The organism is Kineosporia sp. NBRC 101731 (assembly GCF_030269305.1).
GTDB lineage: Bacteria > Actinomycetota > Actinomycetes > Actinomycetales > Kineosporiaceae > Kineosporia.
The window spans coordinates 286,369-367,900 of sequence record NZ_BSTC01000006.1 but is presented as its reverse complement, the minus strand read 5'-3'; the positions used below and the strand labels follow the sequence as shown (position 1 = coordinate 367,900).

Below are 81,532 nucleotides of genomic sequence, written 5' to 3'. Positions count from 1 at the left end.
CGTGGACCCGGGCGTGGACCCGGGCGTGGACCCGGGCGTGGACCCGGGCGTGGACCCGGGCGTGGACCCGGGCGTGGACCCGGGCGTGGACCCGGGCGTGGACCCGGGCGTGGACCCGGGCGTGGACCCGGGCGTGGACCTTGACCTGAGCCGACCCAAAATCGCTCTCAATCGGCCCGGAACCCATCGCAGTCTCCGAATCCCACCCTCACTGCGCCACGAATCGGTGCCAGAGACCGCGGGAGGCCTCCCGGGGCGCGGGCGGGCCCGCCTGCAGGGTAAAAGGTTACCGATGGGTCACAGCGGGGCCCAGCGGGCAGCACAGGCCTGCGACGGTCGAGGTCTGCTCCGATCCCGGCGCCGGTGGGCTGCGGGACATCCGCAGCTGGAGCCCTTCCCGACGCGTCCACCAGTCCCGAGCCGGTTGTCCCCGTCCACCCACATACGCCGTCGACCAGCGCCTGCCGGGCGTTCCGGAGGGCCGGGCGTTCCGCAGAGCCACGCCCTCCGCAGAGCCACGCCTTCCCGGAGCCCCTCCGCCCACGCCGCCGACCCAAGGCAGCCACCCGCCCACCACAGCCCCTCAGGCCGTCACCGCGCCTGGTCCTGACCTGGGCCCCGACATAGGTCCTGACATGGATCCGGGCACCCCCGGACGCCAGTGGCGCCGGAAGTGCCCGGTTCTCTTGCTGCGATGCGATGCTGACCGGTGCTGGACCCGGTGCCGCCGGTCGGGAATCCCCGGGTCAGGCCGGGGCCGCGGTGGCCATGCTGATGGCGTGCTCGGCCAGGGTGACCAGCAGCTCCTTGCACGAGGCCCGCTGACGCACGTCGGCCAGCACGACCGGCACACGGTCGTCGAGGTCGAGGGCGACGCGCACCTCGTCGGGGTTGTACTGCTCGTCCCCGTCGAAGCAGTTCACGCCGACGACGAACGGAATGCCCCGGCGCTCGAAGAAGTCGACGGCCGGGAAACAGCTCTCCAGCCGACGGGTGTCGGCCAGCACGACGGCGCCGATCGCGCCCTCGGCCAGCTCGTCCCACATGAACCAGAATCGGTCCTGGCCGGGCGTGCCGAAGAGGTACAGCACCAGTTCGGGGCTGATCGTGATGCGGCCGAAGTCGAGAGCCACCGTGGTGGTCTTCTTCTGCTCGACGCCGGAGAGGTCGTCGACACCGCGGCTGAGCTCGGTGATGAGCTCCTCGGTACGCAGCGGCGGGATCTCGCTGATCGTGCCGACCATGGTGGTCTTCCCGACCCCGAAGCCACCCGCGATCAGCAGCTTCACCGCTGTCGCGCGCACCCCGGGCCGCTGGTTCGGGTCAGAGTCGGCGTATGCCATTGATAACCGCCTGAAGGACGTTGATGTCGGGGGTGACGGCCGACCGGAACATCAGCAGCTGCCGGTCGATGAGGTCACCGATGAGGATTTTCACGACGCTGAGCGGCAGGCCCAGATCGGCGGAAACCTCTGCGATGGACTTGGGGTGCTGGCACATGGTGATGATCTGGAGCCCTTCGGGTTCCAGATCATCGGCCAGCTGGGGGGTCACCCGCTGCAGGGCCACCACCAGCGTGATCATCGCGAGATCGCGCTGCTTGCTGGTGGTGCGCCCACGGGTCAGCGCGTACGGCCGGACCAGCGGCCCGGCCTCCTCGTCGAACCAGTGCTGATCCGACGGGGTCACGGCCTCGGTCCCGCCCCGGGCGACGCATCCTCCCGAGGCTGCGAGCTGAGGTAGGTACCGACCTGTTTGACCAGCAGGTTCATCTCGTAGGCGACCATGCCCATGTCGGCGTTGACGTCGGCCAGGAGCGCAAGACACGCGCCCTGACCGGCCGCCGTGACGACCAGGAAATAGTTGTCCATCTCGACGACCGTCTGCCGCACCCCGCCGCCGCCGAAGTGGCGACCGGTACCGCGGGCCAGGCTCTGGAAGCCGGAGGCGACCGCGGCCAGGTGCTCGCCGTCATCACGGTTGAGGTTGCTGGACCGGCCGATGAGCAGGCCGTCGGACGAGAGAACGATCGCCCGGTCCGCGCCCGGGAGCCGGCGGAGCAGATCCTCCACCAGCCAGTCCAGGCCACCCATCGCGCTGTTCTGCGTCATCTCGCCTTCCAGTCAGTGGTTCGCGGGAACAGTGTTCTCGCCTGCCTTCTCCTTGGTGATGCTGGTGTTCGGCCGTGGCGGTCAGGCGCCATCGGGCCGTTCCGTGCGGCCGCGCTGGGTACCGCGCTGGAACGCGGCCATCCGGTTGCGGGCCGCTTCCGGGTCCAACGGGCCCGTGGTCTCGGAGTCCTGGGGCATCGCCCCGGTGCTGGGCACAGGGGAACTCTTCAGCCGGTCGGACAGGTTTGCCTGCCGGACGCGGCGTGGCAGTTCAGGACGACCGGTCCGGGTCGCGCCCCGGGTCACCGAGGTTCCCGGGGAGCTGCCCCGTACTCCCGCGGGTGGGGTGGGGGCACCCTTGGCCAGGCCGGCCGGGCTCGACATCGGCGCGGGCATCTGGCTCTGCGACATCCCGCTGCTGCGCACCGGAAGACTGCCGGTCGCCGGGCCGGCGGAGCGTGAGGCCAGGTAGTCGGCGCGGGCCTGCGGGTTCACCATCGGCTCGCTCCCCCCACCGGACTGATCGATGCGCGAGGACGGCGGGTAGCCCGGCGACGAGGAACGCATCGGCTCCGGTGAACGGGAGGCCGAGGGCATCGGGCGGATCTGACCGCCCGGAGCGCCCAGACCGTTCTGGCCCCTCAGACCGTTCTGGCCGTCCTGGCTGTTCTGGCCGCCCTGCTCCGGCCCCCGGCCGATGCGCTGCAGCGGGCCGGTGGGGTTGCGCGGCCCGTCCGGGGCCACGGACAGCGCCGGCGCGGAGGAGCGGAAGGGCCGCTCCGGGGTGCCGTCGCCCGGGACGACCGTGATCTCGCCGGTCATCTCGCCGGTGATGGCCATCCGCTCGTGCAGGGACCGCGCACCGGGTGCCACCGCACTGTCGTCGGCACCGTCCAGGGCCAGCGTGCCGGTGCTACCGGTGACACCGCCGCCGGAGGCGTCGAACAGGTCGGACGGGATCAGGACGACGGCCTTGGTTCCGCCGTAGGCCGGCGACGGGGTCAGCGTGACCCGGATGTTCTGGCCGGCGGCCAGCTGGGCCACCACGAACATGCCCAGGCGAGGTTCCTCGCGCAGGGTCAGCGCGTGGAAGTCCGGTGCCGTGGTGAGCATCTCGTTGAGCTCGGTGAGTTTGTCGGCCGGGATCCCGAGGCCCTGGTCCTCGATCTCGAGCACCAGGCCCTTACCGACCAAGTTGCCCCGTACCTCGACCTTGGACATCGGCGGCGAGAAGGAGGTGGCGTTGTCGACGAGCTCGGCGAGCAGGTGGATGACGTCGGCGACCGCGCCACCGTTGATGGACAGGCGGGGCAGACGACCGACCGACACCCGGGCGTAGTCCTGGGCCTCGGAGATCGACGACCGCACGACCTGCAGCAGCTCGACCGAGTTTCGCCAGCGGCGACCGGGCTGGCCGCCACCGAGGATGACCAGGTTCTCGGCGTTCCGGCGGGCGCGGGTGGCCAGGTGGTCGAGCTCGAACAGCAGCTCGATCTGCTCCGGGTCCTCCTCGAACCGCTCGGCCTTCTCCAGCACGCCCAGCTGCCGGTGCACGATGACCTGGCTGCGGTAGGCGATGTTGAGGAACACCTCGCGCAGGCCGTTCCGGGTCTCGGCCTCCTGCACGGCCGCGTTGACGGCGACCTCCTGCGCGTGGTTGAACGCACTGGCGACCTCACCGATCTCGTCCCGGCCGTAGTGCAGTTTCGGCATCTGCCGGGTCTCGTCGTCGACCTCACCGGTCCGCAGACCCTCGACCAGGGCGGGCAACCGGTTGTCGGCCAGGTCCAGCGTCTGGTCGCGCAGACCACGCAGACGGCGGGTCAGGCGGTTGGACTCGCGGGCGGTCAGCGACAGCACGATCGCGGCGAAGATGACCAGGCCGATACCACCGGCGATGGACTGTGTGTAGCGCGTCTCGGCCAGGTCGACCGCCATGCCGGAGGAGTAGGCGAGCTGGCTGATCGCGATGTCGACGAGCTGGTCGGTGACGTCGTTGTGGGCGGTCTCCCAGGCCGACGACGGGATCGGCAGATCGGCCTTGACGTTGCCGTTCCTGATCTGGGCCGGCGTCGGCTCACTGCTCAGCAGGGTGTTGGTGGCCCCGGTGACCTCGGCGACGGGTGTACCAGCCAGCAATTTCTGGCGTTCCCGTACGGTCAGCGCGTCGGCACTGAGCACGGCCTGCTCGATCCGGGCCTGCTGACGCCAGCTGTCGCTCTCGGTCAGCGCGGTGATCTTGGCCAGGACCCCGGGATCCGTGATCATCTGGGAGAGGAACTCCAGACGGTCGCGGTAGACCCCACCGGTCTTGACGAAGGTCTGGTACTCCTCGGGGGTCAGGCCCTCGTTCGACAGGGCCAGGTAGGCCAGCGCGTTGCCCTGAGACATCTGGTTGACCAGGTGGATCAGCTCGGACGCCTCCCGCTCCTGCTGGCCGGACTCACCGTTGGGCGTGGTCCGGGCCATCAGCGAGATGGAGCGGTACGTCAGGTCGACGAAGTTGCTCCAGTACTGCTGGGCGTCGGCCGCCGGAAGGGTGCGGTCGTCCACGCTCTTGCGCATCTGCGCCATGCCGCCGCCGAGTGCACCCAGGTCGGCGAAGACCGGGGCGAGGTAGTCGGGCGAGTTCTCCTGCAGCAGGACCGCGTCCTCGTTCAGCGTGGCGAGCACCTGATCGGTCCGTGCGCGCTGGGCGTCGAGCTCGGTCCTGCTCGCCTTCGGGTCGGCCAGATAGACGACGCTCAGCCGGCCCTCCCGCTCGGCCTCGGGGATGAAGGCACGGGACGAACCCAGCTGCGTCTCCATGACGCTGTTGCCGTCGCGGATGTCGCGGGCCGACAGGGCCAGGTAGCCGGCGAGGATCACGCCGACGACGAGGAGGGAGAGGCTGGGCACCCAGCCGAGCAGCAGGATGCGGGTCCGGATCGACCGGCCACCCATTCGCGTTCGAGGACCGCGGGCCTTCGGAGCCATCGAGACGGCATTCCTTCCCGAACCGCGGGACCGAGGGTATGGGCCACGACCTCCACCCTCGAGGAGCTAGGGGGTGGGACAGGCCACGAGCTACCGCAGGCTGGGAGCCATCACCCAGCGCGCAAGAAGAACGCTCGCATTCCGTCGGGCAGTGACGATCTCCTGAGTCCGGGTCCGTGTGAACGTTTCCGGCATGGTGAGCAAGTGCGGGGGGGATCTCGGGCGCCTTGGGCACACCCGTTGTGCCGCATCCGATTTGATACGGATGTGGCCCTGAGGGGTGCAACATTGTCACTGCTGAGTTATGGGCGTCAAGTGCGGTTTACGCAGAGTGTACGGATACCTACGAACTCGACAGGGTTCTCCCCGACAATTGTCGATTCCCACTCTATGTCACCAGAAGGGCACTCAGAGAAGTCTCATTCATGGACCTCCCACCACGAAACGGACAAACGAACGCCCGGTCACCGGAAAGGTCCGGCGACCGGGCGTTCGTATCGATCAACGCAGTGTCAGGTTCGATGTCAGGTTCGATGTCAGGTTCGACACGGCCGGGTCACGCCCGCAGGGCGTTCTCCACCGCCTCCACCGAGCGGGCCGCGGCCTCCCGCAGCCCCGCCACGGTCGGCCCCGCGCCCAGTACCTCGCGCGAGGAGTTGGGCAGCACCTGGTCCAGGGCCGGACCGAACACCGCGCGCAGATCTTCCGGAGTGGCCCCCTGCGCCCCGATACCGGGAGCCAGGATCGGGCCGTTGATCACCGAGAGATCGTGCTCGCGGCCCACTCCGGTCACCGTCGCACCGACCACGACACCGACCGAACCGGTCGGCGAGGCGCCCGCGTTCTCCGCGGCCACTGCGTCGATCATGGTCTGCGCCACGGTCTTCCCGTCCGGCCGGCGGGCGTGCTGCACCTGCCCGCCCTCCGGGTTGGAGGTCAGGGCCAGCACGAACACCCCTCTGCCGTTGGCCGCGGCCAGGTCGAGAAGCGGCCGCAGCGAGCCGAATCCGAGGAACGGCGACACCGTTACCGCGTCACCGGCCAGCGGCGAGCCCTCCCCCGCGAAGGCATCGGCGTAGGCCGCCATGGTCGAGCCGATGTCGCCGCGCTTGGCGTCGACGATGCTCAGGGCACCGCCGTCCCGGATACCGACCAGAGCCCTCTCCAGCACCGCCACCCCGGCCGAGCCGAACCGCTCGAAGAACGCGGCCTGCGGCTTGATCACCGCGACCCGGTCGGCCAGGGCCTCCACCACGGTCAGGGTGAATCGCTCGAGCCCGGCCACGTCGTCGGACAGACCCCACTGCGCCAGCAGCGCCGGGTGCGGGTCGATCCCGACACAGAGAGACCCCCGCGAGCTGACCGACGTCCTCAATCTCGATCCGAAGGACACCGCCGACACCGAGCTCACAGCTGCTGCTCCGCGCGCAACTCACCCAGACGCGCGGCGTGCTCCTGGAGCGACGCCACCCGGACCGGCTCGTTGCGGGCCGCCTCGATCGCCTGCACGGCGGCCGAGAACTGCTGGATGGTGGTGATGATCGGCTTGTCCACGGCCGTGGTGGTGGCCCGGATCTCGTAGCCGTCCATGCGCGCCGCCGGGCCGGACGGGGTGTTGACCACCATGTCCACCTCGCCCGCGGCGATCATGTCGACGATCGTCGTCTCCTCCGAGCCACCCCGGGCCGAGCCACCGAGCCCGAGCTTGCGCACCCGGGTCGAGGCGATGCCGTTGCGCCGCAGCACGTCCGCGGTGCCGTCGGTGGCCAGCACGGTGAAGCCGAGGTCGACCAGGCGCTTGACCGGGAAGATCATCGCCCGCTTGTCCACGTCGGCGACCGACACGAACACCGTGCCGGTGTCGGGCAGACCGCCGAACGCCGCCGACTGGGACTTGGCGAACGCGTGCGGGAAGTCGGTGTCGATGCCCATGACCTCACCGGTGGAACGCATCTCCGGCGAGAGCAGGGTGTCGACGATCTTGCCCTCGGCGGTGCGGAACCGCTTGAAGGGCAGCACGGCCTCCTTCACCGACACCGGCGACTCGGCCGGCATCGTGCCCCCGTCGCCCTGGGCCGGCAGCATGCCCTCGGCGCGCAGGTCGGCGATGGTCGCGCCGAGCATGATCCGCGCCGCGGCCTTGGCCAGCGGCACCGCGGTCGCCTTGGACACGAACGGCGCCGTGCGGCTGGCCCGCGGGTTGGCCTCGAGCACGTAGAGGACGCCGGCGGCCAGGGCGAACTGGACGTTCAGGAGCCCTCGGACCCCCACACCCTTGGCGATCGCCTCGGTACTCACGCGCACCCGATCGATGTCGCGCTGTCCCAGGGTCACCGGCGGCAGGACGCACGCCGAGTCACCGGAGTGGATGCCGGCCTCCTCGATGTGCTCCATCACGCCGCCCAGGTACATCTGCTCCCCGTCGTACAGGGCGTCGACGTCGATCTCGATGGCGTCGTCGAGGAATCGGTCGACCAGGACCGGGCGGCCCGGGCCGATCTCGGTGGCGCGCTCGAGGTAGTCGGCCAGTTGGGTCTCGTCGTAGACGATCTCCATGCCGCGCCCGCCGAGCACGTACGAGGGACGCACGAGCACCGGGTAGCCGATGCTGTCGGCGATCTGCTTGGCCCGGGGGAAGCTGATGGCGGTGCCGTGCTTCGGCGCGAGGAGACCGGCCTCGGCCAGCACCTCGCCGAACAGGCCCCGGTCCTCGGCCAGGTCGATGGCCTCCGGGCTGGTGCCGACGATCGGCACCCCGTTGGCCGCCAGCGCCGCCGCCAGGCCCAGTGGGGTCTGGCCGCCGAGCTGCACGATGACACCGACGAGCTCACCGGAACGGCGCTCCGCGTGGACGATCTCGAGGACGTCCTCGAGGGTCAGCGGCTCGAAGTAGAGCCGGTCGGAGGTGTCGTAGTCGGTGGAGACCGTCTCCGGGTTGCAGTTGACCATGATGGTCTCGTACCCGGCGTCGCGCAGCGCGAACGAGGCGTGCACGCAGGAGTAGTCGAACTCGACGCCCTGGCCGATCCGGTTCGGGCCGGATCCGAGGATGATCACCTTGCGCCGCCCGGACGCGGTGACCTCGTCCTCCTCGTCGTAACTGGAGTAGTAGTACGGCGTGCTGGCGGCGAACTCGGCCGCGCAGGTGTCGACGGTCTTGTAGACCGGCCGCACCCCCAGTGCGTGCCGCACACCACGCACGACGTCCTGCGCCATCCCGGTCAGCGCGGCCAGCTGGACGTCGGAGAAGCCGTGCCGCTTGGCCTCGCGCAGCAGGTCGGGCGTGAGCGCCTCGGCCTGCGACACCGACAGGGCGATCTCCTGGATCAGCATCAGCTGGTCGAGGAACCACGGGTCGATCTTCGTGGCCTCGAACAGCTGCTCGATGCTCGCACCGGCCCGGATCGCCTGCTGCACCTTCAGCAGCCGGTCTTCCGTGGGCACCTTCATCTGCTCGAGCAGCGGCTCCAGGGCCGGGACCGGTCCGTCCCAGTGGAACGCCGCGCCCTTCTTCTCCAGCGAGCGCAGCGCCTTCTGCAGGGCCTCGGTGAAGTTCCGGCCGATGGCCATGGCCTCGCCGACCGACTTCATCGTGGTGGTCAGCGTCGGGTCGGCCGCCGGGAACTTCTCGAAGGCGAACCGGGGCACCTTGACCACGACGTAGTCGAGGCTGGGCTCGAAGCTGGCCGGGGTCTTCTCGGTGATGTCGTTCGGGATCTCGTCGAGCGAGTACCCGACGGCCAGGCGGGCCGCGATCTTGGCGATCGGGAAGCCGGTGGCCTTGGACGCCAGGGCCGAGGAGCGCGAGACCCGCGGGTTCATCTCGATGACGACCACGCGGCCGTCTGCGGGGTTCACCGCGAACTGGATGTTGCAGCCGCCGGTGTCCACGCCGACCTCGCGGATGACCGCGATGCTGATGTCGCGCAGCTTCTGGTACTCGCGGTCGGTCAGGGTGAGGGCGGGTGCGACGGTGATCGAGTCACCGGTGTGGACGCCCATCGGGTCGAGGTTCTCGATCGAGCAGACGACCACCACGTTGTCGTTGTGATCGCGCATGAGTTCGAGCTCGTACTCCTTCCACCCGATGATCGACTCCTCGATCAGTACCTCGGTGGTCGGCGAGTAGTGCAGGCCGGCGCCGGCGATCCGGTCCAGGTCGGTGCGGTCGTAGGCGATGCCGGAGCCGAGGCCGCCCATGGTGAAGCTGGGACGCACCACGACCGGGTAGCCGAGCTCGCCGGTCGCGGCCACGCAGTCGTCCATCGTGTGGCAGACGAAGCTGCGCGACACCGTGGCGTCCAGGCCGTGGTTCTCGCGCACCCGGTCGACAACGCCCTTGAACAGCTGGCGGTCCTCACCGGCCTCGATCGCCGCGACGTTGGCGCCGATCAGCTCGACGTTGTACTTCTCGAGGACGCCGGCGGCGTGCAGGGCCATCGCGGCGTTCAGCGCGGTCTGGCCGCCCAGGGTGGCGAGCAGGGCGTCGGGACGTTCCTTGGCGATGATCGCCTCGATCACCTCGGGGGTGATCGGCTCCACGTAGGTGGCGTCGGCGAACTCCGGGTCGGTCATGATCGTGGCCGGGTTGGAGTTCACCAGGACGACCCGCAGGCCCTCCTCGCGCAGCACCCGGCAGGCCTGGGTGCCGGAGTAGTCGAACTCGCAGGCCTGGCCGATCACGATCGGGCCGGAGCCGATGACGAGGACGCTGGAGAGATCAGTTCTTCTGGGCATCGGCGCTGTGCTCCCCCATCAGATCGGCGAAGCGGTCGAACAGGTAGCCCGCATCGTGCGGGCCGGCTGCCGCCTCGGGGTGGTACTGCACCGAGAATGCAGGCCCGTCAACAAGATTGAGACCTTCGACGACATCGTCGTTGAGGCAGACATGGCTCACCTGCGCCTGCCCGAACGGGGTGGCGAAAGTGCCGTCCCGGGGCGCGTCGACGGCGAAACCGTGGTTGTGCGCGGTGACCTCGACCCGGCCGGTGGTGCGGTCCATCACCGGCTGGTTGATGCCGCGGTGGCCGTAGCCCAGCTTGTAGGTGCCCAGGTCGAGGGCGTGGCCCAGGATCTGGTTGCCGAAGCAGATGCCGAAGAACGGGATCCGCCGGTCAAGAACCTCTTTCAGCAGGCCGATCTGCTCCTGCATGGTCGAGGGGTCGCCCGGGCCGTTGGAGAAGAACACCCCGTCGGGGTTCGCGGCGAGCACGTCGTCCAGGGTGGCGGTCGAGGGCAGCACGTGAGTCTCGATGCCGCGCTGCGACATCCGGTGCGGGGTCATCGCCTTGATGCCGAGGTCGATCGCGGCCACGGTGAAGCGCTTCTCGCCGGCGGCCGGGACCACGTAGCGCTCGGCGGTGCTGACCTGGTCGGCCAGCGAGGCGCCGCTCATCTCCGGGGCCTGGCGGACCTGCTGCAGCAGGTTCTCTTCCGAGGGCAGCGAGCCGCCGGAGAAGATGCCCACCCGCATGGCGCCCCGCTCGCGCAGGTGACGCGTGATGGCGCGGGTGTCGACGTGGGAGATGCCCACGACGCCCTGCGCGGAGAGTTCGTCGGGCAGCTCGCGCTTCGCCCGCCAGTTCGAGGAACGACGTGCGGGGTCACGCACGACGTATCCGGCCACCCAGATCTTCGAGGACTCGTTGTCCTCGTCGTTCACACCGGTGTTGCCGATGTGCGGGGCGGTCATGACGACCACCTGGCGGTGGTAGGACGGGTCGGTCAGCGTCTCCTGGTAACCGGTCATCCCGGTGGAGAACACCGCCTCGCCGACCGTGCTGCCGACGGCACCGTAGGCGCGTCCGCGCCAGCTGGTCCCGTCCTCGAGCACGAGGACTGCGGGGACGGATGTCACAGCGGCACCTCCGAAAGAGCCTCGTTGAGGACGCCGTCCAGAACGGTCGGGCGTCCCGCGTAGATGGTCGCCACGACACGACCGTGCATCGTCCGGCCCCGCACCGGAGAGTTACGGCCCATCGTGGCCTGGGTGGCAGGATCGCATTCCCACCGGGCCGAGGGGTCGACCAGGGTGAGGTGAGCGGGCTCGCCGGCCGCGATCGGGCGGCCCTGGCTCGCGACCCGCCCGATCCGGGCGGGCTGGACCGACATCCTCATCCCGACCTGTTCCCAGGTCAGCATTCCGGTGTCGACCATCGCCTCCTGCACGATCGACAGCGCGGTCTCCAGGCCGGTCATGCCCATGGAGGCGACACCCCACTCGCAGTCCTTGGCCTCGACCGGGTGCGGGGCGTGGTCGGTGGCGACGATGTCGATCGTGCCGTCGGCCAGGGCCTCGCGCACGGCCTGGACGTCGGCGGCGGTGCGCAGCGGCGGGTTGACCTTGAACACCGGGTCGTAGCTGCGCACCAGTTCGTCGGTCAGCAGCAGGTGGTGCGGGGTGACCTCGGCGGTGACCTTGATGCCGCGGGTCTTGGCCCAGCGCAGGATCTCCACCGAGCCGGCCGTGGAGACGTGGCACACGTGCAGGCGGGAGTCGACGTGCCCGGCCAGCAGCACGTCCCGGGCGATGATCGCCTCCTCGGCGACCGCCGGCCAGCCGGTCAGGCCGAGCTCGGCCGAGACCGATCCCTCGTGCATCTGCGCGCCCTCGGTCAGGCGCGGCTCCTGGGCGTGCTGGGCGACGACCCCGTCGAAGGCCTTCACGTACTCCAGGGCGCGGCGCATCAGCACCGGGTCCCAGACGCAGTGCCCGTCGTCGGAGAACACCCGCACGCCGGCCGCGGAGTCGGCCATCGCGCCGAGCTCGGCCAGACGCTCACCGCCCAGGCCGACGGTGACGGCACCGACCGGGCGCACGTCCACCCAGCCGTACTCGCGGCCCAGCCGCCAGACCTGCTCGACCACGCCGGCCGTGTCGGCCACCGGGTCGGTGTTGGCCATCGCGTGCACGGCCGTCCAGCCGCCCATCGCCGCGGCCCGGGTGCCGGTCTCGACCGTCTCGGCGTCTTCCCGGCCGGGCTCGCGCAGGTGGGTGTGCAGGTCGACCAGACCGGGCAGGGCGATCAGCCCGTCCGCGTCGATCACCTGGGCACCGCTCGCGGTGACCGGGCCGACCTGGGTGACCAGACCGTCCTCGATCAGGATGTCGGTCGCCGGACCGCCCAGCGGACGGGCGCCCTTGATCACGTAGGAGCCCATCAGGCGTCCTTTCCTTCGGCCTGCCCGGACAGGAGCAGGTAGAGAACGGCCATCCGCACGGCGACCCCGTTGGCCACCTGCTCGACGATGGTGGAGCGCGGCGAGTCCGCCGCCTCCGCAGTGATCTCCAGGCCGCGGTTCATCGGCCCGGGGTGCATGACCAGCGCGTGGTCCGGCAACCGGTTCATCCGGCGGGCGTCGAGCCCGTAGCGGCGGGAGTACTCGCGGGCGCTGGGGAAGAACGCGTCGTGCATCCGCTCCCGCTGCACCCGCAGCATCATCACCGCGTCCAGGTCGCCGTGACCGCCGTCGACCACGTCGTCCAGATCGTACGAGGTCGAGCACGGCCAGTGACCGATCCCCACCGGTAGCAAGGTCGGTGGCGTGACCAGCACCACCTCGGCGCCCAGGGTGTTCAGCAGCGTCACGTTCGAGCGGGCCACCCGGCTGTGCAGCACGTCGCCGACGATCGCGACCCGCTTGCCCTTGAGGTCGGCGCCGATGGCGTCGGGCACGAGCCGCTGGCGCAGCGTGTAGGCGTCCAGGAGCGCCTGGGTCGGGTGCTCGTGCGTGCCGTCGCCCGCGTTGACGATGGTGCCGTCGATCCAGCCCGCATGGGCCAGCCGGTGCGGTGCGCCCGAGACCGAATGGCGGACGACGACCGCGTCGGCCCCCATGGCCTTCAGGGTCAGGGCCGTGTCCTTGAGGCTTTCACCCTTGGAGACGCTCGAGCCCTTCGCCGAGAAATTGATCACATCGGCCGACAGGCGCTTGGCCGCGGCCTCGAACGAGATCCGGGTGCGCGTGGAGTCCTCGTAGAAGAGATTCACCACGGTGCGGCCGCGCAGGGTCGGCAGCTTCTTGATCTCGCGCTTCTGCGTGGCCGCCATCTGGTCGGCGACGTCGAGGATCTGGATGGCCTCGGCCGGCGACAGATCGGCGGTGGAGAGCAGGTGTCTCACTGGGCCGCACCTCGATCCGGGCTGGTGATGCTCACGACGTCTTCTCCCCCGTCGACCTCGGACAGCCGCACCCGCACCCGTTCCAGGGTCGAGGTGGGCAGGTTCTTGCCCACGTGGTCGGCACGGATCGGCAGCTCGCGGTGACCCCGGTCGACCAGCACGGCCAGACGCACGGCGCGCGGGCGGCCGAACTCGGACAGCGCGTCCAGGGCGGCGCGGATCGTGCGGCCGGAGTAGAGCACGTCGTCCACCAGGACCACGATCTTGTCGTCGATGCCGCCCTCGGGCAGGTCGGTGCGCGCGATCGTGCGGAAGGCCTGCCGGCGCAGGTCGTCGCGGTGCATCGTGACGTCGAGGGTGCCCACCGGGACCTCGGTGCCCTCGATCGAGGCCAGGCGCGCGGCGAGGCGCTGGGCGAGCGTGACACCACGGGTGGGGATACCCAGGAGGACGAGGTGCTCGGCGCCCTTGTTCCGCTCCAGCACCTCGTGGGCGATGCGGGACAGGGCGCGGCCGATCTCGGCGGGTTCCAGGACGGCCCGGACGACCTCCGCCCCGTCGTCCACGACGGGTTGATCTTCCGGTGCGCTGGGTGAGCTCTGGGCAGGGCGTGCGGGCGACATGTGTCGACCCCCTCCTTCTCCGCCTCACGGGACGGATCGTTAAAGGACTGGTCGCTGATGGCGTTTTGAAGCGCCTTTAGGCCCCCGGAGGCTACCAGCCGGTGACCGGCCGTGTAGCTGGGACCCTCTTCGCCTACGCCGAGTGGCGAATTCCTTCGAAAACTTTCCCAATGTGACTTGACGGAGTCAGTGACTCTCCGTGACTATCATCGGCATGGCATCTGATTACGCCAGGGCGCTCGGCGCCCGCCTGCGTGGGATCCGCACCCAGCAGGGGCTGTCCCTTCATGGGGTGGAAGAGAAGTCCGAAGGTCGCTGGAAGGCGGTCGTGGTCGGATCGTACGAGCGCGGCGACCGGGCGGTCACGGTTCAGCGACTCGCGGAGCTCGCTGATTTCTACGGCGTCCCGGTCCAGGCTCTGTTGCCTGACGCGGCTCCGACGGGGAGCAGCGAGCCCCCGCCGAAGCTCGTGCTCGACCTCGAGCGGCTGCAGTCCGTCCCGGCGGAGAAGGCGGGCCCCCTGGCCCGTTACGCGGCGACGATCCAGGGTCAGCGCGGCGACTACAACGGCAAGGTCCTCTCGATCCGGACCGATGACCTGCGCACGCTCGCGGTGATCTACGACGTTCCGCCGGCTGTTCTGGCCGAGCAGCTGATCACGTGGGGGGTCCTCAACGCGGACGCCCGCCGCGCGGTCGCCACGGAAGACTGATCCAGGAATTCCGGGAACGCTGCGTACGGCACCACCTCCGCCCCGAGTGAGGGAAGGGCGGAGTTCCACCGCAGAGGACGCCGGGGCGGCCGGCGTCCTCGACCCAACCCGTTCCACCTAGCGTTCCACCCGAACCACCAATGATGTGGCGGTGCGAGCAGCCCCTGGTCTGTGAGAGGACCTAGGAGCGGCTGGCACCGTCACATCACGCTTTCCGGGCCTCTTCCGGCCTCTTCCGGCCTCGTCCGGCCTCTTCCGCCCTCATCCGGCCTCTACGGCCCAGGAGACCGCGAAGGCGACGGGAGCCACCCACGACCACCACATCGTCCTCAAGCGGCCCCTGAGGGCGCTCCCAGGGCCTCCTAGGAGGCTTCCTTGCCCACGCGGCCGGGGTACGACTCGACGCGGTTGCGGCCGGCCCGCTTGGCCCGGTAGAGCCGCTCGTCGGCCCGGTCGATCAGGGCCCGCACGTCGTCACCGACCACCAGGTCGCACACACCGATGCTGATCGTGACGCGCAGTCCCGGCCGGACCACGGACCAGTCGTGATCCTGCACACTGCGTCGCACCCGCTGACACACGTCCACCGCCGCCTGCTCGGTGAGATCGGTCAGGGCGATCAGGAACTCCTCGCCGCCCAGACGCCCCACCAGGTCGCCGCCGCGGCTGGAGCGCTGCAGCAGAGACGCCAGGGCCACCAGCACCTCGTCACCCACGGAGTGACCCCAGGTGTCGTTGACGTGCTTGAAGTGGTCGATGTCGACGACCGCCAGGCTCAGCGGGCGGCCCTGCGCCACCGCCTCGTCGATCAGCCGGGGCAGTTCGTGCTCGATGTGGTGCCGGTTGGACAGCCCGGTCAGCGAGTCCGCGTTGGCCCGCCGGTCCAGATCGGCGGCGAGCTTCTCGAGCGCCTGGATCTCCACCTCGAGAGCCCGGCTGCGCTCGCGGTACAGCTGCGACTCGGTGCGGGCGTCCGCGGCGTCGAGGCGGGCGTGGTCCACCTCGACGAGCTGCTCCAGGCGCCGGGCCCGGGTGGCGGCGACGGCGGACGTCACCTGGCGCTCCAGCGCCGTGAACTCCTTGTAGTGGTGCAGAGCTCCCTCGAACTGCCCCGTCGCCTCCAGTGCGCGCGACAGCTCCTGGGCGATCTCCATCCGGGTGGACAACTCGCCCATCGCCGTGGCCCGGCCCAGCGCGACCCTGAGCTCGCCGACGGCCTGCTCGGCGTCGCCGCGCTCCAGCAGCACGAAGGCGCCGTGGTGCAGCGTAGCGACCTCCATGGCCTGGAATCCGTGCTCCACGGCGATCCGCCGGGCCTGCAGGATCGCGGCCAGACCGGCCCGCGTGTCACCCGACAGGGCCAGCAGCATGCCGTGGTTGTCCCAGGCCAGCGACTGCCGGTACGGCGTGCCGGAGGTGGGGTGCTGGGACAGCTCGAGGGCCCGCACCGAGTGGTCGAGGCCGTCGCGCAGCGCTGTGGCGGCCTCGGTGGTGCCCGGGCCGCCTTCGGCCAGCAGCCGCCGGTACAGCCCGATCGAGTTGTCCGCGATGTTGTTGACGATGCAGAAGCGGGCGTCGACGTTCAGGCTCGACGCCAGTTCCAGGGCCCGCAACTGGAAATCCTTGGCCCGGGCGAAATCCTGCATGCCCGAGTGCACCACGGCGATCCGGTTGAGCACCCAGAACAGCAGCTGCCGGTCGTTCAGCCGGGCGGCCACCTCACGGGCGACGGCCAGGCAGTTCAGCGCCTCTTCGGAGAGCCCCAGCTCGTTCAGCGCCAGGGCCTGCACGACCAGGATCTCGCCGAGCCCGGTCTCGTCGTTCAGCGCCCGCAGGGCCTGGGCGGCCTGGTCGCAGACGTCGCTACAGCGCTCGTTGTCGCCGGCCCGGCTCAGGTGACGGGCCAGCAGCCCCAGTGCGGTGGCCTCGGCCCGCCGGTCGCCGAGCCGGCCCGACAGCCCGATCGCCTCGCGCGAGAGTTCGATACCCCGCTCGCAGCGGCCGTTGTCCAGGGCGGCTACGGAGGAGGACAGCAGCTCACCGAGACGCACCGCCTCGTCCGGGCGCCGGTGCGTGGGAGCACCGGCGCGCAGGCTGTCGGACGAATCCATCGCGCCCCCTCCACACCAGACGAGCACCGACCCTGACACCAGCAGGAGCCAAGTACCGGCTCCATCGGCAGTGAAGGTGACACGCTACAGAGGTCCTGGGCAGGAATGATGTCTCTGTGTGCGCGTTTCTCGCACCCGGCGTCCCGGAAACGCCTGAACGGCGTAACCGGTGATGACGCTGTGAGAGGGCGGACGGGTGTATCTCAGGAGGACGACGTCTTGACCTCGAGCAGCCGGGCCAGAAGACCGTTGACGAAGTTCGGCGAGTCATCGGTGGACAGCGTGCGCGCCAGCTCGACCGCCTCGTCGATCGCGACCGCGTCGGGCACGTCGTCGTTGTAGAGCAGTTCCCAGGTGCCCAGCCGGAGCACGGCCCGGTCGACCGCGGGCATGCGGTCGACGGTCCAGCCGTGCGAGTACGTCGACAGCAACTCGTCGATGCGTCCCGTCTGTGCGGTCACGCCCTCGACCAGCTGCACCGTGTACTCCGGGAGCGCCCGGTTCGGGTCCTCGTCGTCCTTCCGCCCAGCCATGATCGTCAGCGGGTCGTCCCCGCGGACGTCGGCCTCGAACAGGATGTCGAGAGCCCGCTTCCGGGCCTTGCTCCGTGCTCCCATGCGCTTGTGCTGCTCGCTTCCGGCTGTGGTGACGGCGGTCAGTTGACGCGACCGAGGTAGTCACCCGAGCGGGTGTCCACCTTGACCTTGGTGCCGGTCACGACGAAGAGCGGGACCTGGATCTCGGCCCCGGTCTCCAGGGTGGCCGGCTTGGTGCCGCCCGTGGAGCGGTCGCCCTGCAGGCCCGGCTCGGTGTAGCTGATGAGCAGCTCCACCGAGGTCGGGAGCTCGACGTACAGCGGAGTGCCGTCGTGCGTCGCGACCACGGCCTGGTCGCTCTCCAGCATGAAGTTCGCCGCGTCGCCGACCGTGGCCGCCGGGACGTGCAGCTGGTCGTACGTGTCGTTGTCCATGAAGACGAAGTCTTCGCCGTCCTTGTACAGGTACTGCATGTCGCGCTTGTCGACGTTCGCCGTCTCCACCTTCGTGCCCGCGTTGAACGTCTTGTCGACGACCTTGCCGTTCAGCACGTGCTTCAGCTTGGTGCGCACGAAGGCGGGCCCCTTGCCGGGCTTCACGTGCTGGAACTCGACGACGGCCCAGAGCTGCCCGTCGAGGTTCAGCACCAGGCCGTTCTTCAGGTCGTTCGTCGATGCCACGTGTGGATCTCTCTCGTCTGCAAGCGGACGCGCGGGCCGGGGGTGCCGCCCGCGCGATGGTCTGGAGTTCGGTGAAGTCTAGCCTCTGCGCGAGGTCACGCTCGCGCGGCGACCGCCCGCAGGGCCAGCAGGTAGCCCTCCCGGCCGAAACCGGCGATCGTGCCCGTCGACACCCCGCCCACCACGCTGTTGTGCCGGAACACTTCTCGGGCCGCCGGGTTGGACAGGTGCACCTCGACCAGCGTCAGCCCGGCCTTCGTCACCATCGCGCAGGCGTCGCGGATCGCATAGGAGTAGTGCGTGAAGGCGGCGGGGTTGAGCACCACGTGGGCCCCCGCGTCCACGGCCCCGTGCAGCCAGCCGATCATCTCCGACTCGTCGTCGGTCTGCCGGACCTCCACCTCGAGCCCGAGTTCCTGGCCCTGCTGGACGCAGGCCTTCGCCAGGTCGGCGAGCGTGTCACTGCCGTAGACGTCGGGCTCCCGGACGCCGAGGCGGCCGAGGTTGGGGCCGTTGAGGACGAGGACGGTGGTCATGGGGGCGAGATTAGCCCTCGTCGGTGAGGGGGAACCGGCTGGTGTCGATGACGATCGGGACCGGATACGGAACCGTGATCAATTCTCCGTACGACACTTGGACCGCCTTCAGGTACTCGTCACCGCTGGGCTCCGTGAACAGGGTGACCCTGCGGTTGTCCTGGTCGACCGGATCAATGAGCAGGTACTGGGGAATGCCACCCTTGGCATAGGCGTGGTACTTCGTTTCACGGTCATTGTCGAAGTTGCTGGGCGAGGTGACCTCAACGACCAGAATCGCATCTTCCGGATGCACTACCCCAGCCGCCGCGTCCGTGCGCACTACCAGGAAATCAGGAACGAAGGCCCCTCCCTTGGCGGTCACTCCGATGCCGGACGTCTGGAGCACGAAATAGTCGTCGCCCACTGCCCGTTCCAGGATCTTGGACAACCAGCCCGTCGTACGGGTGTGCCGCGGTCCCGGCGGCGGAGTCATCACTGCCCCTTCTTCGGTCACCTGGACGAGCAGGAAGCCGTCCGGAATGTCTACCGAGTTCCACATGTCAAGGATCCGCGCCCACGCCTGCGGATCGGTAGCGGTCTGCGTCATCCGGGAACCTCCCTTGCCCTGGCCGGGGACAGTGCGACGACGATCAGCGTAGCCCGCACCGTTCCGGTAGTCGGCGGAAAGCGCCATGGCGAAACCCTCCTCAGCTTCGAGAAACGACAGGTGCATGCCGATCAGTCCGTTTCCGGCACGGGGAATGTGGCCGTGCTGATCACCATGGGCAGCGGATCCCGGAGGGCGACCGGTTCACCGAACGGCACCCGCACCGAATCCAGGTAGCCGTCTTCGGCGGGGTCGGTGTGGAGCGTGACCGTCGGGCCGCCCGGATCGTGTGCGTCGATGAGCAGGTACTGCGGTACGCCGCCTTTCGCGTAGGCCCGCAGTTTCCGGTTGCGCGAGGCGACGGCACTTCCGGTGTTCGTGATCTCGACGGCCAGGAGCAGCTGGCTCATCGGGATGCGGAGGACATGCCCGTTCACGGCATCCCTCGGCGCGACGCACAGGTCAGGGACGAAGATCCCGGCCTTTCCCAGCGACACCGGGAATTCCTGCTCCAGAGCGAAGGAATCGCCCAGAGACGCGCGCCGCCAGTGCCTGATCAGCTCGTCGACGATCACCGCGTAGGGCGATTCCAGTACCGGATAGACCAGCATCTCGCTCACCGTCACGTGCGAGAGCCGCCACCCCTGCGGCACGTCGACCTCTTCGTAGGCCTTCAACACGTCCAGCCAGGCCAGCGTCATCGCGATCCCCCTTCTGACGTTCTCGCGGCAACACGACCACAATACCCGATAATCCCGAAAGGTACGGCGAAAAACCAAACAGTCGGAGACGTCCAAAACAGTGATGCCGCCCCGGACCGAAGTCCGGGGCGGCACCGAAAGCTGGTACGACTACTCGCTGATCAGCCGGTAGGCCTCTTCGAGCAGGGCCGGCTCGGGGCCCTCGAGACGCCCGGGGGCGGCGAGGCCGTCGAGCACGATGAAACGCATGAGGTCGCCGCGGTTCTTCTTGTCGCGGCCCATCGCCGTGACCAGGGCGGGCCACCGATCGCCGCGGTAGGTGCGCGGTAGACCGAGGCTCGCCAGGGCGGCGCTGTGCCGGGCGACGAGTTCGGGCGGGGTGCGGCCGGCCAGCTCGCCGAGGCGGGCGACGTACATCATCCCGACCGCGACGGCCTCGCCGTGCCGCCAGGTGTACTGCTCGACCTGCTCCACCCCGTGCGCGAAAGTGTGCCCGTAGTTGAGGAACTCGCGCTCCCCCGACTCCTTCAGATCGTTCGTGACGACCTTCGCCTTGACCGCGATCGCGCGCTCGACGAGCTCCCGCAGCACGTCCGAGTCCCACGACGTGGCGGCGGCCGGATCACGCTCGACCAGGTCGAGAATGGCCGGGTCGGCGATGAAGCCGCACTTCACCACCTCGGCCAGGCCGGCCACCAGGTCGGCGTGCGGCAGGGTGCGCAGCGCGTCCAGGTCACAGATCACGGCGCGCGGCGGGTGGAAGGCCCCGACCAGGTTCTTGCCCTCGGCGGTGTTGATGCCGGTCTTGCCCCCGACCGCGGCGTCGACCATGCCGAGCAGCGTGGTCGGCACCTGCACCACCGCGACGCCCCGCAGCCAGCTGGCGGCGACGAAACCGGCGAGGTCGGTGACCGCTCCCCCGCCCAGCCCGACGACCGCGTCGGAGCGGGTGAAACCGGCCTGCCCGAGCAGCGCCCAGCACATGGTCAGCGTCTCGGCGGTCTTGGCGGCCTCGCCGTCGGGCACCTCGATCAGCAGAGGACGCAGGCCGGCGTCGGTGAGCTGCTGGTTCACGGTGCGCCCGAGGGCCCGCAGCGTGCGCGGGTGGACGATCGCGACCCGGGTGACCTGCGGGCCGAGGGCGGCGGGCAGGTCCGCCAGCACGCCGGACCCGATGGTGACCTCGTACACCTCGTCGCGACCCACGGTGATCTTCGTGGCGGTGTCAGTCAACGGTGCTCTCCTTCAGCTCGAGTGCTGAAAGGACCGCCTCGGTCACTTCTTCGGGGGTGAGCCCGTCGGTGGCGACGCGGTGGGTGGCGATCTGCGTGTAGATCGGCCGGCGGTGGTCCATCATGATCGTCCACTGGGCGCGGGGATTGCCGAGCAGCAGCGGACGGTCGCGGTTGAAACCGACCCGCCGCGCGGCATCGGCGATACGCACGTCGAGGAAGATCACGGTGTGCCCGGCCAGCGCCTCCTGCGTGCGCGGGTCGAGCACGGCGCCGCCGCCCAGGGCGAGCACTCCACCGTGCTCGGTCAGGGCCTGGGCCACCGCGGCGTGCTCCAGCTCGCGGAAGTGCGCCTCCCCGTCATCGACGAAGATGTCGGCGATGGTGCGGCCCGTGCTGGCCACGATGTCCTCATCGGTGTCGCGCACGGACAGCCCCAGCCGCTGCGCGAGTGCGTGCGCGACCGTCGTCTTCCCGGCCCCGGGCGGGCCGATCAGGATGGCGATCGGACGGTTCACCGGATGTCCGACCGCTGGAGCTCGGGGATCGACTCCAGGTAGCTGCGCACGTTGCGGGCCGTCTCGGGAACGCTGTCACCGCCGAACTTCTCGACCAGGGCCTCGGCCAGCACCAGGGCCACCATCGCCTCGGCCACCACTCCGGCGGCCGGCACGGCGCAGACGTCGGAGCGCTGGTGGATCGCGACGGCCTTCTCACCGGTGGCCACGTCGACCGTGTCCAGGGCCCGGGGCACCGTGGAGATCGGCTTCATCGCGGCGCGGACCTTGAGGATCTCGCCCGTGCTCATGCCGCCCTCGACGCCACCGGCGCGGTCGGTGCGGCGGCGCAGCAGACCGTCGTCGCCGCGCTCGATCTCGTCGTGCGCCACCGTGCCCCGGCGGGCAGCGGTCCGGAAGCCGTCACCGACCTCGACGCCCTTGATCGCCTGGATGCCCATCAGGGCCCCGGCCAGCCGGGAGTCGAGGCGGCGGTCCCAGTGCACGTGGCTGCCCAGGCCCGGCGGCAGACCGTAGGCCAGCACCTCGACCACACCGCCGAGGGTGTCACCGGCCTTGCGGCAGTCGTCGATCTCGGCGACCATCGCCGCGCTCGTGGGCCCGTGGAAGCTGCGCATCGGGTCGGCGTCAAGGGCCTCGACGTCGTCGGGGCCGGGCAGCGGCGCGTCGTCGGGCGTGCCCACCGGACCGACCGAGACGGTGTGACTGACCAGCCGGATGCCCGCGGCCTGCTCCAGGAAGTTCGCCGCCACCTGGCCGAGCGCCACCCGGGCCGCGGTCTCGCGGGCGGAGGCGCGCTCCAGCACCGGACGGGCGTCGTCGAAGCCGTACTTCTGCATGCCGACCAGGTCGGCGTGGCCCGGCCGGGGCCGGGTCAGCGGGGCGCTGCGGCCCTGACCGTCCAGCGGCTTGTCGTCGGGGTCGTCGGTGAGATCCGTGACCAGCGGGTCGGCCGACATCACGGACTCCCACTTCGGCCACTCGGTGTTGCCGATCTGCACCGCGAACGGGCCGCCCTGGGACACGCCGTGGCGCAACCCCCCGGTCACCCGCACCTCGTCCTGCTCGAACTTCATCCGGGCGCCGCGGCCGTAGCCCAGCCGGCGCCGGGCCAGAGCGGCCTGGATCTGGGAGGTAGTGATCTGAACACCGGCCGGCAGCCCGTCGAGGACGCCGGTCAGCAGGGGGCCATGGGACTCGCCCGCAGTGAGCCAACGAAGCATGGAGTGATACTCCCACGACCCTGGCCGGACTCAGGAAACAGGCGGGGCGGCCACGGCGTGCTGCGCAGCTGATGGCAGCTGATGGCAGCTGATGGCAGCTGATCGCCGCCGGTGAACGTGTTCCCGGCTCCTGGACAACGGCGATCACGGGGACGTTATTGCCGTCTGGGCGGTCGCGGTGGCGGAGGTGGTGGGAGTTGCCGCGCTCCCCACCGCAGCATCGGCAGCATCCTTCTTCACGTCCTCCAGCGACGACGACCCGTCCAGGAGGACGTAGATCTGCCCGGTGATCGAGAGCGAGGCCTCGTCGGTGGCTACCGCGGCATCAGTAGCCGTCGCGTCCGTGCCACTGCCGGTGCCGCTCGTGGCTCCGGTCGTGGGGGTGGCGTCACTGGTGGCCGTGCCCCCTTCGTTCCCTTTCGACGTGGCCGTCGGTGTATTGGTCGCCGCCGTGGTCGCGGCCTCGGAGATCGAAGCGCCCGAAAGACTGGTTCCGTCGGCCGCAGCACTTTCCGTGGCGGTGGTGCTCTGCTCGGACAGCGCCAGAGCCGTGATCAGGTACGTCCGGTCGATCTTGGTCTGAAGCAGACGAAGGAACTGCACCGTCTCGTAGTAGTCGCCGGACAGGCTGAGGCCCATCGGGATGGCCACCAGCGTCCCCGCAGTTGCCGTCGTGGTCGTGGCCGCCGTCGTGGAGGTGGCCGTGTCACTGGCGGTCGCCACCACGGGCGCGCCCGGGGTGATGGTGGAGAGATCGACACCGCTCTGTGCCTCGATGCTCTGCAAGGTACGGACGAACTCCGGGATGCCCGCTCCCGGCGTGAGCTGCTGGGTGATCTCCGCCAATTTCGCTTTCTGCGCGGGCAGATCGGCGGCCTGGCTCTCGAGCTGGGCGATCTTGATCTGTAGCAGCGAGGCCTGACTGTCCGACTGCGTGGCCTGATCCCGCAACGCAGTGGTGTCGGACCGGCGGGGAGCGATCAGCAGGAACCACCCCAGCAGGAGGAGAACCACGCAGATGGCTGCTGTCCCGAAAGACCAGCGAGCCGTCCGGTTCGCGAGCATCAGTGTCCTTCGTTCGTCAGTTGGTCGAGGAGGTCGAGGAGGCTGAGGAGGTCGGGTTCGATCCCGAGCCGCCGGTGCCGGACTGATCTGTCCCGGTCGTACCGTCGGAGGACTGCGCCGTGGAGTCCTGGGCCGTATCCGTGCCGTCGGTCTGGTAGCGCCCCGACAAAGCATCTTCGGTCATGACGACCGAGGTCGAGAACGTCATCCCGCCGGTATCGGCGGCCCCCGCCATCGACGCGCTGGAGAGGGTCGCCCCCGTCAGGCCACCGACCTTGGCTATCGATTCCATCCAGGCGGAGGCCTGGCTGTATTCGTCGCCGGTCCCGGTGAACTGGATCGAACCGATGCCACTGGGGGTCAGGACATCGGTCGTGCTCGTTCCGGTGGAAGCCGCGTCGGTCACACTGAGCGTGACGGTGATCCCCTGCAGTTCCACACCGGTGGGCCGGGCCCGATCGATCTGGGTGAGGTAGCGGTACCAGCGAACATCGGAGGAGTAGATCGAGGTCCGCGCCGCTTCGGCCGCGGCGATCTGCGCGATGACCTGCGGCACCGAGGCGTATTCGGTCTGCTTCTCCTGGAGTTTGGTGACCCGGGCCTGCGCCGCGTCGGCCTCGGCCTGGGCGTCGTCCACCGCCCTCGTCTCGATCACGGTGCCGGCCCCGATCGCCCCCACGACCAGGATGATCACCCCGGCCAGGACCATCTGGGTACGCCGGAACGAGCGGCCTTCGAGAATCTCGACCGGCAGCAGGTTGACCTTCGGGACCGGCGCCCAGCTGACCGATTTCGGCCCGGCCGCGACGGCCGGCGCCACCTGGGTGGTGGGCTCGCTCATCAGATCGCCCCCAGCGCGAGCCCGACCGGGACCGCGGCGAGCGGCTTGATGAACTCGATCTGCTCGGCGTCCAGACCGGTGCGGCCCAGCTTCAGCGGCCAGAACGGGTCACCGAGCACGACCGGCAACCGGGTGCCGGCGGCCAGTCGTTCGGCCAGGCCTTCGAGCCGGGAACCACCGCCGGAGATGACAATTCGTTCCACGTGCTGTGCCGGTGAGGAGGCCGCGTAGTAGTCGAGCGAACCCCGGATCTCGTCGACGAAGTCCTGCGCGGTGGCGGCGACGGTACGGGACACCATCTCCATCTGGTCGCCGGAGGCCCACTGCGCGAAGTTCTGCTTGAGGCCCTCGGCCCGGTCCAGCGGCACACCCAACTGCTCGGACACCGCGTCGGTGACGTCCTGACCACCCATCAGCAGGATGCGGACGAACCGCGGCACGCCGGCCGAGTGCACCACGATGTTGGTGACGCGCGCGCCGACGTCGATGAGCGCCTCGGTCCCGACCGTGAGGTCGGTCTGGCGGCCCATCGCCCGCAGGACGGCGAACGAGGTGAGGTCGACACTCTCGACCCGCAGGCCGGCCTTCTCGGCGCACTGCACGTTGCGCAGCACGGTGTCCCGCTGGGCGGCGACCAGCAGCCCTCGCAACTGGCGGGCCCCCTCCTCACTGGTGACCTCTTCCAGCGGAAAGAAGTCCAGCACCGAGTCCTCCACCGAGATCGGCAGGAAGTCGGCCACGTGGAAGGCGAGGCTCTTGCGCAGCTCGTTCTGCTCCATCCAGGGCAGATCGAGCTGACGCACGATGACCCGCTGGTTGGCGACCCCGAGCACCACTCTCTTCGCCCCGAAACGCGTTGCTGACCAGAGGGTCTTGATGGCTGCGGTGACTGCCTCCGGGTCTACCACCTCGCCGTCGCGAACCGCTCCCTCGGGCAGGACGACCTGCCCGAAGCGATCCAGCGTGACCCCGTCGCGTCCGAAGGACAGCTCCACGGCGCGGACGACCGAGGTACCGATGTCCAGTCCGATGGCCGTGCGTCGTGCCATGCCTTCAGTCCCTTCCCGTGGGGAGCGTGGTGCTGGTGATGCTTGGTAGACGCGTCCGTTGCGTCGATCGCCCAAAAGCGTGATCGGGAAGGGTGAAGCCGGGCTTGAGTCTCAACGGCAGGTATACGTGTGGGTCACTTTTGGGTGACGGCCAATCGGGGACGCACGAACGCTCGCGTCCGGGTGTCCGGGAGCCGGAAGGGCTCAGCGCAGGCCGTTGAGCCGCAGGTACCAGTCGACCAGCGGATATCCCCGGACCAGCCCCAGCCAGGCTCCGGCGAGCATGAACGGGCCGAACGGGATCATGCTCTTGCGCGTCGCACCGGCGAAGGCGATGGCCGCCAGTCCCACGACGGCACCGATGACGAAGGCCGCGAAGCCACCGACGACGGTCTCCTCCCAGCCGTAGAAGCCCAGGTAGAGCCCCAGCACTCCGCCGAGTTTCACGTCGCCGAAGCCCATCCCGTTGGGGTGGATGAACATCAGCGCGAAGTAGAAGACGTACAGCGAGACCCCACCGATCACGGCCCCGATCAGACGGCCGGGCTCCCCCTCGGCGAGCGCAGCCAGGACCAGCAGCGCCGCCGCGATCGGGTAGGAGGGCAGTACGACGGTATTCGGCAGCCGGTGCACGTCGTAGTCGATGACAGCCAGGGCGATGCTGATCGCCGCGAGGAAGAGCAGCGCCGGCACCTCCCACGACCAGCCCTTCCAGGCCACCACCGCGGCGAAGGCCACGGCCGTGACGGCCTCGATCACCGGGTAGCGCAGGCTGATCGGCTCGTCGCAGCACCGCGAGCGCCCCCGCAGCAGTAGCCAGCTCAGCACCGGGATGTTGTCGAACCCGCTGATCGGCTTCCCGCAGGTCGGGCAGGCGCTGCGCGGCGTGACCACGGAAAGGCCCTCGGGCACGCGAATGATCACCACGTTGAGGAACGAGCCGATGAGCAGCCCGAACCCGGCGGCCACGACGGCGAGCACGACGACGGGCAAGGAGTCGGACACGATCACCTACAGACCGTACCGCCCCACCATCTTTGCGTGACCCGGTTCAGTTGTCGATGATCTTCGACAGCTCGGAAAGCAGCTCCGGGGCCCCCGGGGCTCTGCTGGTGCGACGGGGCTGTGCTGGTGCGACGGGGCTGTGCTGGTGCGACCGCCCCCGCACCAGCATCCCGGTCCTGCATCATCCGTCGGTGACGCGCAGGATCTGGAACGGCGCGTTGGCCGCGTTCAGGAAGTACGGGGGCTGTGTGTAGGTGAGACGTGGGTCGTAGACATAGTTCTTCACATACCCGGTGGAGATGACGTTGCCGCTACCGGTTCCGACCGGCCCACGAAACTTCTGGGCGATCGCCCCGTACATGTTCAGCGTGCCGAGTGCGTTGCCGTTCGCCCAGTTCTGCACGACGAAGCTGTGCCGGAGCGCGAGGATCGCGGCCTGGACGGTGTTGACCGAGCTGGAGGCGTAGAGATTGTTCGTGGTGTTGACCCTCAGCGGGTGGTAGATCCAGACGCAGTTCCCGGCGATCAGCCCGATGACGTTCGTGCCGTTGGTGGCATCCGGTTTGAGATCGCCCACCACCACGACATCGTCCGCACCGGCAACGGTGACCTGTGCGTTGGCCGTGCCGGAGACGAAGGCGGTGCCCCGGGTACAGGCATAGTTCGTGCTGCTGCCCCAGGCCGCGGCATTGGTCGTGCCCGGCGTGTACCTCTCGTTCGCGGCCGGGTACCCCACGGTGCCGATGGTGCACGACCTGGTCGAGGAATCCACATACACCACCGGGGGGATCGTGAGGGTCTGCTCGACCCCCGGGGTGGAGGTGTTGTAACAGCGCGAAGGAATGCTGGATCCGGTGGTCGACGGGCTGAGCACCTTCATCGTCGTGCCCTGCAGAACGATGCGGGTGGCGCCGGTGTAGTAGCAACCGGGACCCACGTCACCGTCACCGTCGACGTCCGGGGCCACGCTCTTCAGCAGCTCGTTGTTACTGGTGGGCAGAGTGACACTCGCCGCGTACCGGGGCGGGTTCGGGGTCAACGGGGCGGACTGTGTACCCCACCAGGTCTTGGTTCCCCGGGCCATCCCCGATGTCGCGGGCCACGAGGTCTCGGTCTTCAGCTCGGTGAAGTTCACCTGACCGTTGATCTGCAGGGCGTCGTTGGAGTGCAGCGGACCGTGGACCGTGTCGTTGGCCCCCCACTGGATCGCCGAGCAACCGCTCGTCGGCCGGGCCGCGGCATCCGTGGTGGCGTAGTAGTAGTTGGCGCAGGCACTGGACTGGCCCGTGAGGTCCGGATCGACCACCTCGTAGTCCGTCAGGTAGACGTAGTTCAGCACGCCGGCGCGCTTGAGTTCGGCGGTCACGGTGCGCCGCACTGTGCCGGCGTTGGCGAAAGCACCGCTGGACCCGACGACCCGGATCCGGATGATGCCGGCCGCGGTGGTCTCGTCCGCGGTACTCAGCACCGAGTAGGAGTAGCGGGCGGCCGTCGAGCTCGCGCCACCGGTGCCCTGGACCGGCTGGCCGGCCGAGGTGAAGGCCGCGTTGGTGGTGTCGCTGTCGCCGCGCTTCCAGTAGTTGTCGTCCGCGTTCAACCGCGAGATGTACTCGTCGACCCCGGCCAGTGCCGCCTGCTCGGCCGCCTTGGCATCCTGGTCGCGACGCGCCGGCCCCGTGGCGTTCAGGGTGTAGGCCAGCGCCGTGAGCAGGAACAGACTCAGCACCGCGATGGTGATCACTACCGCAACCAGCGCGAACCCGCGATCCTCGGAAGACGTCCTGCGTAGGATCTGCTGAACTGACGCATGCCTGATCACGTTTCGGCCCTTCCTGGATCGCATTACGAGTCGCTGTTGCTGTCGTCGGCCACCAGATTGGTCAGGGAGACCCGGTCGGTCAGCGGTACCGCGGTGACATTCTGGTTGGCCGCGGACCGAACGCTGATGTCCATGCCGATGCTGCGTACCTGCTGACGATCCGTCAGGCTCAGCCCGGTTCCGGCGATCAGTGCCGTGTCGGTGACGGCGGAGACGTAGTAGGAGAAGGTCGGTCCCGTACTCGTCCGGGCCAGACAGGTCGTGGAGGCACCCGTGTTCCAGGTCATCGTGCCGTCAGCCGCCACGGTCGCCGGCGTCAGGGTCTGATTGATGCAGGTGCCGTCGTAGGCGTAGCGCACCAGCGTGGGGTTCGGCGCGGTGTACGCCGTCGAACCCGTGCGGTTCAGCAACGCGTAGAACGTGATCTGCGCGGACGCCGCCGACACGATCGCGGCTTCCTGACCGGCCGGTTTGTACGCGACCCGCAGGGAACGGGTCATGGCTTCCATGGTGATGCGGGCATCAGCGGTGGTACTGGTCTTGACGCTGATCGTCGTGACGCCACGAATCGTGCTGATGAACACCACTCCGATGGCGATCATCAGGACCGAGGCGATACCCATGGTCACCGAGAGCTCGGCCAGGGTCAGCCCAGCATCGCGGGACTTCTTGTCGCGGAATCGGTCACGCCGATTCAGCAACCAGGCCCGGCTCACTGCGCCACCGTCAAGGATGCGGTGGCGGTACGTGCGGCGCTCTTCACCGTCACGGACTGGGAAGCCGTGCCGACCCCCAGATTGAGCAGGTTGAACGAGGCACTGACCGTCCAGGTGCCGTACGGCAGGAGTACGGTCGTATTGCCGGAGACCGTGACGGACGTGTACGACTCACCGGAGGTGCAACCGGTCGCGCCGGCATGGGTGTACGTCACCGTGCGGTCGGCGGGTACGGCGCCGTTGGCCCGCCGCACGTTCACCGTGACGGCGCCCATCGGGATGGCGACCGTCGCATTGTTGGCCGAGGCCTGGCGAACGTCCACCAGGGCCTGCGACGGATCGCTCTCGGTGCAGGTCCCGGCCTTGACCGTATAGTTCTCCGGGAACAGGTGCTGGAGCTGACCGGGCAGGCCGGTCCGGCAGGCCGAGGTGCTCGACATGGTGCATGTGCTGCTGACCGTGGTCTCGCTGAGGTAGGTGTTACCGATCCGGATCGGCAGACCGGCCGGCTGGACGAAACTGCCGACGGGCGAGTCGAGGGTGACGTTGATGGTGCGCTCGGCGTCGTACAGCAGGGTGCTGCGGGTGACCACGCCGATCGCCAGGCTGACGGTCGGCGACCGCGCGACGGTGGTGTTGGCTGTTCCGACGTAACCGGTCTGCCCGACCGAGACCGAGTACGACCCGCTGATGAGATTGGCGAACACGACGCAGCCGTCGTCGCCGGTCACCTGGCTCTGGGTCGTTCCGGTCAGGGTGGCCGTGATCCCGGAGACCGGCAGGCCGGTCGCACCGGTGATGAGCACGGCCAGCGTCGCCTTCGTGCCGTCGGTGGGACCGATCCCGACGGCGCGGAGCACGTCACCGGTGACCGGTTTGACCGAACCCATGTTCGGCCAGGTCACCCAGACCCGGACCAGCTTGTAGGCCAGCGACGAACCGGTGCTCTGGCAGACATTGGCGGTGGCGTTCGAGGTCAGGTAGTTGGCGTCCTGAACGATCGAGTACGTGGTGTCGCCGACCACTTCCGTGCTGTTGACCCGACCGTTGGTGATCTGTGCGGCAGTCTGCCCACGGGCAATCTCCAGCCTCTCGTTCACCAGGTTCGCCGCCGTGGTGCGCCGGATGTTGTCGCCGGTGACCTGGCCGGAGCTGATGAAGATCCGCAGGACCGCGACGGTGCCGACCGAGAAGATCGCCATCGCGATGATCACCTCGAGCAGCGACATCCCGGCATCGGTCGCGTGCAGGCGATACTTCCGCACGAAAGTCACTACCAGTCAATCCTTCCGGAAATCCGCCACGGCTTCTTCGCCGGCGCCGACATGGCCGAAGGGCCGGCCGGGAGGTCCGGCCGGCCCTTCGCCCTCAGGTCCTGAAGCGCCAGGACTGCATCACGGCGCGATGGCAGAGGAGCAGTTTCCCTGCTCCAGACCGTTCTGGGCGGAGAACTTCCAGAACTTCTGGCTTCCTCCGTCGTTGTAGACGGCGAGGCACCAGGCACTGGAGGTCCAGCCGCTGGCGGTGTACGACGTGACCCCGGCCTTCATGGTGGCGGTGAGGGCAGCTTCGGCCAGACCGTAGCTACCGGTGCCGAGAATCACGACGCCACTGCTCTGCTTGCCCACGTCGTTCGACCCGATGGTGTACCGCCCCGGCGCGGCCACCGTGCCCTGCGTGATGGCGGGGACCGTGCTGCCGTCGACGTAGTAGGACGAGAGTTCCTTGCCGAGTGCGGAGACGTCCGACTTCGCGGCGCTGTCCTGTGCCTTCTTACGCTGGCTGAGGAAGACCGGGATCGCGATGGCAGCCAGGATGCCAATGATGATCATGACGACCAGGAGTTCGATCAGGGTGAAGCCCTGATCCTTCTCCTTCATCGACTTGTGGATGCGAGCGAGCATCGAGTGCTCCTTCTGGTCTGACGAAAGCGGCTGGTGATGAGCGCGCCGCCTGGCCGGGGTGACCTGGCGCGACTCGATGACACTCGTGATATCGGCCCACCAGAGCGGGACTTGAGGAATAGGAATCGAAACCTACTGACCGTTAAGGGTCGTAGGTCACGAGATGAGGTTGAACACGGAGAAGATGGGCATGTAGAGGGCCACGATCATGGCGCCGATGATCGAGCCCAGTACGGCAATCATCAGCGGCTCGATGATGCTGGTCAGGGCCTCGGTGGTGGCCTCGACCTCCTGGTCGTAGAACTCAGAGATCTTGTGCAGCATGCTGTCCATGGCGCCGGTGTCCTCACCGACCGCCAGCATCTGCACCACCATCGGCGGAAACACCTTGTGCTCGCTCAGCGGGGCGGCCAACGGTTTACCCTGTCGCACACTGTCCTCGACCGCCTTGGCGGCATCCCGGAGAACAACGTTGCCCGCCGCCTCGCCGACGATCTCCAGGCTTCGCAGGATCGGCACACCGGCGTGCAGCATGGTGCCCAGATTTCGCGAGAACCGGCTGATGGCGACCTTTCGGAACAAGTCACCGAAAATGGGGACCTTCAGCTTCAGGGGGTCGATGACCTGCCGGACACCTTCCCTGTTCTTGTTCTTGCCCCAGATGGCCGAGGCCGGGACCGCTACCACCAGCAAGATCGGGGCCGCCACCTTCATGGCGGCCGAGAGGAACACCAGAGCCTTCGTCGGCGCGGGCAACTCGCCACCGAGATCGTCGAACATCTTGGTGAACACCGGCACGATGAACAGGAGCATGCCGACCACCGCGATGATCGCCATGACGAAAACCACGACGGGGTAGGTCATCGCCGACTTGATCTTGGCCCGGAGCTTGACCTCCGACTCCATGTTCTCGGCGATCTGCAGCAGGACCTGGTCGAGGAAACCGCCGACCTCACCGGCCCGGCACATGTTGACCATCAGGGGCGGGAACACCTTGGCGTGCTTGGCCATGGCCGACGACAACGAACCGCCGGCCTCGACGTCGGCCCGCACCTCATGGAGAACCTTGGCCAGCGGCGCACTCTCGGTCTGCTCGGCAAGAATGCTCAGGGATTTCAGCAGGGACAGGCCGGAATCGATCATGGTGGCGAACTGACGGCTCATCACCGCCAGGTCCTTGAGGTCGACCTTGTTGCTACCCGGGAGCTTGATCTCCAGATTCAGGCCGGTGTTGGCCTGTTTCACCTTCAGCGGCGCGAAACCCTGCTGCCGCAGGCGCTGCACCAGAATTTCCTCGCTGGGAGCCTCCAGCTTGCCCTTGAGGAGTTTTCCCTGCTTGTCACGGTAGGAGTACTCGTACTGCTTGGTCGCGGTCGCCATCACGCTCCCTCTCAGGCCCGGCCGGTGAGCCGCTGGAAGTCGTCGGCGTGGTGCGCCTTCTCCAGGGCCTGGTCGTACGTGACCCGGTTGGTCTTCACCAGGTCGGCCAGGCACTGGTCCATCGTCTGCATGCCGTGCTGGGCGCCGGCCTGCATCGACGAGTAGATCTGGTGGGTCTTGCCCTCGCGGATCAGGTTCCGGATGGCCCCGGTGGCGAACATGACCTCGGTGGCCGCGACCCGGCCCTTGCCGTCGGCCGAGCGCACCAGGGTCTGGCAGACCACGCCCTGCAGGGCCCCGGCGAGCTGCACCCTCACCTGTTGCTGCTGCTCGGGCGGGAAGACGTCGATGATGCGGTCGACGGTCTGCGCGGCGTCCTGGGTGTGCAGGGTGCCGAACACCAGGTGACCGGTCTCGGCCGCGGTCAGCGCCACCGAGATGGTCTCCAGGTCGCGCAGCTCACCGACCAGGATGATGTCCGGGTCCTGGCGCAGCACGTGCTTGAGGGCGCTGCCGAAGGAGTGCGTGTCCTCGCCCACCTCGCGCTGGTTGACCAGGCAGTTCTTGTTCGGGTGGAGGAATTCGATGGGGTCTTCGACCGTCATGATGTGGTCGTGGCGGGTGCGGTTGGCCAGGTCGATCACCGCGGCCAGGGTGGTCGACTTGCCCGAGCCGGTGGGGCCGGTGACGAGCACCATCCCGCGGGGCAGGGCCGCCATGCTGGCGACCCGGGGGTTGATGCCGAGTTGTTCCAGCGTCTTGATCTCGAACGGGATCACGCGCATGACGGCACCGATCGCCTCCCGCTGCCGGTAGACGTTGACGCGGAACCGGGAGGCGCCGGGCACGGCGTAGGCGAAGTCGAGCTCCAGGTTCTCCTCGAACCGCTCACGCTGCTTCTGCGTGAGGATCGCGTAGATCGTCGACTGGATCGCGTGCGAGTTCAGCACCGGGTGATTCGGGACGGGGGCCAGGTGACCGCGGATCCGGATCAGCGGCGGCGCACCGTTGGCCAGGTGCAGGTCGGAACCGCCCTGCTGGACCAGGAACGCGAGCACCGCGTGCAGGTCGAACCCGGGCTGCTCATGACCGCGGGTCTGTTGCTGGGGCTGTTGCTGTTGCTGGGGTTGGGCCTGCTGCGGTATCTGAGGCTGCGGCGGGGCGATATGACCGGGCGGCGCGGTGTGCTTGCCCGGCGGCGGAGCGGGCATCAGACCGGGCTGGGCCGGTGGCATCCGGCCGGGCTGAGCTGCGGGCTGGACCCCGGGCTGACCGGCGGGCCGGGCCACCGGCTGAGGAACGTACTGGGCCGGGAGCAGCCCGGGTGTCGTCGGCTGAGCTGCGGGCTGCCCGGGATAGCTGTTCTGCACCGGATCCTCCTAGGCACCGTGCCGGGGCGAGTCCGCGGTCACGCCCGGCGGTGCACGTACGAGCCGCCGGTCCGTAGGCCTGTCGGCAGAAGGGGGCCCCGGCTTGAGCCACAACAGCGGCAGGGAGCCACCCGGCCGGGTCTTCCCATGATCAGGGCCGAAGACCTGGGTCCCCTCCGGCCCCCGAAAAGGGGGCGTCTCCCGGCCGGAGGCTGGGTGATTGCCTGATCATGATCGGTGGGGGCCCGATCACGACGAGGAAGGCACCGGCATGACCGTCGCCGACGGCGATGCGGGCGGGCTCAGCGCTCGGCGAGAGCCTTCTCGCCCGCGGCCCGCATGTCGTCGAGCGGGGCGTCCAGCCCGGTCATCAGTCTCACCTGCTCGGCGGCCTGGTATAGCAGCATCTCGAACCCGCCGACGGCCGCACCCCCGGCGCCGCTCCAGCGTGAGGCGGCATCCGTCGGCCACGGGTGGTAGGAGACGTCGAGCATCGAGCCGCGTGGGGGTGCCGTCAGGGTGAGGCCGGCGGCCCAGGAAGAAGCCGCCTCCCCCGGCAAGGTGACGATGACAGCGTCCGCCGCCACCACGTCCTCAAAAGACGTCAGTTCACTGACCCGGGCCGCGACCCCGAGCTTCGCGGCGACCTCCAGCACCGGCCCGGCCCGCAGGGCCGACCGGGCCTGGACGAGCACGGACGAGCACCCCAGCTCGGCCAGCGCCGCCACGGCCGAGGCCGCGGTGGCCCCCGCCCCGACGACACAGCCCACCGCGGCGGACGACAAGCCGGTCGAGCGCAGCGCCTGCACGATGCCGTACACATCGGTGTTGTGACCCAGCGGGCGCCGTTCACCCCCGTCCGAAGGGGTCCACGTCACCGTGTTCACCGCACCCACCGCGGCTGCCAGCGGTGTGACCGAGGACAGCCACGGGATCACGACCCGCTTGAGCGGCATGGTGAGGGACAGGCCCGACCACTGCGGCCCCAGTCCGGCGAACCAGGCCGGGAACGACGACTCGTCGAGCTCGACCGCCTCGTACGACCACCCCGACAGCCCGAGAGCGGTGTACGCCGCCCCGTGCAGGACGGGTGACAGCGAATGACCGATCGGGCTGCCGAGCACGGCCGCGCGGTGCGCGGCCGTGGACACGTGCGGCACGGTCTCAGTTACCGGGATTGGCGCGCAGCCAGGCCTGGAACTCCTTGACGTACACGTCGTGCTCGGCCATCGTCTTCGCGAACTTCGTCTCCCCGGTGGTCGGGTTCGTGGCGACGAAGAACAACCACTCGCCGGGCGTCGGCTTCAGCGCGGCCGCGAGCGCGGCCTTGCCCGGGTTGCTGATCGGCCCGCGCGGCAGCCCGGCGTACATGTACGTGTTGTACGGACTGTCGCTGGCCCGGTCGGCCGACGTGGTGGTGACGTTGAACTTGCCGGTGGCGTAGCTGACGGTCGAATCGAGCTGGAGCTTCATGCCGATGTCGAGGCGATTGGTGAGCACGCGGGAGACCCTGCCCATGTACTTCTCGTTGCCGGCCTCGGCCTCGATGATGCTGGCCTTGATCACGGTCTCGCGCAGCTCCGAGTCGGGGATACCGAGCCCGTCGTAGGTCTTCTTGCCGCGGGCGACCATGTCGGTCAGCGCCTGCGTGGCGGTCACGTCCGGCCCGAACTGGTAGGTCGCCGGGAAGAGGAAGCCCTCGAGGTTGTTGTTGGCGGCCTTCGGCAGGCCGATCTTCCCGGACTTGGCGGCCTTGCCGAGATCGGTGCGCTTCAGCTCGAGACTCTTGGCGATCTTGGTGAGGGCGTCGGAGACCCGGGTGCCCTCGGGGATGGTGACCTGACGGGTGATCCGGTTGTCCGGGTCGGCCAGGATCTCCAGCGCACCGGCACCGGACATCTTCTTCTTCAGCTCGTACGTGCCGGGCTGGATACCGTTCGCCCGCTTGTCCTCGGCGGCGGCGTCCACGAAGGCGACGGCGGTCTTGGTGACCCCGGCCTCGGTGAGGACCTGCGCGATGACCCGGCCCGAGGCGCCTTCGGGAACGACCACCTTGACCGCGCCCGAACCCGGGCCGGCATAGTCCTTGGGCTCGGTCAGCCGGGACACGATGGGGGCCAGTGCCAGGTACGCACCGTAGACACCACCGGCGGCGACGAGCAGGGACACCAGGAGGACAGTGGTGGTGCGGCGGCGCCGGTTCTTCCGGCGCTTGCGCATCTGCCGGTCACGCCGGCGCCGGCTCGGTGGTGGTCCGGAGAATCCACCAGGGAGCACGTCATGCAGCGACGACACATCGCTCACGCCGCAGCCTCGCTCACGTCAGTGCCTCTCCATGGCCAGGGCCCGGACCATCCGGACCCGATTCCAGGACGACCGGTGACCCCGGCGGACGGCCGGACGAGCGTTCGCCGTCCAGTGCCGACTGCAGGATCACCACTGCCGCCGCCTGGTCCACGACCGGTCGGCGTTTACGTCCTTTCACACCAGCTTCGCGAAGCCGCTGGTGCGCGGTCACGGTACTGAGCCGCTCGTCCACGAGGCGAACCGGTACCGGGGCAACGCGACGGGCGACTTCGACAGAGTACGCGCGCGCGAGGCCTGCCGCTGCCCCCTCAGCACCCGAAAGTGACCGCGGAAGTCCTACGATTACCTCACATACCGACAGTTCGGTCACGAGGAGTGCAATTCGCTCATAGTGCGCATTGCTGCCCTCGACCACCTGAACGGTCTCCAGCGGCGTCGCAAGGAGCCCGGCACCGTCCGAGAGGGCAAGCCCCACCCGGACGCTGCCGACGTCCACACCCAGCCGCACGCCGGAACGCATCCCGGCGCCGGTACTGCCGTACATGCTCAGGCCGATCGCTCGGCCACGACGGACTGGATCCGCTGCAGGGCCTCGGCGATCTTCGTCGCGTCGGTGCCACCGCCCTGGGCCACGTCGTCCTTGCCACCGCCACCGCCACCGAGCACCTTGGCCGCCTCACGCACCAGCTCACCGGCCTTGACGCCGCGGGAGCGGGCCTCCTCGTTGGTGGCGACGACCACAACCGGCCGCTCCTTGGCCACGGCCGCGACCGCGACGACGCCGGCCCGCGAGTCGGCGAGCCGGCCCCGCACGTCCAGCGCCAGCGCCCGCGCATCGGCCGGGTCGACCGGGCCCGCGTCGTGCGTGACGACAGCGATGCCGTTCACGTCGGCCGCGGAGTCCACCAGCGACGACGCGGCGTTGAGCAGTGCCGTACGGCGGCCCTTCTCGAGCTCCTTCTCGGCCTCGCGCAGGCGCGCGACGAGCGAGTTGACGCGCTCGGGCAGTTCTTCCGGGCGCACCTTGAGCGCCTCGGTGAGCTGGCTGACGAGAGCCCGCTCACGGCCCAGGAACCGCAGCGCGTCCAGGCCGACGTAGGCCTCCACGCGGCGGGTGCCCGCACCGATCGACGACTCGCCGATCAGCGTGATCGCACCGATCTGCGAGCTGTGCTCGACGTGCGTGCCACCGCACAGCTCCCGCGACCAGGCCCCGCCCATCTCGACGACGCGGACCTCCTCGTCGTAGGTCTCGCCGAACAGCGCCAGCGCACCCAGGTCGCGGGCCTTCTCGATCGGCATGTAGGTCGCCGACACCGGGTAGTCGTAGCGCAGGGCCAGGTTCGCGACCTGCTCCAGCTCCTCGCGCACCGCGGACTCCAGCGCGGAGCTCCAGGCGAAGTCCAGGCGCAGGTAGCCGGGCCGGTTGAACGAACCGCTCTGCAGCGCCGTGGGGCCGAGCACCTGCCGCAGCGCCGCGTGCACCACGTGGGTGCCGGAGTGCGCCTGGCAGGCCGAGAGCCGCCACTCGCGGTCGACGCTCGCGAACACGTCGGAGCCGGAGCGAATCGTGCCCTCCGTGACCTCCACGGTGTGCACGATCAGACCCTTGACCGGCCGCTGCACGTCGAGCACGCGCAGACGCGCGCCGTCCGCGGTGATCTCACCCTCGTCCGCGATCTGGCCACCGGACTCGGCGTAGAACGGTGTGCGCTCCAGCACGATCTGGACCGTCTGGCCCTTGTCCGCGACCTCGATCGGCGAGCCGTCGAGGATCAGGCCCCGCACGGTCGAGTCGGTGGACAGCTCGCGGTAACCGGTGAACTCGGTGATGCCCGGCTCCCGCAGCGCGCGGTAGACCGAGGTGTCGGCGTGACCGACCTTCTTCGACTTGGCATCGGCCTTGGCCCGGTTGCGCTGCTCGGCCATCAGCCGGCGGAACCCGTCGTGGTCGACGGTCAGGCCGTGCTCGCCCGCCATCTCCAGGGTCAGGTCGATCGGGAAGCCGTAGGTGTCGTGCAGCTGGAACGCGCGGTCGCCCGACAGCGTCGTCTCGCCCGCCGACTTGGCGCTCGCCACGGCGGTGTCGAGGATCGTCGTGCCCGAGCTCAGCGTGCGGGTGAACGCCTGCTCCTCGGCCAGCGCGATCTGGCTGATGCGGGCGAAGTTCGTCTCCAGCTCGGGGTACGACGCACCCATCCGGTCCTTGGACACGGTCAGCAGGTCGACGATCGACGGATCCTGCACGCCGAGCAGCCGCACCGAGCGGGTGACGCGGCGCAGCAGCCGGCGCAGCACGTAGCCGCGCGCCTCGTTCGACGGCGTCACGCCGTCGCCGATCAGCATCAGGCCGGAACGCACGTGGTCGGCGATGACGCGCATGCGCACGTCGTCCTGCGGGTTCGCGCCGTAACGCTTGCCGGTGATCTCCTCGACCCGGGCGATGACCGGGAAGACCTCGTCGATCTCGTAGAGGTTGTCGACGCCCTGGAGCAGGCTGGCCATGCGCTCCAGGCCCATGCCGGTGTCGATGTTCTTCGACGGAAGCGGAGCCTCGACGTCGAAGTCGATCTTGGTGCGGACCTCGCTCAGCATCTCCTGCATGAAGACGAGGTTCCAGATCTCCAGGTAGCGGTCTTCGTCCGCCTCCGGGCCACCGTCCGGGCCGAACTGCGGGCCGCGGTCGAAGTAGATCTCGCTGCACGGGCCACCCGGACCGGGAACGCCCATGTGCCAGTAGTTGTCGGCCAGGCCACGCTGCACGATGCGCTCGTCGGGCAGGCCGGCGATGCGCTTCCACAGCTGCCGCGACTCCTCGTCGCCCTGCAGCACCGTGACCCACAGACGGGACTCGTCCAGGCCGTAGCCGCCGTCGGACTGATCGCGGGTGATCAGCTCCCACGCCAGCTCGATCGCCTTCTCCTTGAAGTAGTCACCGAAGGAGAAGTTGCCGTTCATCTGGAAGAACGTGCCGTGCCGGCTGGTCTTGCCGACCTCGTCGATGTCGAGGGTACGGATGCACTTCTGGACGCTGGTGGCGCGCTCGTACGGCGGTGTCTCCTGCCCCAGCATGTAGGGCTTGAAGGGGACCATGCCGGCGTTGACGAACAGCAGGGTCGGGTCGTCGTACAGCAGCGGAGCACTCGGCACGACCGTGTGCCCACGAGTCGAGAAGTACCGCAGCCAGCGGCGGCGGATCTCTGCCGTCTCCATGGATCTGACCTTTCGCGTCACAGTGCGATTCGCATCGCGTTCCGGTGGTTAACCTGCAACGTCCACGGTGCCGGGTCGGCACCGTGGACGGCCAGGGAATTACCGGGAGCTCAGTAGTACCGGGGGTCGTTCTCAGGACTGTCCAGACTGTCCGGGTCGTCGTAACGCCTCGGACCGGTGGGGTCCTGCATCAGCGATTGTGCGGCCTGCGGGTCGAGTGTCCCGGCGTCGACACCCAGGGCGACCCGCAACTCCTGCTCCCGCTCGGCCATTCCCTCACGGATGACCTCGGCCATCTCGCGCAGGCCGTCACCGACGGAGCTGAGCGAGCTGCTCAGCCCGGCCGGCGTGTACTGCTCGACGGTCTTGGTGAACTTACGCACGACGTACACGCCCGCGCCGGCCCCGACCGCGATCCAGAAGAGCCTCGCCATCGTCAGCTCACCTCTTCCGCTTGCGGCCGCTGACCGCCTGGCGAACGCCGTAGCTGAACGCCGCGACCTTGACCACGGGCGAACCGAGCGTCGCGGCGAACAGCGCCGTCAGCGCCGACACGTTGGTCGACACCTGGGCCACGTTGTTCGTGATGGTGTCGACCTTGCCGAGCTGTGCGTTGGTCGACGCCACGGTCGTGGTGACCTCCGCCAGCAGCGGAAGAGCGCCGTCCGAGAGGCCACGTACGGTCACGCGGGTCTCGTCCAGCACCTTGCCCAGCTTGATCAGGGGGTACGCGAGCGCGCCGACGAGGAGGACGAAGGCTACGGCCGCGATGAGTCCGGCGATACCGCCCACCGACATGAGATGTTCCCTTTCATCGCGCGCTGCGGTGTGAGTTTGCCCGGGCTTCTCCGACGCGGAAAACCGGCCGGATCCCTGCCGAACGGGGTTGACCCTATCGTGGTCCGGCAGTACCGCAGTCCTGGCGGTTCGGCACGGGCGCGTGAAAGGCCTTTCAGCGGCGCTTGAGACCGCCGCGCAGCACCGAGCGCAACCGCGCCAGCCGCTCCGTCATCCCGCGCTCGGCACCCCGGTCGGTCGGCACGTAGTACTCCCGCCCGGCCAGGTCGTCGGGCAGGTACTGCTGCTGCACCACCCCGTGCGGATGGTCGTGCGCGTACTTGTAACCGCGCCCGTGGCCCAGCTTCTTGGCCCCGGTGTAGTGCGCGTCGCGCAGATCGGGCGGCACCGGCCCGCCCAGCCCGCTGCGCACGTCCTGGACCGCCGTGTTCAGAGCCATGTACGAGGCGTTCGACTTGGGGGCCATCGCCAGGTGAACCGTGGCCTGGGCCAGCACGATCCGCCCCTCGGGCATGCCGATCATCTGCACCGCCTGGGCCGCCGCCACCGCCACCTGCAGGGCGGTCGGATCAGCCATCCCGATGTCCTCGGAGGCCGAGATCATCAGTCGCCGGGCCAGGAAGCGCGGGTCCTCCCCCGCCTCCACCATGCGGGCCAGGTAGTGCAGCGCCGCGTCCACGTCGGACCCGCGGATGCTCTTGATCAGCGCGCTGGTGATGTCGTAGTGCTGGTCGCCCTCACGGTCGTAGCGGACCATCGCCGTGTCCACGGCCTGCTCGACGTCCTGCGCGGTGATCTCGCTGCTCTCACCCCGGCTGAGCGCACTGCCGGCCGCCGCCTCCAGCGAGGTCAGCGCGCGGCGGGCGTCACCGGCGGAGAGCCGCACCAGCCCTTCGACGGCCTCCTCGCCCAGCGTCACCGTGCCGTTGAGGCCGCGCTCGTCCTCGACCGCACGCCGCAGCAGCCCCTCGATGTCGGAGTCCTCGAGCTGGCGCAGCGTCAGCAGCAGCGAGCGCGACAGCAACGGGGAGATGATGCTGAACGAGGGGTTCTCGGTGGTGGCCGCCACCAGGATCACCCAGCGGTTCTCCACGCCCGGCAGGAGGCCGTCCTGCTGGGACTTGGTGAACCGGTGGATCTCGTCGAGGAACAGCACGGTGCGGATGTCGTGGCGGTCGCGCTGCTCGCGTGCCTCCTGCATCACCTGGCGCACGTCTTTCACGCCGGCGGTGACGGCCGAGAGTTCCACGAACCGGCGCCCCTCGGTGTTCGAGACGACGTGGGCCAGCGTGGTCTTCCCGGCTCCCGGGGGTCCCCAGAGAATGACGGACGCGGGTCCCGCCAGTCCGTCGGCCCCCTCGGCGAGGCGGCGCAACGGGGAACCGGGACCGAGCAGGTGCCCCTGGCCGACCAGTTCGTCGAGGGTGCGCGGGCGCATCCGGACCGCCAGCGGCGGCCGGTCGCCGGTACCGGCCTGCCCGAGGCTGCCCGGGCGGGCGGCGCTGAGGGCGGCGGCGGGGGTGTCGGAGGAGAACAGATCGGCCATCAGCAGCAGATTAGCTGTCGCCGGCCGGTCCCCCGTCGGAGCGGGTCAGCAACCACTGCACGACGAACGAGACGACGGCGGCACACAGGCCCACGACCAGCCCGGGCAGGAACCCGTTGCCGAGCACCAGGTTCATGATCACGCAGATCACCAGCACCACCACGGCCTGGATCGCCGCTCGCCGCCACTGCCGCGGGGTCATCTCGGTGTTCCGGTGCGTCTCATGGGTCAAGATTAGTGGTCCCTTCAGGGGAGGCGCCCACTCGCCCGGGTGGCCACGACGCGGGGCGCCGATCAGCAGCGGATGTCGTCGGCCCACCTGCGGCGAGGTGGATCGGTGAACTGCCCGGGAGCCCTGGGGTGATTCTGCGCGGTCTGCCTGGTCACCGCACTAGTCGCCTCCCCCGCCACCGCCACCGTCACCGCTGCTGTCGCTCCCCCCGTCACTGCCTCCGTGCGAGGAGTGCCCGCTCCCGCCACCGCTCGAACCGTCGATCGAGTCACCGTACGAACGCGAGTGCCCGGGACGGCGCCGCCGCGACAGCAACGCCATGAACCCCCCGGCGAAACCCACCACCACGCCCGCCTTGGCACCGCCCTCCCCGTCGAGCGACGCCCCCACGATCCCCACCAGTACGGCCCCGAAAAGTCCACCGAACAGTGCCTGCCCGATCCGGCCCATCCCCCACCCCTCCTGGCTCTCCTGGGCTTTTGCCCGCTTCCTGCATCTTCCATCGTTCGATGCCGCCGCGGACGGAAAAGTTCGGCAGAACGACCTCCGCAGGCGAGGCCGGCCGGACACGACGAGGCCCCGGGCCGCTCGCGCGGACCCGGGGCCTGGTGTCTCAGTTCCTGACGCCGGAGGTCAGGCCTTGGCCTCGGCGACCTTCTCGCCCTCGGCCTTGGGCTTCGGCGGCGTGTAGTCCACGCCGGCCTCCTTGCGCTGGGCCGGGGTGATCGGGGCCGGCGCGGCGGTCAGGGGGTCGTAGCCGCCGCCGCTCTTCGGGAACGCGATGACCTCACGCAGCGAGTCGGCTCCCGACAGCAGCATGACGATGCGGTCCCAGCCGAAGGCGATGCCGCCGTGCGGCGGGGCGCCGAACTTGAAGGCATCGAGCAGGAAGCCGAACTTCTCCTGGGCGTCCTCGTCGCTGAGGCCCATCATCGTGAAGACGCGCTCCTGCACGGCCCGCTGGTGGATACGGATCGACCCACCACCGATCTCGTTGCCGTTGCAGACGATGTCGTAGGCGTAGGCCAGCGCGTTGCCCGGGTCGGACTCGAACTTGTCGATCCACTCCGGCTTCGGCGAGGTGAAGGCGTGGTGCACGGCCGTCCAGGCGCCCGAGCCGACCGCGACGTCACCGCTGGCGACAGCGGCGGAGGCCGGCTCGAACAGCGGGGCGTCGACGATCCAGACGAACTCCCAGCGGCTCTCGTCGATCAGGCCGCAGCGCTTGCCGATCTCCAGCCGGGCCGCACCCAGCAGGGCGCGGGCCTCGGAGGTCACGCCGGCACCGAAGAAGACGCAGTCGCCCGGCTGGGCCCCGACGGCCTGCGCCAGACCGGCGCGCTCGGCCTCGGAGATGTTCTTCGCGACCGGGCCGGACAGCTCGCCGTCCTCACCGATCAGCACGTAGGCCAGGCCGCGGGCGCCGCGCTGCTTCGCCCACTCCTGCCAGGCGTCGAGCTGACGACGCGGCTGGGAGCCACCACCGGGCATGACCACGGCGCCGACGTACTCGTTCTGGAAGACCCGGAACGGCGTGGCCGCGAAGTACTTCGTCATGTCGACGAGCTCGTTGCCGAAACGCAGGTCGGGCTTGTCGCTGCCGTACCGGGCCATCGCGTCGGCATAGGTCATGCGCGGGATCGGCGTGGTGATCTCGTGGCCGATGAGCTTCCACAGCGCCTTGACGATCGACTCGCCGATCTCGATCACGTCGTCCTGCTCGACGAACGACATCTCGATGTCGAGCTGGGTGAACTCCGGCTGACGGTCGGCGCGGAAGTCCTCGTCGCGGTAGCAGCGGGCGATCTGGAAGTAACGCTCCATGCCACCGACCATGAGCAGCTGCTTGAACAGCTGCGGGCTCTGCGGAAGGGCGTACCAGGAGCCGGGCTTCAGGCGCGCGGGCACGACGAAGTCGCGGGCGCCCTCGGGCGTGGAGCGGGTGAGGGTGGGCGTCTCGATCTCGACGAAGTCCCGGTCGAGCAGCACGTTGCGCGCGGCCTGGTTGACCTTGCTGCGCAGCCGGATGGCCTGGGCCGGGCCGCTGCGGCGCAGGTCGAGGTAGCGGTACTTGAGCCGCACCTCCTCACCGACGTCGATGTGGTCGTCGAGCTGGAACGGCAGCGGGGCGGACTCGTTGAGGACCTCGACCTCGGTGGCGATCACCTCGATCGCGCCGGTGGCCAGGGCCGGGTTCTCGTTGCCGTCGGGACGCGGCGAGACCTCGCCGGTGACCCGCAGGCAGTACTCCGCGCGCAGGTTGTGCGCCACCTTCTCGTCACGGATGACCACCTGGGCGACGCCGGAGGCATCCCGCAGGTCGACGAACGCCACGCCGCCGTGATCCCGGCGGGAGGCGACCCATCCGGTGAGGATGACGGTTTCGCCGACGTGACCGGAACGCAGGGATCCGGCCGTATGGGTGCGCAGCACGGTGTGGCCTCTCGAAGTTTTGTCTGATCCTGAAATACGGACGCCCGCGATTCTACGGACGCCAACGGCGCGGTTCACGCCGGTTTCCCCGCGCGGCGTGCCCGGGGCCTTCCGGGTCGACGAATCTCCCGAAGTAAGTGACACTCCGTAGTGGCAGCGCACGGGTCCCTGCGACGCCCTCGATCCTGGACACGCAGGTGCTTGCGCCTTCGTTCGAACAGGTGTTCGATATGGGCATGCGCTGGGATTCACAGCGGGTCAGCGGTGTCGCCCCCGGACCGCACGGAGGGTCCGGTCCGGTGGCGACACCGTCTCTGCCCGGCCTCGATGCACCCGCGATCCGCGGGCTGCTGCGAACGGTCACGACGCCGGAGTTCGCGGGCATGACGTTCCACGAGGTGATGGCCCGCAGCGCCCTCAACCAGGTGCCGGTCGACTCGCCGATGCCGTTCCGCTGGACCGTCAACCCCTACCGCGGTTGCAGTCACGCCTGCGTGTACTGCTTCGCCCGGGGCACCCACTCCTACCTGGAGCTCGACACCGGCACCGGGTTCGACAGCGAGATCGTGGTCAAGACCAACCTGGTCGAGGTGCTGAGTCGCGAACTGGCACGCCCGTCCTGGAACCGCGAGCACGTGGCGATGGGCACCAACACCGATCCGTACCAGCGGGCCGAGGGCCGCTACCGGCTGATGCCCGGGGTGATCCGCGCGCTGGCCGTCTCCGGCACCCCGTTCTCGGTCCTCACCAAGGGCGGCCTGCTGCGGCGCGATCTGCCCCTGCTGCAAGAAGTCTCGGCCGAGGTGCCGGTGGGCCTGGGCCTGTCGATAGCGATCTGGGACGACGCCCTGCACCAGAGCCTGGAGCCGGGCGCCCCCAGCCCGAAGGCCCGGCTGGAGGTGGTGCGGAAGGCCCGCGAGGCCGGTCTGCCGTGCGGCGTTTTCCTGGCCCCGGTGCTGCCTTGGCTGACCGATTCCGACGAGCGGCTGGACGAGGCGATCGGGCAGCTCGCCCGGGCGGGGGCCACCGGCGTCACCGTGGTGCCCCTGCACCTGCGGCCCGGGGCCCGCGAGTGGTTCTTCAGGTGGCTGCAGCGTGAGCACCCGAAACTGGTGCGGCGCTACCGCGAGCTGTACAGCGGCGGCTCGTACGCCTCGAAGGACTACCGCCGCTGGCTGGCCGCACGGGTCCAGCCGTTGCTGCACAGGCACAGCATCGTGCCGTCCTCGTCCGGGGCGCAGGAGCGAGGTGGGAACACGACGCCCCTCGAGCCGGCCGACCGGCTCCGGGATGAGCGGCGTGAGGAGATCGAGGGGGCACTGGAGGGCGGCCAGCCGGGTGGCGGCATCCGTCGCATCGGGTCGGCGACCGGACCGGCTGCCGGCCGAGCGGCCACCGGCGCCCCGGTAGCCGCCCGGTCACGTGGACCGGGCCTGGACGGCATCCCCGGGGATCCGGAGAGTCGTTACCCCGAGGGCAGCCTGCCGCAGATCGCGGAACCGGAGCGCGAACAGCTCAGGCTGCTGTGATCAGGGGGTTGCCGCATCACGGGTTGCTACATCACGGCGCGCAGGAACGGGTTGTCGCGGCGCTCGCGGCCGATCGTGGTCGGGCCGCCATGACCGGGCAGCACCAGCGTGGAGTCGTCCAGCGGCAGCACCCGTTCGCGCAGCGACCGGTCCATCGCCGCCGAGTCCCCGCCGGGCAGGTCGGTGCGCCCGATCGACCCGGCGAACAGCACGTCGCCGCTCAGCAGGGTCGAGGTCAGGCCGGCACCGTCGGCCGTCCCCTCGGGCACCCCCTCCAGCGAGAACATCACCGAGCCCTCGGTGTGACCCGGGGCGTGCACCACCCGCAGGTCCAGACCCGCCATGGCGAGCGTCTCCTCGTCCACCATCGTCCGGATCTCGTCCGGCTCCTTCCAGCCGACGCTGCCGAACTGCTGGCGCAACATGTCGCCGAAGGCCGCGGGCAGCGAACCGACGGGATCGGTGAGCCGGTACCGGTCGTCGGTGTGCACGCTGAGCGCGACGCCGTGGGCGCCACAGACCGGGGTCACCGAGAACACGTGGTCGATGTGACCGTGGGTGACCACCACGGCGGCGGGCTTCAGCCGGTACTCGGCCAGCACGTCCGACAGCCGGCCCACCACGTCGACGCCCGGATCGACGATCACGCACTCCTCACCCGCGGCCGGGGCGAGGATGTAGCAGTTGGTGCCGAAGACCTCTGACGGGAACCCGAGAACGAGCATCCCCCGAGACTAGGGCAGGCTGGACCCGACACGATCGGGCAGCCAACAGGAGCGTCACGGGCCGCCGCCCGCCGCACGGCACGTCGTTGCTGCTCACTACGGCGAACACACAGCTCGTACCCCCTAGACTGCCTAACGGGTGACCCGTGGGCAGTGGCCGGGCGGGGCGAAGACGGCATGGAGGGCAGCACGTGACCCCGAAAAATCGGGAGCGCGCCTACGACAAGCGTCGTTACGAGGAGTGGCAGTCCCGGCTGGCGGAGAAGCAGGCGCACACCCGCAAGGTGCGCCAGCGGCTCGCCGTCGGAGGCGGCTCGCTCGTGGTGGTGCTGGTGATCCTCGCGGCGTTCCTGCTGGCGAACGAGGGCAAGGACGACGACAGCACGACGGCGGCGAGCAGTACCCCCGCGGCCAGTGCGTCGGCCGTGGCCACGACGGCGGCGACGGATGCGAAGTCCACGTGCCCCGCGGTCGACGCGAAGGCGCCGACCGACCCGCAGCAGACCGACAAGGTCCCGGACTCCTCGCTCGCCGCGAACAAGACCTGGTCACTGGGGATGAAGACCACCTGTGGCGACATAACGATCAGCCTGGACGGAAAGGCGGCCCCGCAGGCCGTGTCCTCGATGATCCAGCTGGCCAAGGACGGGTTCTACGACGGCACACCGTGCCACCGGCTCACCACCGCGGACTCGTTCGAGGTGCTGCAGTGCGGCGACCCGACCGGCTCCGGCACGGGCGGCCCGGGGTACACCTACGGGCCGGTCGAGAACGCCCCCTCGAAGACCTTCGAGAAGGACGGCGTCACCTACCGCACCTACGAGGCAGGCACGGTCGCCATGGCGCGGGCCTCCGGCGATGGTAAGAGCATGGGAAGCCAGTTCTTCCTGGTCTACGGCGACACCGACATCCCGGACGACGCCGCGGGTGGTTACACCGTGCTCGGCAAGATCACCCGGGGTCTGGACGTGGTGAAGAAGGTCGCCAAGGGTGGCGTCGCCGACGGGAGTACGGACGGCACCCCGGTGTCGGCCGTGTCGATCACATCGACGACGGTCTCCGGGTGAACCGGGACGAGAAGCACGAGCACCACAGCACGCACGAGGCTGGCAAGGCACACGGGGTTGACGGGGTTGACATGGGTGGCGAAGCAGAAGGCGTGAGATCGTGACCGGACAAGAGTGGGGCCGCGCGGACGAGGACGGCACCGTCTGGGTGCGGACGGCCGACGGGGAACGCAAGGTCGGCCAGTACCCGGGTGTCACCCAGGACGAGGCGCTGGCCTACTTCGTGCGCAAGTACGAGGACCTGGCCGCACAGGTGAGCCTGCTGGAGCAGAGGGTGAAGGCCGGTCAGGTCTCCCCCGCGGACTCCGAGACCACCATCAAGCGGCTGGAACCGTCGATCCGCGACGCGAACGCGGTCGGTGACCTCGACGGACTGCTGAAGCGGCTGACCGCTCTGGCACCCGCCGTGGAGCACCTGCGCGAGGAGAACCAGAAGGCCAAGCAGGAGGCCCGCGCGGCGATCATCGCCGAGCGCACCGTCCTGGTGGAGGAGGCGGAGGCGTTGTCCGGGGCCGACCCGCAGCGCATTCCGTGGAAGACCTCCGGCGACCGGCTCCGTGAGCTGTTCGACGAGTGGCGCCGGCTGCAGAAGGACCAGCGGCTGGACAAGCACACGGAAGACGAGCTGTGGAAGCGGTTCAGTCACGCCCGCACCTCGTTCGACCGTAAGCGCCGCCACTACTTCGGCGCGCTGGACGAGGAGCGACACTCCGCGAAGGCCGCCAAGGAGCAGCTCATCGCCGAGGCCGAGGCGCTCAGCAAGTCCACCGACTGGGGTGCGACGGCTGCGGCCTACCGCGACCTGATGACCCGCTGGAAGACCTCGGGCCGGGCGGCGAAGAAGGAGGACGACGCGCTGTGGGCCCGGTTCCGCGCCGCGCAAGACGCCTTCTTCAGCGCCCGCCAGGACGCGAACTCGGCGCTGGACGAGGAGTTCTCGGGCAACCTCGCAGTGAAGGAGCAGCTGGCCGAGGAGGCCGAGAAGCTGCTGCCGGTCACCAATCTCAGCGCCGCGAAGAACGCCCTGCGCGACATCCAGGCGCGCTGGGACGAGGCCGGCAAGGTGCCGCGCAACGACATGCAGCGCATCGAGGGCCGGCTGCGCAAGGTCGAGCAGGCCGTGCGTGACGCCGAGTCGGACAAGTGGAAGCGCACCAACCCGGAGGCCCGGGCCCGGGCCAACGACATGGTCACCCAGCTCGAGCGCACCATCGCCGACGCGGAGGCCGACCTGGCCAAGGCACAGGCGTCCGGTAACGCCCGCAAGATCAAGGAACTCGAGCAGTCGCTCGCCTCCCGCCGGGCCTGGCTCGACCAGGCCCAGCAGGCGATGAACGAGTTCACCGACTAGTTCCTCACCGTTCCACTGTCCACAGGTCGGCAGGACCGCACCGTCATCCACAGGTGCGGCCTGCTGCCTGCGGGCACCGGGGTCGACCGGGCACGTTTGATCCGTGACGACGACGGACGACTCCTCCCGCTTGTTCCTGCTCGCCGGGGGTCGTGAGCGCGCGGCCCTGCTGCGCGACGGCCTGGCCCGCGAGGTCCTGCCCGGAGTACTGGTTCCCGCCGACGTGCCGGTCACGCCGCGCCTGCGGGCCCGGGCGGTGCGGGAGAAACTCGGCGACTGGGAGACCGACGCCGGACGGGGCCGTTCCGTCGGTTTCGGCACCGCTGCCTGGTTGCACACCGGGGTCTGTCCCCGCTCGAACGCCGCAGCCGGCGCCCGCCATCCCCTTCCGGAGCGGCTCGACCTGGTCATCGGCCGCAACCGCCGCTCCCCCGCTCTTCCCGGGGTGAGAGTGCGTCAGGTAGACGTACCGCCCGAGCACCTGCAGAGCGTCGAGGGCCTTCTGGTCACGCATCCGCACCGCACCTCGGCCGACATCGCCCGGGATCTTCCCCGGGCCGAGGCCCTGCCGCTGCTGCGCCTGCTGCAGGAGCTCTACGACGTGCACCCGCCCCAGGTCCTCGATCTGCTCGGTGCCATGTCTTACGCCCGGGGCGCCGCGAGGGCCCGGGACGTGGTCCGCGACTGGGCCGAGATGGCCTGAGGGGAAACATGCTTGAGGACGCCGTGGTCACCTTCGGCGGCGCGGTCACTTCCGGCGGCGCGGTCACTTCCGGCGGCGCGGTCACTTCCGGCGGCGCGGTCACTTCCGAGGGCCCACCGCACGGCGGACCGAACTGGCTGTCCGAACCGGCGCTGCCCGAACTGGTGCGGACGGACGTCCACCCTTCTGGTGAGGCGGTCGCTGCTGCCGGTCAGCTGACCGGGGCACGCCGCTCGGTGGCGAACCGGAGCCATTGGTCCGGGGGCAGTTCCGGGCGGCCGGGCACCGGGACGGCGGACTGCTCCCAGCGGCCGGGCCCGGCCGCCGCGTCTGCGACGGCCGCCCAGAACGGCGCTGCGGGTGCGTTCTCGGCCTGGAAAGCGATGGCCCACTCCCCGGGGTGGTGGGCGATCACATCCCGTGCGAACTGCCGGCCGAGACCTCCACGGCGGGCGGCCGGGGCGATCCAGAAGGCGAGCAAGGAGCGTTCCGGGCCCTTCAGTCCCCGCACGACGGCGAAACCGATCGGCGCGGCCTCCCCGGTCCGGGGATGTGGCCGCCACAGCAGGTAGCCGCATCCGTCCGGCGTCGGGAAGACGTCGAGGCGGGACGGCTGGTAGCGGCCGTCCGACTCGGGCAGCGCACCGGTCAGCAGGGCCAGTTCGTTGCGGAACGCCTGCCACAACCAGGCGACGACGGGCCACTGGTCGTCGGTGACCAGTTCCAGCCGGGCGGGGTCGACGAGGTCGGCGGGATCGGGCAGGAGCGATCAGTCCAGATCGGTGTCGGAGCGCCGGCCGGTGATGCGATAGGCGTCGAACACCCCGTCCACGCGCCGCACCGCGGCGATCACGTGCCCGAGGTGGGCCGGGTCGGCCATCTCGAAGGTGAAGCGGGAGATGGCCATTCGCTCGCGCGAGGTGGTGACGTTCGCCGACAGGATGTTGACGTGCTCGTCGGAGAGCGTACTGGTCACGTCGGAGAGCAGACGGTTCCGGTCGAGGGCCTCGACCTGGATCTGCACCAGGAACACGCTGGCCTGGTTCGGGGCCCATTCGACGTCGACGATGCGGTCGGGTTCCTCGCGGAGCCCGGTGACATTGATGCAGTCGGTGCGGTGCACGGAGACACCCGAACCCCGGGTGACGAAACCGATGATGGGGTCGCCCGGCACCGGGGTGCAGCAGCGGGCGAGCTTCACCCAGACGTCTTCGACGTTCTTGACCACGACGCCCGGGTCACCCATGCGCGGGCGGCGCGGGCGCATCGGGGTGACGGTCTCGGCGAGGTCTTCCTCGGTGCCCGCCTCGCCACCGGCGGAGTCGACCAGCTTCTGCACCACGTGCGTGGCGGAGATCTGGCTCTCACCGACCGCGGCGTACAGACCGGAGACGTCCTGGAACCGCAGTTCGGTCGCCAGCCCCATCAGGGCCTCGTGGGTGAGCAGGCGGCGCATCGGCAGGTTCTGCTTGCGCATCGCCTTGGTGATCGCGTCCTTGCCGGACTCGATCGCCTCTTCGCGGCGCTCCTTGGAGAACCACTGACGGATCTTGTTGCGGGCGCGCGGGCTGTGAACGAAGTTCAGCCAGTCGCGACTCGGACCCGCAGCATCGGTCTTGGAGGTGAAAACCTCGACCACGTCACCGTTGTCGAGCGCGCTCTCGAGCGGTACGAGGCGGCCGTTGACGCGGGCGCCCATACAGCGGTGACCGACCTCGGTGTGCACGGCGTAGGCGAAGTCGACCGGTGTGGATCCGGCGGGCAGCGCGACCACGTCTCCCTTGGGGGTGAAGACGTAGACCTCCTGCGCCTGGATCTCGAACTGCAGCGACTCCAGGAACTCGCCCGGGTCGGTGGTCTCGCGCTGCCAGTCCAGCAACTGCCGCAGCCAGGTCATGTCCGTGGCACTGCCCGGCCCCGCACCGGGTGCGACGCCGTTGGCGTCGTCCTTGTACTTCCAGTGCGCCGCAACGCCGTACTCGGCCCGGCGGTGCATCTGGTGGGTGCGGATCTGGATCTCGACCGGCTTACCCTCAGGACCAATGACCGTGGTGTGCAGCGATTGGTACATGTTGAACTTGGGCATCGCGATGTAGTCCTTGAACCGGCCCGGGACCGGGTTCCAGCGCGCGTGCAGCGCACCCAGGACGGCGTAACAGTCACGCACCGAGTCGACCAGCACCCGGATGCCGACCAGGTCGTAGATGTCGGCGAAATCGCGGCCCCGCACGATCATCTTCTGGTACACGGAGTAGTAGTGCTTCGGGCGGCCGGAGACGACGGCCTTGATCTTGCCGGCCCGCAGGTCGACCGAGACCTGTTCCCGCACCTGGGCGAGATAGTCCTCGCGGGCGGGAGCACGCTCGGCCACCAGACGCACGATCTCGTCGAACACCTTGGGCCACAGCGTGGCGAAGCTGAGGTCTTCCAGTTCCCACTTGATCGTGTTCATGCCCAGGCGGTGCGCCAGCGGGGCGTAGATCTCGAGGGTCTCGCGGGCCTTCTTCTCGGCCTTGTGGGCCGGCACGTAACGCCAGGTGCGGGCGTTGTGCAGCCGGTCGGCCAGCTTGATCACCAGGACGCGGATGTCTTTCGACATCGCCACGACCATCTTGCGCACGGTCTCGGCCTGGGCGGCGTCGCCGTACTTGACCTTGTCGAGCTTGGTGACGCCGTCCACGAGCATGGCGATCTCGTCACCGAAGTCGGCCCGCAGCATGTCGAGGGTGTAGTCGGTGTCTTCCACCGTGTCGTGCAGTAGGGCCGCGGCCAGCGTGGCCGGCGTCATGCCGAGCTCGGCGAGGATCTGCGACACCGCGACCGGGTGCGTGATGTACGGGTCGCCGCTCTTGCGCTTCTGACCCGAGTGCGCCTTCTCGGCGACCTGGAAGGCCTTCTCGATGATGCTGACGTCGGCCTTGGGGTGCGCGCTGCGCACACTGCGCAGCAGCGGCTCCAGCAGCGGGCTGTTCGGGTTACGGGACGCGGCGCCCAGGCGGGCGATCCGCGAGAACACGCGGACCGGGGACACCAGGGGCTCGGTGGTGCGGGGACGCGGGTCCGGAGCGGCCTTGGCGACCGCACCGGGGCGCTGGTCCGGACCGTCCGGGACCGATGGGCCGGGAACGGCTGGAACGGCCGCCACCGGGACAGCGGTGACGAGCGGCGGGGCAGCCGGAGCGGGTACGGGGGGAGCCTGGATCGCCGGGCCCGACGTTGTCTCGGTGCCGGGTGCCACGCTCACAGCGGGCTGGGTCTCCGGGTCCTTGACAGTCGACAGCGCGGGGCGATCCTGACGCCCATCGGGCAGCGCCTGCTGCGCGACCCTGGCTGCGACCTCTTCGGACACCTGATCCTCCCGACGTCGTACGTCTCGCCACGGAGACTTCTGCTGGCGAGTCTAGGGCCCGTACTGCTCCCGTGCCTCGCCTCTCGACAAGCCCGGTGCCCGTCTTGAGCATCTTCGGAGCATCATCAGAACATGCCCGGCAGTTATCGGAGCGCACCTGGAGGCCGGATCATTCCCGGTTCTGCGGGAAACGGCCCCTTTTGATATTGACTTCGTGCTCGACTCGAGCATCACGTGTTGACTTCATCACGCTTCGTCAAACAAAAGGGGCACGTTACCCAAAAGTGCAGGAAAAGTTGCCCTCAGTAACTCAGGACGGCTTTCACATCGCGTCCGGCCAGTCGCTCGCGACCGTTGAGGAACTCCAGCTCCACGAGGAACGAGACCGACACCACCTGGGCGCCGATGCCCTCGAGCAGTCCCGCGGCCGCCTCGGCGGTGCCCCCGGTGGCGAGGACGTCGTCCAGGAGCAGAACCCGCTGTCCCGGGTGCACCGCGTCTTCATGAACCTCGATGATCGCGGTGCCGTACTCCAGCGTGTATTCGGCCGAGACGGTGGTGTGGGGCAACTTGCCCTTCTTCCGGATCGGCACGAAGCCCACACCGAGACTCAGGGCCACCGCCGCACCGAAGATGAAGCCCCGGGCCTCGACCCCGGCCACGACGTCCACCTCGGCACCGCTGCCCGCCCGGTGGGCCGCCGCCAGCGCGTCCACCGAGGCGGCGAACAGCTCGGGGTCGGCCAGCAGCGGGGTGATGTCCTTGAACAGGACACCCGGCGACGGGTAGTCCGGGATGTCCCGGAGCCCCGCCGCGAGCCGTTCCGACAGCACGCTGTCGATCGTCACTTCCGCCGGCCCCGCTTCGGCTGGGCCCGCTGACCGGACGTCTCCCGCCGGACGGCCGGACCGCGCCGCGAGGGTGCCGCGGTGTCGGGGCCGACGCCCGCGCCGACCGTGGCCGGCTCGCCGTCATCCCCCTCGTGGCTACCGAACTCGGGCTCCGCGGGGGAACCGGCAGCGAGATCGGCCCGGCGCTTGAGCACCTTGCGGGTGTGCGCCACGATCTCCGGCTCCCGGCGGCGCAGGTCGACCAGCAGCGGTGTGGCCACGAAGATCGACGAGTAGGTGCCGGCCGCGATACCGATGAACAGTGCCAGCGAGATGTCTTTCAGCGTGCCCGCGCCGAGCACGAACGCACCGATGAACAGGATCGACGCCACCGGCAGCAGAGCCACCACCGAGGTGTTGATCGAGCGCACCAGCGTCTGGTTGACCGCCAGGTTGGCGGCCTCCTCGTAGGTGCGCTTCGTGGACAGCGTGATGCGGTCGGTGTTCTCGCGGACCTTGTCGAACACCACCACGGTGTCGTAGAGCGAGTAACCGAGGATGGTGAGGAACCCGATGACGGACGCCGGGGTGACCTCGAACCCGGTGAGCGAGTAGAGGCCGGCCGTGATGATCAGGTCGTGCAGCAGGGCCACCAGTGCGGCCACCGACATCTTCCAGGTCCGGAAGTAGATGGCGATGATGATGCCGACCAGCACGATGAAGATGAGCAGACCCTGAACGGCCTTCTTCGTGACGTCGGATCCCCAGCTGGCACCCACGAAGCTGGACGTGATGTTGCGGTCTGCCACCTGGTAGGCCTTGCCCAGCGCCTCCCGGACCTTGGTGGTCTGGGCGTCGCTCAGCGTCTCGGTCTGCACCCGGATGCCGCTGTTGCCGATGACCGTGACGCGGGCCTCGGTGCCGGGCACCACGGAGGCGACCGCGTCGGACGCCTTGATCGTGTCGGTGTCGGCGACCTTGGACAGCTGGAACTCGGAACCGCCGCGGAACTCGATGCCGGGGTTCAGCCGGATGAACGCGAGGGCCAGGATCGAGGCCACCGTCATGGCGATCGCGATGCCGTACCAGAAGCGGCGGTGCCCGATGAAGGCGAAGGACCGCTTGCCGGAGTGAAGGTCGTTACCGAAGGTAGCGAAGCTGAACATCAGGAGTTCCTCCCCGTGCCCGACGTGGTGACCGAGTCCTGCGAGTCCGGCGTGGGGTTCCCACCCGGGTCACCGGGCTCGGTACCGGCACGCGCAGCGGCGGCCCGGCGGGCGGCGATGCTGCCGCCCTCGGAGGGGGTCTCGGTGGCCGGGCGGACCCGGCCGCGACCGGCGTAGGCGCTCGGGCGCCCGAGCTGCCGGGCACTGAAGCCGGACATCGCGTGGCCGCCGTCGAAGAACTTCAGCCGGGCCAGCATCGTCACCGCGGGCTTGGTGAACAGGAACACGATGACGACGTCGATCAGGGTGGTCAGACCGAGGGTGAACGCGAACCCACGGACACCGCCGACGGCGACCAGGTAGAGCACGATCGCGGCGAGGAGGTTGACCGTGTCGGAGGCCAGGATGGTGCGCTTGGCCCGGTCCCAGCCCGCCTCGACGGCAGACGTCAGGGGCCGGCCCTCCCGCACCTCGTCGCGGACCCGCTCGAAGTACACGATGAACGAGTCGGCGGTGATGCCGATGGCCACGATCAGACCGGTCACCCCGGCGAGACTCAGGCGGTAACCCTGGGTCTCGCCCAGCAGCACGACCAGCCCGTAGGTGAGCGCACCGGCGATACCCAGGCTGAAGATGGTCACCAGGCCCAGGGCCCGGTACTGCAGCAGCGAGTAGAGCACCACCAGGATCAGGCCGATCAGGCCGGCCAGCAGACCCCGCTGGAGCTGCTCACCACCGAGCAGCGCGGAGATCTGGTTCTCGGTCTGCACCTGGAACGACACCGGCAGCGAGCCGAACTTCAGCTGCTGGGCCAGGAGCTGCGAGGACTCCTGGGTGAAGCTGCCGGAGATCTGCGCCTGGCCGTCGGTGATGGCGGCGTTGGTGGTCGGCGCGGAGATGACCAGCTCGTCGAGCACGATCGCGAACTGGTTCTGCGCACCGGTCAGCTGGATCAGCCGCTTGGTGACGTCGCCGAACTTCTTCGCGCCGGCGGACTTGAACTCCAGGTTCACGACCCACTCACCGGTGGAGAAGCCCTGGCCGTTCGACCCCATGCCCGCGGTGGCGGTCTTGATGTCGGAACCAGGAACCTCGACCGGGCCGAGGATGAACTTGGTCGTCCCGTCGCTGTCGCAGGTGACGATCGCCTTCTTCGGGTCGGCCACCTGGCTCTGCAGCTTCGGCAGGTCGGCACAGGTCTCCGCCGTGAACTGCTCCTGCAGCTCGGTGGTGATCTGCGCCAGGTCGGACGGGGTGCCGTCGGCCGCCGCGGAAGCGGCCGCCGCAGCCGCCTCGGCCGCCGCGTCCGCGTCGGTGGTCGCGGTGGCGTCGGCCGTGGGATCGGCCGAGGCCGTGGCGGCGGACTTCGCGGACGAGGTCGCGCTCGGCGCGGTGGTCGCGGAGCCGCTGGGTGTCGTCTCGGCCTTCAGCGCCTTCGGCACGACCCGGTTGTTCTCGTCCGAGGTGTCGGCCTTCTCCGTGGCCGTGGCGCTGGCATCGGCCTTGGAGGTGGCCTTGGTGCTCGCCTTCGCGCTGGCCGTGGGCGACGCGCTGGAGGTCGCACCACCACTGGCGGTCGGCGTCGGCGTGGCGGTGCTCGTGGCACCGGCCGCCGCGGCCGTGTAGAGCACCGGCCGGAAGTTCATCTGGGCCGACTGCTTGACCAGGTCACGGGTGGCCTGGTCAGGGTTACCGGGCAGCGACACCACGATGTTCTTGCCGCTCTGGGTGGTGACCTCGGCCTCGGAGACACCGGAGCCGTTGACCCGCTGCCGGATCACGTTCACGGCCTCGTTCAGCTGCTCGGTGGTCGGCGTGATGTTCTGGCCATTGAGGGGCCGCGGCTCGAGAATGATCTCGGTGCCGCCCTCGAGGTCGAGGGCGAGGGACGGGGTCCATCCGCCGTTCGACGTCACCGTCCGGATGCCGACCACTGCGTACACGACGGCCAGGATGGCGACCATGAACAGCAGTGCCCGACCTGGTCGGGAGGCGTTGCTGGATCGTGCCACGGTTGTGGGTCTCTTCTCGTTCTCGAGACGGCTCAGGCCGTCGCAGTCAGGGCCGGGCTATCGGCCGTCGGTTCCGGTGCTGCCGTCGGTGACATCGGAGTTCGGAGGCGGCGCGTAGCCGGCCTCGGAACGGATGCCGTCACGATCAGCACCGGTGCGATCAGTGGTGCCGGTGATAGTGCTGTGGCTGTCGGCGGAGGTGTCCTCGGGAGTGTTCTCCCCGTCGGTGCTCTCCCCATCGGTGCTGTCCTGCGCACCGCCGGCGGTGTCGGCCGCCGTGACGATCTGCCCGATCGCGCGCTTGCTCCAGCGCGTGCGCACACCCGGGGCGATCTCGAGAACCACTGCGTCCGCATCGACCTCGACGACCTCGGCGAAGAGGCCGGACGTGGTCATGATCCGGGTGCCGGGCGTGACCGACTCCTGCTGGGCCACCAGCTCACGCTGCTGCTTGCGCCCACGGCTCACCATCAGCCAGAGCAGGAGCAGGGGAACCGCCAGGATGATCAGTTCCACATCGTCACCCACTCCGTCACGAATGCTGCTCTCATCGTCTCAACTCTCATGTCCGCCGGTGCCCTCCTTGGCTCTCCGCCGGGGAAGCCCTCTGACAAGCAGTCGGCCGGGACGGCGGCGAGGTTGCCTGCGGCACCGACCGACCATCATGCCCGACCTGGGCCCGCTCGTGAGCACGCATGCTCCCACAACGGACTGGGTGCTCCGTTCAGAGGACCTCTGAGCAGGGTCGTTCGTCGGGCCGACCGTTGCGCGATCACCGCCGGACACAGGCCGGACCCAGGCCGGCCCCAGGCCGGATCACGTGTCGGTACCGGAACGGGGGTCGGACTGGGTCTCAGGAGCAGGATCCGGAAGGGTTTCCTGCACCGTGCCCGAGCGGCTGGTGAGCGTACCGCCGCCGGTACCCGCACCGGCCCAGGCAAACCCGGCGGGTGCGGTGAGGCCGAGGTGTTCCCAGGTGGCGGGAGTGGCGATGCGCCCCCGGGGCGTTCGCCCCAGCAGGCCCTCTCGCACCAGGAAGGGCTCGGACATGGTCTCCACCGTCTCCGCCTCCTCCCCCACCGCGACAGCCAGCGTGGACAGGCCGACCGGCCCGCCGCCGAAGCGCCGGCACAGTGCCTCGAGCACCGAGCGGTCGAGCCGGTCGAGGCCGCGCTCGTCCACGGCGTAGACCTGCAGCGCGGCGCGGGCGGCGGCGAGGTCGAGCCGCCCGTCACCCCGGACCTGCGCCCAGTCGCGCACCCGGCGCAGCAGACGGTTGGCGATCCGCGGTGTGCCCCGGGACCGACCGGCGATCTCGACCGCGGCGTCGGCACTCAGCTCGACGCCGATCAGTTCCGCGGAACGGCGCAGCACCAGCTCCAGTTCGCCGGGCGAGTAGAAGTCGAGGTGCCCCGTGAAGCCGAACCGGTCGCGCAGCGGGCCGGGCAGCATGCCGGCCCGGGTGGTGGCGCCGACCAGGGTGAAGGGCGGCAGGTCGAGCGGGATCGCGGTGGCACCGGGCCCCTTGCCGACGACGACGTCGACCCGGAAGTCTTCCATCGCGACGTAGAGCATCTCCTCGGCCGGCCGGGCCACGCGGTGGATCTCGTCGACGAACAGCACCTCGCCCTCACTCAGCGAGGACAGCACCGCGGCCAGGTCACCGGCGTGCTGGATGGCCGGGCCGCTGGTGATGCGCAGCGAGGCGTTCAGCTCGTGCGCGACAATCATCGCCAGCGTGGTCTTGCCCAGGCCGGGAGGCCCGGAGAGCAGTACGTGGTCGGGTGTTGTGCCACGGGCCTTGGCGGCGTCGAGCACCAGACTCAGCTGTTCGCGCACCACCTGCTGACCGACGAAGTCGGCGAGCATCTGCGGGCGCAGCGCACCCTCGACCAGCCGGTCGTCCACCCCGGCAACCGAGGCGAGGAGCTCCATCGACTCGTCCGTGCCCGCCGTGGCGACCAGATCGTTCGGGTCGTTCAGGTCGTTCAGGTCGTTCGGGCCGTTCGGGCCGCGCATGTCGTCATCCATGGTCGCGGGCCTCAGCCCGTGCGCCCGAGCTGGCGCAGGGCGGCCCGCAGCACCTGGGCCATGTCGGGCGGGGCGCCGTTCTCGTCGAGCGCCACGGGTGAGTCGGGCGCGCCGACCACCTTGTCCACGGCGTCGGACGCCGCCTTGGCCGGCCAGCCCAGACCCGTCAGCGCGTCGAGCACCTGGTCGCGCCAGCCGCCCGTATCGGCGGGTTTCGCGGCGGCCACGGTCGCTCCCCCGCTGGGCGCACCCAGCCGGTCGGTCAGCTCCAGCACGATGCGCTGGGCGCCCTTGCGGCCGATGCCCGGCACCTTGGTGAGAGCAGTGAGGTCTTGCTGGGCGACGGCGAGGCGCAGGCCCTCGGGCGTGTGCACGGCCAGCATGGCCAGGGCCAGCCGGGTGCCGATACCCGAGACCGTCTGCACCGTCTCGAACACGTCGCGCTCGTCGGTCGTGCCGAAACCGAAGAGGGTCAGCGAGTCTTCCCGCACCACCAGGCTGGTGGCCAGTTCGGTCTCCTGCCCGGGCCGCAACTCGGCCAGCGTGCCCGGGGTGGCCTGCAGCAGCAGCCCGACCCCACCGACCTCGATCACCACCGAGTCCAGCCGGACGGCCGCCACCCGCCCACGCACCGACGCAATCACTGTGACTCCTCAGCTCCGAACACCTGTACGAGGGAGAAATCTAGCCGGAGCCACCGACAGAACCGGACAGGACGCACCGCTCCCCACCGCTGTCCGGCCGGTGGGGACGTTCGAGGCGGTGACCGCGCACGCCCCGAGGCCGGGTCAGCGCCGGGACTTCTTGGACGCCTCGATCGCCGCCACCCAGGCCTGCTGGGCCGCGGTCGCCCCGCCCTTCGAGGCGTTCGGCCCCCGCACCGGCATCACCGCCGCGGTGCCGTCGCGCCACAGGTGACAGATGGCCAGGGCCAGGGCGTCGGCGGCGTCGGCCGGCCGGGGCGCCTCGGCGAGCTGGAGGATGCGCTGCACCATGGCCGTGACCTGGGCCTTGTCGGCCCGGCCGGATCCGGTGACGGCGGCCTTCACCTCACTCGGTGTGTGCATGACCACGGGGATGCCCCGGCGGGCCGCGGCGAGCGCCGTGACCCCCGCGGCCTGCGCGGTGCCCATCACCGTGGACACGTTGTTCTGGCTGAAGACCCGCTCCACCGCGACCACGTCGGGGCGGACCTGGTCCATCCAGCCCTCGACGGCGTCGCTGATACCCAGCAGCCGGGCCCCCAGATCACTGCCCGCGGGTGTCCGGATCACGTCGACGGCCACCATCTGCACGCGGCGCCCGGGCAGGCCGTCGACCACACCCAGCCCGCACCGGGTCAGGCCGGGGTCGACTCCGAGAACACGCATGACGCCACGATCACAGCCAAACCGGACGAGGGCCGGGAGCGACACTCGGAACACATGTCACACCCGACCCCCAAGCCCCAGAGACGACTGATGTCACTCGGCGTTGACGAGTTCCATCACTTCGTCGGACACGTCGAAGTTGGCGTAGACGTTCTGCACGTCGTCGCTGTCCTCGAGGGCGTCGATCAGCTTGAACACCTTGCGCGCGCCGTCCTCGTCGAGGGGGACGTTCATCGTCGGCACGAACTGGGCCTCGGCCGAGTCGTAGTCGATCGAGGCATCCACCAGGGCCGTGCGCACGGCGACCAGGTCGGTGGCCTCACTGACCACCTCGAAGATCTCGCCCTGGTCGTTGACCTCTTCGGCCCCGGCCTCGAGCACCGCACCGAGCACGTCATCCTCGGTCAGGCCGGCGGACTTCGGCACCACGACGACGCCCTTGCGGTTGAACAGGTACGCCACGCTGCCCGGGTCGGCCATCGCGCCGTTGTTCCTGGTCATCGCGGTGCGGACCTCCATGGCGGCCCGGTTGCGGTTGTCCGACAGGCACTCGATCAGCAGGGCCACGCCGTTGGGGCCGTACCCCTCGTACATGATCGTCTGGTAGTCGGCCCCGCCGCCCTCGGCCCCGGACCCGCGCTTGACGGCGTTGTCGATGTTGTTGTTCGGCACCGACGACTTCTTCGCCTTCTGGATGGCGTCGTAGAGCGTCGGGTTGCCGGCCGGGTCACCGCCGCCCGTGCGGGCCGCGACCTCGATGTTCTTGATCAACTTGGCGAACATCTTGCCACGCTTGGCGTCGATGACGGCTTTTTTGTGCTTGGTGGTGGCCCACTTGGAATGGCCGGACATCGGGTCGCCTCCCGTTACGCATACATTCAGAAACCAAAGCTCAGCCAGCAATCCTACTCATGGGCGGGCCACCCTCAACGCACCGCGGGGGCCGTAGCGCCGTCCGGGCGGTCGGTGACCGGCGGAACCGGAGGCGAAAGGTCCGTCGTCAGGCGGGCCGCAGCCCGCTCGGCGCTGCGCCGGGCCCAGGCCCCGGACGACCCCCAGCCGACCACCAGGGCGAGCGCCGCACAGCCGGCGACCACCCAGAAACCGGCGTGGGCCGCGTCCACCCGTGAGACCGCGTCCGGAACCGACCCGAGTCGGGCGGTGTAGACCGACCCGACCACCGCGACACCGATCGCCGTGCCGACCTGCCGGCTCGTCGAGGTGACCGCCGCGGCCAGCCCGGCCTGCGAGGGCGGCATGCCGGAGACCGCGGTGGCGGTGATCGGCGCGTTCAGCATGCCGAAGCCGACCCCGAAGAGGCCGTAGGCCAGGAAGAGCACGGCCAGCGACTGCGAGGGGTCGACGAAGGTCAGCGTGAGCGTGCCGGCCGTCATGCCCAGGCCACCGAGCACCAGGGACGGGCGGGTGCCGTAACTGGCCACCATCCGCCCGGAGATCGGCGCCAGCACCATCACCACGACGGCCATCGGCAGCAGGTACAGCCCGGCCCGGAACGGGGTCAGGTCCAGATCGTTCTGCAGGTAGAGGGTGTTGACGAAGAGGCAGCCGGAGAACGCCGCGAACGCACAGACGGCGATCAGGGTGGCGCCCGAGAACTGCGCACTGCGGAAGAACCGTACGTCGAGAAGGGGCTCGGCACGCCGCTTCTCGTAGAGCACCAGGCTCACCGCGGACACCGCCGCGACCACCAGCAGTCCCACCACCAGGGGCGAGCTCCAGCCCCGGTGCGGCACCTCGATGATCGCGTAGACCAGGGTGGCCAGGGTGAGCACCACGAGCAGCTGACCGACCGGGTCGATCCGCCGGGCCCGGGCCGCCTTCGACTCGGGCACGAACAGCGCGGTCAGCCCGATCGCGAGCAGGCCGATCGGAATGTTGATGATGAAGATCCAGCGCCAGCCCACGGTTTCGACGAGGAAACCGCCGAGGATCGGGCCGAGCGCGATGCTGACCCCCACCACCGCACTCCAGACCCCGATGGCCCGGGCCCGTTCCTGGCGGTCGGGGAAGGTGTTGGTGACGATCGACAGCGCCACCGGGTTGAGCATCGAGGCGCCGACGCCCTGCAGCATGCGGAAGGCGATGAGCCAGCCCAGGTTCGGGGCCAGGCTGCACAGCAGTGAGGCGAGCACGAAGATCGCCAGGCCGGTCTGGAAGGTGCGGCGCCGGCCGATCCGGTCACCGGTGGAGCCGGAGAGCATCAGCAGACTGCTCAGCACCAGCGTGTAGGAGTCCAGGGCCCACTGCAGCCCGGACACCGAGGCGCCGAGGTCTTGCTGCAGCGAGGGCAGGGCCACGTTCAGCACCGTGGTCTCGAGTCCGACGATCAGCAGGCTCAGGCAGCAGATCGCCAGCACCAGGAAGCGGCGGCGGGTACTCAGGTCGGGCATGGACGGGACCCTCGATCCGATCAGCACAACAGGGAACATCGTTACCCTGGCTAACCAACCACGCGCAGGGCGCCCCTGTTCCCGGCCGGCGAGAAGTCGCCGGAAGATGGGCCTCCCGGCGACATCGGCGGGAGGTCTCAGCTGTTCGCGCGGGCCTTCTCCGCATACTCGGTCACCATCTGCGCGAACAGATGGTGGACGCGGTGGTCACCGGTGATCTCCGGGTGGAACGAGGTGGCGAGCAGGTTGCCCTGCCGGACCGCGACCGCGTGCCCCTCGGGCGAGCGGGCGAGCACCTCCACCCCGGGCCCGACCTCCTCCACCCAGGGCGCCCGGATGAAGACGGCATGCACCGGGCCGCCCTCGATCCCGGCGACGTCCAGGTCGGCCTCGAACGAGTCGACCTGGCGCCCGAAGGCGTTGCGCCGCACCGTCATGTCGAGGCCACCGAGAGTCTGCTGACCGGGGGCGGTGTCGACCACCCGGTCGGCCAGCAGGATCATCCCGGCGCACGAACCGTAGGCGGGCAGACCCGCGTCCAAAAGCCTCTGCAGTGGTTCGCGCAGCTCGAAGATCCGGGTGAGCTTGTCGATCGTGGTCGACTCCCCGCCGGGGATCACGATGCCGGACAGGCCCTCCAGCTCGGCGGGCCGGCGCACGGCGCGGGTCGCCACCCCCGCGCCGGCGAGCACGGCGAGGTGCTCACGAAAATCGCCCTGGACAGCGAGAACCCCGATGACGGGCGTGCTCACCAGCCGCGCTCGGCGAGACGGTGCGGCTGCGGGATCTCGTCGACGGTGATGCCGACCATGGCCTCGCCCAGGCCGCGCGACACCTTGGCGATCACGTCCGGGTCGTCGTGGAAGGTGGTGGCCTTGACGATGGCCTCGGCCCGCGCCACCGGGTTGCCGGACTTGAAGATGCCGGAGCCGACGAACACGCCGTCCGCGCCGAGCTGCATCATCATCGCGGCGTCGGAGGGAGTGGCGATGCCGCCCGCGGTGAACAGGACCACCGGGAGCTTGCCACTCGCCGCGATCTCCTGCACCAGGGGCAGGGGCGCCTGGAGCTCCTTGGCGGCCACGTACAGCTCATCCTCCGACATGCTCGTCAGCTTGCGGATCTCGCCGCGGATCTGGCGCATGTGGGTGGTGGCGTTCGAGACGTCGCCGGTGCCGGCCTCACCCTTGGAGCGGATCATCGCCGCTCCCTCGGAGATCCGGCGCAGCGCCTCGCCCAGGTTCGTGGCGCCACAGACGAAGGGCACCGTGAACTTCCACTTGTCGATGTGGTTGGCGTAGTCGGCCGGGGTGAGCACCTCGGACTCGTCGATGTAGTCGACACCGAGCGACTGCAGCACCCGGGCCTCGACGAAGTGACCGATACGGGCCTTGGCCATCACCGGGATCGAGACGGCGGCCTGGATGCCGTCGATCATGTCCGGGTCACTCATCCGGACCACGCCGCCCTGGGCCCGGATGTCGGCGGGCACCCGCTCGAGCGCCATCACGGCCACGGCGCCGGCGTCCTCGGCGATGCGGGCCTGGTCGGGCGTGACCACATCCATGATCACCCCACCCTTGAGCATCTCGGCCATACCTCGCTTCACGAGGCCGGTACCGGTGACGGAAGGGATGGTGGAACTGTCGGGCGCGGAGCTGGACACGTGGACCTCTCACTGACCTCAGCGGCTGGGACCGGGACCGTTACAGAACGCAGTCCGGATTCAGCCTCATGCTAATCCCCCCTGGGGAGGCGGCTGCCAGGCGAGGCTCTCCGGCTGGCTGTCGTCGATCTCGACCATCTGGGGCATCTGTGCGGTACCGGCCAGTTTGGCCCAGCGCACGACCTTCTTGCGCCGCATCCGCTGGGCGTGGGCCACCGCGTCGTTGTGGAACCGGCGGGCCAGCTGAACCCGCTCCCCCGCCAGCACGAGCTCGTCGAGCAGCTCGCCCGTCGCCGGGTCGGCCCGCAGCCGGGTCACCTGTTTCCGATCGGCGAAGGCCTGGTGCAGCGCCCGCGCCAGCAGGTTCTCGCCCGCCTCGCTGACCGGTGCGTCGGGGGCCCGCACCATCCGGGAGGCGGCCAGGCGCAGTTGTTCACCGGCCGGCGGGGCCAGGTTCCGGCTGACCTCCAGCGCCACGGCCGCCCGGCGGGCCAGCCGGGTCTCCAGGGCGGCGCGGGAGGTCTCGACCCGGTGGTGCAGACGGTCCAGCCGGGCCGCCAGGTACGAGAGGTACCAGCCGAGGGCGAGCAGCAGCACAACGGTGAGCAGGACGACACCCCAGGCACCGTCCAGCCACTGCAGGGCGTGATCCATCAGCTCGCCTTCGGGCGCCAGCGCGCGAACAGGCCCAGGCGCGGGTCCTCGCCCACCTTGTCGGCCCCCAGGGTCACCGTGTCGTACACGTCGAGGATCTGCGCGGCCACGCGCGACCAGTCGTAGCGGCGCACGGCGGTGGAAGCCCGCTGTGCCCTCGCCCGGGCCGCGTCCGGATCGGCGAGCACCGCACCGATCGCGGCGGCCAGGGCCGGAGCGTCGCCGGTCCGCGTGAGCAGGCCGAGCTCGCCGTCGTCCAGCACCCGCCGGAAGGCCCCCAGATCGCTGGCGATCACCGGGGCGCCCGCGCTCATCGCCTCGACCAGCACGATGCCGAAGCTCTCGCCGCCGGTGTGCGGGCCGACGTAGGCGTCCACCGAACGCAGCAGCGAGGCCTTGGCGTCGTCGTCGAGCGGGCCCAGCAGCTCGATCGCGTCCCGGGCCGCCGGCTGGTCACGCAGAACGGCCAGGGCCTCTTCCGCGTCGCCGCGTCCCAGCACCAGCAGACGCACCCCCGGATGGGCCCGCAGCACCTCCGGCAGCGCGGCCGTGAGCACCTGCAGGCCCTTGCGGGGCTCGTCCAGCCGCCCGAGGAAGGCCAGCGTCGGGCGCCCGGGTGTGCCCTGCCACTGCGGGCGGGGGGACGCGGCGGCGAACCGGTCGACGAACACCCCGTTCGGGATGACCACCGCGTCACCGCCCAGATGGTCGACCACCGTGCGCCGCGCGTCTTCGGACACCGCGATCCGGGCCGACAGCTTCTCGAAGCCCGGCCGCAGCAGCGGGTAGGCCGCCGACATCGCGCGCGAGCGCGGGTTGGAGGTGTGGAAGGTCGCGACGATCGGGCCGGTCGCGGCCCACATCGCGAGCATGGACAGTGACGGGCTGGAGGGCTCGTGCACGTGCAGCACGTCGAAGTCGTTCTCGGCCAGCCAGCGCTTGACCCGGGAGGAGGCGACCGGACCGAAGCTGATGCGGGCCACCGAGCCGTTGTAGGGCAGCGGCACCGCGCGCCCGGCCGACTCGATGTACGGGGGCAGCTCGGTCTCGTCGTCGGAGGGGGCGAGCACGCTGACGTGGTGGCCCTGGCCCAGGAGATGCTCGGCGACGTCGCGGATGTGGAACTGCACGCCGCCCGGCACGTGGAACGAGTACGGCGACACCATGCCGATGCGCAGGGTCCGGACGTCGCTCATCGGGGAGATCGATCTGATCGATCTGATCGATCGGCGTCGAACACGACCTGCAGCATGTGCCAGTCCTGCGGGTGCTCGCGCAGGCCGGCCGAGAGCGCGTCGGCACAGCCCTGCGTCATCACCGCGATCTTCTCGGCGTTCGTGCCCGTGGTGGGCACCGGCACCGGCTCGTGGATCTGCAGCACCAGGCCCCAGCCACCGCCGGGAAGCCGCTCGTAGTAGGTGTTCACCGGCAGCAGCGGCGCCTTGGAGGCGAGCGCGATCGCGGCCGGCCCGGGGGCCATCCGGGAGGGCTCGCCGAGGAAGGTGACGGGCACACCGTTGCCGGACAGGTCGCGGTCGGCCAGCAGCGGCACGAACGCGCCGCCGCGGACCTGCCGGACGAGCTTGCCGACCAGGCCGGGATCACCGAGGGGGTAGATCTCCATGCCGAGGCTGCGGCGGTAGTCGAGGAACTCCTGGTAGACCGCCTCGGGCTTGAGCCGCTCGGCGACGGTGGTGACCTTGGCCAGGTGCACACAGGCCCAGGCCCCGGCGTGGTCCCAGTTGCCCTGGTGGGCCAGGGCCGCGACGACGCCGCCGGAGCTGAAGACCCGCTTCAGCCGGTCGGGGTCGTCGACCCGGCAGGTGCGGGCCAGCCGGTCGGCGTCCCAGCCCGGCAGCAGGAACGCGTCGCACCAGTAGCGCAGGTAGGAGCGCATACCGCGGCGGGACAGCTCGCGCAGTTGTGCGGGGCCGGCGCCGGGCACGGCGCGGGCCAGGTTCTTCTCCAGACGCTGCACGCCGGTGCCGTGGCGCCACCAGACCCAGTCGGCGCCCAGCGTGAACAGGGCGTAGGCCACCCGCTCGGGCAGCAGCCGCACAACCTTCCAGGCGGTCAGGTAGGCGGCGGTGGCTACCCGGTCACCCACGGAGAAGATCACACATCGCCGGTGGCCACCGCGGCGGCCCGGTCGGCCGCGATCAGGGCCAGGGCCTGCTTGCGCACCATCAGGATGCGCTGCATCACGGTGATCACGCTGGCGACCGCGAGCAGGGCCAGCACCACCCCGAGCACGGCGTCGGGTGCGCCGATGCCGACGAAACCGGTGGCGATGAGGGTGGCCACGAGCCGCTCGGACCGCTCGGCGATCCCCACGTTCGCCTGCATCCCCAGGCCCTCGGCCCGGGCGCGGGAGTAGGAGACCAAGTAGCCGAGCACCAGGCAGGTGAGGGCGAGCGCGGTCATCACGTCGTCGTCACCGCCGCCGGCGTAGTAGAGCACCAGGCCGCCGAAGACCGCACCGTCACCGAGGCGGTCGAGCGTGGAGTCGAGGTAGGCGCCCCAGACCGACGAGCGGCCGGACAGGCGGGCCATGGTGCCGTCGAGCAGGTCGGAGAACACGAAGGCCGTGACGGCCATCACACCCCAGAACAGCTGGCCGATCGGGAAGAGGATGAGAGACCCGGCGCACACGCCGAAGGTGCCGACCAGGGTGACGACGTCTGGGCTGACCCCCCAGCTCAGAAGCAACCTGGCGACCGGCGTGAAGATGCGCGTGAAGAGGGCGCGCGCGAATCGGTTGAGCATGGTGGGGTCACTCTACCGACGCCGGGGCGATGCTCAGACGCGGACAGATCACCCGGCCCCAACCTTCAGCGGTGTGTAACCGCCGCGACACCGGGAATCACGCGTTCCAGGCGTCCGCGAGCTTCGTGCGGGTGTCGGCGAGCAGTTCGGGCAGCGCCTTGGTGCGGGCCACGACCGGCAGGAAGTTCGCGTCGCCGCCCCACCGCGGCACCACGTGCTGGTGCAGGTGGGCGGCGATACCGGCCCCGGCGACGGCTCCCTGGTTGAGCCCGAGGTTGAACCCGTGCGGGGCCGAGACCGCGCGGATCACGGTCATCGCGCGCTGGGTCATCGTGGCGACCTCGACCGTCTCCGGCCCGGTCAGGTCGGTGTAGTCGGCGACGTGACGATAGGGACAGACCAGGACGTGACCCGGGTTGTACGGGAAGAGGTTGAGCACGGCGAAGGCGTGCTCGCCCCGCGCCACGATCAGGCTCTCCTCGTCGGCCACCTTCGGTGCCCGGCAGAACGGGCAGTCCTCACCCGGGGCCGACGTCTTCGGCTTCTCCTCACCGCTGATGTAGACCATGCGGTGCGGCGTCCAGAGCCGCTCGAAACCGTCCGGCTCGCCGCTGAGCGCGTCAGCCGCCTCGTACCCATCCGTCACCTGCGGGAGTCTAGTGCTCCCCGCTGTCCGGCAGCCGTCCGTGCCGCGTGACTATCCTGACCCGGTGAACGGGTCGCACAGCACTTCCACCGTGGCGCAGGACGGGGACCCACTCCGCCTGTCCCGCCCTCTCAAGGCCCTCCTGGCGAGCACACTGGTCGCGGTCACCGCCCTCTTCCTGGCCGGTACGTTCCACGGCTCGGACCTGTGGTGGCCGTTCGGCCCCTGGCGGATGTACGCCACCTCCACCGCCCCCTCGGGCCCGGTCGGCTCCACGCTGATCCAGGTGAAGGAGGCGGGTGACGACCAGTGGCGGCCCGCTTCCCTGAACCCCGACACCGTCGGGCTCAACCGCGCGGAGATCGAGGGCCGGATGCCGCTGATCCAGTCCGACCCCTCGATGCTCGGCACCCTCCTGGACAGTCACGCCCGACTGCTCCCGGATGCCCCGCGGTGGCAGGCGATCCGGGTCGTGCGCAGCGACATCCTGCTCGAGAACGGCGTCCGTACCGGCGAGGTCCGCGAGAGCACCCTGGCCGTCTGGCCGGAGTCGGCCCGTACGGCGCAGGACGACACCCCCCGCATCCTCGAGGAGGCCACCCCGTGAGCCGGCTCTGGTCCTGGCTCTTCGCCCCCGTGCCGCTGGCCCGGGTGGCCCTGTTCCGCCGGTGCGTCTACGCGTTCGTGATCGTCGACATCCTGCTCCTGCACACGTCCGGGTACCGGCACGGCTGGGCCGACCCGGTCTGGTACCAGCCCCTGTACCTGGGTGACGTGTTCCGGATTCCCGCCGCCGACGTGCCCCAGGTGGAGATCCTCAAGTGGGGCACGGTGGTGGCCGCCCTGCTGGCCCTCACCGGGCGCCTGCCCCGCCTCACCGGGGCCCTCGTGGCCGTGGGCTGGGTCTGGTACCAGTACGTGGCCTTCGCCTACGGCAAGGTCGACCACGACCGCGGCGACTTCATCGTGGCGCTGCTCGTGCTGCCGCTCATCGGGATGGCCGCGACCGGCGACCGGCGCCGCAGTGAACTCGCCGGCTTCGCCTTCCGGGCCGTGCAGTTGGCCTGCATCGCCACCTATTTCCTGTCCGCCTGGGCGAAAGTCCGCTTCGGGGGCTGGGACTGGGTGAACTCGGCGACGATCACCCGGGCGGTGATCCGCCGCGGCACGTTCCTCGGCGACTGGCTGCTGCACATCCCCTGGAGCCTGCACGCGTCACAGTGGGTGATCTTCTCGCTCGAGATGCTCAGCCCGCTGATCTTCGTCGTCTCCGAGTACTGGCGGCGACGGATGATCGCGGGCTGGTTCGCCTTCCACGCCGCCACCTACGCGGTGATCACCATCGCGTTCTGGCCGCACCTGATCATGCTGCTGGCGTTCCTGCCGCTGGAGCAGTACCGCGACAGCGCGGTGGCCCGGTGGCGGGCGTGGAGGGACCCAGAGCCGAAACCCTCATTGCGGACGTCCACCAGCCCCTGAGGGGGAAGGTGGCGGTCCCGCTGGTTAGAGCAGACCCCGCACGCGGGTGGCGAATTCCGGGTCGTGGGCGATGGCGCTGGCCACCGCGTGCTGCACCCGGTCGCGCGCCCAGCCGGAGGGGCCGCCCGGCCTCTGGCACTCGGCGTCGAACTCGGCCATGTAGCGCGTGCCGGACAGCTTTCCGGCAACCAGGTCGTGCAACTCGGTCAGCTGCTTGTCCTTGCCGGTACCCCAGGACCGCAACCGGTCGACGACAACGTCCGCACCCTGCATCGTGCCTCCTCATTAAGGCCATACCCGTTGAGGAAGCATCGGCCCGGGGAGAGCCGGGGTCAAGGGCGAAGCGGCCGGGTTCGGCCGATCAGGCGGGGGCTGCCCCCGCCTGATCGAACCGGGCCGGCCCGTCTCGCGTCAGATCCGGCCAGAATGATCCGGCCAGAATGATCCGGGCCGGAACGGTTCGGGAGCGACGTCAGAGCAGCTGACGCACGCGGGCGGCGAACACCGAGTCGTGCGCGATGGCGGTGGCCACGGCGTGCTGCACCCGGTCCCGCGTCCATCCGGACGGGCCCCGCGGCGTGCCGCACTCGGCATCGAAATCCGCCATGTACTGCTGGCCGGCGAGTTTCCGGGCTACCACGTCGTGCAGCTCGTCGAGCTGTCCGTCACGCCCCGGTCCCCAGCACCGCAGCCTGGCGACGACAACATCCGCACCCATCATTGGGTCCTCCCGTTCCGCCGGTCGATCCCCTTATTCAGGTGGTGCGGACCCTCCGTAGCAAGGCAGCCACACCGGCCTTGCGCCGAACGGTCCGCCCGAAGCCGGGGCGCGGCTCGACGTGACGCGCGGGTACGCGACGGGAGGCGACCGCCGTGTCCAGGTCAGCGGAGCGGCCGGTACTTTTCGCCCGCACGATCGCGTGGCCGGCCGGGACCGCACCGGCCCCGAACGACATGACCAGCCAGGGTTCGAACTCCTCGATGATCGCCCGGACCCGCAGTTGCCAGCCGAAGGCACCGTCCGGACCGTCCGGATCGTCCTGGACCGCGGCGGGACGCAGCCCGTCCGCGAGGATCCCGGCCAGGCGCCCACGGTCGGCGGCGAGCAGATCGGCGAGCGTGGTGTCCGGGGTGAGCACGAACGCGGACGTCCCCCGCCCGAACAGCACCAGCACGCTGCCGAGGAGACCACCACCGTCGATCCGGACGGTGAGCAGGTCGAGGCGGCGGGTCCCGCCCTCGATGCTCTCCCCCGAGGCCCGTAGCGCGGCGACGGCCCGCTCCCGGTGCTGTTCGTCGTCGGGATGTTCCGCCAGCGCCCCCACGGCCCACCGGGCCGGGGCCGAGACGATCAGCCGTTCCAGATCGGTGCTGACGTCCAGCCGGAACGCGAAGTCGCAGCGCTGGACCCGGAAGACGCCGACCTGAATGGTGCGGCCGTCAAGAAGCTGAACACCGGGCGCACGTACATCGTCCTCAACCTCGAGCACTTCACCCTCCTGACCGTCGGTGATCCCTCAGTCACCATGAGGCGGTCGATCACCGGGACGGGTCAAGGCAGATGCAGCAACACTGCCATTTGCGGGTGGCGATGGTGCGCCCGCACGACGGATCGCCTCCGGGTTACTGGTCCGGCTGCTTCTGGGGTGGCATCGCGCACGCCGGGGTGCCACCGGGCAGCGACTGACGGTTGCGCGCGACCCAGCGGTAGACGACCCCCGCCACCTGCCGCACCCCGGGCAGCGCGATGACGTACCCGGCCGGGCGGAACCAGGGGCGGGACGCCTTCAGCAGCTGGGCCACGGCGAGCTCGGCGGCGTACACCCGGCCGTCGGCGTCCACGTACTGCAGGGCCTCGGTGCAGATCTGCGCGTCCAGCCCGTAGGCAGCCAGGTCGAGGCGCTGCCACGGCTCCACCGCGGCCGGGGGCCTCAGGTACGAGGTGATCACGCCGGCCAGCTTCGTGCAGATGCCGCAGTCACCGTCGAACACGACGACCGGGCGGGGCGAGGGTAGAACGGAGGGCGCCATGACGCCCAGATTACGTCGTCGGTCGTGTCCTAGGATCTCCGGCGTGTCCCCACCCCAGCCCGGCGATCGGCCCCCGGTCCTCACCCCTCCTGATCACCCTGATCACCCTGACCGCCGCGTCGATCCCGTCGAGGAGGCCGGGCGGCTCTCCCGCCGGAGTCTGGTCTGGCGGGCTGCCGCCCTGGCCGCCGGAACCCTGATGGTGATCAACGGCTCGGTGTTCGGCAACGACGTGTACTGGCCCTTCGGGCCGATGAGCCAGTTCGCCTTCCGCACCGGCACCAACGACGCGATCCGCTCCACCTTCCTGGCGGCGGTGGACGAGGACGGCATGTTGCAGCGGGTCACCCTCAGCCCGGCCAACCTGGGCATCGCCCGGGCCGAGATCGAGGGCCAGCAGCCCCGGTTCGTACGGGAGCCGGACATGCTCTCCGCCCTCGCGGCGAACTACCGGCGGATCCACCCCGACGCCCCGGAACTCACCCAGCTGTGGCTGTGCGAGAAGGTGACCAAACTGCACAACGGGCGCGACGCCGGCAGCACCACCGAGACCGTCGTCGGCTGGCCGGAGAACTCTCAGGTCCCGGCCGACCTGCCGGAGTTCGGCGGGACGAAGGTTCCCTACCGAGCCGGGACCGGCAGTACCCCGGACAGCTCGCCGAGCAGCACTCCCAGCAGCACTCCCAGCAGCACGGAGGCACCGCAGTGACCGCCCAGGCAACCCTCCCCGTCGCCGGCGGACCGCCGGCCGGCCCGGTGCCCTCACGGGCGCAGCGGCTGCGCGGCTGGGTCTTCACCCCGGTGCCCCTGGCCCGGGTCGCCGTGCTGCGGGTGATCGTCTACCTGTTCGTGGTCTACGACCTGTTCTACGTCGTCAACGACCCGCCGCACCTCGCCCAGAACTCGGCGGCGCTCTACCGCCCGATCCGGATCCGCTCCTGGCTGGATCTGCCCGTCCCGTCGACCGGCTACGTGCTCGCCGAGCGGGCCGTGGTGATCGCCGCGTGCGCCGTGGTGATCGCCGGGGTCCTTCTGCGCCTGCCCCGGTGGCTCACGGCCCTGGCCGGGGTGCTGGTCGCGGCCGGGTTCACCGACTGGGTCTCGATCGGCATGTCCTACAGCAAGATCGACCACGACCACTTCGCGCTGATCATGGCCGTCTGGGTCCTGCCCACGGTCGGCACGACCCTGCTGCGTGGCCGGGCCGCCGGCATCCGGTCCGAGGCGGCCGGCTGGGCCCTGCTCTGCATCCAGGTCGGCTGCGTGGCCATCTACTTCCTCTCCGCCGTCGCCAAAGTGCGCTACGGGGGCTGGAACTGGGTGACCGGTTCGACGTTCGCCTGGGCCATGACCCGACGTGGCACCGGGCTCGGCCGGGCCCTTCTCGACCCGCCGTGGATCCTCACCGCGTCCCAGTTCCTGATCTTCACGATCGAGGTGTTCTCGCCGCTGATCCTCTGGGCGCGGGGCCGGGTCCGTTACCTGATGGTGCTCGGGTTCATGGTCTTCCACCTGAGCACCTACCTGGCCATGAAGATCCACTTCCTGCCGCTGGTGATCTGCCTGCTGGCGTTCCTGCCGCTGGAGATCCTCCTGCGGCGCCGGGAACAGCCGGTCGCGGCCACCCCGACGGCCTAGGGCCGCCACGAACATTCGCGGGCGGCCCCCTTCACGCCGCTACTCATGATCAGGCCCGGTTCGTGATCATGCAGCCCCCGGTTTCCCGGGGACAGTTTGCATGATCACGAAGAAGGCTTCGAGCTGCTCCGGCAGTTCGACCCAGCTCAGCCCAGCTCGGCCCAGCTCGGCCCAGCTCAGCCCAGCTCAGCCCAGCTCGGCCTAGTTCGAAAGAGGAGAGGGGCCGGCCTTCGTGGTCCCGGCGCCCGGGCGTCAGCCCTTCCGGCTCCGGGCCGGGTGTGCTGTGTCACCCGGCCGGACCGGCGTGTGGCGGGGCGCCGGGGTCGGGGCGGGCACGGGCTGGGGTTGTGATCCGCGCGGTGACGGCACGGCGTGCAGAGCGGCCGGGCTCATCGCGCTCCCCGGACTCACCTCACTCACTGAACGGCCGGCCGGCGAGCCGGACCGCCGGTGGCGCTTGTCCTGGTACATCGCGCTGTCCGCGTCCTTCAGCAATTCTTCCGGGTCGGAGGCCGGGTTCTGGGTGAAGGTGACGCCGACGCTCGCGGTCACCGGCGTGGTCGGGGCCGGGGTGAAACCGGTACCGACGGTACCCAGCGCCTGCGCCACCTGCTCGGCCAGGTCGTGCACGGCCCCGGCCGAGGCGGCCCGGGTGAGGACGACGAACTGGTCGCCTCCCAGCCGGGCCGTGAACGCCTGCTGCGGTACGGCCGCGGCCAGCACGGTGGCCGTCCGGGCGATCAGGTCGTCGCCGCCGGTGAGTCCCAGCTCGTCGTTGACCACGTGGAAGTTGTCCAGGTCGACCATCAGCACGCCGAGCCCGGCCTCCTGGTCGCGCAGGCGGGCGATCTCGGAGTTCAGCCGCTCCCGCAGGGCCAGGCGGTTGGCCAGGCCGGTCAGCGGGTCGGTCCGGGTCTGACGCCGGAGCCACTGCTCGTGCGCCTGTGCCGCGGTGACGTCGCGCATCTGCACCAGGGCGTGCGCGGGCCTGCCCTCCTCGTCGCGGGTCAGGGTGACGACCAGCTGGATGTAGAGGTGGCCGGTGCCGACGGGCATCCGGGCCAGGTGCTCGATCGTGTCACCGGGAAAGGTGCCCGCCGGCTCGGCGACCAGAAGGTCGAGATCCTCCAGCAGCGCGCGGCGGTCGGCCACGTCGTCCGGGTGATCGGGACGCGGTCCCTCCTCGCCCGCCCGCACCGAACCCGGGGGTCGTGCCGGACCGGCCAGGACGTCCTCGATCGGGAGACCCACCAGGCCCGGACCCGACGGCCCGGACGTGCCCGGACGGCCGGTCAGCGTGCCCGCAGCGGGGTTGGCGCGCACGATGCGCCCGTTGTCGGCGCCGGTGACCGCGATCACGACGATCCCGTCGGAGGCGTGCCGGAAGGCCGCCCCGAGCAGCTCCTCGGCCGCCCGGCGGGCATGGTCGGCGGTCTGCGCGGCGGTCACGTCCCGGGCGAAGACGTGCCGGCCGGGCTCGTGCCGGGAGGCCCACATCTGCAGCTCGACGATCTTCTCGGTGCCGTCCTGGCAGAGCAGCGGGCCGCACCGGTGGATGACAGTTCCCTGCTGCACCTCGTTCAGCTCGTCCTGCACCGCCGGCCGGTTGCGTTCGGGTACCAGCAGGTCGAGCGCGCTCGTCCCCAGCACCTCGGCCCGGGACCAGCCGAAGGTGCGCTCCGCCGCGGTGTTCCAGAAGGTGATCCGGCCCTCGCGGTCACAGGAGTAGTAGGGGTCGAAGGAGGTCTCGACGATCTCCCGGGCGTTGCGCGACTGCCGGGCCAGCTGCTCGGTGGCGTGCCGGGCCCGCTCCAGGGCGTCGCCCATCTGGAAGATGCCGATCGCGTGGTCGGCCAGCACGCGCAGCATCTTCAGCTGGTCCTGCGTGAATGTCTGGGGCTGCTCGTCCCAGGCACAGAGCGTGCCGACGATGTGCCCGGTCAGGGTGCGCATCGGCACCGAGGCGTAGAACCCGATCCGGCCGAGCGTGCCGTCGATGACCGGGCTGTCGGCCAGGATCGGCACGGTCGCGGTGTCCGGGGCCACGAGCTCCTGACCGCTGCGCACCACCAGGTCGCAGGGAATGTCCTCGCGGGGAAACCGGCCCGGCTCGCCACCCACGGTGGCGATCGCGTGCAGCCACTCCTCGTCCACGATGTTGATCGTGGCGTTGGGTACCTGGCACAGCTGCGCGGCCAGGGCCACCACCTGCTCGATGCCCTGGCTGACGGGCCGCTCCAGCAGCCCCAGCGCGCGCACCGCCTCGATCCGTGCCTGCTCCTGGCGGTCCACCTCGGTGATACCGCCGAAATAGGCTTCCTGTGCCTCGTCCAGCTCCTGCGTCGCCACAGGCTCGCTATCGGCGCATCCGTGCCCCGGCCTGAGCCCGTCCCGAGCTCGTCCGGAGCTCGTAACGGGGGACACGGGCGAATCCCGGACGCGAAGGCTCACCGGCGCTCGATAGCATCGGGACGGCCACTCGTACGGGTGCCCACCGAACTAATGAGGAGTCACTGTGTCAGCCCAGGTCACCGTGTCCGTATCCGGTTCCCCGCGGGAGGTTGCCGCGGGGACCACGGCCGCGGACCTGTTCGCCGACGACCGCGCCGTCATTGTCGCGCGTGTCGACGGCGAGCTGCGCGACCTCACCCACGAGCTCACCGGGGGCGAGGAGGTCGAGCCCGTCACCGCCGCCGACCCCGAGGGCCTGGCCGTGCTGCGGCACTCCACCGCCCACGTGCTCGCGCAGGCCGTGCAGGCCACCTTCAAAGACGCCAAGCTCGGCATCGGCCCGCCGATCAAAGACGGCTTCTACTACGACTTCGACGTCGAGACCCCGTTCACCCCGGACGACCTGAAGGCCCTCGACAAGGCGATGCAGCGCCTGATCAAGGACGGCCAGACCTTCCGGCGCCGCGTCGTCACCGACGACGAGGCCCGCGCCGAGCTGGCCGACGAGCCGTACAAGCTCGAGCTGATCGGTCTCAAGGGCGGTTCGGTCGAGGACGCCGCCGAGGGTGCCTCCGCCGAGGTCGGCGGCGGCGAGCTGACCATCTACGACAACCTCAACCGCAAGGGTGAGGTTGCCTGGAAGGACCTCTGCCGCGGTCCGCACGTGCCGACCACCAAGATGATCGGCAACGGTTTCCAGCTGATGCGCAGCGCCGCCGCGTACTGGCGGGGCAGCGAGAAGAACCCTCAGCTGCAGCGCATCTACGGCACCGCGTGGGCCACCAAGGACGAGCTGAAGGCCTACCTGGACCGGCTCGCCGAGGCCGAGCGCCGCGATCACCGCAAGCTCGGCACCGAGCTCGACCTGTTCAGCTTCCCGGACGAGATCGGTTCCGGCCTGGTGGTTTTCCACCCCAAGGGCGGCGTGATCAAGCGGGTGATGGAAGACTACGTGCGTAACCGGCACATCGAGGAGGGCTTCTCCTACGTCGGCACGCCGCACATCTCCAAGGGCCAGCTCTTCGAGACCTCCGGGCACCTGCCGTACTACGCGGACACCATGTTCCCGCCGATGGACCTCGAGAACAGCCAGTACTACCTCAAGGCCATGAACTGCCCGATGCACAACCTGATCTTCAGGTCACGTGGGCGTTCCTACCGTGAGCTGCCGCTGCGCCTGTTCGAGTTCGGCTCGGTCTACCGCTACGAGAAGTCCGGTGTGGTGCACGGTCTCACCCGCGTGCGGGGCCTGACCCAGGACGACTCACACAGCTACGTGACCCCCGAGCAGGCCCCGGACGAGATCCGCCACCTGCTGAAGTTCGTCACCGGGCTGCTGCGCGACTTCGGGCTCGACGACTACTACCTCGAGCTGTCCACCCGCTCCGACGACCCGGCGAAGAAAGACAAGTTCGTCGGCTCGGACGAGGACTGGGAGAAGGCCACCCAGGTGCTGCGCACCGTGGCCGAGGAGTCCGGCGCGCAGCTGGTGCCCGACCCGGGCGGCGCCGCGTTCTACGGCCCGAAGATCTCCGTGCAGGCCAAGGACGCCATCGGCCGCACCTGGCAGATGTCGACCATCCAGTACGACTTCAACCAGCCCAAGGGCTTCGGCCTGGAGTTCGCCGCCGCCGACGGCACCCGGCAGCAGCCGGTGATGATCCACTCGGCCAAGTTCGGTTCGCTGGAGCGGTTCTTCGGTGTCCTGGTCGAGCACTACGCCGGTGCGTTCCCCCCGTGGCTCGCCCCGGTGCAGGCCGTCGGCATCCCGGTCACCGACGACCACGTGCCCTACCTGAACGACGTCGCCGCGAAGCTGCGCACGGCCGGCGTGCGGGTGGAGGTCGACGACTCGGACGACCGTATGCCCAAGAAGATCCGCACCCACACCAAGCAGAAGGTGCCCTTCATGCTGATCGTGGGCGACGACGACGTGGCCAAGGGCGCCGTGTCGTTCCGCTTCCGTGACGGCTCGCAGGACAACGGCGTGCCGATCGACGACGCGATCGAGCGGATCACCGAGGCGATCAAGACCCGCGCCCAGGTCTGACCTTCCGCACAGGTCTGAGTCTCCGCACCCACAGACGGCGCCGACGCTTCCGAGGGAGCCCGGCGCCGTTCGCGTTTCTACGAGGAAGAGGCCCGATGTCCGTCTGGTCGGATCACGTCATCTGGTGGCAGCTCCATCCGCTCTCCTTCACCGGGGCGCCGGCGACGGCCCCGGAATCGACCTCCGAAGAGCCGGTGCCGCGGCTCGCCCGGCTGCACCACTGGCTGGGATACGTCATCGAGCTCGGCGCCAACGGCCTGCTGCTCGGGCCCGTCTTCGCCAGCCAGACCCATGGCTACGACACGGTCGACCACTTCCGCCTCGATCCCCGCCTCGGTGACGGGAGCACCTGGGACGCCCTGGTGGAGGACTGCCGGGAGCACGGCGTGATGCTGTTGCTGGACGGTGTGTTCAACCACGTCGGGCGCGACTTCCCGCAGTTTCGGGACGTGCTCGAGAAGGGCGCGGACTCGGAGTACACCGGCTGGTTCCACGTCGACTTCAGCGCCTCCGGGGAACTCACCTACCGTGACTTCGAGGGCCACGGCGGGCTGGTCGCGCTCAACCACGAGAGTCCGGCGGTGCGGCAGTACACCATCGACGCGATGCGGTACTGGCTCGACCGCGGCGCGAACGGCTGGCGGCTGGACGCGGCCTACGCGGTGCCGTCGGCGTTCTGGCACGACGTGATCGGCGAGGTCCGTTCCACCCATCCCGACGCCTGGTTCCTCGGCGAGGTCATCCACGGCGACTACCCGGCGCTGGTGGCCGACGGCGGGCTGGACTCGCTGACCCAGTACGAGCTGTGGAAGTCGGTCTGGAGCAGCCTCAACGACACCAACCTGTGGGAACTGGCCTGGACCCTCGACCGGCACAACACCTTCAGCTCGGCCTTCGTGCCGCAGACCTTCCTGGGCAACCACGACGTCACCCGTCTGGCCAGCCGCCTCGACGACCCCCGGCACCTGGGCCACGCCCTGGCCGTACTGTTCACGGTCGCCGGGGTGCCGAGTGTGTACGCCGGGGACGAGCAGGCGTTCCGGGGCGTCAAGTACGAGCGGGTGGACGGCGACGCCGAGATCCGCCCGGAATTCCCCGAGAACCCGGACGAGCTGTCGGATCTCGGCCGGCCCATCTACCGCCTGCACCAGGACCTGATCGGCCTGCGCCGGCGGCACCCCTGGCTGACCCACGGCATCTCCAGCCAGGTGCACCTGGCCAACGAGGTCTTTGCCTACCGGGTGACGAATCCCGAGGGCGGACCGGGACTGGCCGTGCTGCTGAACATCTCGGACCAGCCGTACGGCTTCGACCTCGGCGGGCCGCTCACGCGACTGCTGGGCAGTTCCCCCGACGAACCCGGCACCCAGGTCGAGGCGCACGGCTGGGCGATCATGGAATATCAGGAGCATCAGGAGTAAGGACGCCAGCCCTCCCGGTCCACGCCTCCCGGCACCGGGGCGGTGGGGTCGTAGGGCGTGCGGGTGAAGGCGAACGTGCCGATGTCGAGGGAGACCACGCGCCCCTGCGCATCGCGCACGGGCCGGAGCGTCTCACCCGCGTGATAACCCTCCAGCCCGACCCATCGGCCCTGCACGTCACGCCGGAAGCGCCCGCTGCGCGCGCCGTTCCCCAGCCCGGTCGCGACCAGGTCACCGTCGGCGGTGAGCCGGAGCCCGGTGCCGCTCGGGCCCCAGTACCAGGTGCCGGTCAGGGCCAGGGCGTCCTCGTCCACCTTCTCCAGGGGCTTCCAGCTGGGCCCGACGTAGGGTTCGTGGTCCCGCATGATCCGGAGCATCGCCATGGCCAGGTCGTTGCTGTTGCCGTTGGTGGCGTTGGCCAGCACCACCGCGCCGGTCTGCTGCGCCGGCTCGGCGAACAGCCCGGCCACGAAGCCCGGCATCGAGCCGCCGTGGCCGATCACGACCGCGCCCCCGTCGATTTCGTAGCTGAAGACTCCCAGACCGTATCCGCGGCGCCCCCGGCCGGCCTCCACCCCCGTCACCTCGGCCATCTCCGCGACGGTCGAGGTGGCGAGAACGCCCGCACCGCCGCGGGACCCGAGCAGGAACCCGGCGAACCGGCCGAGGTCGGCGACCGTGGACCAGAGTTGCCCGGCCGCGGCCCCAGCGCCGGAGTCCTCGGTGGGCTCGGGCAGCAGCAGGTCTGCCCACGGATGCACGGCCCACCCCCGCGCCGCGCCCGGTTCGGCGAAGTACGACGTGCGGAGCATGCCCAGCGGGTTCAGCACCTCCGCCTGCAGGACGTCGAACCACGCGCACCCCCGCAGCCGCGCAACCACCTCACCCAGCACCGCGTACCCCAGGTTGGAGTAGTGGAACCGGCGCCCGGCCGGGTACAGCACGTCGTCACGCCGCAACCGCGCCGCGAGGTCGGACCAGCCGACGCCCGGTACACGCTCCCACCAGTCCCCCGGCAACTCGGCCCGCAACCCGGACTCGTGCGCCAGCAGCTGCCCGACGGTGCGCTCGCCGAACGGCAGCCCGGGAACGTGCTTCTCGATCGGGTCGTCGAGACCGAGCAGGCCCTCGTCCCGCAGCCGGAGCACGGCCACGGCCGTCATCGTCTTGGTGATCGATCCGATCCGGTACTGCGTGAAAGGGCCGGGCTGCGCGCCGTCCACCGTTCCGCGGGCACCCGACCAGACCAGGTTCCCGCCCCGGGTGACCCCGGCGACCACGCTCGGGAGCCGCCCGTCCCGCTGGGTGCGCGCCAGTTCGGCGAGTAGACGGCGTGCGGTCGACGGTGCGATCGATTCATCCCCGGTCATGCCGCGCATGCTATGTCACGATCTTCACCGCCTCCTCGAGGGTTCGTGAAATTTTTTTACTGTCAACAGGTTCCGCGTAACAGCGCGGCGAAGGACGAGATCTTCACCAGCCCCGCCGGTGCTGCCGGGAACCGCCGCCCACCGCTGATCTGCCTGGACGGCGCCTACACCAGCACCTAGAGGTGCCGTCCTCGGCCCACCGGGCGCACGATGTCGGGAGCACTCCCGGACCGTCACATCGTCGTGCGTCGTGGTGGAGACATGCTCATGTACCGACAGGAACTCGATCCCCTGGCCGGCAGCCTCGCCTGGTCGGCCCTGTTCGCGGCGATCCCGCTCGTGGTCCTCTTCGTCATGCTCGGGGTGTTCCGGGTGCGGGCCTGGCTGGCCGCCCTCACCGGTTTGACGCTCTCGCTCGTCGTGGCCGTGCTCGTCTGGTCCATGCCCGCCGGTCAGGCGCTCCTAGC

General features: G+C 69.8%; 78 protein-coding genes (1 of these 78 cut by a window edge). 13 read left to right on the top strand and 65 right to left on the bottom strand.

Features of this window, described 5'->3' with window-relative positions:
* The 11 genes from QSK05_RS19515 to pyrR all read right to left on the bottom strand — a co-directional run.
* Positions 1-187 (bottom strand): hypothetical protein (locus QSK05_RS19515; RefSeq protein WP_285598683.1); only part of this gene is annotated, 187 nt, incomplete at its 3' end.
* Between the two features lie 559 nt (positions 188-746).
* Positions 747-1,343, bottom strand: a complete 597-nt coding sequence (locus QSK05_RS19510) for a GTP-binding protein (RefSeq protein WP_285598682.1) — start codon at positions 1,341-1,343, stop codon at positions 747-749.
* On the bottom strand, positions 1,324-1,689 hold the full coding sequence (locus tag QSK05_RS19505; protein WP_285598681.1) for a DUF742 domain-containing protein: 366 nt from the start codon (positions 1,687-1,689) through the stop codon (positions 1,324-1,326). Before QSK05_RS19505 ends, QSK05_RS19510 begins: the two co-directional genes overlap by 20 nt.
* Positions 1,686-2,111 carry a roadblock/LC7 domain-containing protein gene (locus QSK05_RS19500; RefSeq protein ID WP_231481581.1) on the bottom strand — a complete coding sequence of 142 codons (426 nt, stop codon included), beginning with the start codon at positions 2,109-2,111 and terminating at the stop codon, positions 1,686-1,688. The genes QSK05_RS19505 and QSK05_RS19500 overlap by 4 nt, the downstream gene beginning before the upstream one ends.
* Positions 2,112-2,192: 81 nt before the next feature.
* Positions 2,193-5,087: a sensor histidine kinase gene (locus QSK05_RS19495; protein ID WP_285598680.1), complete on the bottom strand. Its 2,895-nt coding sequence runs from the start codon at positions 5,085-5,087 to the stop codon at positions 2,193-2,195.
* 556 nt (positions 5,088-5,643) lie between these two features.
* Positions 5,644-6,489, bottom strand: coding sequence for an orotidine-5'-phosphate decarboxylase (gene pyrF, locus QSK05_RS19490; protein ID WP_352301926.1), 846 nt, complete (start codon positions 6,487-6,489; stop codon positions 5,644-5,646).
* 5 nt (positions 6,490-6,494) lie between these two features.
* On the bottom strand, positions 6,495-9,824 hold the full coding sequence (gene carB, locus QSK05_RS19485; RefSeq protein WP_285598678.1) for a carbamoyl-phosphate synthase large subunit: 3,330 nt from the start codon (positions 9,822-9,824) through the stop codon (positions 6,495-6,497).
* A complete protein-coding gene (carA, locus tag QSK05_RS19480) occupies positions 9,808-10,944 on the bottom strand; it encodes a glutamine-hydrolyzing carbamoyl-phosphate synthase small subunit (protein WP_285598677.1) in 1,137 nt (378 codons plus the stop codon). Before carA ends, carB begins: the two co-directional genes overlap by 17 nt.
* A complete protein-coding gene (locus QSK05_RS19475; RefSeq protein WP_285598676.1) occupies positions 10,941-12,248 on the bottom strand; it encodes a dihydroorotase in 1,308 nt (435 codons plus the stop codon). The genes carA and QSK05_RS19475 overlap by 4 nt, the downstream gene beginning before the upstream one ends.
* Positions 12,248-13,210: an aspartate carbamoyltransferase catalytic subunit gene (locus QSK05_RS19470; RefSeq protein WP_285598675.1), complete on the bottom strand. Its 963-nt coding sequence runs from the start codon at positions 13,208-13,210 to the stop codon at positions 12,248-12,250. Before QSK05_RS19470 ends, QSK05_RS19475 begins: the two co-directional genes overlap by 1 nt.
* Positions 13,207-13,833, bottom strand: coding sequence for a bifunctional pyr operon transcriptional regulator/uracil phosphoribosyltransferase PyrR (gene pyrR / locus QSK05_RS19465; RefSeq protein WP_285598674.1), 627 nt, complete (start codon positions 13,831-13,833; stop codon positions 13,207-13,209). Before pyrR ends, QSK05_RS19470 begins: the two co-directional genes overlap by 4 nt.
* A gap of 214 nt (positions 13,834-14,047) precedes the next feature.
* On the opposite strand from pyrR, the gene bldD reads away from it, so the two are divergent.
* A complete protein-coding gene (bldD, locus tag QSK05_RS19460; RefSeq protein WP_052532919.1) occupies positions 14,048-14,545 on the top strand; it encodes a transcriptional regulator BldD in 498 nt (165 codons plus the stop codon).
* Positions 14,546-14,907: 362 nt separating this feature from the next.
* Here the strand turns inward: bldD and QSK05_RS19455 are convergent, their stop codons facing one another.
* The 29 genes from QSK05_RS19455 to aspS form a co-directional block, all read right to left on the bottom strand.
* Positions 14,908-16,656 carry a GGDEF domain-containing protein gene (locus tag QSK05_RS19455; protein ID WP_285598673.1) on the bottom strand — a complete coding sequence of 583 codons (1,749 nt, stop codon included), beginning with the start codon at positions 16,654-16,656 and terminating at the stop codon, positions 14,908-14,910.
* Positions 16,657-16,859: 203 nt separating this feature from the next.
* Positions 16,860-17,273 (bottom strand): transcription antitermination factor NusB, encoded by a 414-nt coding sequence (gene nusB / locus QSK05_RS19450; protein WP_285598672.1) that lies wholly within the window; start codon positions 17,271-17,273, stop codon positions 16,860-16,862.
* Between the two features lie 38 nt (positions 17,274-17,311).
* Positions 17,312-17,872: an elongation factor P gene (efp, locus tag QSK05_RS19445; RefSeq protein WP_285598671.1), complete on the bottom strand. Its 561-nt coding sequence runs from the start codon at positions 17,870-17,872 to the stop codon at positions 17,312-17,314.
* Positions 17,873-17,967: 95 nt separating this feature from the next.
* Positions 17,968-18,408, bottom strand: a complete 441-nt coding sequence (locus tag QSK05_RS19440; RefSeq protein WP_285598670.1) for a type II 3-dehydroquinate dehydratase — start codon at positions 18,406-18,408, stop codon at positions 17,968-17,970.
* A gap of 10 nt (positions 18,409-18,418) precedes the next feature.
* Positions 18,419-19,123, bottom strand: coding sequence for a Uma2 family endonuclease (locus tag QSK05_RS19435; RefSeq protein ID WP_285598669.1), 705 nt, complete (start codon positions 19,121-19,123; stop codon positions 18,419-18,421).
* A 5-nt stretch (positions 19,124-19,128) separates the two neighbouring features.
* On the bottom strand, positions 19,129-19,698 hold the full coding sequence (locus QSK05_RS19430; RefSeq protein ID WP_285598668.1) for a Uma2 family endonuclease: 570 nt from the start codon (positions 19,696-19,698) through the stop codon (positions 19,129-19,131).
* A gap of 150 nt (positions 19,699-19,848) precedes the next feature.
* Positions 19,849-20,931: a 3-dehydroquinate synthase gene (gene aroB / locus QSK05_RS19425; RefSeq protein ID WP_285598667.1), complete on the bottom strand. Its 1,083-nt coding sequence runs from the start codon at positions 20,929-20,931 to the stop codon at positions 19,849-19,851.
* Positions 20,924-21,448 (bottom strand): shikimate kinase, encoded by a 525-nt coding sequence (locus tag QSK05_RS19420; protein WP_285598666.1) that lies wholly within the window; start codon positions 21,446-21,448, stop codon positions 20,924-20,926. The genes aroB and QSK05_RS19420 overlap by 8 nt, the downstream gene beginning before the upstream one ends.
* Positions 21,445-22,671, bottom strand: a complete 1,227-nt coding sequence (aroC, locus tag QSK05_RS19415) for a chorismate synthase (RefSeq protein ID WP_285598665.1) — start codon at positions 22,669-22,671, stop codon at positions 21,445-21,447. The genes QSK05_RS19420 and aroC overlap by 4 nt, the downstream gene beginning before the upstream one ends.
* A 144-nt stretch (positions 22,672-22,815) precedes the next feature.
* Positions 22,816-23,736, bottom strand: coding sequence for a hypothetical protein (locus QSK05_RS19410; RefSeq protein ID WP_285598664.1), 921 nt, complete (start codon positions 23,734-23,736; stop codon positions 22,816-22,818).
* 16 nt (positions 23,737-23,752) lie between these two features.
* On the bottom strand, positions 23,753-24,577 hold the full coding sequence (locus QSK05_RS19405) for a PilN family protein (protein ID WP_285598663.1): 825 nt from the start codon (positions 24,575-24,577) through the stop codon (positions 23,753-23,755).
* On the bottom strand, positions 24,577-25,626 hold the full coding sequence (pilM, locus tag QSK05_RS19400) for a type IV pilus assembly protein PilM (protein ID WP_285598662.1): 1,050 nt from the start codon (positions 25,624-25,626) through the stop codon (positions 24,577-24,579). The genes QSK05_RS19405 and pilM overlap by 1 nt, the downstream gene beginning before the upstream one ends.
* Before the next feature lie 204 nt (positions 25,627-25,830).
* Complete coding sequence (locus QSK05_RS19395) at positions 25,831-26,637, bottom strand: prepilin peptidase (protein ID WP_285598661.1); 807 nt, start codon at positions 26,635-26,637, stop codon at positions 25,831-25,833.
* A 175-nt stretch (positions 26,638-26,812) separates the two neighbouring features.
* Positions 26,813-28,372: a hypothetical protein gene (locus tag QSK05_RS19390; RefSeq protein ID WP_285598660.1), complete on the bottom strand. Its 1,560-nt coding sequence runs from the start codon at positions 28,370-28,372 to the stop codon at positions 26,813-26,815.
* Positions 28,373-28,473: 101 nt separating this feature from the next.
* Entirely contained in the window at positions 28,474-29,166 is a 693-nt protein-coding gene (locus QSK05_RS19385) for a PulJ/GspJ family protein (RefSeq protein ID WP_285598659.1), read from the bottom strand.
* Positions 29,163-30,440 (bottom strand): prepilin-type N-terminal cleavage/methylation domain-containing protein, encoded by a 1,278-nt coding sequence (locus QSK05_RS19380; protein WP_285598658.1) that lies wholly within the window; start codon positions 30,438-30,440, stop codon positions 29,163-29,165. The genes QSK05_RS19385 and QSK05_RS19380 overlap by 4 nt, the downstream gene beginning before the upstream one ends.
* Positions 30,441-30,560: 120 nt before the next feature.
* Positions 30,561-31,070 (bottom strand): type II secretion system protein, encoded by a 510-nt coding sequence (locus QSK05_RS19375; RefSeq protein ID WP_285598657.1) that lies wholly within the window; start codon positions 31,068-31,070, stop codon positions 30,561-30,563.
* 156 nt (positions 31,071-31,226) lie between these two features.
* Positions 31,227-32,450: a type II secretion system F family protein gene (locus QSK05_RS19370; protein WP_285598656.1), complete on the bottom strand. Its 1,224-nt coding sequence runs from the start codon at positions 32,448-32,450 to the stop codon at positions 31,227-31,229.
* An 11-nt stretch (positions 32,451-32,461) separates the two neighbouring features.
* Positions 32,462-33,820, bottom strand: a complete 1,359-nt coding sequence (locus tag QSK05_RS19365; protein WP_285598655.1) for a type IV pilus twitching motility protein PilT — start codon at positions 33,818-33,820, stop codon at positions 32,462-32,464.
* Positions 33,821-34,122: 302 nt separating this feature from the next.
* Entirely contained in the window at positions 34,123-34,971 is an 849-nt protein-coding gene (locus QSK05_RS19360) for a shikimate dehydrogenase (protein ID WP_285598654.1), read from the bottom strand.
* Positions 34,972-34,984: 13 nt separating this feature from the next.
* Entirely contained in the window at positions 34,985-36,124 is a 1,140-nt protein-coding gene (mltG, locus tag QSK05_RS19355; protein WP_285598653.1) for an endolytic transglycosylase MltG, read from the bottom strand.
* Positions 36,125-36,137: 13 nt separating this feature from the next.
* On the bottom strand, positions 36,138-36,671 hold the full coding sequence (gene ruvX, locus QSK05_RS19350) for a Holliday junction resolvase RuvX (RefSeq protein ID WP_285598652.1): 534 nt from the start codon (positions 36,669-36,671) through the stop codon (positions 36,138-36,140).
* Positions 36,672-36,673: 2 nt separating this feature from the next.
* Positions 36,674-39,340, bottom strand: a complete 2,667-nt coding sequence (gene alaS / locus QSK05_RS19345) for an alanine--tRNA ligase (protein WP_285598651.1) — start codon at positions 39,338-39,340, stop codon at positions 36,674-36,676.
* Between the two features lie 110 nt (positions 39,341-39,450).
* Positions 39,451-39,774: a DUF6167 family protein gene (locus QSK05_RS19340; RefSeq protein WP_285598650.1), complete on the bottom strand. Its 324-nt coding sequence runs from the start codon at positions 39,772-39,774 to the stop codon at positions 39,451-39,453.
* Positions 39,775-39,781: 7 nt separating this feature from the next.
* Positions 39,782-40,138: a DUF948 domain-containing protein gene (locus tag QSK05_RS19335; protein WP_231481549.1), complete on the bottom strand. Its 357-nt coding sequence runs from the start codon at positions 40,136-40,138 to the stop codon at positions 39,782-39,784.
* Positions 40,139-40,292: 154 nt separating this feature from the next.
* Positions 40,293-41,684: a replication-associated recombination protein A gene (locus tag QSK05_RS19330; protein ID WP_285598649.1), complete on the bottom strand. Its 1,392-nt coding sequence runs from the start codon at positions 41,682-41,684 to the stop codon at positions 40,293-40,295.
* 10 nt (positions 41,685-41,694) lie between these two features.
* Positions 41,695-41,916: a hypothetical protein gene (locus QSK05_RS19325; protein ID WP_285598648.1), complete on the bottom strand. Its 222-nt coding sequence runs from the start codon at positions 41,914-41,916 to the stop codon at positions 41,695-41,697.
* 159 nt (positions 41,917-42,075) lie between these two features.
* On the bottom strand, positions 42,076-42,366 hold the full coding sequence (locus QSK05_RS19320; RefSeq protein WP_285598647.1) for a hypothetical protein: 291 nt from the start codon (positions 42,364-42,366) through the stop codon (positions 42,076-42,078).
* A gap of 183 nt (positions 42,367-42,549) precedes the next feature.
* Positions 42,550-44,349 carry an aspartate--tRNA ligase gene (gene aspS, locus QSK05_RS19315; RefSeq protein WP_285598646.1) on the bottom strand — a complete coding sequence of 600 codons (1,800 nt, stop codon included), beginning with the start codon at positions 44,347-44,349 and terminating at the stop codon, positions 42,550-42,552.
* A 236-nt stretch (positions 44,350-44,585) separates the two neighbouring features.
* Between aspS and QSK05_RS19310 the strand changes: the two genes are divergently transcribed.
* Complete coding sequence (locus QSK05_RS19310; RefSeq protein ID WP_285598645.1) at positions 44,586-45,878, top strand: Rv2578c family radical SAM protein; 1,293 nt, start codon at positions 44,586-44,588, stop codon at positions 45,876-45,878.
* 26 nt (positions 45,879-45,904) lie between these two features.
* Here QSK05_RS19310 and QSK05_RS19305 read toward each other — a convergent pair whose 3' ends face one another.
* Positions 45,905-46,603: an MBL fold metallo-hydrolase gene (locus QSK05_RS19305; RefSeq protein ID WP_285598644.1), complete on the bottom strand. Its 699-nt coding sequence runs from the start codon at positions 46,601-46,603 to the stop codon at positions 45,905-45,907.
* A gap of 191 nt (positions 46,604-46,794) precedes the next feature.
* Here QSK05_RS19305 and QSK05_RS19300 point away from each other — a divergent pair, with 191 nt between their 5' ends.
* From QSK05_RS19300 to QSK05_RS19290, 3 genes are all read left to right on the top strand, one after another.
* Positions 46,795-47,670, top strand: a complete 876-nt coding sequence (locus QSK05_RS19300) for a peptidylprolyl isomerase (RefSeq protein WP_285598643.1) — start codon at positions 46,795-46,797, stop codon at positions 47,668-47,670.
* A 100-nt stretch (positions 47,671-47,770) separates the two neighbouring features.
* Positions 47,771-49,021 (top strand): DUF349 domain-containing protein, encoded by a 1,251-nt coding sequence (locus QSK05_RS19295; protein WP_285598642.1) that lies wholly within the window; start codon positions 47,771-47,773, stop codon positions 49,019-49,021.
* Positions 49,022-49,124: 103 nt separating this feature from the next.
* A complete protein-coding gene (locus QSK05_RS19290; protein WP_285598641.1) occupies positions 49,125-49,724 on the top strand; it encodes a type IV toxin-antitoxin system AbiEi family antitoxin in 600 nt (199 codons plus the stop codon).
* A gap of 211 nt (positions 49,725-49,935) precedes the next feature.
* Here the strand turns inward: QSK05_RS19290 and QSK05_RS19285 are convergent, their stop codons facing one another.
* The 18 genes from QSK05_RS19285 to QSK05_RS19200 form a co-directional block, all read right to left on the bottom strand.
* Positions 49,936-50,409, bottom strand: a complete 474-nt coding sequence (locus QSK05_RS19285; protein WP_285598640.1) for a GNAT family N-acetyltransferase — start codon at positions 50,407-50,409, stop codon at positions 49,936-49,938.
* Positions 50,410-50,493: 84 nt separating this feature from the next.
* Positions 50,494-53,034 (bottom strand): RelA/SpoT family protein, encoded by a 2,541-nt coding sequence (locus tag QSK05_RS19280; protein ID WP_502879789.1) that lies wholly within the window; start codon positions 53,032-53,034, stop codon positions 50,494-50,496.
* 341 nt (positions 53,035-53,375) lie between these two features.
* Complete coding sequence (locus QSK05_RS19275; protein ID WP_352301920.1) at positions 53,376-53,915, bottom strand: adenine phosphoribosyltransferase; 540 nt, start codon at positions 53,913-53,915, stop codon at positions 53,376-53,378.
* Between the two features lie 2 nt (positions 53,916-53,917).
* Positions 53,918-55,069, bottom strand: a complete 1,152-nt coding sequence (secF, locus tag QSK05_RS19270) for a protein translocase subunit SecF (protein WP_285598637.1) — start codon at positions 55,067-55,069, stop codon at positions 53,918-53,920.
* Positions 55,069-57,081, bottom strand: coding sequence for a protein translocase subunit SecD (secD, locus tag QSK05_RS19265; RefSeq protein WP_285598636.1), 2,013 nt, complete (start codon positions 57,079-57,081; stop codon positions 55,069-55,071). The genes secF and secD overlap by 1 nt, the downstream gene beginning before the upstream one ends.
* A gap of 57 nt (positions 57,082-57,138) precedes the next feature.
* Complete coding sequence (gene yajC / locus QSK05_RS19260; RefSeq protein ID WP_285598635.1) at positions 57,139-57,597, bottom strand: preprotein translocase subunit YajC; 459 nt, start codon at positions 57,595-57,597, stop codon at positions 57,139-57,141.
* Between the two features lie 300 nt (positions 57,598-57,897).
* Positions 57,898-59,016 (bottom strand): Holliday junction branch migration DNA helicase RuvB, encoded by a 1,119-nt coding sequence (gene ruvB, locus QSK05_RS19255; protein ID WP_352301917.1) that lies wholly within the window; start codon positions 59,014-59,016, stop codon positions 57,898-57,900.
* A 107-nt stretch (positions 59,017-59,123) separates the two neighbouring features.
* Positions 59,124-59,756, bottom strand: coding sequence for a Holliday junction branch migration protein RuvA (gene ruvA / locus QSK05_RS19250; protein WP_285598633.1), 633 nt, complete (start codon positions 59,754-59,756; stop codon positions 59,124-59,126).
* Positions 59,757-59,900: 144 nt separating this feature from the next.
* Positions 59,901-60,482, bottom strand: a complete 582-nt coding sequence (ruvC, locus tag QSK05_RS19245) for a crossover junction endodeoxyribonuclease RuvC (RefSeq protein ID WP_285598632.1) — start codon at positions 60,480-60,482, stop codon at positions 59,901-59,903.
* 93 nt (positions 60,483-60,575) lie between these two features.
* Positions 60,576-61,334, bottom strand: a complete 759-nt coding sequence (locus QSK05_RS19240; RefSeq protein ID WP_285598631.1) for a YebC/PmpR family DNA-binding transcriptional regulator — start codon at positions 61,332-61,334, stop codon at positions 60,576-60,578.
* Between the two features lie 74 nt (positions 61,335-61,408).
* Complete coding sequence (locus QSK05_RS19235) at positions 61,409-62,893, bottom strand: MFS transporter (protein WP_285598630.1); 1,485 nt, start codon at positions 62,891-62,893, stop codon at positions 61,409-61,411.
* Positions 62,894-63,030: 137 nt separating this feature from the next.
* Positions 63,031-63,645 carry a pyridoxal 5'-phosphate synthase glutaminase subunit PdxT gene (gene pdxT, locus QSK05_RS19230; RefSeq protein WP_285598629.1) on the bottom strand — a complete coding sequence of 205 codons (615 nt, stop codon included), beginning with the start codon at positions 63,643-63,645 and terminating at the stop codon, positions 63,031-63,033.
* Positions 63,642-64,559, bottom strand: a complete 918-nt coding sequence (gene pdxS / locus QSK05_RS19225; RefSeq protein ID WP_352301816.1) for a pyridoxal 5'-phosphate synthase lyase subunit PdxS — start codon at positions 64,557-64,559, stop codon at positions 63,642-63,644. The genes pdxT and pdxS overlap by 4 nt, the downstream gene beginning before the upstream one ends.
* Positions 64,560-64,625: 66 nt before the next feature.
* Positions 64,626-65,213 carry a hypothetical protein gene (locus QSK05_RS19220; RefSeq protein WP_285598628.1) on the bottom strand — a complete coding sequence of 196 codons (588 nt, stop codon included), beginning with the start codon at positions 65,211-65,213 and terminating at the stop codon, positions 64,626-64,628.
* A complete protein-coding gene (locus QSK05_RS19215) occupies positions 65,213-66,391 on the bottom strand; it encodes a glycosyltransferase family 4 protein (RefSeq protein ID WP_352301914.1) in 1,179 nt (392 codons plus the stop codon). The genes QSK05_RS19220 and QSK05_RS19215 overlap by 1 nt, the downstream gene beginning before the upstream one ends.
* Positions 66,392-66,405: 14 nt before the next feature.
* Positions 66,406-67,320: a phosphatidylinositol mannoside acyltransferase gene (locus QSK05_RS19210; RefSeq protein WP_285598626.1), complete on the bottom strand. Its 915-nt coding sequence runs from the start codon at positions 67,318-67,320 to the stop codon at positions 66,406-66,408.
* 8 nt (positions 67,321-67,328) lie between these two features.
* Complete coding sequence (gene pgsA / locus QSK05_RS19205; RefSeq protein ID WP_285598625.1) at positions 67,329-67,979, bottom strand: phosphatidylinositol phosphate synthase; 651 nt, start codon at positions 67,977-67,979, stop codon at positions 67,329-67,331.
* Between the two features lie 97 nt (positions 67,980-68,076).
* Complete coding sequence (locus tag QSK05_RS19200; protein WP_285598624.1) at positions 68,077-68,625, bottom strand: HIT family protein; 549 nt, start codon at positions 68,623-68,625, stop codon at positions 68,077-68,079.
* Positions 68,626-68,689: 64 nt separating this feature from the next.
* Between QSK05_RS19200 and QSK05_RS19195 the strand changes: the two genes are divergently transcribed.
* Both QSK05_RS19195 and QSK05_RS19190 read left to right on the top strand, forming a co-directional pair.
* The gene (locus QSK05_RS19195) at positions 68,690-69,232 is read left to right on the top strand and encodes a hypothetical protein (protein ID WP_285598623.1); all 543 of its coding nucleotides are present in this window, start codon (positions 68,690-68,692) and stop codon (positions 69,230-69,232) included.
* Positions 69,229-70,104 carry an HTTM domain-containing protein gene (locus tag QSK05_RS19190; RefSeq protein WP_285598622.1) on the top strand — a complete coding sequence of 292 codons (876 nt, stop codon included), beginning with the start codon at positions 69,229-69,231 and terminating at the stop codon, positions 70,102-70,104. Before QSK05_RS19195 ends, QSK05_RS19190 begins: the two co-directional genes overlap by 4 nt.
* Before the next feature lie 24 nt (positions 70,105-70,128).
* Here QSK05_RS19190 and QSK05_RS19185 read toward each other — a convergent pair whose 3' ends face one another.
* From QSK05_RS19185 to QSK05_RS19170, 4 genes are all read right to left on the bottom strand, one after another.
* Positions 70,129-70,377 carry a hypothetical protein gene (locus QSK05_RS19185; protein WP_285598621.1) on the bottom strand — a complete coding sequence of 83 codons (249 nt, stop codon included), beginning with the start codon at positions 70,375-70,377 and terminating at the stop codon, positions 70,129-70,131.
* Positions 70,378-70,576: 199 nt separating this feature from the next.
* Entirely contained in the window at positions 70,577-70,822 is a 246-nt protein-coding gene (locus QSK05_RS19180) for a hypothetical protein (protein WP_285598620.1), read from the bottom strand.
* Positions 70,823-70,859: 37 nt separating this feature from the next.
* Positions 70,860-71,594 carry a hypothetical protein gene (locus tag QSK05_RS19175; protein ID WP_285598619.1) on the bottom strand — a complete coding sequence of 245 codons (735 nt, stop codon included), beginning with the start codon at positions 71,592-71,594 and terminating at the stop codon, positions 70,860-70,862.
* Positions 71,595-71,727: 133 nt separating this feature from the next.
* On the bottom strand, positions 71,728-72,135 hold the full coding sequence (locus tag QSK05_RS19170; protein ID WP_285598618.1) for a thiol-disulfide oxidoreductase DCC family protein: 408 nt from the start codon (positions 72,133-72,135) through the stop codon (positions 71,728-71,730).
* A 43-nt stretch (positions 72,136-72,178) separates the two neighbouring features.
* Between QSK05_RS19170 and QSK05_RS19165 the strand changes: the two genes are divergently transcribed.
* Positions 72,179-72,844, top strand: a complete 666-nt coding sequence (locus tag QSK05_RS19165) for a hypothetical protein (protein WP_285598617.1) — start codon at positions 72,179-72,181, stop codon at positions 72,842-72,844.
* Positions 72,841-73,773 carry an HTTM domain-containing protein gene (locus QSK05_RS19160; RefSeq protein ID WP_285598616.1) on the top strand — a complete coding sequence of 311 codons (933 nt, stop codon included), beginning with the start codon at positions 72,841-72,843 and terminating at the stop codon, positions 73,771-73,773. Before QSK05_RS19165 ends, QSK05_RS19160 begins: the two co-directional genes overlap by 4 nt.
* Before the next feature lie 252 nt (positions 73,774-74,025).
* Here the strand turns inward: QSK05_RS19160 and QSK05_RS19155 are convergent, their stop codons facing one another.
* Positions 74,026-76,122 (bottom strand): diguanylate cyclase, encoded by a 2,097-nt coding sequence (locus QSK05_RS19155; protein ID WP_285598615.1) that lies wholly within the window; start codon positions 76,120-76,122, stop codon positions 74,026-74,028.
* Positions 76,123-76,288: 166 nt separating this feature from the next.
* Here QSK05_RS19155 and thrS point away from each other — a divergent pair, with 166 nt between their 5' ends.
* Positions 76,289-78,274, top strand: coding sequence for a threonine--tRNA ligase (gene thrS, locus QSK05_RS19150; RefSeq protein ID WP_285598614.1), 1,986 nt, complete (start codon positions 76,289-76,291; stop codon positions 78,272-78,274).
* A 95-nt stretch (positions 78,275-78,369) separates the two neighbouring features.
* Complete coding sequence (locus QSK05_RS19145) at positions 78,370-79,695, top strand: alpha-amylase family protein (protein WP_285598613.1); 1,326 nt, start codon at positions 78,370-78,372, stop codon at positions 79,693-79,695.
* Here QSK05_RS19145 and QSK05_RS19140 read toward each other — a convergent pair.
* A complete protein-coding gene (locus QSK05_RS19140) occupies positions 79,686-81,065 on the bottom strand; it encodes a serine hydrolase domain-containing protein (protein ID WP_285598612.1) in 1,380 nt (459 codons plus the stop codon). The two genes, QSK05_RS19145 and QSK05_RS19140, sit on opposite strands and share 10 nt — an antisense overlap.
* 45 nt (positions 81,066-81,110) lie before the next feature.
* Here QSK05_RS19140 and QSK05_RS19135 point away from each other — a divergent pair, with 45 nt between their 5' ends.
* A complete protein-coding gene (locus QSK05_RS19135; protein WP_285598611.1) occupies positions 81,111-81,245 on the top strand; it encodes a hypothetical protein in 135 nt (44 codons plus the stop codon).
* A gap of 87 nt (positions 81,246-81,332) precedes the next feature.
* Positions 81,333-81,532, top strand: partial view of an L-lactate permease gene (locus tag QSK05_RS19130; protein WP_352301911.1) — the 5' portion only. Its footprint extends 1,477 nt past the window's final position; only the first 200 of its 1,677 coding nucleotides appear in the window; the start codon lies at positions 81,333-81,335; the stop codon falls past the right edge of the window.

What these genes read in the sequence shown, in the direction of transcription:
- QSK05_RS19500 (WP_231481581.1), bottom strand. Translation starts at nt 2,111, where the DNA reads ATGACGCAGAACAGCGCGATGGGTGGCCTGGACTGGCTGGTGGAGGAT.
- pyrR (WP_285598674.1), bottom strand. Translation starts at nt 13,833, where the DNA reads ATGTCGCCCGCACGCCCTGCCCAGAGCTCACCCAGCGCACCGGAAGAT.
- pilM (WP_285598662.1), bottom strand. Translation starts at nt 25,626, where the DNA reads ATGGCACGACGCACGGCCATCGGACTGGACATCGGTACCTCGGTCGTC.
- ruvC (WP_285598632.1), bottom strand. Translation starts at nt 60,482, where the DNA reads ATGCGTGTTCTCGGAGTCGACCCCGGCCTGACCCGGTGCGGGCTGGGT.
- QSK05_RS19370 (WP_285598656.1), bottom strand. Translation starts at nt 32,450, where the DNA reads ATGGCGACCGCGACCAAGCAGTACGAGTACTCCTACCGTGACAAGCAG.
- QSK05_RS19330 (WP_285598649.1), bottom strand. Translation starts at nt 41,684, where the DNA reads ATGGCCGATCTGTTCTCCTCCGACACCCCCGCCGCCGCCCTCAGCGCC.
- QSK05_RS19180 (WP_285598620.1), bottom strand. Translation starts at nt 70,822, where the DNA reads ATGGGTGCGGATGTTGTCGTCGCCAGGCTGCGGTGCTGGGGACCGGGG.
- alaS (WP_285598651.1), bottom strand. Translation starts at nt 39,340, where the DNA reads ATGGAGACGGCAGAGATCCGCCGCCGCTGGCTGCGGTACTTCTCGACT.
- ruvX (WP_285598652.1), bottom strand. Translation starts at nt 36,671, where the DNA reads ATGTACGGCAGTACCGGCGCCGGGATGCGTTCCGGCGTGCGGCTGGGT.
- QSK05_RS19310 (WP_285598645.1), top strand. Translation starts at nt 44,586, where the DNA reads ATGCGCTGGGATTCACAGCGGGTCAGCGGTGTCGCCCCCGGACCGCAC.
- QSK05_RS19475 (WP_285598676.1), bottom strand. Translation starts at nt 12,248, where the DNA reads ATGGGCTCCTACGTGATCAAGGGCGCCCGTCCGCTGGGCGGTCCGGCG.
- QSK05_RS19305 (WP_285598644.1), bottom strand. Translation starts at nt 46,603, where the DNA reads ATGCTCGTTCTCGGGTTCCCGTCAGAGGTCTTCGGCACCAACTGCTAC.
- QSK05_RS19170 (WP_285598618.1), bottom strand. Translation starts at nt 72,135, where the DNA reads ATGGCGCCCTCCGTTCTACCCTCGCCCCGCCCGGTCGTCGTGTTCGAC.
- QSK05_RS19335 (WP_231481549.1), bottom strand. Translation starts at nt 40,138, where the DNA reads ATGTCGGTGGGCGGTATCGCCGGACTCATCGCGGCCGTAGCCTTCGTC.
- secF (WP_285598637.1), bottom strand. Translation starts at nt 55,069, where the DNA reads ATGTTCAGCTTCGCTACCTTCGGTAACGACCTTCACTCCGGCAAGCGG.
- QSK05_RS19320 (WP_285598647.1), bottom strand. Translation starts at nt 42,366, where the DNA reads ATGGGCCGGATCGGGCAGGCACTGTTCGGTGGACTTTTCGGGGCCGTA.
- QSK05_RS19235 (WP_285598630.1), bottom strand. Translation starts at nt 62,893, where the DNA reads ATGCCCGACCTGAGTACCCGCCGCCGCTTCCTGGTGCTGGCGATCTGC.
- QSK05_RS19240 (WP_285598631.1), bottom strand. Translation starts at nt 61,334, where the DNA reads ATGTCCGGCCATTCCAAGTGGGCCACCACCAAGCACAAAAAAGCCGTC.
- QSK05_RS19435 (WP_285598669.1), bottom strand. Translation starts at nt 19,123, where the DNA reads ATGCACCTGTCGTTTCTCGAAGCTGAGGAGGGTTTCGCCATGGCGCTT.
- QSK05_RS19440 (WP_285598670.1), bottom strand. Translation starts at nt 18,408, where the DNA reads ATGACCACCGTCCTCGTCCTCAACGGCCCCAACCTCGGCCGCCTCGGC.
- pgsA (WP_285598625.1), bottom strand. Translation starts at nt 67,979, where the DNA reads ATGCTCAACCGATTCGCGCGCGCCCTCTTCACGCGCATCTTCACGCCG.
- nusB (WP_285598672.1), bottom strand. Translation starts at nt 17,273, where the DNA reads ATGGGAGCACGGAGCAAGGCCCGGAAGCGGGCTCTCGACATCCTGTTC.
- QSK05_RS19140 (WP_285598612.1), bottom strand. Translation starts at nt 81,065, where the DNA reads ATGACCGGGGATGAATCGATCGCACCGTCGACCGCACGCCGTCTACTC.
- QSK05_RS19410 (WP_285598664.1), bottom strand. Translation starts at nt 23,736, where the DNA reads ATGCTCGCGAACCGGACGGCTCGCTGGTCTTTCGGGACAGCAGCCATC.
- QSK05_RS19375 (WP_285598657.1), bottom strand. Translation starts at nt 31,070, where the DNA reads ATGCTCGCTCGCATCCACAAGTCGATGAAGGAGAAGGATCAGGGCTTC.
- QSK05_RS19430 (WP_285598668.1), bottom strand. Translation starts at nt 19,698, where the DNA reads ATGACGCTGGCCTGGCTGGACGTGTTGAAGGCCTACGAAGAGGTCGAC.
- QSK05_RS19340 (WP_285598650.1), bottom strand. Translation starts at nt 39,774, where the DNA reads ATGGCGAGGCTCTTCTGGATCGCGGTCGGGGCCGGCGCGGGCGTGTAC.
- aroC (WP_285598665.1), bottom strand. Translation starts at nt 22,671, where the DNA reads ATGCTTCGTTGGCTCACTGCGGGCGAGTCCCATGGCCCCCTGCTGACC.
- carB (WP_285598678.1), bottom strand. Translation starts at nt 9,824, where the DNA reads ATGCCCAGAAGAACTGATCTCTCCAGCGTCCTCGTCATCGGCTCCGGC.
- QSK05_RS19455 (WP_285598673.1), bottom strand. Translation starts at nt 16,656, where the DNA reads ATGGATTCGTCCGACAGCCTGCGCGCCGGTGCTCCCACGCACCGGCGC.
- QSK05_RS19220 (WP_285598628.1), bottom strand. Translation starts at nt 65,213, where the DNA reads ATGGATCACGCCCTGCAGTGGCTGGACGGTGCCTGGGGTGTCGTCCTG.
- QSK05_RS19185 (WP_285598621.1), bottom strand. Translation starts at nt 70,377, where the DNA reads ATGCAGGGTGCGGACGTTGTCGTCGACCGGTTGCGGTCCTGGGGTACC.
- QSK05_RS19495 (WP_285598680.1), bottom strand. Translation starts at nt 5,087, where the DNA reads ATGGCTCCGAAGGCCCGCGGTCCTCGAACGCGAATGGGTGGCCGGTCG.
- QSK05_RS19145 (WP_285598613.1), top strand. Translation starts at nt 78,370, where the DNA reads ATGTCCGTCTGGTCGGATCACGTCATCTGGTGGCAGCTCCATCCGCTC.
- QSK05_RS19510 (WP_285598682.1), bottom strand. Translation starts at nt 1,343, where the DNA reads ATGGCATACGCCGACTCTGACCCGAACCAGCGGCCCGGGGTGCGCGCG.
- ruvB (WP_352301917.1), bottom strand. Translation starts at nt 59,016, where the DNA reads ATGGAGCTCCTCGCCTCGGTTGCCGGGGTGGACGACCGGCTGGTCGAG.
- bldD (WP_052532919.1), top strand. Translation starts at nt 14,048, where the DNA reads ATGGCATCTGATTACGCCAGGGCGCTCGGCGCCCGCCTGCGTGGGATC.
- QSK05_RS19405 (WP_285598663.1), bottom strand. Translation starts at nt 24,577, where the DNA reads ATGAGCGAGCCCACCACCCAGGTGGCGCCGGCCGTCGCGGCCGGGCCG.